Genomic DNA, 114457 nt, shown 5'->3' with positions numbered 1-114457 from the left:
CTCCTGGCCGCCGACGGCGTACAGGGGGCGGAAGACGACCACCTTGCGGTGCTGGCGGCGCTCCAGGACCGCCTCCAGACCGGCGCAGAGCGCCAGCGCCGACTTGCCGGTGCCGGCCCTGCCGCCCAGCGAGACGATCCCGATCTCGGGGTCCATCAGCAGGTCCAGCGCGATGCGCTGCTCGGCCGAGCGGCCGTGCAGACCGAAGACCTCGCGGTCGCCGCGGACCAGGCGTACGGACTTGTCCGGCGCCACCCTGCCGAGCGCCGATCCCTTGGCCGACAGCAGCCGCAGGCCGGTGTGCGCCGGCAGTTCACGGCCCTCCTCCAGGTCGGCCACGCCCTTGTCGAAGAGCGTCTCGACGTCCTCGGCCGTCACCTGCAGCTCGGCCATCCCGGTCCAGCCGGACTCGACGACCAGCTCGGCGCGGTACTCCTCGGCCACCAGGCCGATCGAGGCCGCCTTGACCCGCATGGGCAGGTCTTTGGAGACGAGGACGACGTCGCAGCCCTCGGCCGCGAGCGAGCGCGCGACGGTCAGGATGCGCGTGTCGTTGTCGCCCAGGCGGAACCCGACGGGCAGGATGGACGGATCGCTGTGGTTGAGCTCAACCCTGATCGTTCCATCCCCAGTCGGCATCGGCTCGTCGAGCCTGCCGTGCTGAACCCGCAGGTCGTCGAGGTAGCGCAGGGCTTTCCTCGCGAAGTAGCCGAGCTCGGGATGGTGCCGCTTACCTTCCAGCTCCGTGATGACCACGATGGGAAGGACGACGTCGTGCTCGGCGAAGCGCGTCAATGCCGCCGGGTCGGCCAGCAACACCGAGGTGTCGAGCACGTACGTGCGCTTGGCCGGCTGGTGAGTAGGGTTGCTCGAGGACACTGCCACACGTTCTCCCCCGGGCGCCCATAGGTGCGGGCACCCTGCAGACGAGGTGGGAACCGGACCGGACCCGCGTCCCCGACCGCAACCTGCCGGCGGAGCCGGACTCCGGCCCCCCTCAGCAGATTTCGGTGCAAAGGCGGGCCCTCTCCGGGATGCCCGGCCTGTGGCCGGACACTTCCAACGTTACGTCCTGGATACCCGAATGTCGCATCAAGAACCGTAACGCCGGTGTCTCGCAGCGTAATCGCGCAGCGCCCGCAGGAAATCGACCCTGCGGAAGTCCGGCCAGTAAGCCTCATGGAAGTAGAACTCTGAGTGAGCGCTCTGCCACAACATGAATCCGGACAGACGCTGCTCGCCCGACGTACGGATGAGGAGGTCCGGGTCGGGTTGGCCGCGAGTGTAGAGATGCTCCGCGATGTGTTCGACATCGAGGACCTCCACGAGGTCCTCGATGCTGGCGCCCTTACTCGCATGCTCCTGGAGGAGTGAGCGCACCGCATCGGCAATCTCACGTCTTCCTCCATACCCAACTGCAACGTTCACAATCAGGCCCGGACGGTGTGATGACGCTTCTTTTGCGTTTTTTAGGACATTGGCCGTCCTGGCCGGGAGGAGGTCCAGCGCGCCCACCGGGCTGATCCGCCAGCCCGCGTCCACGAGCTCCTGGACCACGTCCTCGATGATGTGCAGCAGCGGCTCCAGCTCCTCGCGCGGCCGGTTGAGGTTGTCGTTGGACAACATCCAGACGGTGACGACCTCGACGCCCGTCTCGCGGCACCAGCCGAGCAGCTCCGATATCTTGTCCGCGCCCTTGCGGTGGCCGGTGGCCACGTCGCGCATGCCCATGGCGCGCGCCCAGCGGCGGTTGCCGTCGATGATGACCCCGACATGCCGGGGAACGCTGTCCTTGGACAGCTTGGTCTCCAGCCTGTGTTCGTACAGCCGGTAGACCAGGTCGCGCAGGCCCACGGAGTGCCTCCCCAGCGGTGCTGTGCCTTTGGTCGAATGACCCAACAGGCAATTATCACCGCGTTTCGCCCGTGCCTGCTCCCGCAATCGGATTCCTGGCGAGATCTCTTCCGCCGAGGCACCCTTCGGCCTCATGGACCAGTTCACGGACAAACTCGGACAATTCAGCCGACGTCAGGACCGCCCGCATGCCCACGCCGGTGGCCCCCCACGCCTCGACGTAGGCCCGGCGGGTCAGCCGCCACTGGGCGGGTGCGGGCTGCCAGATGGGGATGGTGCGCAGCTGGCAGCGCAGCTCGCCGCCGCCCACCAGCCCCGACCGGGTGCGGTAGCGGAAGGAGAACAGCTCGCTCTCCGGCTCCTCGTCGGGGAAGCGGTCGTCGGGGTCGTTCCACCGCCTGGCCGCCCCCCTTCCCTGCCGCGCCTCGTCGACCCCGCGGGCCAGGCGCGCGAGCAGCCAGCCGCACCGCTCCCCCACGCTGCCGTACGGCGTGCCGTCGCGATGGAGCTCAAGGGTGATCTCGTACGGCGTGCCGACGGTGTCCGTGCACGCGACGGGCGTGACGGTCAGGTATGACCCATCGACACAGCGTAGTCCCCCCACGCCCTTCCCCGTTTCCGGCCCTAACTCAGCTAAACCCGTAGAAACCTCTGGCTGTGTCCCCGAGGACCAGGTCCCGATCGGTTCCGCCGAGCAGCGCGCCGGTGACCTCCCAGACCGTCCGGTAGTCGGCCGCCTGCAGGGCCACCGGCCAGTCGCTCCCGGCCATCAGGCGCTCCGGGCCGAACAGCTCGACGGCGTGCTCCACGTACGGCCGCAGGTCCTCCACCGTCCAGTTCCGGTGGTCGGCCTCGGTGACCAGGCCGGAGACCTTGGCGTACACGTTGGGGAAGCGGGCCGCGCGGGCCAGCCCACCGGCCCACGGCTCCCACTCGTGGTCCCTGATGCGCGGCTTGGACAGGTGGTCGACGACGATCCTCAGGGACGGATGCCGCCCGGCCAGCGTGACGACGTGGTCAAGGTGCCGGGGCAGGAGCGAGACCACGTCGAACGTCAGGCCGGCCGCCGCGAGCAGGCCGAGCGACTCCAGCACCTCGTCGCGGACCAGCCAGTCGGGGTCGGGCTCCTCGTGGATCAGGTGCCGGACGCCACGGAACTTCGTATTCCCGGCGTACCGGGCGATGGCCTCGGCGGCCTCGTCCGGGCGGAGCAGCGGGATCCATCCGACCACCGCGCCGACGAAGTCGTGGGCGTCGGCCAGGGCCAGCAGGGCGTCGGTCTCGGCGCAGGAGTCGGCGGCCTGCACCAGCACCGTACGGTCCACGCCGGCCCGCTCCAGCTCGGGAGCCAGGTCGTGCGGCGCGTAGGTCCGGTAGAGCACGCCCGCCTCGGGGGTGAGCCAGGGGTAGTCACCGGTTTCGAGGTCCCAGAAATGCTGGTGCGCATCGACAATCACCCCCCAAACCTAGGATGTCTGGATATTTCAGAGCAAGGGGTGCCAGCCGTGCTCACGCCAGCCCGGCGGCTGGTGCCACTCCGTCCACCCGAAGCCGGTGACGCCGTCGTCGGACTCCAGCTCGCACATCGCCCTCGGGAACTCGGCCACCGCCCCCTCGGGCGACACCAGGGTCACCGGGGCGAACGCGACCGGCCGCACGGTCACCGCACGGCCGGGGAAGCTCAGCAGCGTCTCCGCCGGACGGTCGCCGTCGAACCGGGTGCCGGCCGTGAAGCCCCCGGCATGCTCGATCTCGCCGCCGGGCGGCACCGTGAACGCCGGCCACGGCAGCGGCATGCCCAGGTTGACCTGCGTGCCGTGCAGGTGGGTGCCGTCGGCGAGGCGGCCGCTGCTCCACGTCCAGGAGATCGACCACCAGTCCCTGACGCCCCAGCTGTGGTCGCGTTCGCCGTGGCCGTGGAAGGGCCGGCCGTCGACCGTCCCGGTCACCTCGCAGGGGACCTCGTAGCGGGGGGTGAGCTGGTAGCCGTACACGCCGCCGCGGGTGTGCCATTCGAGGTCGAGCGCCAGGTCCGGGGCGGTCAGGCGCAGCCGTGCGGTCCGGAGGGGGTCGGTCGCGGCCAGGTCCGCCTCGTAGGCGCCCGCGGCCATCGCCAGGCCGGTCGGCGGGGCCTCGTGGTCGGTGATCTCCACCAGGCCGCCGCCGCGCCGGACGAGCCGGACCCAGAACCAGGTGCGCTTCCAGTTCGGATAGAGCCCGATGCGGACGTATCCGCCCAGCTCGCCGTCGTCGGAGACGAAGTCGAGGTAGTAGGACTCGTTCCACAGCGGGTCGTCGCCCGGCTCGTGGAGCTGCTCGTCCTGCTCGCCGAGGGGCCAGTCGCCCATGTTGACGATCCGCACGCCGTACCGCCTCCCAAGCGCTTGCTACGAGCAGCTTAGCCGCGATCCCGGCGGAACAGGCGACTCCACAGACGGGGTTTCCTGTCCGGCAGGAGACCGCGGGCGCGCAGCCAGGCGGCGAAGTCGTCGGCGTCGGCCCGGTAGCCGGGCGGCGGGACGGCACGGGCGGCCGCGTAGGCGGCGAACTCCGCGGCCAGGGCGGGCCCCGCGGCACGGGCGGCGTCCGGGCGGATCCTGGCCACCACGCCGCGCCGCTTGGCCATCAGGGAGGCCGCCTGCACCCGGAGCCGTCCGGCGTCGAAGCCCTCGGGCGGGTCCGCCCCGGCCACCAGGCTCGCGACGACCCGGCCCTGGGCCTGTGCCAGCCGCGCCCGTGCCTGCTCAGTCATCCCGTCCGCCCACGGGCTGCCCGGCCCGGCCCGTCGCGGCCCGGATCCGCGCCAGCTCCCCGGCCAGCACGGCGTCGCTCGGGTAGTCGTCGTCCCACTCCAGCAGGACGCCGGGCGGCGTGGTCCGGGCGCACAGCTTTGCCAGCAGGTCCAGCACCGGCGGCGGCACGGCCGCGGCATGCGTGTCGTGCCAGATCCCGTGGTGCTCGTGACCGCCGGCCACGTGCACGTACGCCAGATGCGCCAGCGGCAGCGTGTCCAGCGCGTCCACGGCCGACAGTCCCAGGTTGACCTGGTTGGTGTACAGATTGGCCACGTCCACCAGCAGCCCGACCCCCGTACGTTCCACGACCTCGGCCAGGAAGCGGGCCTCGGTCAGCTCGTCGTCCGGCCAGCCGAAGATCGCGGCCACGTTCTCCAGCGCCAGCGGCACGGGCAGCGCCTCCTGGGCCAGCCGCACGTTCTCCACCACGATCTCCAGCGACTCCCGCGTACGCGGCACGGGAAGCAGGTGCCCCGCCTCCACGCCGCCCCCGCGGACGAACGCCAGGTGCTCGCTGACCAGCGGCGCGTCCAGGGCCAGCGCGCAGGCCGCGAGGCGGGCGAGCCGGTCCGGGTCCGGCCGCTCGGCGCCGCCGACGCCCAGCGAGACGCCGTGCGGGATCACCGGCACGCCCCTGGCACGCAGCAGGCGCAGCGACTCGGGCAGGTCGCCGGGGTCGATGTTCTCGGCGACCACCTCGACGAACCCGACGCCCGCCAGCCGTTCGACCGTCAGGTCGAGCTCCGGCCGCCAGCCGATGCCCACCCCCAGGTCCGGCACGCCCGGGTCCGGCATGTCAGCTCCCCCCGCCGCCACAGCCGCCGCCTCCGCAGCCGCTCCCGCCGCCGCAGCCGCTCCCGCCGCCGCATCCCGTGGTGCCGCAACCACCGCCGTGCCCGCCGGAGCTCTGCGACTGGACGTGGCCGCCCGGGCCGCTGCGCCGCCGTCGTCCGGGCAGCAGCGTCAGGTCGGGGGAACCGTTGATCGCCAGGGTCAGGTTGGCGTCGTTCAGCTCGCCGAGGCCGTACAGCGCGACGGCCACCGGGCCGCCGGACGTGCCCGGCGGGTGGTCCAGCTTGGCCCGGTCGAGCGCGGCCTGCCCGGAAGCGGTCAGGTCGGTCGGGAACGAGCGCCTGTGTCCGGCTATGGCGGTCGGCGCGCCCACGACCGTCCCGGCCAGGACGCCGAGCGCGGCCAGGGGAAGCGCGGACGTGCCCTCGACGGCCACCGACAGCGCCTCCACGGCCGCCCCGGCGAGGGCCAGCACCGCCAGCACCCGTAACCGGACGATCAGCCGGTCGACCTGGGTGAAGGAGCCGGTGGGGTGGATCGCGCCGATCCTGCCCAGCCGGTGCCGGAGCTCGTCCAGGGTGGCGCTCTGGCTCACGCTGTGCCTGATCGTGCTGGCCCAGCCTCCGGGGGAGCGCTGGACCTCGTCCAGGACGGCGTCCTCGACCGGCTCGCCGGTGCTCCGGGCGCCGGCCACCTGGTGCACCCGTCCGTCGCGGGACACGCGTACGGCCCCCGACGCGGCCAGCAGCCCGACGGCGGCCTCGGCGACGCGCCGCGAACCGCCCGCCATGAAGGCCAGCTCGTAGGGGCCGAGATCGCGCAGGCGGGGTTCGGAAGCCGCGCCCCGGATGGCGGCATGCTCACGCCGGACCGCCAGAACGGTGACGCCCGCCGTCACCGCCAGCGCCACCGCGAGGATGAGAAGGAACAGATCCATACGCCCTCCCCTCGTGCGACCCGTCGGGCCGCGTACCGGGAAGACGTATAAGGAAGGCATAAAGGTTCCGGGCGATCAGGACGCCCGCGCGCGGTGCGGCGGCCAGCACCGCCGCACCGCGGGCGCCCGCTCAGCCGAGCCGGTCGAGCAGGGCGTCGTACTCGTCCCACAACTGCTTCGGCAGGCGGTCGCCGAACTTCTCGAAGTGGGCCGGGATCAGGGCCGCCTCCTCGCGCCACACGTCGCGGTCGACCGACAGCAGCGTGCGCAGGTCCTCCTCGTCCAGGTCGAGGCCCTCGGTGTCGAGCTCGGCGGGCAGCAGGCCGATCGCCGTGGGGTTCGCCCCGGCCTCGCCGTTGAGGCGGTCGACGATCCACTTGAGCACGCGGCTGTTCTCGCCGAAGCCGGGCCAGATGAACTTGCCCTCGTCGTTCTTCCTGAACCAGTTGACGTAGTAGATGCGCGGCAGCTTCGCGCCCTCGACCCGGCCGATGTCGAGCCAGTGGCCGAAGTAGTCGCCCATGTTGTAGCCGCAGAACGGCAGCATGGCGAACGGGTCGTAGCGCAGCTCGCCCACCTTGCCCTCGGCCGCGGCGGTCTTCTCGGAGGCGACGTTGGCTCCGAGGAAGACGCCGTGCTCCCAGCTCAGCGACTCCGTGACCAGCGGCACGGCCGTGGCGCGGCGGCCGCCGAACAGGATCGCCGAGATGGGCACGCCCTTGGGGTCCTGCCACTCCGGTGCGATGGTCGGGCACTGGGAGGCGGGGGTGGTGAAGCGGGCGTTCGGGTGGGCGGCGGGCTCGTCGCTGTCGGGCGTCCAGGAGCGGCCCTTCCAGTCGGTCAGGTGCGCCGGGGGCTCCTCGGTGAGCCCCTCCCACCACACGTCCCCGTCGTCGGTCAGGGCGACGTTGGTGAAGATGCTGTTGCCCCAGAGGGTCTTGATCGCGTTGGCGTTGGTCACCTGGCCGGTGCCGGGCGCGACGCCGAAGAAGCCGGCCTCCGGGTTGATGGCGTGCAGGCGGCCGTCGTCGCCGAAGCGCATCCAGGCGATGTCGTCGCCGATCGTCTCGACCTTCCAGCCCGGGATCGTGGGCTGGAGCATGGCGAGGTTCGTCTTCCCGCACGCGCTCGGGAAGGCGGCCGCGACGTAGCGGGTCTCGCCGGTGGGCGGTGTGAGCTTGAGGATGAGCATGTGCTCGGCCAGCCAGCCCTCGTCGCGGGCCATGACGCTGGCGATGCGCAGCGCGTAGCACTTCTTGCCGAGCAGGGCGTTGCCGCCGTAGCCGGAACCGTAGGACCAGATCTCGCGGGTCTCGGGGAAGTGGCTGATGTACTTGGTGGAGCTGCACGGCCAGGCCACGTCGGACTGACCCGGCCGCAGCGGGGCGCCGACGGAGTGGACGGCCTTGACGAAGCCGCCCCGCTGCTCGATCAGGCGCAGGGCCCGGTCGCCCATGCGGGTCATGATCCGCATCGACACGGCCACGTACGCGGAGTCGGTGATCTCGACGCCGAGCTGCGAGATCTCGCCGCCGAGCGGGCCCATGCAGAACGGGACGACGTACATGGTGCGTCCGCGCATGCAGCCCGCGAAGAGCTCGGAGAAGGTCTTCCGCATCTGCGCTGGAGCGATCCAGTTGTTGGTCGGACCCGCGTCCTCCTCGCGCTCGGAGCAGATGTAGGTGCGGTCCTCGACCCGGGCCACGTCGCTGGGGTCGGACTTGGCGTAGAAGCTGTTCGGGCGCGCGGCGAGCCGGGTGAGCGTCCCCTGCTCGACGAGGAGGTTGGTCAGGCGCGTCCACTCCTCCTCCGAACCGTCGCACCACTCGATCCGGTCGGGCTGGGTCAGGGCTGCGATCTCGTTCACCCACGCGACCAATTCGCGATTGCTCGTCGGCGCGGGCACTTCCACGGAAACGGACACGACTGTGACTCCTCCACTCTCTCAGGGCCCAGACATCATTAACGACGAAGGCGCATGAAGGCCAATTGGCATAGACCTATTGGCGCGACCGTCGTCGCAGGCAGCGGCCCTGACGATCCGAGGAGCCTACCCAAGGCTCGGCGATTTAAAAGAGGAATTTCCGGGGGGTGGTCCAGGCCAATTCCGGTGGTCTAAACCAATTACCGGAGTGGTTTAGTCCAATTTCCCGAGCTGTTTACGCCGGTCTTCTCAGGAATTGACGTCGGGACCCGCGCTGCGCACTCTGTCGACGTGCTGGAGCGCGTCGCGCAGCTCGGCCAGCCAGGCGTCGGTGTTCTTGCCGACCAGGCGGACGCACCAGGCCAGCGCGTCGCTGCGGCTCCGGGCCACGCCGGCGGCCACCAGCGTGTCGAGCACCTGACGCTCCGACTGACGCAGTCGCGTCATGACGGGGACGGAAAGTGTGGTGAACATCACAGTCTCCCCGCCGCACCGCACGCCCCAGGAGACCTTCTGGCGGAAGCGGCGCTCGGCCTCGCGGGCGATCTCGATGCGCCGCTCGCGGGTCTCCTCACGGAACCTGCGGGCCAGCCCCTCGATGAGGGCGAGCCGCTCGGCCTCGGGGGTGTCGGCGGGCGGATCGGGCAGCGTGCCGAGCACCGCGATCTCCTCGCGGTCGCGGACGATCTCGGGGGCCCCGGTGAACCACCCGTCGGGGAGCCGGCCGGTGAACCAGCCGCGGACCTGTGCGCCCATCTCATCTGTTGACATGTAATCACGATTACACAGTTGCGCGCGAAATGCACGAGCGGAACTCAGGGTTTCGCTCAAGGGTCGGCTCAGCGCACGCGGGCGGCCACGACCGGGCTGACCCGGACGACGCCGGCCAGGTTCCGCGTGCTCAGCGGGGAGATCTTGACGACGTCACCGGTACGGGGCGCCTGCAGCACCTTCCCGTTGCCCCAGTAGATCGCCACATGCGAGATGTAGGCCGGGTTCGTCGGGTCGTTGCGCCAGAAGATCAGATCGCCGGGTTGCGCCTGGGCCAGCGGCACCTGCGGCCCGGCCACCCACTGCTGGTGCGTCACCCGCGGCATCCGTACGCCCGCCTGCCCGTACGCCCACTGCACCAGCCCCGAGCAGTCGAACGTGTTCGGCCCCTCGGCCCCCCACACGTACGGCCGGCCCAGCTTGGACACAGCGGCCTTCAGCGCCGCCGTGAGCTGCTCCACGGTCATGAACGACCCGGACGGCCAGCTCTTCGGGGTGTCGATCCTGGCCCGCGGCTGGACGGGGTTGACGGTGGCCACCTGCGTGCCCTTGGGCATCGCGGCGAGGATGGCCCTGCGTAACGCGTCGGAGTTCGTGCCGGGGGCGCTGACGATGAGCGCGTTGTCGCGCGGCAGGCGCAGCCGTCGCCCGGTCTCCTTGGACACGACCGCGTCGACCGCGCCGAACCCGGTGGTGGCGTACGCGCCGATCCGCAGCGGCCCGGCCGGCCCGCTCACACGGCTGTGCAGCGCGAGCCCGCCGTCGTTGCCGAGCACGAACGAGACCGCCACGTCGCCGGAGGCCACGTTCTGCCACAGGGCGTCGGAGGAGGCCGTCACCTTGGGGGTGTAGGCCCGGAACGTGGACGGGTTCACCGCGAGCGTCTGGACCCGCTTGCCGTCGAGCGAGATCGAGGCCGCGTCGGCCAGCTCAAGGGCCCGTACGCCGCGCAGCCTGGCGACCTTGCGCAGCAGTTCCTGAGTGAACGGCTTGCGGGTGAGCACGAAGAGGTTGGGTTTGCGCAGCTTGCCCAGCGGCGTCACCGGCTGGTCGGGACGGGCCTGGGCCATGAGCGTCTGCTTCGGAACCGGCCGCGCCCGCACCACCTCGGCCGGCGCGGCCTGCTCCTCGCCTGTCTGGACCAGCACCAGCACGTCGGTGGTCAGCACGGCCACCAGCATCACCACGATGAAGGGGATCAGCCTGGATAAGTCCCGCCGCTTCCGCGTCTTCACCAGAAAGCTGAGATCCTGCGCGATTCCGGACGAACGCGAAAACGCCGCCGGGCCGACGTGGGCCCGGCGGTCAGGATCTGCGGGGGTCAGTTGCCGATGTACGGCACAGCCTCAAGGATCTCGACGGTGTTCTGGCGGCCGTTGGGCATCGAGTACGTCGCCTTCTCACCGATCTTCTTGCCGTTGATCGCCGAGCCGAGGGGCGACTTGGGCGAGTAGACGTCGATCGGAGCGCCGCTCTCCTCGCGGGAGGCGAGCAGGAAGGTGACCTCGTCGTCGTCGCCGACGAACCGGATCGTCACGGTCATGCCGGGGCCGACCACGCCTTCGGTCTTGGGGGCCTCGCCCACCTTGGCGTTGTCGAGGATCTGGCGGAGGTGGAAGATCCGGGCCTCCATCTTGCCCTGCTCGTCCTTGGCGGCGTGGTAGCCGCCGTTCTCCTTCAGGTCGCCCTCTTCACGGGCGGCTTCGATCTTCTTGGCGATGTCGACGCGCCCGGGGCCAGAGAGATATTCGTACTCCGCCTTCAGGCGGTCGTACGCCTCCTGCGTCAGCCATGTGACGTTCTCATCGCGAGAGTCGGCCACGGGTTCTCCTTGCTTGCCTAGGGGGCCCTGAGATCACTTGAGGTTGCGGACGGTTGAATTGCGAAAGGCTAACAACTCAACCGACCGGACGCTTCCCCAAATGTCTCACTATACGAGATTGCAGTACTGGATGTGGACGGTAGTGGCCTGACCACTGGTGTCGAGGCTCTCCTTGAGCTGCTTACTACCCGCACCAGCCGGGATTCTTACTTCCTTGCTACCGACTTCCGCGTGGTAGACGTCCAGTGCCCTGATCCGGCAGACGGCCACTCTATCGTCGGGCTTGTAGACCTCGAAGGTGATCTCCGCGCGCCCGGGCGCGTCGATGCTGAACGACACGACCTGCGCCGGGGCCTCCGAGCCGCCGCCGGCCGTCATCGACCACATCACCCAGCCCCAGCCACCGGCGACGATGGCCACCAGCACGCCGATCACGACATGCACGACCAGCCGGCCGCCTCTCCTGGGACGGTCGGGGAAGTCGTCGGGTGTGCCGAGAACGGGTCCGTTCCCGACATCTTCGGTGACCATGGCGGAATCTCCCTGCACTCCCTGAGCGTTATCCGAGACAATTGTCGCCCGCGGGGGGCGTGCCCTCGCGACCGCCCAGCAGAAACTAACCTCTCTGGACGAGTGACCGGTCCTCCACCGAGGAGACCCTGTGAGGAGAACACGCCCGTGAGTGCACCCCTGAGGTTGATGGCAGTCCACGCCCACCCCGACGACGAGTCGAGCAAGGGCGCCGCCACGATGGCGCGTTACGTACGCGAAGGCGTGGAAGTGCTGGTCTGTACCCTCACGGGCGGTGAGCGGGGTTCCGTGCTCAACCCGAAGATGGACCGGCCGGAGATCGTGGCCAACATCGGCGAGGTGCGCAAGGCCGAGATGGAGCGGGCCCGCGAGATCCTCGGGGTCCAGCAGCGTTTCATGGGCTTTGTCGACTCCGGCCTGCCGGAGAGCGAGGAGGAGGAGCTGCCCGAGGGCTGCTTCGCCGTGCAGAAGCTTGAGGACGCCTCGGCCCCGCTGGTGGCCGCCGTGCGCGAGTTCCGTCCGCACGTGATCATCACGTACGACGACGACGGCGGCTACCCGCACCCCGACCACATCATGACCAACAAGGTCTCCGTCGAGGCGTTCGAGGCGGCCGGCGACCCCGACCGCTACCCCGGCACCGGCGACCCGTGGCAGCCGATGAAGCTCTACTACCAGATGGGCTTCACCAAGGAGCGTTTCGAGGCGCTGCACGAGGCCATGACCGAGCGCGGGCTCGGCTCCCCGTACTCCGACTGGATCTCCCGCTGGGAGGACCGGCCCGCCAAGTGGCCGGTGACCACGCGCGTGCCGTGCGGCGAGTACTTCCAGATCCGCGACGAGGCCCTGCTCGCGCACGCCACCCAGGTCGACCCCGACGGCTTCTGGTTCGTCTGCCCGCGCGAGCTGCAGCAGGAGATCTGGCCGACCGAGGACTACCACCTGGCGCGCTCGCTCGTCGACACCGGGCTCCCCGAGGACGACCTGTTCGCCGGCATCCACGCCGAGGACGTCTCACCCGCCTGCCACTGAACGGACCATGGCGGGCTGGTGGCAGACTGAAGGTGTGACAGTTCTCGCAGCTGGTGATGTCAGTCCGGGTCTGCTCGGCTTCACCGTCGTCGCCCTCATCGGGCTGGCCCTCTACATCCTGATCAAGTCGATGAACAAGCAGATGTCGAAGATCCAGGTTCCGCACGAGGGCGACACGGACAAGAAAGCCGAATAGATGCCGATCGAAGTAGTCGACAACTCGTTGGAGTGCCGCTTCGAGGTGCTCGTCGACGGCAAGGTCGCCGGGTTCGCCGACTATCGACTGCTGCCCACCAAAATCGTCTTCACGCACACCGAGGTGCTGCCCGCCTACGAGGGCCAGGGCCTGGCGGGCAGGCTGGTCGAGTTCGCGTTGCGCGCGAGCGTCGACACCGGGCTGCGCATCGTGCCGCTGTGCCCCTACGTGGCCCGCTACATCGAGCGCCACCCCGAGTTCAAGGAGCACAGCGACCCGTCAGTCGCCGGGTGACCAGGCCCGCTCCAGCGCCTTGGGCAGGCCCCACCAGCCGAGCGGGGTCAGCACCTCGTCGGCGTCCACGATGCCCAGGTAGGTCCACAGGCTGACCACCGAGGCGAACAGGCCCTCGGTGGCGTCGAGGTCGTCGTCGTCCTGCTCGTCGGAGTCGATGTCGTCCGACTCGGCGATGAGCCTGGCCAGGCGTTCCGGCGAGGCCAGCACCCCCGGCCCCAGGCGGGCCAGCGCCGCCACGGCGGCCAGCCAGTCGGCGTGCTGGATCGCGCACAGGTTGGCCAGGGCGGTGTCCTCGTGGCTGAGCCGCCCTTCCAGATCGGCGAACTCCTCCGGCACGTCGCCCTCCTCCGGCAGGTCGGAGATCGGCCCGGCCACGCCCGCCGCCACCGCCAGCCACAGCTCCCGGTCGTCGTCGGGCATCGGCCTGTCGTCGAACCCGGCGCAGGCCCTCAGCACGTTCGCGGGGTAGCCGGGCAGGCCCAGCAGCGTGCGCAGACGCGCGGCGGCCAGCTCCAGCTCGACCAGGGGCAGCTCGGGGGCCTTGGGCAGCTCGCCGACGATGCGCCGCAGCTCCGACAGCGCGAAAGCCTCCTCCTCGTCGAGCGCGGCGAACAGCTCCTCGTCCTGCTCGTCACTCACCGCGAAGCCCGGCACCCGGCCGTCGGGCAGCGGCGTGGCCAGCCAGTGCTCCTGGAGCTCCTCGTACGCCCGGCGGGCGGCGTGGTCGCCCAGGGCCAGCGCGTCGGGGTCGACCTCGCCGGACTCGACGCGCTCCTCCAGGAAGGCGACCAGGCGCCCGAACATCTCCGTCGCGACGGGACCGCGCTCGTCCTCCTCGGGCCAGACGAAGTAGCTGGGCGTCATGAGGATCGGCTCGGTGCCGGTGGACTCGACCCAGCGCTGCACGTCGCCGACGGTGGCCACGCCCGCCTCGATGGAGCCGAGCGTCGCCTTGGCGGAGTCCCAGAACGGCTGCGAGAGCGGGTTGCCCGCCGACACCATGGCCCGTCGCAGGTCGGGCAGCGCCACGAGCGCCACGCCCGAGGGCACGGCCAGCAGCGCGCGGGCGACATCCCTGCGCGTGACGGCGGCCGCCGGGCGGTCGGCGTGGGCGCAGACGTAGTCGATGTCCACGCCCGTAACCTACGCCGTCCGCCCGGCCGAAGTCAGCCGCGGGGGTGGCGGGCCAGGCGCGAGGGGCGGTCTAGGGTGAGCGGGGGAGGTCATGATGAACCGGTTGAACGACGCCACGAGCCCGTACCTGCTGCAGCACGCGGGCAATCCCGTCGACTGGCACCCGTGGGGCGAGGAGGCGTTCGCCGAGGCCCGGCGCAGGGACGTGCCGCTGCTGATCAGCGTGGGTTATTCGGCCTGTCACTGGTGCCACGTGATGGCCCACGAGAGCTTCGAGGACGCCGAGACGGCCGCCCTGATGAACGAGCACTTCGTCAACGTCAAGGTCGACCGCGAGGAACGGCCCGACGTCGACGCCGTCTACATGACCGCCACCCAGGCCATGACGCAGCAGGGCGGCTGGCCGATGACGGTGTTCGCCACGCCCGACGGCCATCCGTTCTACTGCGGCACGTACTTCCCGCGCCCGCACTTCCGGCGCCTGCTGACCGAGATCCACCGCGTGTGGACCGGCGACAGGGAGTCGGTGCTGGCGCAGGGGGCCAAGGTGGTCGAGGCGCTCAACCAGAACACCGCGTTCCCGCGCGGCGCCACGCCCGAGGCGGAGACGCTGGAGCGGGCCGTCGCCAACCTGCGGGAGTCGTTCGACCCGGTCAACGGCGGGTTCGGCGGCGCGCCGAAGTTCCCGCCGTCGATGGCGCTGGAGTTCCTGCTGCGCTCCGGCGAGCGCGAGATGAGCGGCCGGACCTTGGAGTCCATGGCCCGCGGCGGCATCTACGACCAGCTCGGCGGCGGTTTCGCGCGGTACAGCGTCGACGCCGAATGGGTGGTCCCGCACTTCGAGAAGATGCTCTACGACAACGCCCTCCTGCTGCGGGTGTACACCCACTGGTGGAAGGCGGGCGGCGGCGACCTGGCCCGCCGGGTGGCGCTGGAGACGGCCGGCTGGATGCTGCGCGAGCTGCGTACGCCCGAGGGCGGCTTCGCCTCGGCCCTCGACGCCGACAGCGAGGGTGTGGAGGGCAAGTTCTACGTCTGGACGCCCGAGGAGCTGCGCGAGGTCCTCGGCGACGACGACGGGCGCTGGGCCGCCGCGCTCTTCGACGTCACCGGCACGTTCGAGCACGGCACGTCGGTGCTCCAGCTCCCGCGCGACCCCGAGGACCACGTCCGGTACGCCGGGGTGCGCGGCAGGCTGCTGGCGGCCAGGGAGCTGCGGGTGCGGCCGGGCCGCGACGACAAGGTCGTGGCCTCCTGGAACGGCCTGGCGATCGCGGCGCTCGCGGAGGCCGGCGTCGTGTTCGAACGCCCCGACCTGGTCGAGGCCGCCACGGCGGCGGCCGAGCTGCTCGAAGGCGTGCACACGGCCGACGGGCGGCTGCTGCGCACCTCGCGCGACGGGCGCGCGGGCGCCAACGCGGGCGTCCTTGAGGACTACGCGAACGTGGCGGAGGGGCTGATCTCCCTCTACGGCGTGACGGGCGTGACGAAATGGCTCCGGCTGACCGGCGCGCTGCTCGACACGGTGCTCGACCGCTTCTCCGACGGCTCCGGCGGCTTCTACGACACCGCTGACGACGCCGAACGGCTCTTCCAGCGCCCGCAGGACCCCACGGACAACGCCACGCCCTCCGGCCAGTACGCGGCCGCGGGGGCCCTGCTCTCCTACGGCGCGCTGACCGGCTCTGCGAAGTACCGGGACGCCGCCGCGGCCGCCCTGGCCACGGTGTCGGTGCTGGCCGACCGGCACGCCAGGTTCGCCGGCTGGGGGCTGGCCGTGGCCCGCGCGGCGCTCGACGGGCCCGTGGAGGTCGCGGTCGTCGGCAGCCCCGCCGACCCGCGTACGGCCGCCCTGCACCGCGAGGCGCTGCTGGCCGACGTGCCGGGCCTGGTGGTCGCGCCCGGCGACGGCGAGGCCGGCGGGGAGCCCTTCCCCGCGCTGCTGGAGGGGCGCGGCCCGATCGGGGGCGCGCCGGCCGCCTACGTGTGCAGGGGGTTCGCCTGCCGGCTGCCGGTCACCACGGTCGAGGAGCTGCGGGCCGAGCTAGCCGGCGCCTGACGGCCGGGTCAGGTTGTTGTCGCGCTGGGTGTCGCGGCCCTCGTCGGGCGTGCCTTGAGGCTGGTCGGAGGGCGCGGTGGGCGCGTCCTGGGGGCGTTCGTCCTGCCGGCCGCCGGTCCTGCCGTTGTCGCCGAAGCCCTCGTCGGTGGGGGCCTCGCTGACCCCCGGGTCGCCGAAGGGCTGGTCGGTGCTGCCGGGGCCGGGGCCGGGGCTGTCCCACTCGTTCTGGTCGGCGGGCGGCGAGGACGGGTGGTCGGGGACGTCGCGGCCGCGGTCGGGCGGCGAGTAGGAGGACTCGTAGCCGTACTGGGACGGCTCGGGGAACTCCTCGACGGGCTCGCCCGCCATGGCCTCGGTCATGAACGCCCGCCAGACCTGCGCGGGGAGCTGGCCGCCGAACTGCGTGCCGTAGCCGGGGATGGTGACGGTCTTGTCGTCGCTGCGGAACATGTTCACGGCGACGGCGAGCTGCGGGACGAAGCCGTTGAACCAGACGTTCTTGGAGTCGTCGGTGGTGCCGGTCTTGCCGGCGACCGGACGGTCGTAGAGGCGGGCGGCGGTGCCGGTGCCGTACTTGACGACCTGCTGCATCGCGTAGACGGTGTCGGCGGCGGCCTGCTCGCTCACCACCTTCGTCGCGGTGGGCTGGACCGACTTCTTCTCACCCTTGCTGTCGGTCACCGACTTCACCACGTGGGCCTCCATGTGCACGCCCTTGTTGGCGAAGGTGGAGAACCCCGAGGCGTTCTGGACGGCGCTGACCGACGACACGCCGAGCGGGAACGTCGCGTACGCCTGCTGCCCCTGCAACTGCTCCTTGGGGATGCCCGCGGCCTCGGCCACGGCCGCGACCTTGTTCAGCCCGACCTTCTGACCGAGGTCGACGAAGGCCGTGTTGACGGAGTTCTGGGTGGCGCTGACCAGGTTGATCTGGCCGTAGGAGCGGCCGCTGTCGTTGGGGATGGGCTTGTCGGCCGAGGCCACCCGCAGCGGCGAGTTGCCGTCGACCCTGGTGGACAGCTCGAAGCCGTTGTCGAGCGCGGCGGCCAGCGTGTACGGCTTGAACGTCGAGCCCGCCATCCGCTTGGCCGAGAACGCGTTGTCGTAGTCGCCGACCTGGTCGTGGCGGCCGCCGTAGAAGGCGACGACCTCGCCGGTGGCCGGGTCGACGGCGGCCAGCCCGGTGCGGACGCTCTTCGGCGTGGAGGCCGGGACCACGTCCTTGACCGCCTGCTCGGCCGCCGCCATGAGCTTCTTGTCGAACGTCGTGACGATCTTCAGGCCGCCGCTGTTGATGGTCTCGTCGGAGTAGCCGCGCCGGTTGAGCTCGGCGGTGACCTGGTCGAGCATGTACTGGCCCTGGCCCTTGAGCTCGAACGGCTTCTTGGGCGCCTTGAGCACCGGGAAGCGCTCGGCGGCCGCCTGCCGGCCCGACAGCGCGCCCGTCTGGCGCATGGCGTTGATCACGCCCTGCCACCGGGTGCGGGCCGCGTCGAGGTCGGTGCCCTCGGGGTCGGCGAACCGGCTGGGCTGCTGGATGACCGCCGCCAGGTACGCGCCCTCGGCGACGGTGAGCTTGTCGACGTCCTTGCCGAAGTAGGCGCGGGCGGCCGACTGGACGCCGTTGGCGCCGCGGCCGAAGTAGATCGTGTTGAGGTACTGCTCCAGGACCCAGTCCTTCGACTTGGACTGGTCGACCTTCATCGCGATGAGGATCTCTTTGAACTTACGGGTGACCGAGCGCTCCTGGCTGAGGCCGCTGTAGTAGTTGCGCACGAGCTGCTGGGTGATCGTGGAGCCGCCCTGGAGCTGCTGGCCGGTGACGGTGGACCAGACGGCCCGCGCGGTGCCCTTGAGCGACACGCCGCCGTCGTTGTAGAACGAGCGGTTCTCGGCCGCGATGACCGCGTCGCGCACGTGCTTGGGCACCTTGGCCAGCTCGACGTTCCGGCGGTCGACGCCCTGCCTGGCGAGCACGGTCTTGCCGTCGCGGTAATAGATCACCGAGCCTTCGGCGGTGGCCGATTCCTGCGTGCTGTCGGGAATGGGAGTCATCGCCCAGGCAATAGCGAAAAGCCCGGCGAACACGGCGATTCCGGCGCCGAAAGAGATCAACACAATTCGGAGTACGCGCCGTTTCCGCATGCCTTTTCCACCACCGCCCCGCATCCGAGACCCCCCTTCGAGACACCCTCGCCCAACCCCCGCAAGCTGGGCGAATGTCAAGGGTAAACGATCGATAACGGTGCCTCGTCCCTAAGCGATGGTACGTCTAGCGTCCGCCGCGGCGTGGAACATCGGCGACCAAAGGCAGCACTCGGTAAGGAACCGGCGTGTCGAGTGCGATGATCGAAGAAGTCCTGAGGACGCCCTGAACATCCACGATTTGGTCGATGACGCGTTGCAGATCGGCATTCGTCCGCGCGACCACCCGGCACAGCAGATCCGCGCCGCCGGTGATGGTGTGCACCTCCAGCACCTCGGGGATGTGGGCCAGCCGGTGGGCGACCGGGTCGTGCCCGGAGACCTGCCTGATCTCCATGGTGACGAACGCCGTCACGTCGTAGCCGAGCGCCACGGGCGACACGTCGGGCCCGAACCCGGTGATGACCCCCCTGCCCACCAGCCGGTCGAGCCTGGCCTGGACGGTGCCGCGGGCGACGCCCAGACGGCGTGAGCATTCGAGCACGCCCAGCCTGGGTTCGGCGGTCAGCAGGGAGATCAGACGGGCGTCCAGTTCATCGATCGTCATGCTGTACACATTCTCCGACTCGGGCGGGGGACGGGTGGACAGATTGTGCACTCGTACAAGTAACTGTTGCACAACTCGTCCAGCTAAATCGAGAGTTGTCGGTATGACTGATGTCTTTCCGGTTAACGGCATGGATGCCGTGGTGTTCGCCGTCGGCAACGCCCGGCAGGCCGCCCACTACTACTCGACCGCGTTCGGCATGCGACTGGTGGCCTACCGAGGGCCGGAGAACGGCAGCCGTGACGAGGTCGCCTACGTCCTGACCTCGGGCAGCGCCACTTTCGAGTTCAGGGCCTCGGTCCGGCCCGGCACGGACATGGCCAGGCACGTCGCCGAGCACGGCGACGGCGTGATCGACCTGGCCATCCAGGTGCCCGACGTGGAGGCCGGGTACGCCTACGCGGTCGCCCACGGCGCCACGGGCCTGGTGGAGCCGTACACGCTGGAGGACGAGCACGGCAAGGTGGTGATCGCGGCCATCGCCACCTACGGCGAGACGCGGCACACGCTCGTGGACAGGTCCAACTACGGGGGCGCGTACCTGCCCGGTTACGTGCCGGCCGAGCCGCTCGTCGCGCCGCCCGCGACGAAGACGGGACGCCTCTTCCAGGCGGTCGACCACTGCGTCGGCAACGTGGAGCTGGGCAAGATGGACGAGTGGGTGGAGTTCTACCGCAAGGTGATGGGCTTCACGAACATGGCCGAGTTCGTCGGCGACGACATCGCGACCGAGTACTCGGCGCTGATGTCCAAGGTCGTGGCCGACGGCACGCGGAAGGTCAAGTTCCCGCTGAACGAGCCGGCGATCAGCCGCAAGAAGTCGCAGATCGACGAGTACCTGGAGTTCTACGGCGGCCCCGGCGTGCAGCACATCGCCCTCGCCACCAACGACATCCTCACCACCGTCGACCACATGCGCGCGGCGGGCGTGCAGTTCCTCGACACGCCCGACTCCTACTACGACGACCCCGAGCTGCGTGAGCGCATCGGGCAGGTCAGGGCGCCGATCGAGGAGCTGAAGAAGCGCAAGATCCTGGTCGACCGGGACGAGGACGGCTACCTGCTGCAGATCTTCACCCAGCCGGTGCAGGACCGCCCCACGGTCTTCTTCGAGCTGATCGAGCGGCACGGCTCGCTCGGGTTCGGCAAGGGCAACTTCAAGGCCCTGTTCGAGGCGATCGAGCGCGAGCAGGAACGCAGGGGCAACCTTTAGTTTGTCCCGACTTAGTGGTGGTCATGTGGATTTTATGGGACCACCACCAGTTTCTGGGCTGATGAGGCGCCGGCGGCAGGCAGCCGCCGGCGCCTTCGCCTTGCCTCCCTCCACGGCGACGAGTCGTCGAGGACGCGTGACCCAGCGTAAGATTCCGGTCACGGGTTGAAGGGGGCGCGTTCACGTATGCGAATCAGAAGACGCGGGGCAGCCGTGCTGGTGGCCCTGATCAGCGTGCTCGCCTGCGCGCCCACCGACGAGCCGCCGCCTCACGCGGCCACCGGCCGGCACGCGGGCGCGCCGGGCATCGGCGACACCGACTTCCCCCAGGACGGCAACGGCGGCTACGACGTCGCCCACTACTCGCTGACCGTCGACTACACCCCGGCCGGCAAGCGGCTGACCGGCCTGACGAAGATCCGCGCCAAGGCCACCCAGGACCTGTCGAGCTTCAACCTCGACCTCACCGGCCTCGACGTCGCCAAGGTCAAGGTCGACGGCACGCCCGCCCGCTTCTCCCGCAAGGGCGGCGAGCTGACCGTGACCCCGGCCGCGCCGCTCGTCGCCGGCTCGCCGTTCACCGCCGAGATCTCCTACTCGGGCGTCCCCACACCGGCCAAGGACACCGCCAACCTGGGCACGTACGGGTTCATCCCCACCGGCGACGGCGCGTTCGTGGCCTCCGAGCCCAACGGCTCCAAGACCTGGTTCCCCAGCAACGACCACCCGGCCGACAAGGCCACCTTCGACTTCACGGTCACCGTGCCCGCCGGCCTGACCGTCGTGGCCAACGGCGAGCAGAGCGCGGCGCCGTCCACCGCGGGCGGCCGCACCACCTTCCGGTGGAGCGAGCGGCACCCGATGGCCACCTACCTCGCCACGGCCACGATCGGCAAGTTCGAGGTGCGCCAGGGCCGCTCGCCGGGCGGCATCCCGACGTACGCGGCCGTCGACCCGAAGTTCAAGACCAGCCTCAACCACGTCTACGACGTCTCGGGCGAGATCACCGACTACTGGAGCACGGTCTTCGGCCCCTACCCGTTCTCCTCGACCGGCGCCGTGGTCGACGACTACTCGGCCGGCTACGCCCTGGAGAACCAGACCAAGCCCCTCTACGGCGGCTTCGACCCCGACGAGGGCATCATCGCCCACGAGCTGGCCCACCAGTGGTTCGGCGACAGCCTGACCATCAAGCGGTGGAAGGACCTGTGGCTCAACGAGGGGTTCGCGACGTACGCCGAGTGGCTGTGGTCTGAGCACCGGGGCAAGAAGACCGCCGACGCCACCTTCAAGGACTTCTACAACCGCGACGCCAAAGACCCGATGTGGGCCTACCCGCCGGGCCGGGCCAAGCCCGGTGACCTGTTCAACGAGTCGGTCTACACCCGCGGCGGCATGGCGCTGCACGCCCTGCGCAAGGCGGTCGGCGACCCGGTGTTCTTCAAGCTGCTCAAGACCTGGACCGCCGAACACCGCTACGGCAACGTCACCACGCGGCAGTTCGTCGACCTGGCCGAGCGGCTGTCCGGCAAGGACCTCGACCCGCTCTTCGACGCGTGGCTCTTCCAGGCGCGCCGCCCGACCCTCGCCTGACCTGCGCGGAAACGCTTTCCTTCGGCCGGTCCAAGTAAAGGTGTAAGGGCGAACGACGAAGGGAGCGAGGCCAGTGCGCCTCAACGAGGACCCGGTGGCCTTCGAGGCCTTCTATCGCCGCCATGTCGACGTCGTCATGCGGTTCGTGGTCCGGCGGGTGAGCGATCCTCATCTCGCCGCCGACCTGACCGCCGACGTCTTCCTGGCGGCCCTCGACTCGGCCCACACCTACGTGCCGGGCCGGGGCAGTCAGACCGCGTGGCTGTACGGCGTGGCCCGCAACGTGGTGTCGGCCCAGCTCCGCAGGTCGGCCCGGGAAGCGCGGGCGGCGGGCCGGATCGCGGGGCGGCGGCTGATGGACGACGACGACCTCGTCCGGATGGAGGAGCGGATCGACGCCGAGCGCGAGATGCGCGGCGCCCTGGAGGCCATGGCGGGCCTGCCGGAGGGCGAGCGCGCGGTGCTGGAGCTCGTGGCGATCGACCAGCTCACCGTCTCCGAGGCGGCCGCCGTTCTGGGCGTCAGGCAGGTGACCGCGAGGGTCCGCCTGCACCGGGCCAGACGTGCCCTTGAGAACGTCGCTTCGCCGTCGGCCGTGTACGTGGAGGGACAGGCATGAACACTTTCGAGGAGCGGTTGCTGCACGCGCTCAAGGAGGAGATGGCGACCGGGACGCAGCCCGTCGTGACGCCGGTCGTCCGGCGGCCCCGGTGGCGGCTCGTAGGGTTGACCGCCGCGGCGGGGGTCGCCGCAGTCGCCACCGTGGCGGCCACCGGCCTGTTCGGCGGAGGGCCCGCGTACGCGGTGACCGGGACGGCCGACGGCGGGGTGTCGGTGGAGATCAACGCCTTCCGGGACCCCGGCGGGCTGGCGTCCGAGCTGGCGGCGGCGGGGGTCAAGGCGGTGGTGGACTACCTGCCGTACGGCCAGACCTGCAAGGAGCCGCGCGGGCAGCGCGGGGGCGGCGAGGGGCGGTTCGAGACGAGCATCGGCAGGAGCGGCGACGGGATCTCCTTCCGGATCGCGAAGGGTCAGGTTCCGGCGGGGCAGACCTTGGTGCTGGCGGTCACCCTGGACAGCAGCGGGCCCGAGGCGCCTCCGATGTCCACCTCGCTGCAGATCGTCAAGGGCGCGGTGAGCCCCTGCGAGCCGGCCGCGATGCCCGTCCCGCCGGCAGGCGACCAGAACGACGGCCGCTCCGACACCCGTACGGACCCGGGCGACGGCGAGGGCACCCAGCAGGGCTGACCTCCGACGAGGACAGCCCTGCTCGGCCAGGGAACACGGGCAGGTCGCGGCCTTCGCACCCTTGGCTCGCGCCTGCCCGCCGGCCCTCCCGCGAAGTCAGTCGCGGGAGGGCCGATGGGCGCTCCCGGGGGTAAGGGGCGGGAGGGCCGACAGGCGCTCCCGAGGGCTCAGGGGCAGGAGGGCCAGTAGGTGCCGCCGGCCAGGAGGAGGGCGGCGGCGCCCACCAGGCCGGCCTCCTGGCCGAGGGCGGCGGGCATGACCTTGAGCCGGCGGGCGAAGCCCATCCGGGCGTGGTCGCGCAGGGCCTCCTCCAGGGGGCCGAACAGCGGCTCGCCGGCCTGGGACAGCCCGCCGCCGATCGTCACCAGGTCCAGGTCGCACAGGTGGGTGGCGGAGGCGATGGCGATCCCGAGCGCGCGTCCGGCCCGTCGCATCGCCAGCAGGGCCACGGGGTCGCCGGCCAGCGCGTCGGCCGCCAGCGCCCGCCCGGTGACCGCCCGGTCCTCCTGGTACGCGCCCTCGCTGTCCGCGGGCGGGTCTTCCGCATCCGGAGGGGCAGGGGTCCAGCCTTGGGAGAGGGCCCACGCGGTGAGGGCGGGGCCGCGGGCGACCGCCTCCAGGCAGCCGTGGCCGCCGCAGCCGCAGCGGGGGCCGCCGTCCGGTTCGACCACGACGTGCCCGATGTGACCGGCGTTGCCCGTGCCGCCGTTGATCAGGCGCCCGTCCAGGATGAGGCCGCCGCCGACGCCGGTGGAGACCACCATGCCGAGCATGTCGGCGCTCCCCCGTCCGGCGCCCTGCCAGTGCTCGGCGATGGCCAGGCAGATGGCGTCGTTGTGGAGGCGTACCGGTAAGCCGGGGAAGCGGCCGGAGAGGCGGGCGCGCAGCGGGAAGCCGCGCCAGCCGGGCATGTTGAGCGGCGAGACCTCGCCGTCGGGCCAGGTCATCGGCCCTCCGCAGCCCACGCCCACCCCTTCGGCGCGGGCCGACAGGGGGTCGATGAGGGCCGTGAGGGTGTCCCACAGCGTCTCGGCGTCGGCGTTCTGGGGGGTGGCGGCGCGCCGGGAGGTGATCACGGTGCCGTCGTGGGCCACCAGCCCGGCGGCCATCTTGGTGCCGCCGACGTCGATCGCCAGGATCACGACAGCTCCGGCTCCGCGGCGCTGGAGAAGACCAGCACGGACGCCGTGAGCCCGTGCACGTGATTGTGCCCGCCGACCGGCCCGACCTCGCCCGCGGCGAAGAAGCCCGCGACGCCGATGGGTCCCAGCGTGTCGCGCAGGGCGACCGGGTCGTGGTCGGCGGTGCCGAACATCGCCGAGCCCCGGCCGTTGCAGGAGAACAGCAGCGCGCCGTCCACCTTGCCCAGTTCCTCGCGGTGGGCGTCGAGCAGGTCGTACAGGTCCTCGTCGGCGGTGGCGGCGTCCCTGACCTGGAAGCGCACGGTACGGCCGATCTCCACGATGTCCCCGATGGCCACGGCCTCGCGTTCGGGGTCGATGCCGATGACGCCCCGGATGAGGAAGTCGCCGCGTTCGTGGCGTTCGGCGTACTCGTCCATGGCCACGCCGATCTGCAGCCCGGCGGCGACCAGTTCGCGGTCGTCCTCGTCCAGTTCGCTGACGATGTCCTCCAGCCGGGCCAGCGCGGGCTGTCCGGCCAGTTCGAGCAGCAGGTTCTCCTCCGAGGCCGTGACCACCATGCTGGGGCCGATCGGACGGCAGCCCTGGCTGACCACCGTACTGATCTTGACCGGCCCGCTGAGCAGGACGCCGATCGCGCCCTCGGTGTAGATCTTGCCGTCCGCGAACAGCCGTACGGACCCGCGTCCCTGCAACCCGTTGGCCAGCCCGCCGATCAGCGGCAGGTCGCCGAGCACGTCGACCGAGCGCTCCACGAACGCGTCGGTCGGGAAGGTGTACGGATCGGCCAGCAGGATCGCCACGTGGTCGTCCCCCGTGCGCTCGGGCAGCCCGACGACCACGAACCGGTCCTCGGCCGCCAGCGTCTCCAGCGCGAACGTGGTGAGCCTGGCCCCCTCCAGGGTGGCCGCCCACGCGCTCACCGCGGGCGTCAGCTCGACCCCCTGCCCGTCTCCGATCACTCCCGTGGCGCTGCAGCCGATCACGTGCGCCTCGGGCGCGAGTTTCATCGCCGCCTGGCCCGCTCTGGCGACGTCCTCGGGGTCCTCGCCGCAGATGAAGAAGCAGACCAGGTTCGCTTGCCCGCTGAGCCTCGACAGTGCCTGACCGACGGCGTTCTCCGCGGCCTCCACCAGGTCGGAACCCACGGCGAGGCCGTCGGCGAAGCGGCTTGTCATCAAGGCCACGCCTCTCGCCTCCCTCGACATGTCCATGTTCCCTAGGGCCGATTCTCCCCACTAAAGGGACAAGCACGCGTACGAACCGTCACGCAATAGGTCAAGATCCGAAATCTCCGCCAGATGCGAAACTCCCTGCCGCATTTCTCGCGGGGGACGTAGTCTCGTTCCCGTGCATCAGCCACGTATTCTCCGCGAGTTGCGAGAGAGCGGCCACGTTCATCGCAGCGTCAAAGCCGAGGTCCGGGAAAACCTGCTGGCCAGGCTGCGGGCCGGCGAGACCCGGTTCCCCGGCATAGTGGGCTTCGACGACACCGTTCTGCCACACCTGGAGCGGGCGCTGCTCGCCGGGCACGACCTGGTCCTGCTCGGTGAGCGCGGGCAGGGCAAGACGCGGCTCATCCGCACGATCACCGGCCTGCTCGACGAGTGGACCCCGGTGGTCGAGGGCTGCGAGATCAACGACCATCCGTACGCACCCGCCTGCACGCGCTGCAAGACCCTGGCGCGGGAACTGGGCGACGAGCTGCCGGTGGCGTGGAAGCACCGCGACGAACGTTACGGCGAGAAGCTCGCCACTCCCGACACCTCCGTCGGCGACCTCATCGGCGACGTCGACCCGATCAAGATCGCTGAGGGGCGCACCCTCGGCGACCCCGAGACCGTCCACTACGGTCTGGTCCCCCGTACCAACCGCGGCGTGTTCTCCGTCAACGAGCTGCCCGACCTGGCCGAGCGCATCCAGGTCTCGCTGCTCAACGTGCTGGAGGAACGCGACATCCAGGTGCGCGGCTACAACCTGCGCCTGCCGCTCGACATCCTGCTCATCGCCAGCGCGAACCCGGAGGACTACACCAACAGGGGCCGCATCATCACGCCGCTGAAGGACCGGTTCGGCGCGGAGATCCGCACCCACTACCCGCTCACGGTCGAGGACGAGCTCACGCTCATCCGCCAGGAGTCGGTGCCCGACATCGGGGCCGACGTGCCCGAGCACCTGGTCGAGGTGATCGCCAGGTTCACCCGGCTGGTCCGCGAGTCCACGGCCGTCGACGCCCGTTCCGGCGTGTCGGCGCGCTTCTCGATCGCCGCCGCCGAGACCGCCGCGGCCTCCGCCGTGCGCAGGTCCGCGATCAAGGGCGAGGACCAGGCCGTCACGCGCGTCTGCGACCTGGCCTGCGTCGTCCACAGCCTGCGCGGCAAGGTGGAGTTCGAGGTCAGCGAGGAGGGCAGGGAGACCGAGATCCTGGCCCACCTGCTGCGCCGGGCCACGGCCGAGACGTTCAGGAGCAGGCTGGGCGGCATGGACCTGTCCCCCATCACCGACAAGTTCGCCGAGGGCAACCAGGTGGAGTCCGGCGACATGGTGGCCGCGGCCGAGCTGCTGCACCAGATCGGCCCGGTCAGCGGCCTGGCCAAGGTCATGTCGAGGCTCGGCATGGGCGCCGGCGAGGAGTCCCCCGGGCACGCCGCGGCTGCTCTGGAGTTCGCCCTTGAAGGTCTTTACCTGATGCGGCGGCTGTCAAGGGAAGACCTCGACGGGGTCACGATCTACAGGACGTGAACAAACGGGCGGTTTCCCGCGTCGTAGTGTTTGGTTGATCACGACTCCGGGGGGAACCGCCCATGCGCCTGCTCATCCATGCCACCGCCGTCGGCCTCGTCCTGGGCGGCCTCGCGCTTCCCGCGCACGCGGCCACCGCCACGGCCACCGCCACGGCCACCGCCAAGCCCGTCTACGGCTACGCCTGGGCCGACGGCAAGGGCGCCCTGCGGATCGTGCCCATGAAGCCCGCCAAGGTCCGGCGCGGCGGCAACGTGCTCTACAAGCTGACCCCGGTCACGGGGGCCAAGGAGCTCAGGCTCGACTACACCCGCGCCGCCTACAGCCGGGTGACGACGGCCTGCGACCTGAAGGAGACCGAGGGGCGGGTCGCGCTCGACCGCGACGGGCTGGGCCGTACGGCGTGCAAGCCCGCCCAGCTCACCACAGGGTTCCTGGAGGGCGCGGTGCCGCTGCGCGTGGAGTACGAGGGCGGCAAGGCCGTCAAGGCGCAGGAGTTCCTGCTCGACGCCTGGCCGGAGCCGGTCACCGCGCGCGGCTCGATCACCCGGATCGACGACGCCACGCTGCTGTTCAGCACCGGCGGCAAGCAGATCAAGCTGGGCTACACGTACCTGACGTCCTTCTACCGGGCCACGGCCCGCTGCGGCGACCGCTGGGTGTCCGGCAGGGCGTCCGGCGTCGACAAGCGCGGGCTCGGCAAGCTGCCCTGTGAGTCGACCGACCTCGCCAAGGCGCTCAAGGGGGCCGGGCGGGCCGTCCAGGCGCAGGTGAGTTATACGCCCGACGCGAACAGCGCGGTCGAGGTGTGGGAAGTGGCCAGGCGTCCGTAGACGGACGGGGGCGGGTTGGGGTTAGCGTGGAAGCGTGATGGCCTTCCGCTACGGCGAATACCACGACGGCCCCGACCCCCTGGCCCCCCCTTATGACGTACGCGCGGCCCTCGACGAGATGGGCGACGCGATCCTGTCCGGTTCGACGCCGGTCCACGCGCTGCGCGACCTGCTCAAGCGGGGGCTGCCCGGCAGCCAGGACCGGCGGGGGCTCGACGACATGCTCAGGGAGGTCCGCAGGCGGCGCAGGGACCTGCGCGAGCGCGGGCGGCTCGACGGCACCCTCGAACGCGCGCGGGCGCTGCTGGACAAGGCGATCGGGCAGGAGCGGGCCGAGCTGTTCCCCGACCCGTCCGACGACGCGCGGCTGCGGGAGGCCGGGCTCGACGGGCTGCCCGAGGACACCGCGAGCGCCATCCAGGAGCTGAACACGTACGAGTGGCGTTCGGCGGCGGCGCGGCAGACGTTCGAGGAGCTGCGCGACCTGCTGCGGCGCGAGGTGCTCGACAGCCAGTTCAGGGGCCTGCGGGACGCGCTGGCCAATCCCGACCCCGAGGCCATGGCCCGCGTCCGGGAGATGATGTCCGACCTGAACGACATGCTGGACAGGGACACCAGAGGCGAGCACACCCAAGAAGACTTTGACGCCTTTATGGCGAAATATGGCGATTTGTTCCCAGAAAAGCCCCGGAACATCGAGGAGCTCGTCGACATCCTGGCCCGGCGGGCCGCCGCGACCCAGCGCATGCTGGCCTCGATGACCCCCCGCCAGCGCGAGGAGCTGTCCAACCTCATCAACCAGACGCTCGACCAGGCCGGCCTGTCCGACCAGATGCGCCGCCTCGGCGAGGCCCTCCACGCCCGCCGTCCCGACCTGGCCTGGAACGCGCCCGAGCGGCTGACCGGCGACGAGCCCCTCGCCATGGGCGACGCCGTTACGGCGCTGGAGGAGCTGGCCGACCTCACCCAGCTGGAGACCGCCCTGCGCCAGGACTACCCGGGCGCGCGGCTCGACGACATCGACGAGGCGGCCGTACGCCGGGCCCTGGGCCGGGCGGCGGTCGACGACCTGGAGGCGCTCAAGCGCATCGAACGCGAGCTGGAGGAGCAGGGCTACCTGCTGCGCCGCCGCGGCAAGCTGGAGCTGACCCCCAAGGCGGTCCGGCGGCTGGGCGAGACCGCGCTGCGGCGCGTGTTCTCCTCCCTCGACGCGGGCCGGCGCGGCGACCACGACCAGCACGACGCGGGCTCGGCCGGCGAGCTGACCGGCTCCACCCGGCCGTGGCGCTTCGGCGACGAGCAGCCGATCGACGTCGTCCGCACGCTGGTCAACGGCGTGCGCAGCGGCGGCGTGGCGACCGCCCCGCAGGACGGGCGGGCCCGGGTGCGGCTGTCCGTCGACGACTTCGAGGTCTCCGAGACCGAACGCCGCAGCGCCGCGGCGGTGTGCCTGCTGGTCGACCTGTCGTACTCGATGGCCCTGCGCGGCACGTGGGCCGCGGCCAAGCAGACGGCGCTGGCCCTCCAGGCGCTGGTGGCCTCCAAGTTCCCGCAGGACGCCGTGCAGATCATCGGCTTCTCCAACTACGCCAGGGTCCTGCAACCCGACGAGCTGGCCGGCCTCGACTGGGACATGGTCCAGGGCACCAACCTGCACCACGCCCTCCTCATCGCCGGCCGCCACCTCGACCGCCACCCCGACTTCGAGCCCGTGGTGCTGGTCGTCACCGACGGCGAGCCGACCGCCCACCTCATGCGCAACGGCAGGTCCGCCTTCGAGTGGCCGCCGTCGCACGAGACGCTGGAACTGACGCTGTCCGAGGTCGACAAGATGACGCGGCGGCGCGCGACCATCAACGTCTTCATGCTGGCGGCCGACGACCGGCTCAAGGAGTTCGTGGACGAGGTGGCCCGCAGGAACGGCGGCCGGGTGTTCTCACCGAGCGCGGACCGGCTCGGCGAATATGTCGTCAGCGACTTCCTCCGCCTCCGCCGCTCCCGCTGACGAAAGGAACGACGCGGCGCGCGAAGCCGACCGGGCCGCGATGTGAAGTGCAGCTCTCATATCCCCGCCACCCGGATCGGCCCGCACAATGGATGCCTGACTTTGCACGATGGACCGATGTCACCGTGGACGGGAAATCCTGGAACGCCCCCGTCCACGGAACATCGGCCGATGCAACGGAAGGAATACCGAGCGTAGCGCTACCCGTAGGGTCGCCTCATGCGCCTGCGGGACGGCGCCGCTCAGCGGTGGCGGACAAGCGTCACGCCGGCCTGGGGGGTTCGGGGGAGCTCGGCCCCCCCTGCAGAAGAGCCCGGAGCCCTTCGGCGCGCAGCGCCCTTCGGGCGGAGGCGCTTGCCCTTCCGGGGTGTCAGGCTTCGATCAGGCGGGCGTAGAAGTCGAGGGCGACGTCGAACCCGTCGCGGCAGTTGCGGTGCGACCGGTAACAGGGCCGCCAGGCCGAGCTGGCGCCCACCCCCGCCCGCGCGTCCACCAGAGCCTGCGGCACGCGCTCCGGCCGGGGCAGCAGCCCGTGGCCCAGGTAGCGGACGCCGGTCAGCTCGGTGTGCGCGCCCGCCGCACCGGCGACGAAGCGGCCGAGCCGCCAGCCGCTCTCCTCGTCCCACACCAGCGCGTGGTCGTCGGCGAGCTTGACGGTGGCGTCACGCGGATCGCACGGACCCTCCCACCAGTCGGCCACCTCGGCTCCGAGCAGGTCGACGACGCGCTCGACATAGCCGGCCGGCTGCTGCAGCCACTCGTCGGTGTACGGCTCGACGTGCCTGATGGCCACGGACGGCACCCCCTTGTGCCCTGAAGGTAAGAAAAAAGCGACGGTCACCAACCATACCCGTGGCGAACTTATTCCGTTGCACGTCCGTCTAGTCATTACGGACGATATTCACGTCGGACACGGGGAAGGAGGAGAGCCCATGATTGCCACGATCCTGCTGATCATCCTGATGGCCGTCGCGGTGGCGGCCACGGAGCTGATCATGCGTTGCTCCTCGCAGGTTAAAGAGAGTGTCGAGCCGCCGACCGAGATCGTCGGGGACTAGTCTCAGGCGCATGTCCCTGCTTCTCTGGCTGCACATCGGCTTCGCCATCTTCACGATCGGCCCGCTGACCGCCGCGACGATGGCCGCTCCCCGGGCCATCCGCACCAACAACGTGCCCGTCCTGCGGAACATCCAGCGCACGACGAGGATCTACAGCCTCGCCTCCTTGGGCGTGCTGGTGTTCGGGGTGGCCGTGGGGATCGCCGTCGGGAACGGCGTGCTCGGCCTGTGGTACATGACGGCGTCGATGACGCTGTTCATCGTGGCGATCGTGCTGCTGGTCATCATCGATCGCGACCTGCGCACCGCCCTCCGCGCTCTTGAGAGCGAGAACACGGAGGACGACGCGAAGGTGCAGACCGGCCGGGTCGCGGCCATCAGCGGCCTGCTGGCCCTGATCTGGCTGGTGATCCTCTTCCTGATGGTCGTCCCGACGCCCTGACGGCCGGTGTCCCGACGCCCTAGCCGAGGGCCTGGGTGAGGTCGGCGAGCAGGTCGTCGACCGTCTCGATGCCGACCGACAGGCGCACCAGGTCGTTCGGCACCTCCAGGGGCGAGCCCGCCGCGGAGGCGTGCGTCATCCTGCCCGGGTGCTCGATGAGCGACTCGACGCCGCCCAGCGACTCGCCGAGCGTGAACAGCTTGGCCCGGTTGCACACCTCCACGGCCTCCGCCTCACCGCCCGCCACGCGGAAGGACACCATGCCGCCGAAGCGCCGCATCTGCTTGGCGGCGGCCTCGTGGCCGGCGTGCTCGGGCAGGCCCGGGTAGAGCACCTGGGTCACGCGCGGGTGCGCGAGCAGCAGGTCGACGACGCGTTCGGCGTTGTCGCAGTGGCGGTCCATGCGCACGCCGAGGGTCTTGAGCCCGCGCAGCGTCAGCCAGGCGTCGAACGGGCCGGCCACCGCGCCCATCGCGTTCTGGTGGTAGGTCAGCTCGTCGCCGAGGCCCTTGTCCCGCGCGATCAGCGCGCCGCCGACCACGTCGGAGTGGCCGCCGACGTACTTGGTGGTGGAGTGGACGACCACGTCGGCCCCGAGCGCCAGGGGCTGCTGCAGGTACGGTGACGCGAACGTGTTGTCCACGACCAGCAGCGCGCCGTTCCCGTGGGCGAGCTCGGCCAGGGCGGCGATGTCGGCGATGCCGAGCAGCGGGTTGGTGGGCGTCTCGACCCAGACGATCTTCGTCTTCTGCGTCATGGCCGACGCCACCGCGTCGAGGTCGTGCAGGGGGACCGGGTCGTAGTGCAGGCCCCAGCGCTCGTGCACCTTGGCGAACAGCCGGTACGTGCCCCCGTACGCGTCGTTGGGGATGATCACGTGGTCCTGCGGCTTGCACACCGTGCGCAGCAGGGTGTCCTCGGCGGCCAGGCCCGAGGCGAAGGCCAGCCCGCGCGCGCCGCCCTCCACGGCGGCCAGCGCCTCTTCCAGCGCCGTCCTCGTGGGGTTGGCCGAGCGGCTGTACTCGTATCCCGAACGCAGGCCGCCTACGCCGTCCTGCTTGTAGGTGGACGTGGCGTAGATCGGCGGCACGACCGCGCCGGTCAGCGGGTCGGGCTCCTGACCTGCGTGGATCGCCAGGGTCTCAAAACCGTTGGTCATAGGCCCCACGTTAACGGAAAGCGGCCCGCGATCCGTTCCCCAACGGACCGCGGGCCGAAGGCGGGGCCGTCCCCCGACTGCGCCCGCCCCGGGCCCGCGCGCCATGCCCGCGCGGGCCACGTTCATGCGGCTCGGGCCGCCCTGGGCTCGCGTGCCGTCGCGGCCGTCGCGGCCGGGGCGCTGAGCCGTACGATCTCCACGTCGATGTGGCGGCCGCTGCCGCCCTCCGCGTCCTCCCCGTTGATGCGGGAGAGCAACACCGGGTCGGCCAGCGCGAGCAGCGCCGTGACGACCAGTCCCAACCCCAGCAGAACGAATCCGATGACCACCATGTCCTGTCCCCCTTCCGACGTGCTTCCAGCATCGCCGAGCGGCCTGCGCCGCCGCCTCCGCTGAAGGGCTGGTCCGCCGGCGACCGGGTCGGCCGATCGGTTGATACGAGTTGTCCGACTTCCGGCCTACTCTCGTGACGTGGGGGATTCGAAAGGCGTCGTGTACTGGGTCCGGCGGCTGAGCGAGATCGCGATGCTCGGCTGGCTCGGCCTGATGCTGATGCTCGACCTGGCCATCGCCGTCAGCACCGGGGGGCTGCAGTGGTTCGTGCCGTTCTGCGGCGCGGCCGGGATCGCGGCGGTCGTCCTGCGCCGCCGCCACCGGCTTGAGGGCTTCTGCGCGCTGCTGGGGCTGTCCTTCGCCGTGTCGCTGGTCATCGCGTCGGTCGACGCGCTGGGCGCGCCCGGCATGGCCGAGACGGGGTCGCTGCTGGTCCTCCTCATCGGCGTGCTGCGGCACGTGGAGCCGGTACGGCGGGCGGCGGTGCTGGCGCTCGTGGGGCTGGCCGTGCTGATGGCCGAGTCGGCCAGGCGCGACTACCCCACCGCGGGGCTGGCGTTCGCGTTCCTGCTGTTCGCGGGGTGGTCGATGGCCGCGGGCATCGGCGGCTACCTACGGTTCCAGCAGGAGCGCCGTACCGAGGCGGTGCATTCCGTACGGCGGGCCGAACGCCTCGAACTGGCCAGGGAGCTGCACGACCTGGTCGCCCACCACATCACCGGCATCGTCGTCCAGGCCCAGGCCGCCCGTACGGTCGCCGAGCACAAGCCCGAGGCGGTGCTGCCCGCGCTCGACGCGATCGCCTCGGCCGGGTCGGAGGCGCTGACCTCGATGCGGCGCATGGTCACCGTCCTGCGCACCGAGGACGAGGCGGACCGCAGGCCCGGCACGACGCTGGCCGACCTGCGGCTCCTGACCGAACGGTTCTCGGTCGAGGGGCCGAAGGTGGCGTTCGAGATCGGGTCGGGCATCGACGACCGCACGCTGCCGCCGGAGGTGATGACGACGCTGCACCGGGTCCTGCTGGAGTCGCTCACCAACGTGCGCAAGCACGCCACCCGGGCCGCCTGGGTGGAGGCCGATCTGCGGCGGTACGAGCGGGTCGTCGTGCTGCGGGTGCGGAACTTCGGCTCAACCGCGTCGGACCCGCGGGTGTCCCGGCTGGGCGGCGGGTTCGGGCTGGTCGGCATGGCCGAGCGGGTGGAGGCGCTGGGCGGCAGGCTCTACGCGGGCCCGTCCCCCGAGGGCCCCTGGGAAGTGATCGCCGAGTTCCCCCTCCCCTGAGCCGAGAGGGGTCTCTCCAAGGTCGGGTTGCCCTGAGCCGAGAGGGGTCTCACCGAGGTCGAGTTGCCCTGAGCCGAGAGGGGATTCTCCGAGGGAGAGCTCGCCCGCGGTGAAGGAGCGGGTGAAGTGGTCCTCGCCGAGGGCGGCGCGCAGGCGGGTGGTGATGCGGTCGACGTCGTGGCGTTCGCCGGCGGGCAGGGGCGCGCCGACGGCTCGCCGGATCGCCGCCGCCCGTCCCAGCTTCCCGGCCGCCTCCTCCAGCCGCTCCCCGCCCGCGATCGACAGCGCGCCCGCCAGCCCCTCCAGGGCCAGCGCGACGGCCCTCGGGTCGCCCGTCGCGCAGGCGTCCCCGTACCCCTCGTGATGGCGGGCCAGCGCGGTCCCGGCATCGCCGCGCTGCTCGGCCACGAACCCCCACTCCGCCATGACGAACGCCGTCCCGGGCGTGCCGTCCACCTTCCGCAGCCAGTCGAGCGCCGACAGCAGGTACGACTCCGCCTCCTCGTACCGCCCCTGCCTGCGGGCGCTCATGGCCAGGCCGAGCAGCGCGTTCTCCTCCGCCGACCGGTACGACTGCGCCACCGCCAGCCGCAAGGCCCGCCCGTGGAAGTCGTCGGCCCGCTCGTAGTCGCCCGTGAGCAGCGCGAGCCGTCCGATCGCGGCCAGCTTGAACGACACGTCGAACCCCAGCCCCTCGGCCAGCCGCAGCGCCTCGTGCCGCAGCCGGGCCGCCCCCTCGTAGTCGCCGCGGATCTCGGCCACCCGGTCGAGGACGTCCATGGCCTCGACCTGCCCCCATTCGTCCCCCAGCTCCCGGAAGACGGCCAGGCCCCGCTCGCCGTCGCGTTCCATCGCCGCCAGGTCGCCGCGGCCCACCGCGAGCTTTCCCCGCAGGCACAGCGCCGCCGCCATCCCCCACCGGTCCCCCAGCTCCTCGTACGCCGCGAGCGCCCGCCCGACGGCGGCCCGGTGCGCCGCGTGGTCGCCGTACGCCCAGCGGACGAAGCTCAGGAACCAGTCGGCCAGCGCGGCCCCCGTACGGTCGAGCGCGGCCCGGCGTACCGGCGGGGTGGGCTCGCCGAGCAGCAGCCCGATGCCGGCCAGCCACACCGAGGCCAGGGCGGCGGCGCTCTCCTCGCCGCCCGCCGCCAGCGCCGCCTCGATCGACCTGCGGGCCTCGCGCAGCCTGCCGCGCAGGATCCAGTACCAGGCCAGCGCGTTGGCCAGGCGCAGGGCCTCGGGGCCGGACAGGGCCAGCCGCAGGTTGGCGCTCTCGGCGTCCAGCCGGTCCAGCCACTCGTGCTGGCGCGGGCCGCGCAGCTCGGCGCGGGCGGCCAGGCCGGTGTAGTGGCGGGCGTGCCGCTCGCGCAGCAGATCGTGCTCGCCGGCCTCGCGCAGCCGTTCGAGGCAGTAGGCGGTCACCGACTCCAGCAGCCGGTAGCGAGGACCGCTCGCCACGACCACCAGCGACCGGTCCACGAGTTTGGCCAGCACGTCGAGCACGTCCACGCCGGGCTCGGCGCAGACCGCCTCGGCGGCCTCCAGCGTGCAGCCGTCGGCGTGCACGGCCAGCCGCCGCAGCACTGTACGCTCCTCGGCCGACAGCAGCTCCCAGCTCCAGTCGATGGTGGCCCGCAGCGTGCGCTGCCGGGCCGGCGCGTCCCGCATCCCGGCGCTGAGCAGCCTGAACCTGTCGTCCAGCCGGGCGGCCAGCTCCTGTACGCCGAGCGCCCGCACCCGCGTCGCCGCCAGCTCCAGGGCCAGCGGGATGCCGTCGAGCCGCCGGCAGATGTCGGCCACGGCGGGGCCGGGCTCGACGTCCGCGCGGGCCGCGAAGAGCCGTACGGCGTCGGGCTCGGGCAGCGGGTGGACGACGCGGACCCGTTCGCCGGACACGCCCAGCGGCTCCTGGCTGGTGGCCAGCACGCGCAGGCCCGGCGCGGCCCGCAGCACCGCCGAGACGAACCCGGCGACCTGCTCGACCAGGTGCTCGCAGTTGTCCAGGACCAGCAGCGCGCTCCCGCCCGCCAGCACCCTGGCCAGCCTGGACGCCAGCGGCACGGAGTCGTCGTCGCGCACGCCCAGCACGGCCGCCACCGCCTCGGCCACGTCCGCGGCCCCGGCCAGCTCCACCAGCCACACACCGTCGGCGAACCCGTCGGCGGAACCATCGGCGGAACCGTCGGGGAAGGCCAGGCGGCGGGCGGCGGCGAGGGCGAGACGGGTCTTGCCCACGCCACCGGACCCGGTCAGGGTCACCAGCCGCGACTCCGCCAGCAGGCCGGCGACCTCGGCGAGGTCGGCGTCGCGGCCGATCAGCGCGGTGAGCGGCGCGGGCAGGTTGGTGCGCGGCCCGGGGTCGGCGAGCGGCGGAGCGGTCAGCGCGGGGTCGTGGCGCAGGATGGCCCGGTGCAGCGCGGCCAGCTCCGGCGAGGGGTCGAGCCCCAGCTCCTCGGCCAGCCTGACGCGCAGCTCCTCGTAACCGGCCAGCGCCTCGCTCTGCCTGCCGCCCCGGTACAGGGCCTTCATGTGCGAGGCGCGCAGCCGTTCGCGCAGCGGGTACCGGGCGACCAGGTCGGCGAGGTCGACGTCCTGGCCGAGGGCGAGGCGTACCTCGGCCTGCTCCTCCAGGGCCGACAGGCGCAGCTCGGTCAGCCGGGCGATCTCGGCACGGGCGAACCCCTCGTCGGCGAAGTCGGCGTAGGCCGGGCCCCGCCACAGCCCGAGGGCCTGCTCCAGCTCGCGGGCCCGCTCACGCGGGGCGGCCCCGCGGCGGCCCGCCAGCGCGCGGAAGCGGGCGGCGTCGGAGTCGTGGGCGGCCAGCCGGTAACCGGCCGGGCCGTGGACGATCACGGCGGGGTCGCCGAGCGCGCGGCGGAGCTGGGAGACGCGGGCCTGGAGGGTGCCGAGCGGGTTGCGGGTGGGCCGGTCGCCCCACAGGTCGTCGATCAGCCGGTCGGCGGAGACCGGACCGCCGCCGGCCGCCAGCAGGGCGGCGAGGAGCGCGCGGACCTTGGGCTCGGCGACGTGGACCTCCTCGCCGCCGGTCGAGACGGCCAGCGGGCCGAGCACCCCGAATCGCACCATGCAGAGCCTAACCCGTAGCCGGTCGTAAGGATTTCCGTAGCGCGGTGTCGCAGGCTCCCTGTCATGACTCAGGTGACAGTTGTGGGACTCGGCCCGATGGGGTCGAAGATGGCCGAGACGTTCCTCGGCGCGGGTTTCGACGTGGCCGTGTGGAACCGTACGGCGAGCAAGACCGAACCGCTGGTCGCCCAGGGAGCCCGGCGTGCGGCCTCGGCCGCGGACGGCGACCTGCTGGTGATCAGCCAGATCGCCTACCAGGCGATGTACGACAGCCTCGGCGAGGCCAGGCTCGACGGGAAGGTGCTGGTCAACCTCAGCTCGGGCACCCCCGAGGAGCTGCGCGCGGCGGCCCGCTGGGTGGCCGGACGCGGTGGCACGCTCATCACCGCCGGGATCATGGTCCCGCCCCCGGGCATCGGGCAGCCTGGCGCGTACTCCTTCTACAGCGGCCCGAAGGACGTGCTGGACCGGCACACCGCGACGCTCAGGGCACTCGGCGACGTCGTCCACGTCGGCGACGACGAGGGCCTGGCGATGATGTACTACCAGTCGCTGCTGCTGATCTTCTGGTCGAGCCTGACCAGCCAGATGCACGCCATGGCGATGCTGCGCACGGCCGGGGTCTCCCCGCTGGAGTTCCTGCCGTACGCGCGGGAGACCTTCACCCAGCTCGGCGGCGACGGCACGATGGGGTTCGCCAAGGTCCTGGCCGAGGAGTTCGCCGCCGGCGTCTACCCCGGCGAGCTGAACTCCCTGCACATGCAGGCCGTCGGCCTAGGCCACGTCGTGCACGCGCTGGCCGAGGCGGGGGTGGAGACCACGGTGCCGAACGCGCTGAAGCGGCTCTTCGAGCGCGCCGACGCCGAGGGACGGGGCCACGAGGGCCTCGGCACCGTGATCGAGTCGATCAGGAAACCCTGATCAGTGGTTGGCGAGGAAGGCGAGCAGGTCCTGCCGGGTGATCAGGCCGGCGGGCTTGCCGTCCTCCAGGACGACGGCCGCGTCGGCCTTCTCCAGCGCCTCGACCGCGCGCGCGACGGGTTCACCGCTGCCGATCGTGGGTAGCGGCGCCGACATGTGGTCGGAGATCGGGTCGTCGGAGGCGAGCCTGCCGTGGTAGAGAGCCTCCAGCAGGTCGCGCTCGACGATCGAGCCGACCACCTCGGCCGCCATGACCGGCGGCTCCTCCTTCATGACCGGGAGCTGCGACACCGAGTACTCGCGCATGATCGAGATGGCCGTGCCGACCGACTCGTGCGGGTGGGCGTGCACGAACTCCGGCAGGCCCGGCCCCTTGCGCGCCAGCACGTCGCCGACCAGACCCTCGTCCGAGCTGGTGGTCAGGAAGCCGTAGTCGGCCATCCAGTCGTCGTTGAAGATCTTCGACAGGTAGCCGCGGCCGCCGTCGGGCAGCAGCACGACCACCACGTCGTCGGGCCCGGCCTTGGCCGCCACCTGCAGCGCCGCCACCACGGCCATGCCGCACGAGCCGCCGACCAGCAGCCCTTCCTCGCGGGCCAGGCGGCGGGTCATGTTGAAGGAGTCCTTGTCGGACACCGCGATGATCTCGTCGCAGATCCCGGTGTCGTACGTGGCCGGCCAGATGTCCTCGCCCACGCCCTCCACCAGGTACGGACGGCCGGAGCCGCCGGAGTACACCGAGCCCTCGGGGTCGGCCCCGATGATCTTCACCCGGCCGTCGGAGACCTCCCTGAGGTAGCGGCCGGTGCCGCTGATCGTGCCGCCGGTGCCGATGCCCGCCACGAAGTGCGTGATCCGGCCGTCGGTCTGCTCCCACAGCTCGGGACCGGTCGAGTGGTAGTGGGAGTCGGGGTTGTTGACGTTGGAGTACTGGTCGGGCTTCCAGGCGTTGGGGATCTCGCGGGCCAGCCGGTCGGAGACCGAGTAGTACGACTCCGGGTGGTCGGGCGAGACGGCGGTCGGGCAGACCACGACCTCGGCCCCGTACGCGCGCAGCACCGCGATCTTGTCCTGGGCCACCTTGTCGGGCACCACGAACAGACACCGGTAGCCCTTCTGCTGGGCCACGATGGCCAGGCCCACACCGGTGTTGCCGGACGTCGGCTCGACGATGACACCGCCCGGCCGCAGCGCGCCCGACGCCTCGGCGGCCTCGATCATGCGCAGCGCGATGCGGTCCTTGACCGAACCGCCGGGATTGAAGTATTCGACCTTGGCCAGCACCTGGGCGGAGATCCCCGCCGTGACCTTGTGCAGCCGGACGAGCGGAGTGTTCCCCATGAGATCGACCAGGGAATCGTAAACGCGCACCGAGGTGTTCACCTTCTTTGCCGAAGCTTGATCAGCTTGCCCGAGGCCGAGATCCATTGGGGGTGGCAGGCCCTCGGCTAGTTTTCAAGCAAACGCTACCGCCGAGTTCGACCGGGAGGACACTACGTGGTCTGGGCAGCAGGCATGGCACGCGCGGCCAGGAGGATCGCCATGGCGGCCGCGCTCGGAGGTGGCGGGCTGACGGCGCTCGGAGCCACGGCGTACGGCCTGCTGATCGCTGAGGGACTGCTCGCGCGCAAGGCCATCGGCCGCCCCCACGGTCTGGACGGACCGCCTTCGGACGGCATCTACGGCGATTTCCACGGAATCCCCCTCAACATGGTCATGCTCGGCGATTCCACCTCGGTGGGCCTGGGCATGACCGATCCCAGCCACACCCCCGCCGTACTCCTGGCCAACGGCGTGGCGGCCGTGGCCGAGCGCCCGGTGCACCTGCTCGTCGCGGGCAAGTCCGGCGCCCCCTCCGCGGAGCTGCCCGAACAGGTGGACGCCGCCCTCGCCATGCGCCCGGACGTGGCGGTGATCTTCGTGGGCGCCAACGACATCATCACCCAGACGCCGCCGGCCGTCGCGGTGCGCCATCTGGCCAAGGCGGTGCGGCGGCTGCGCGAGGCGGGCGTCGAGGTGGTCGTCGGCACCTGCCCCGACCTGGGCACGGTGCGGCCCATCGCCCAGCCGCTGCGCTGGGTGACCCGGCGGTGGAGCCGTCAGCTCGCGGCGGCCCAGACCGTCGCCGTGGTGGACGCGGGCGGCCGGACGGTGGCGTTCGCCGACGTCCTGGGGCCGGAATTCGATACAAATCCGACAGAAATGTTCGGACCGGATCGTTTCCATCCATCTGACCGAGGTTACGCGCAGGCCGCTTACGCGGTGCTACCGTCGGTGTGCGCTGCGTTGGGGCTGTGGCCTGAGCCGCGGCCCGCGCGGGGCGAAGGACTGCAACCGATCTACCTTGCGGCGGCAACGGCCGCGGAGGAGCCCGGCACCGAGGTCAGCGCGACCCGGGTCGACGGGCGGGCGACGGGGCTCCACGGCAAGTGGGCCACGCTGTTCCGCCGGCGACTCGGCGAGACGCCCACCGACGCCTGAGCGCGCCCGGCGGACGACTCGACGCCCCCCACCGACGCGTGAACGTGCGTGGCGGGGGGCTTGACGACCCCTGATCCGGTCACCCTCCGAGCCCTAGCCGTCACTCCTCGTTCTCTTTGGAGTGAATTGTCTGTGCTCCGGCCCCTCATGAAACCTTCCCTGGCCCTCGCGGGGACCCTCGCCCTGACCGCCTGCTCCGGCAGCGACGCCGCCACGGCGAACTTCCCCTCCTGGCAGAACACCCAGGTCAACGCGGTCAGCCGGATCGTGTCCGCGGCCGGTGTGGTGACCACGACGTCCATGAAGCCCGACGGCACGCTGGAGACCGTGGCGCTCGGCCTCGACAACGGGCGGCGCCTGTGGGCGTACCCGGCGACCATGGCGGGCCGCCTGCCCGGCATGGGCGTCTCGGCCCCCGCGATCGTGGAGACGGCCAAGGGCCAGGGGGTGATCGTGGCGCTCGACCCGACCAGGAAGGGGCGCTGGAACGCCACCCTCATCGCCCGCGACGCCCGGTCCGGGGCGCAGAAGTGGACCCGGCCGATGCACTCCACGTTCGGGCCGCAGCGCTGCGGCCCGTACCTGTGCGTGTCGGAGCACACCGCCCTGGCCCACGCCCGCATGGTCGTGCTCGATCCCGCCACCGGCCGGGTGATGTGGAAGCTGCCCGGCATCTCCGAGGTCGAGTGGTCCGACCCGGCCCGGGTCCTGCTGCTGCGGATGGCCGCCAACCCCATGATCGAGTCGTACGACGTCAAGACCGGCAAGCTCCAGTGGCAGCAGCCGATCGAGCAGGCGCTCGGGCCGGGCATCGACCTGTCGGGCGGGTGGGCGTTCGGCTCGACCGGCGACAACCTGGTCGGCTACGTCGCCCCCTACACCAACCCCCAGACGAAGAAGGTCTCCACCTTCGGCCTGTTCTCCATCCGGATCGGCGACGGCACGGTCAACTGGATGCGTCCCTCGGTCGTGCGCGTCTACCCGAGCGGCAGCCCCGGCTACGCGCCCGTCGTCCGCCCGGTCGACCGCCGGGGCGCCTACGGCGGTTTCGCCAGGCTCGACTCCGAGACCGGCCGGGTGGTCGGCCAGATCACCGCCTCCGACGTCCCCGGCTCGGGCTGGTGGCTGGCCTTCCCCGACCGCATGGACAAGCTGGGCTTCCTCAAGCACGACGCCAAGGGCAGCGCCTTCGACCTGGTCTCGGGCAAGCCCGCGCAGGTGGGCGAGGAGCGGGGCTGGTCCTTCTGCGTCACCGACCCCAAGCCGCTGCCGCTGCGCGGCCAGGCCCCCGGCTTCTACTCCACGGCCGCCGTCTGCGAGTACGACCTCGGCAGCGGCACCCGCGTCTCCCCCATGAGCGCCCCGCCACCCTGGTTCACCGGCAGCCAGGACGGCTGGCGCCTGTGGCGCGACGAGAAGGGCGCCGTGCACGCCGTCAACGACCACACCGCCACCGCCCCCGGCATGTACGGCTGACGCGGGGCCCCGGGGTGCTTGCGAGGAGGACTGGAATATAGTTCTAATATCAGCGCCGGACACAAGGAGGGGCCATGCCCGAGGCAGTCATCGTCGCAACCGCGCGTTCCCCGATCGGACGAGCCTTCAAGGGGTCGCTCAAGGACATCCGTCCCGACGATCTGACCGTACAGATGATCCAGGCGGCGCTGGCCAAGGTGCCCCAGCTCGACCCGAACACGATCGACGACCTCATGCTCGGCTGCGGCCTGCCGGGCGGCGAGCAGGGCTTCAACATGGCCCGGGTGGTGGCGGTGCTGCTCGGGCTCGACACCGTGCCGGGCACGACCGTCACGCGTTACTGCTCCTCCTCGCTGCAGACGACACGGATGGCCTTCCACGCGATCAAGGCGGGTGAGGGTGACGTGTTCGTCTCGGCCGGCGTCGAGACCGTCTCCCGGTTCGCCAAGGGCAACTCCGACTCGCTGCCCGACACCCACAACCCGCTCTTCCTCGACGCGCTGGGCCGCACCAAGCAGGCGGCCGAGGGCGGTCGGACCTGGCACGACCCGCGCGAGGACGGCGCCGTCCCCGACATCTACATCGCCATGGGGCAGACCGCCGAGAACCTGGCCCAGCTCAAGGGCGTCAGCCGCCGCGAGCAGGACGAGTTCGGCGTGCGCTCCCAGAACCTGGCCGAGAAGGCGCTGGCCGACGGGTTCTGGCAGAAGGACATCACCCCCGTCACGCTCCCCGACGGCACCGTGGTCGCCAAGGACGACGGCCCCCGGGCCGGCACCACGTACGAGGGGGTGGCCTCGCTGAAGCCGGTCTTCCGCCCCGACGGCACGGTCACCGCCGGCAACTGCTGCCCGCTCAACGACGGCGCGGCGGCCCTGGTCATCATGAGCGACGTCAAGGCGGCCGAGCTGGGCATCACGCCGCTGGCCCGGATCGTCAGCACCGGCGTCAGCGGGCTCTCGCCCGAGATCATGGGCCTGGGGCCGGTGGAGGCCTCGAAGCAGGCGCTGTCCCGGGCCGGGATGGCGATCGAGGACATCGACCTGGTGGAGATCAACGAGGCGTTCGCGGCGCAGGTGATCCCGTCGTACCAGGACCTCGGGATCGACCTCGACCGGCTCAACGTCAACGGCGGGGCCATCGCCGTGGGGCACCCGTTCGGGATGACCGGCGCGCGCATCACCTCGACGCTGATCAACAGCCTGCGTCACCACGACAAGAGCCTCGGTCTGGAGACCATGTGCGTGGGCGGCGGCCAGGGCATGGCGATGGTGCTGGAGCGCCTGTCCTAGATCGTGCCAGGCGGCCCTGTACCGGTCTCACGGCCGGTGCGGGGCCGTTTCGCGTGGTGCGGGTCAGCCCTGACGGTCCGGGCCCGCCTGGAGCGGGGTCACGCGGACGATGACGCGCCGATCGCGGACCATGGCCTCGCGGTAGCCGTCCCAGTCGGGGTGTTCGCCGGAGATGTCGCGGTAGTAGGCGACGAGCTGGTCCATCGCCTCCGGCAGGGAGACGATCTCGGCCGTCCCGTCGACCTGGAGCCACTGGCCGAAGAAGCCGTCGGCGAGCACGCAGAGGGAGACGCGGGGATCACGGCGGATGTTGTGCACCTTCATCGCCGTCTCGCGCGTGCTGACGACGATGCGACCGTCGGCCACGCCCGCCAGCACCGGCGACATCTGCGGGTGCCCTCCGCGACGGCTGGTCAGCAGGACTGCGTGGTGGTTGGTCTCGATGAAGCCGAGTGCCTTGTCCAGATCCATGTGTTCATGATGACGCGCCCGTGCGGCGAGCACGGGCGCGGGGATGGGGAAGAGCTCTAGATCGAGCCCATCCGGGTACGGCGGTGCCGCTCGTGCTCCAGCACGATCGCGGCGGCGTAGCCGTGGGTCAGCCCGTGCTCGTCGGCGAGCCAGTTGGCCCGCTCGTCACACCTCAGGAAGGACGGGCCGTTGTCGATGGCTTGGAACCACTCGGGGAGTTCGCGTCCCGTTATCGTGGGGACCCTTGCGATGAGCTTCGTCTGCGTCTCCGGTGAGTGGTTCAAGGACATGGGCACCTCCGCGGATTAAGGTCCTTTGCTCGACACTGCAACACCGCGCTGCGAATGGCAACCCCCAAGCCAGGCATCATTCTGTGACGGCAGGTAGATTTCCGGTCGCACAAAGAGAGGGCCCCGCCGTTACGGCGAGGCCCCCAGGAGGTGAACGATCAGTCGTCGCCGGTGAAATAGCTGATGAAGCGGAGCACCTCGAGGTAGATCCAGACCAGGCTCAGCGTGAGGCCGAACGCGCACTGCCAGGCGAACTTCTCCGGAGCGCCCTGGCGCACGCCCTGCTCGATCGAGTCGAAGTCGAGGAGCAGGAAGAAGCAGCCGACCAGGATCATGACGAGGCTGAAGATCCAGCCGATCGGGCTGTCGGTGCGCAGGCCGAGCCCGACGCCGTTGAAGATCCCGACGATCAGGTTGACCAGCACCAGCCCGACCACCGCGATGGCGGCCGCCATGCCGAACTTGACCAGCTTGGGCGTGACGCGGACGACCCGCAGCGAGTAGACGGTCAGCACCGCGCCGAAGGCGAAGGCCGTACCGAGCACCGCCTGGAAGACGATGCCGCTGATGGCCCCCTCGAAGACCTGGCTGATCTTGCCCAGGAAGACGCCCTCGAAGACCGCGTAACCCAGGATGAGCGCCGGGTTGGTGCTCTGGGTGAACGAGGCGATCAGGCCGAGGATCAGGGCCACGACGGCGGCGCCGATGGCCAGCCCCGGGGGGACGTTGAGCACCCAGGCCGCGGCCGCGGCCACGACGAGCGCTCCGAGGGTGAGGAAGCCCCGGACCACGACATCGTCGAGGGTCATCGCCCGGTGGGCGGGCGGGGCCGGGGGTGCGTACGACGGGGCGTCGTACATGTTCCGCAGGGTGTCGGGTGACGGGGCGGGGCCGGCCCATCCCGCGTGCTGCTGACGCGTCCTGCTGAAAACGGGGTTCTTGCTCTCCATCGCTGCCTCCTGTGGCGCCGAGCCTACGGGGCCTGGCGGCACCTAGGTCAACTCACGCTGAGATCGAAGTTCGTCGGGGGACTTCGGCAGCGAGGACAACGAACGTGGCCGGGCGGGAGTTCCCAAGGTCGCCGCGGCCGTCCCGGGGGCCGGCGGCCGGGCGGCGAGTAAGTCCGGCGCGGGCAATTGAAACAGTGTTCTGTTGGGTTTCGTGATGAAAACGGAATCTTCCCGACGCCTCACCACACCGGGTCTTCCCGGCAAACGAGAGGAAGCATTGTGTGACGGGTTGATAGCAGTAGTGAACCATCAGCCGCGACAAGATGCTTCACTCGGAGAAAACCCCAGGTCGGGGACACTTAAGAATGGTGCCCCCGGCGGGATTCGAACCCGCACTACAACCCTTTTAAGGGGTTTGCCTCTGCCATTGGGCTACGGGGGCGCCGCAATCATACGAAACGGACCATGCTTCCGAGGAGCACAACTTCGCATCAGGCGTCACAAGTGTGAAGTCTGCGGTGAAGTGATAGCGCCCCTGACACTCTGTCCAAGAAGAGTAGACCGTCCAGATGGTCCAGTTGGTGCTGAATGCAGCGGGCCTCGAAGGCGTCCGCCTCGACGGTGACCGGCTCCCCTGTGCCCGGCAAATGCCCATGTACGGTGATACGCGTCGCCCGCCGTACGTCCGCGGTGAGCCCCGCGATGGACGCGCACCCCTCGCGCCCGCCGTCCCAATGGGAGGCACTCGTGAGGCGAGGGTTGACCAGGACGAGCTCACCGGCCCACGACCGGGCCCGGGGGTGGGCCCAGGCGTTGAAGGCGATCAGCCGCCAGCTCAGGCCGATCTGGGGGGCGGCCAGCCCGGTCATGGCGATCTCGCCGCGCAGGGTCGCGAGGAGGTCGGCGGCGGCCGTCACGGTCTCGGGGGCCGCCGGATCGACCGGCTCGGCCCTGGCCGACAGCGCCGGGTGGGGCGCGCCGAGCACCCGGCGCGGGGTGCCTCTGGCGCCCGTCACAGCAGGTCCGGCTCGACGGGACGGAAGGTGATCTCCGAGTCGAGCCCCGCCCCGACGGCCGCCAGCCGGCGCATGAGGGCGGCGACGTCGACGTCCTTGGGCAGCTCGACGTCGGCGATGAGCACGTAGAGGCGGCCGGTGAGCCGGGTGCTCATGCCGGTGATGTTGCCGCCGTCGGCGGCGAGCACGGCGCTGACGGCCGAGATGATGCCCGGCCGGTCGGGGCCGTGCACGGTCAGGACGTAGCCGTGGCCGCCGCCGTCGTCGCAGAAGTGCCGCCGCGCCTCGATCGCCGAGGCGGAGACCACCAGCTCGGGGGCGCACAGCCGCTTCGTCAGCTCGTCGGGTTCGAGATCGCCGGAGACCAGCAGCATCATCGCCACGTAACCGCCGAGCAGCGTCATGGTCGAGTCCTGGATGTTCGCGCCGCAGTCGGCCAGCGAACCGGTGACGGCGGCGATCACGCCGGGCCGGTCCACGCCGAGCACGGTCACCGCTGAGAGCCCCACCCGTGGTACCCCTTCCGCATTTAGTTCAGGGGTGCCGAAAACGCCCCGGCGATGTTCGCTGGGGCGCTGCCGTGCCTGGGCTAGCGGCGGGTCGTCGCCACCGCGGCCCTGAATCCGTCGCGCGGATGCTCCATCTCACCGAGTGAGATGGTCTCTCGCTTGAAGAACAGGGCCAGGGTCCAGTCGACGACGACACGGACCTTGCGGTTCAGCGTCGGCACCCGCGACAGATGGTAGGTGCGGTGCATGAACCACGCAGGGAAACCGCGCAGCTTCACGCCATAGACATTCGCGACGCCCTGATGCAGGCCCAACCCGGCGACCGATCCGACATATTTGTGCCGGTAATCGACCAGTTCTTCGCCACGCAGGTGACGGACGATGTTGTCGGCCAGCACCTTGGCCTGGCGCACGGCGTGCTGGGCGTTGGGGGCGCAGTACTGGCCCGGGTTCGTCACGTCGGGCACACCGGCAGCGTCGCCGGCGGCGAAGGCGTCGCGGGTGCCGGCGACGGTCAGGGCGGCGGTGGTCTTGATCCGGCCCCGCTCGTCCAGGGGCAGGTCGCTGTCGTTGACGACCGGGCTCGGCTTGACGCCCGCCGTCCACACCAGGGTCTCGGCGTCGAACTCGGTGCCGTCGCTGAGCACGACGTGGCCGCCCTCGCACGACTCCAGCCTGGTGTCCAGCTTGACCTCGATGCCGCGCTCGCGGAGCTGCTCCAGCGTCCACTTGCCCATCTCGGGGCCGACCTCGGGCAGCACCCGGTTCGTGGCCTCGACCAGGACCCAGCGCAGATCGGCCGGGGTGATGTTGCGGTAGTAGCGGGTGGAGTCCTTGGCCATGTCCTCAAGCTCGGCCAGCGCCTCGACGCCCGCGAAACCGGCCCCGACCACGACGAACGTGAGCGCCCTGCGCCGCACCTCGGGATCGACGGTCGACTCGGCCACGTCGAGCAGGTGCAGCACGCGGTTGCGCAGCGCGATGGCCTCGCCGACGGTCTTGAACCCGATCCCGATGTCGGTCAGCCCGGGGATCGGCAGCGTGCGCGAGATGGACCCGGCGGCCATCACGATCAGGTCGTAGGCCACCTGACGCGGCTCGCCCTCGGCGGGCTGGAAGGTGACGACGCGCTCGGCGTGGTCGACCTTGGTGACCGTGCCGTTGAGAATGCGCACCTTGGGCAGGATCCGGCGCAGCGGGGCCACCATGTGCCTGGGCGAGAGGTTGCCCGCCGCCGCCTCGGGCAGGAACGGCTGGTAGGTCATGTAGGACTGGGGGTCGATGATCGTGATGCTCGCCTCGCCGCCCCGCAGCTCGCTGCGGAGCCGGCGCTGCAGCCGGAGCGCGGTGTACAGGCCGACGTAACCGCCGCCGACGATCAAAATGTGCTTGTTCATCCTGAGGCCCCATCCCTCGTGGAATGCTTGTGAAAGCATTCACAAGCTTACGTCGGGGTCTTCCGGAGAGTCCAACCCGGGGATGGTGGGACGCGTCACACCGCCAGCGACCTGGCCCGGAGGAAGACGTCGTCCAGCATCTGGGCGGTGACGCGGCCGGTGAAGGTGTTCTGCTGGCTCGGGTGGTAGCAGCCGATCAGGGTGACGGGGACGGAGACGTACCGGACCTCGACCTCGACGCCGTGGCCGAACCGGGGCCGCACGCGCGGCAGCTCGTAGCCGGCGTCCTTGAGCGCGGGCCACATGGCCTGCCAGGCGAACCCGCCGAGCGCCACCACCGCCCGTACGCTCCCCGCCACCATCGCCACCTCACGCGCCATCCACGGGAAGCAGGCGGCCTTCTCCTCGGGCGTGGGCTTGTTGGCCGGAGGCGCGCAGCGCACCGACGCCACGACCCGGGTGTCGATGAGCTCCTGGCCGTCGCCGGCGTACGTGCTGGTCTCCTTGGCCGCCAGGCCGCAGCGGTGGAGCGAGGCGAACAGCCAGTCGCCGCTGCGGTCGCCGGTGAAGATGCGGCCGGTCCTGTTGCCCCCGTGGGCCGCCGGCGCCAGGCCCACCAGCAGCACCTTCGGCCGCTCGGCCCCCCAACCCGGGACGGGACGGCCCCAGTACGTCTCGTCCGCGAACGCGCGCCGCCTCACGCGCGCCACCTCCTCGCGCCACTCCACCAGACGCGGGCAGGCGCGGCAGACGGACTGCTCGGCCGTGAGCTCCGCGAGGGTGCCGGCGGTGGAGGCGAGGCGGCGCACGTCCGCGGGGTCGTGGGCCACCGGGGTGTCAGGGGTGGCGGGGTCGCCGGGCCAGCCGGTGCCGGGTGGTACGAAGCTCATGACACCGATGGTGCCCGATCATCCGGTCTTCTTCGGCGCGGGCGTGACGGTGGTCGGCGTGGGCGTAGGGGTGGGGGGTGCCGTGGAGGCCGTCGGGCACGCGCTGGGCGTGGCCGTGGGCATGCCGTTCTCCGCCATCAGCTCCTGCTCCTGGATCAGCGGCAGCGGGTAGCGGTTGAGCACCGGCTCGCCGCACGACCGGTCGACCCTGTAGCCGCGGCTCTCGGGGTCGAGCGTGATCGGCTTGCCGTCCTGGTCGTAGAGGTAGACGTCGGTCAGCGGGCTGCCGTCCTTGGCGTACGGCTTGATGTTGTAGATGTCGAGACCGCCCCCGACGAGCATCACGTCGGCCGGCGCCGACATCATGACCGGCTGGTCGTCCCCGTCGGAGGCCGCCGCCATGCCGGCGAGCAGCGCCAGCCCCGCCAGCACGTTGACGCCCGTCGCCAGCAGCGCGACCAGGCGCCCCCCGCGGGCCCGGCCGAACCACACCGAGACCCACACGGCCACCGCCACGAGCGCCCACTCCGCCGGGTTCGCCGGGACGACGCCGCCGCGCGCCGTGATCGCCAGCAGCAGCATGGCCAGCAGATAGCCGCGCAGCACCCACCAGCCGGGCCGCAACTCCGGCAGGAAGGCCGCGAAGCTCCGGTACGGCTTGTGGCGCAGCAGCTCTGCGTGCGCCCGCGCCGCCCACACCCCCGGCCGCGGACGGCGCCTCTGACGGCTCTGGGGACGCCCTCCGTAGGCGGCCACCAGCTCCTCCGCGTACGCGGCGGGCGGCCCGAGCCGATCCTCCAGCGGCAGGTCCGACTCGGCCGCGATCTCGGCCAGATGGTCGTCGAGGTCCTCGATCAGCTCGTCCCGGTCGGGGTGACCGGCCAGGGCGTCGCGGACGGCCTGCGCGTACTGTTCCGGCGTGATCGGCGTGTTCGGCGTGGTCATGCGTGCCCCTCCTTGAGCAGGGAATCCATGGTGGCCGCGAACGACGTCCACCGCTTGGCGGAGGCGGCGTACAGGGTGCGGCCGACCTCGTTGAGCCCGTAGTACTTGCGGTGCGGGCCCTCGTCGGAGGCCACGACGTAGGAGTTGAGCGCGCCGGCCTTGAACAGGCGGCGCAGCGTGCCGTAGACGGAGGCGTCGCCCACGTCTTCCAGGCCCGCCTCCCTGAGCCTGCGCACGACGTCGTAGCCGTAGCCGTCGCGCTCGTCGAGCACGGCGAGGACGGCCAGGTCGAGCACGCCCTTGAGCAGTTGACTGCTATCCACGCAAAGAAGAGTACTGCGCAAAGCGCAGTAGTGGCAACAAGAGAACCGGGCGGCTCCCCTGAGGGTGCCGCCCGGTCACATGATCAGCTTAGGCGTCGACCTTCGGGCAGGTCGCCGAGTAGTTGGCGACACCCGACGAGGCGGCGTTCGGGCTGACGACGACGAGCTCGATGGTGCCCTTCGTCTCCTTGCTGTTGTGCGTGCCACCGACACCCCAGGTCACGGCGACGTCGCCGTTGACCTGACGCTCCAGGACGTTGACGTCCTTGACGCCGTTGACCACCCAGTAGTACTTGACGGTGGTGGGGCCGGTGCTGTGCAGGGTGGCCGAGAAGTCCACGCCGGGACCACGGTTGTCCGCGCACATGTCGTTGCGGTTACCGGTGACCGACACGGCCGACACGGACGCGGTGGGCTTGGGAGCCTCGCACGCCGCGTACGACTGCGTGATCGAGTCGTTGTTGTTCGGGCCGGTGACCGTCAGGGTGATCTTGCCACCCTTGGCGGCCTCGCCGGTCAGCGCCCGCTCGGGGAGCTCGACGGTCTTCGAGCCGCCGGCCGAGAAGTAGCTCTCGCCCTTGGCGACGGACTCGCCGTTGAGGGCCCAGGTCCACTGGACGCGCGCGGCGCCGGTCGCGTTGACGTTGGCGTGCGCGCCGACCTTGCAGCCGTTGTTGTTGGTGGCCGTCACCAGGTCGGTGGCCGACACCTTCGCAGCGGGAGCGGGGGTCGAGTCCTTGCACCACACCTTGTAGTAGGCGCGGTTGGAGCGGGCGCTGTCGGGGCCGACGATCTCAAGCTGCGCCCAGCCACGCTGGCTGTGACGCGGGGAGATGCCGAAGCCGACCTTGCGCTTGCTCGAGACCCTGACCTTGCCGTAGTCGACGACCTCGCCGTTCAGGATCCAGCGGTAGCGGACCCAGCTCGGGTGGTTGACGCTGATCAGACCGGTGAAGTCGATCTTGTCACCAGGGGTGCAGACGCCCTCGTAGGACGAGGGGTTCGCCCAGGCACGCGCCGAAACCGACACGTCCTTGTCCGTACGGACATCACCGAGGTCGACACACGAGACCGAGAAGTAGCCCTTCTTGGACGTGACCTTCTTCGGACCGAGGACCTGGACGGCCTCCCAGCCCTTGACCTCACCCTTGAAGGTCACCGACTCCTTGACGGTGACCGACTTGGTGCCGTGGCCCTTGAGCTTGACAACCTGGACCTTGCCCTTGGACCCGTCACCGTGGAGCCAACGGTAGGCGAGCTCGGTCTTGCCCTTGACCGGGACCTTGATCTTGGCCGAGAAGTTGACCTTGACCGGGCAGGAACCCTGGTAGTCCTGGTCGGACGCCTTCGGCGCCGTGACCGACACCTTGGCGGACTTGGCCGCGGTGGCCGTGGTTGCCTTGCCGGCCGCGGACGAGGTCGCCGCCTGCGCGGGACTGGCTACCAGGCCCGCCGCCATGGCGGCCAGCACGGCGGCGGAGGCGCCGAACGCCGCCGCCTTACGTGCCAACCCAACAGACATCATGTGAGAGTGCTCCATTCCGTGAGGGAAAAGACGCGCTCGGGAACGGTCGCCACGCCGGCACCTTCCGTGCACAGCAAAATGGCAAAGCCCCCGTTTTGCGCCTTTACCTAATCACAATAGTGATTGCACACTCAACACGCGAGATAGATCGGAAATGTCCGGATTTGGTGGTCTAGCCGGCGAGAGACCAGGCGATTCCGTCCAGAATGTCGTGTTCGCTGACGACGACCTGCGAAAACGCGAAACGACGCACGATCCGGTCAAGAATAAGGGCACCGGCACCAATCACGTCAACACGTCCGGGATGCATCACCGGAACCCGGGCGCGATCACCATGGGTCATCGCGAGCAGCCGCCGCGTCACCTCGTGCACCTGTTCGGCGGAGATCCTGGAGTGATGGATGCGCGCGGAGTCGTAGGCCGGCAGGTCGAGCGCGATGCCCGCGATCGTGGTCACCGACCCGGCCAGACCGACCAGCGTGTGCGCCCGCTCGACGGGCACCGCCTCCGCGACCCGGTCGAGGGCCGCCTCGATGTCGGCGACGACGGCCTCCAGCGCCGGGGCCGGCGGCGGGTCGCCGGCGTCGCGCAGGTGGCGTTCGGTCAGGCGCACGCAGCCGATGTCCACCGACAGCGCGGCCTCGGCGTGCTCGGAGCCGACCACGAACTCCGTGGAACCGCCGCCGATGTCCACCACCAGGTACGGGGGCAGCGGGCCCTGCGGCAGCTCGGTCTCCGGCGAGATGCGCAGCAGGCCCCTGGTCGCCCCCGTGAACGACAACTCGGCCTCCTCCGCCCCCGTCGCCACCTCGGGCGCCACGCCGAAGATCTCGCGGACGCCGTCGACGAACTCCTGCCGGTTGCCGGCGTCGCGGGTCGCGCTCGTGGCCACCACCCTGGTCGCGACCGCGCCGTGCCGGTCGATCAGCTCGCGGTAGGAACGCATCGCCTTGAACGTGCGCTCCAGCGCGTCGGGCGCCAGCATGCCGGTGCGGTCGACGCCCTGCCCCAGGCGGACGATCTCCATCCGCCGCTCGACGTCGTGCAGCACGTCGTCGCGGACGTCGGCGATGAGCAGGCGCACCGAGTTGGTGCCGCAGTCGATGGCCGCTACACGCATGGTCCGTCACTCCACCAGTCGGGGAGCGCGTCGAGCGCCTCCCTGCCGAACGGGTTGCTCCCCGGCACCGCCAGCTCGTGCGCGACCAGGGCGTGCAGGCACTTCACCCGCAGCGGCATGCCGCCGGTGCTCTGCATGTCGCGGGGCAGCGGCTCCATGCCCTCGTCGTGGGCCGCCTTGTCGCGCCTGGCGACGTAGTCGTCGTGGGCCGCCTGGTAGGCGGCCGCCAGGTCGGGGTCGGTCGCCAGCCTGGCCTGCATCTCGCGCATCAGGCCCGAGCCTTCGAGCGTGCCGATGGCCGAGGCGGCCTTGGGGCAGGTCAGGTAGTACAGGGTCGGGAACGGCGACCCGTCGGGCAGCCGCGGCGCGGTCTCCACCACGTCGGGGTTGCCGCACGGGCAGCGATGGGCCACCTCGCGCAGACCTCTGGGCGGACGGCCGAGCTGCCGCTGGACCGCCTCGACGTCGTCACTTTCCACTGCTGCTCTCCACCGCTCTGCGGCCCGTGCCCTTGTCGGCCGCCTCCACCGACTCCCACAGCGTCTGGTACCACGGGGGCACCTCGACGGGCTGCTTCACGGCCGTCTGCTCCTTGCCCTGGTCGGGCTCCATCACCACGTAGCACTTCTCGCCGGGGCCGCAGAAGTGCAGCCGCTCCTTGGCGGTGCGTTTGATCCAGTTGGGATCGTCGCTCTGTCTGTCGCGCGCCAGCAGAGTCTGCCGCTCGGCCTCGACCCTGGCCTTCTCCGCCTGCAGCTCGGCGATGCTGCGGCGCAGGCTGATGTACTCGCGCACAGGGTAGGCCAGGCTCATCGCGATCGCGCACACCACGACCGCGAGGATGGCGGCCCGCCCGGTCAGCTGCGGCCTCTTCGCCAATGCTGCACACCCCCTTCGACGTACGGCTCGCGGCCGTCAGACCTTCCCCGGCCGCGAGCCGTCAGTCGAAACTAGCGTCGGAACCGCGGAAAAGCCGCGCGACCCGCGTAGCGGGCGGCATCGTCGAGAAGCTCCTCGATGCGCAGCAACTGGTTGTACTTGGCCACACGGTCGGACCGCGCCGGGGCGCCGGTCTTGATCTGGCCGCAGTTGACCGCCACCGCCAGGTCGGCGATCGTCGTGTCCTCGGTCTCGCCGGAACGGTGGCTCATCATGCACCGGTAGCCGTTGCGGTGGGCCAGGTCGACGGCGTCGAGGGTCTCCGACAGCGTGCCGATCTGGTTGACCTTGACCAGCAGGGCGTTGGCGGTGCCCTCGTCGATGCCGCGCGCCAGCCGCTCGGGGTTGGTGACGAACAGGTCGTCGCCGACGAGCTGGACCTTGTCGCCGAGGGCCTCGGTGATGGCCTTCCAGCCCGACCAGTCGTCCTCGTCGAGGGGGTCCTCGATGGACACGAGCGGGTAGTTGGCGACCAGGTCCTCGTAGAAGGCGATGAGCTCCTGCGCCGAGACGCCCTTGCCGTCGATCGTGTAGACGCCGTCCTTGTGGAACTCGGAGGCGGCCACGTCGAGGGCCAGCGCCACGTCTTCGCCCGGCACGTAGCCGGCCCGCTCGATCGCGACCAGGATCAGGTCGAGGGCGTCGCGGTTGGAGGGCAGGTTGGGGGCGAAGCCGCCCTCGTCGCCCAGGCCCGTCGCGTAGCCCTTCTCCTTCAGCACGCCCTTGAGCGCGTGGTAGACCTCGGTGCCCATGCGCACGGCCTCGCGGAACGTCTCCGCGCCGATCGGCGCGATCATGAACTCCTGGATGTCGACGTTGGTGTCGGCGTGCGCGCCACCGTTGAGGATGTTCATCATCGGGACGGGCAGCACGTGGGCGTTGGGGCCGCCGACGTAGCGGAACAGGGGCAGGTCGGCGCTGTCGGCCGCGGCCTTGGCGACGGCGAGCGAGACGCCCAGGATGGCGTTGGCGCCCAGCTTGGCCTTGTTGGGCGTGCGGTCGAGGTCGATCATGATCTGGTCGATGATGCGCTGGTCCTCGGCCTCGACCCCGTTGATCTCCTCGAAGATCTCGTCGGTCACCGCGAGCACGGCCTTCTCCACGCCCTTGCCGCCGTAGCGCTTGCCGCCGTCACGCAGCTCGACCGCCTCGAACTGGCCGGTGGACGCCCCGCTCGGCACGGCGGCCCGGCCGCTGCTGCCGTCGTCGAGCACGACCTCGACCTCGACCGTGGGGTTGCCCCGGGAGTCGAGGATCTCGCGAGCGTAAACGACCTCGATGGTAGCCACGGGTAGCGCTCCTTAAGCGAAAGGCAATATGCCATCAGAGCCTATCGGTACCCCGGTGCACCGGTACGGCACGGTCACCCCCACGGCCCGGCCGCCGGAACGCGAGCTCGGGCCCGTCGCGGGTCAGCCGGCCTGAGCCCGGGGCGCGGACCGGGCGGTCCGTCGCGGGTCAGCCGGTCTTGGCCCCGGGCGCGGGCCCGTCGTGGGTCAGCCGGTCGAGGACAGGCTCCAGGCCTGGAGGCGGCTGCCCGTCGCGACGACCAGCAGCCCGTCGCCCACCGCCAGCCCGGTGACCTTCCGGCCCGGCGCCAGGTCGCCCAGCCGCTCGCCGCGGTCGGCGTTCCACACGGTCACCCCGTCGCCGCCGCCGGCGATCATCCGGCGCCCGCCCGCGGCCGTGACGCCGACGTCCGCCGCGCCCGTGCTGAAGCCGCGCTCGAAGGCGCCGCTGTCCAGGTCGTACACGGCGGTCGAGCCGCCCGTGGTGACGGCGGCCCGGCCGTCGCCCAACGCGGCGACCGAACGCACCTCGCCCTTGCCGAGCAGCCCGGCGGGCGCCCCGACCAGGCCCCGGCCGGTGCCGACGAGGGCCTTGCCGGTGGACTCGTCCCAGGCCAGAGCGGTGACCGGGCCGGTCGCGAGGCGGTCGCTGGCGACGATGCGGTTGGAGGTCAGGTCGAGCGTCACGACCTGGCCGTCGGGGCAGCCGATCACCACCGCGGGCTGCTTGCGCCACTGACCGGACGCCAGCCGGGCCTCCGACCGGCACACCTGGTGCCACACGCCGGGGCGGGCGTCGCCGATGCGCCAGCGCCGCACGATTCCGTCCGTGCCCGTCCAGACGGCGGTCTGCCTGCCGCCCACGGGGATCAGCACGAGGGAGCGCACCGGCGTGGGGCCCGCGTCCGAGAGCCGGTCCAGCGGCTCGCCGACGCGCGGGTCCCACACCTCGATCGACTTGCCGGACCTCTCGGCGTAGGCGACGACGGGCGCGCCCTTGTGGTGCCCGATGGCCATCGCCGCGACGTCCGCCCCGGACGCGGGCCCGAACTCGGGACCGAGCTCGACCCCGAACGCCGCAGACGCCCCGTTCTGCCCTTCGACGGCGGGAAGACCGGCGTTCCGCCAGAACATGCCGGCCCCCACGCCCAGGACGACGAGCACGCCCACCCCGGCCGCCGCCCACCGCATCCCCTGCCGCGCCTCGGAAGCCGCCGCCCGCGCACCCCGCGGCTCATGCGGCGCCCTCCTGGGGGCGTGGCCGCGCGGCGCCGCAGCCGTACGCCCCACCAACCACGCCAGCACGTCGTCGGCCGACGGCCGCGCCCCCGCCTCCTTGGCCAGGCACGCGCGCAGCACGCCCCGCAGCGGCTCGGGCACCTCGCGCAGGTCGGGCTCGGCGTGCAGGATGCGGTTCATGACGGCGGGGATCGAGTCCCGGCCGAACAGCGGCTGCCCGGTGGCGGCGAACCCGACGGTGGACGCCCAGCTGAAGACGTCGGACGCGGACGTCGCGCTTTCCCCCGCGATCTGCTCCGGCGACATGTACCCGGGCGTGCCGACGACGCTGCTCGCGGTGGTGGAGAGGTCCATGTCCCTGGCGATGCCGAAGTCGATCACGCGGGGGCCGTCCTGGCCCATCAGCACGTTGCTCGGCTTGAGGTCGCGGTGGACGATGCCCGCCCCGTGGACGGCGGTCAGCGCCGTGATCGTGCCGACCGCCAGCCGTTCCAGCTCCGCGCCGGTCAGGGGGCCGCCGTCGAAGACCAGGTCGTGCAGGGACGGCCCGTCGATGAACTCGCTGACGATGTACGGCCGCCCCTCGGCCAGCCCGCTGCCGTAGATCCGGGCCGTACGCGACCCCGCCACCTTGGCCGCGGTCACGCTCTCGCGCAGGAACCGGCGGGTGGCCCGCTCGTCGCCCAGCAGCCGCGGATGCAGGACCTTGACGGCCGCGTGTCCGCCGTCGGCGTCGCGGCCCAGGAACACCGACCCCTGCCCGCCGTCGCCCAGCCGGCCGAGCAGGCGGTAGCCCGCCACCTCCCGCGGCTCCCCCGAGCGCAGCGGCCTCAGCTCCACCACCAGTCCCCCTCGGCTCGCCGGTTCAAGCCCCTCAGGATCCTGGCATTTGGCGACTTGTTCCGACAACCAGGGCGGTCAGGCGTTCGACTCCCACGCGCGTACGCGGTCGCGGTAGGCGCGGGCCGCGGCCCGCAGCTCGGCCTCGGGGTCCAGCCCGGCCTCCTGCGCCCGGCGTACGAGGTCGAACAGCTCCCGCGCCACGCCCTGGCCGATCGCGGCCGCCAGCGCGTCGGGCGCGCCGGCCCGCTCGGCCCGGCGCAGCAGCTGGGCGGCCAGCGCGAGCGCGGGCTGACCCATGGGGACGCCGTCGAGCACCGACGACGACTCCTCGCCCTTGGCCGCCCGCTCGGCCGCCTTGATCGCCTCCCAGTTGTCGCTGACCTGGTCGGCGCTCTCCGCCCGCACCGACCCGAACACGTGCGGGTGCCGCCGGACGAGCTTCTCGACGATGCCGGCGGCCACGTCGTCCATGTCGAACGTCTCGGCCACGCGGGCGTGGAAGACCACCTGGAGCAGCAGGTCGCCGAGCTCCTCGCGGAGCGCCGCGTGGTCGCCCTGCTCGATCGTCTCCAGGACCTCGTACGCCTCCTCCAGCAGGTACGGCACCAGCGACTCGTGCGTCTGCTTGCGGTCCCACGGGCACTCGGTGCGCAGCCGGTCCATCACCGCGACCAGGTCGAGCACCCGCGAGCCGGGCAGGTCGTACGAACCGGGCACGACCTCGATGAGCGGCGGCTCGTCGAGCGCGATGGCCGCGCGCCCGATCGCGCGCATGAAGTCCTCGTCGTCACCGGCGAGCCAGACCACCCGCTCGCGCACCGCCCGCCTGGACAGCGCGACCGCGTCGGGCACGACGACCTCCGCCTCGACCCCGGCGGCGGCCAGATAGGGAAGCTGCGGGTGGGCGTCGGAGCCGGTCAGGACGGGCCCCGAGCGCAGCGCCTGCCAGGCCTGGTCGCTCAGCAGGCCCGGCGCGACCCTGGGCGAGGTGGTGACGACGATCAGCGGCATCGGGCTAGCCCTGCTGCGGCTGCTGCTGCGCCTGCTGGGAGGACTTGCCGAACCGGCCCGGGTCGACGAAGCCCTGCTGGGTGAACTCGCCGTAACGCGGGCTGTAGATCGGCTTGATGCTCGTCAGCTCCTTGACGAACTTCTCCTGGGCCGCCGGGTCCTGGGCGTTGCCGAGCTGGTTGCGCACCTTGACCGCGCCCAGCTCCGCACGCAGGTAGCCGCGCGCGTCGGCCGGGCTGACGCCCCTGGCGATGAGGTTGATCTCGGGCGACTGGTACTGGCCCGGGTCCTTGAGCGCGGCGTCGATCTCGCCCTCGCTGACCTGCACGTTGTGCTTGGCCGCGAGCTGCCTGAACGCGGCCTCGTTCGCCATCCGGTAGAGCACGAACTGGGTGACGGGCACCCCGAGCTGCTCGGCCGAGACGTTGGCGCGCTTGAGCGCGGTCTCGTACTCCTGAACGTTCCTGGTCAGGTCGCGGGCCGAGATGCGCTCGCTCCCGACCACGGCCGCTGCTCCGGCCTCCATGGGCGAAGAGCAGGCGGTCAGCGCGGCGAGTCCTACCGCGCCGGCGGCCACAGCCACTCGAATCGACTTCACATGCGTCCCTTTCCGAACAAAAACCGCGCTTAGCTTACCCGCGCGGGCTCAAGAAACATCGCCTCGACCAGGTCGCCGCACCATTTGAGCAGATCGAGGTCGCGCAACGGCTGCCCGCCCAGGGGCTTGGTCTTGGGAACCGGCACGAGCAGGGTCTCGGCCGCCTGCTTGTAGATGGCCTTCTTGTACAGCCGGTCGAGCCTGACCTGCTGCGACTCCCGCAGCCGCGCCGGGCCGAACTTGATGTTCTGCCCCTGCAGCGTGACGTCCGTGAGCCCGGCCGCCCGCGCCCTGATCCGGAAGCGGGCCACCTCCAGCAGGTTCTCCACCTCCACCGGCGGCTTGCCGTAGCGGTCGGTGAGCTCCTCGCGCACCTCGTCGATGTGGATCGGCGCGACGATGGCCGCGATCCGCTTGTACGCCTCCAGCCGCAGCCGCTCGGAGGTGACGTAGTCGTGCGGGATGTGGGCGTTGATGGGCAGTTCGACCTTGACGTCCGGCTGCTCCTCCTGGACCTCGGCCCCGGACAGCTTGGCCTTCTGCTCCTGCACGGCCTCGGACATCAGGCGCACGTAGAGGTCGAAGCCGACGCCCGCGATGAAGCCCGACTGCTCGGCGCCCAGCACGTTGCCCGCGCCGCGGATCTCCAGGTCCTTCATCGCGACGTACATGCCCGCGCCCATCTCGGTGTGCTGGGAGATGGTGGCCAGGCGCTCGTGGGCGGTCTCGGTCAGCGGCTTCTCGGGCGGGTAGAGGAAGTAGGCGTAACCGCGTTCCCTGCCTCGGCCGACCCGGCCCCTGAGCTGGTGGAGCTGCGACAGGCCGTAGTTGTCGGCCCGGTCGACGATGAGCGTGTTGGCGTTGGGCACGTCGAGGCCGGACTCGACGATCGTGGTGGAGACGAGCAGGTCGTACTCGCGTTCCCAGAAGCCGACCATGATCTTTTCGAGCTGGTGCTCGTTCATCTGGCCGTGGGCCACCGCGATGCGCGCCTCGGGGACCAGCTCGCGCAGCCGCGCCGCCACCCGGTTGATGGAGGCCACCCGGTTGTGCACGAAGAAGATCTGGCCGTCGCGCATCAGCTCGCGCCGGATCGCCGCCCCGATCTGCTTCTCCTCGTACGGCCCCACGAACGTGAGGATCGGATGCCGCTCCTCAGGCGGGGTGAGGATCGTGGACATCTCGCGGATGCCGGTCAGGCCCATCTCCAGCGTGCGCGGGATCGGCGTGGCCGACATGGCCAGCACGTCGACCTGCGTGCGCAGGTGCTTCATGGCCTCCTTGTGCTCGACGCCGAACCGCTGCTCCTCGTCGATGATGATCAGCCCGAGGTCCTTGAACCTGACCTCCGGGCTGAGCAGCCGGTGGGTGCCGATGACGACGTCGACCGCGCCCGACCTGAGCCCCTCCATCGTGCCCTTGACCTCGCCGTCGCTCTGGAAGCGCGAGATCGGCCTGATCGCGATGGGGAAGCTGGAGAAGCGCTCGGTGAAGGTGGACAGGTGCTGCTGCACCAGCAGCGTGGTCGGCACCAGCACGGCCACCTGCTTGCCGTCCTGGACGGCCTTGAACGCCGCCCGCACCGCGATCTCGGTCTTGCCGTAGCCGACGTCGCCGCAGATCAGCCGGTCCATCGGGACGCCGCGCTCCATGTCGCGCTTGACCTCGTCGATGGCTTCGAGCTGGTCGCCGGTCTCGGCGTAGGGGAAGGCGTCCTCCATCTCGCGCTGCCACGGCGTGTCGGCGCCGAAGGCGTGGCCCGGCGAGGCCATGCGGGCCGAGTAGAGCCTGATCAGCTCGCCGGCGATCTCCTTGACCGCCTTCTTGGCCCTGGACTTGGCCTTGGCCCAGTCGGCGCCGCCCATGCGGTTGAGCGTGGGCGCCTCGCCGCCGACGTAGCGGGTGACCTCGTCGAGCTGGTCGGTGGGCACGTAGAGACGGTCGCCCTTGGCGTACTCGATGACCAGGTACTCGCGGGTCGCGCCCTGGACCGTGCGCTGGACCATCTCGACGTAGCGGCCGACGCCGTGCTGCTCGTGCACGACGTGGTCGCCGACCTTGAGCTGGAGCGGGTCGACCATGTTGCGGCGGCGCGAGGGCAGCCGGCGCATGTCCTTGGTGGACGCCTTCTGGCCCACCAGGTCGAGGTGGGTGAGCACGGCCAGGCGCGGCGTGATGAACCCGTGCTCGATCAGGCCGGTCGAGACGTGCACGACCTTGGGCTCGGGCGCCTTGTCCAGGTAACGCTGGAGCCTGGCGGGCACGTCGACGCCCTTGAGCAGCTCGACCATGCGCTCGGCCGGCCCGTGGCCCTCGCTGAGCAGCACGACCGCCTTGTCCTCGGCCAGCCAGCCCTTGATGTCGCCCAGCGCCTTGGCGGTGTCGCCCCGGTACGCCTCGGAGTCCTGCGCGTCGAGCTCGACGCCGTTGCCGAAGGGCGCCATCGTCCACCACGGCTGGCCCAGCGAGTCGGCGTGGCCGCGGATGTCCTCCAGCGTGCGGAAGGCCGCCGCGCCCAGGTCGATCGGCGCCTCGCCGCCGGCCGCCGCGTTGATCCAGGACGCCTCCAGGAACTCCTGCGAGGTGCGTACGAGCTCTTCGGCCCGGCCCCTGATGCGCTCGGGGTCGCACACGAACACCGCCGACCTGATCGGCAGGTGGTCGAGCAGCAGGTCCATCTCCCCCGCCAGCACGGGCGCGAACGCCTCCATGCCCTCGACCGGCAGGCCCTCGGCGAGCTGGTCGAGCACCTCGGCGAGCGCCGGGTGCTCCTGGGCCAGCTCCCGCGCCCGCGCCCTGACCTCGCCGGTCAGCAGCAGCTCGCGGCACGGCGGCGCGAACAGGCCGTCCTCGGCCGCCTCCAGCGAGCGCTGGTCGGCCACCTTGAACCAGCGGATCTCCTCGACGGTGTCGCCCCAGAACTCCAGCCGCAGCGGATGCTCCTCGGTGGGCGGGAACACGTCGAGCAGCCCGCCGCGCACGGCCACCTCGCCGCGCTTCTCCACCATGTCGACCCGGTGGTAACCGTTGGTGACCAGCCGCTCGACCACCGCGTCGAGGTCGGCGTCGTCGCCCGCCCTCAGCCTGATGGGCTCCAGGTCGCCGAGCCCCTTGACGATCGGCTGGAGCAGCGCCCTGACCGGGGCGACCACCACGCCGAGCGGGCCGGCGGCGGTGTCGCCCTTGACCGGGTGCGCCAGCCTGCGCAGCACGGCCAGGCGCTGGCCCACGGTGTCGCTGCGCGGCGAGAGCCGCTCGTGCGGCAGCGTCTCCCAGGCCGGGAACACCGCGACCGAGCTGGGTTCGACGAGGCTGGTCAGCGCCGCCGCGAGGTCTTCGGCCTCACGCCCGGTGGCGGTGACGGCCAGCACGGTGCGCTGATCGTGCGCGGCCAGCGCGGCCACGCCGAACGGCCGCAGCGCCGAGGGCGCGATCAGTGAGACGTCGCCGCCCTCTTCGAGCGCGGCGGTCAGCTTCGGGTCGGCCCCGGCCCCCAGGGCAACAAGGTCAAGCAGTCCGGAAAGACTCATCAGATACGCCCACAGCCCCACGACGGCAACACAACTACCCCCGGCCGGGTAAGGTCGCGGGGGTCTCCACCCAGCCTACTCGGGGTGCGGCACCCGGTAACCGGGGACCGACGGCCAGCGTACGGTGAGCACCACCGACTCCTCCTCGGCGACCCACGAGTGGTCCACGCCCTTGCCCCACACCACATAGTCGCCGCGCTCGGCCAGCAGCACGCTGCGCCCCGGCAGCTCCACCCGGAACCGGCCGCTGATCAGGACGAGCAGGGCGGTGCGCTGCTCACCCCTGACCCACTGGGCACGCTCGTCGCCCGCCGGGTGCACACCCCACTTGATCTCGACTTCTTCACTGTGCCGTGGGTCGCCGAGGGGTTTGAAGTGACCGAGCAGCCAGCCGCGGTCGCCCGCGGCGTCGATGTCGGCGTTCCCCACGTAAACCTGCTCGTCCACGGGGCAGGACGCTAGCAGGGAAGTGCGTAACCGAGACCGCTCGATTGATTACTGTAGGTGACATGTCTGAGGTGCGATCAGTCGCCCAGCGAGGCGACATCTTCGGTCAACGGATCCGCGAGCACTGGGCCGGGCGGTTCAGCCGGCGGCTCGACCTGCTCGTCGCGGGGTGCGCCCACGACGAGCCGCTCGACGTGGAACCGCTGGAGGCCAGGGCCACGGGCGCCGACGAGGACCACCCGGTCATCAGAGACGTCGTGGAGGAGCGCGCCGACCTGGTGGCCTGGTCGCTCGGCGACCTGCGCTGCGTGCCGCTCCAGCACCGCGCCTACGACGTGATCCACCTGTCCTTCCTGCTCGAACGCGTCCAGCACGCCGAGCTGGTGTTCGACCGCCTGCTCCAGTCGCTGCGCCCGGGCGGCCTGGTGCTGCTGCGCATGCGCGACAGGAAGTCGGCCTACGGGGTGCTCGACCGGCTCACGCCGTCGTGGCTGCGTCGGCTGCTGTGGCGCGCGCTCGTCACCCCCGGCACGCCGGGTCCGCTGCCCGTCGTCTACGAGCCGCTGGCCTCCAGCGACGGCATGCATGCCTTCTGTCTCAGCCGCGGCCTGATGATCATCGACGACGAGCGCCGGATCAGCGGCCCGGCCCGCGCCGGCCGGCTCGGCTCCGCCGCCGTCAGGCTGGTCGACCGGCTGAGCGGCGGGCGCTACACCGCCTCCCACGACGAGATCACCATGGTGATCAGGAAGCCGCAACATCACTTCGCCCGCCTGCTCTAGCGACACGGCCCCATGAGTGAGTAGACTCCTTTCCTACCAATTCAATCGGAATAGTTGGGATGTCGGAAACCGTGGAGTGGACCCCGGACGCGCACGAGCTGGCCGACCTTGAGCTGCTGCTGTCCGGGGCGTTCGAGCCACTGACCGGCTTCCTGGGCCACGACGACGTGCACGCCGTGCACGAGCGCGGCACGCTCGCCGACGGCACTCCGTGGCCCGCGCCCGTCACCCTCCACCTTCCCGCCGAGGTCTCGCCCGGCGACGAGGTGCGGCTGCTCGACCCCGAGGGCCTGCCACTGGCCGTGCTCACCGTGGCCGCGCGCGAGGCCGACGGCCTGACCTCGGGCCCGCTCAAGGCGCTCGGCACGCCCGAGCACGGCCCGTTCGCCCGGCTGCGCCGCACTCCGGCCGAGGTCAGGGCCGAGCTCGGCGGCCGGCCCGCGCTGGCCGTCACCATGCGCGGGCCGCTCGACGACCTCACCGAGATCACCGCCACCGCCAAGGAGCTCGACGCGGTGATCGTGCTGCTCCCCCTCGCGTACGGCGAGGCGGGCCCCGGGGTCGTCCGCGCCGCGCTCCGCGCCGGGGAACGCCTGCCCGAGGGCACCCTCGTGGTCCCCGTCCCGCTGGCGCCGCGGGCGGAGCCGGAGATCGACCTCGAACTGCGCGAGCACGTCGCCACCGCCTACGGCGCGACCGAGCACTACGCGGGCCCCGAGCCCGTCACACTGCCCGGCCCGCCCCACCGCCGTGGCCTGGTCGTCTTCTTCACCGGCCTGTCCGGCTCGGGCAAGTCCACCATCGCCCGCGGCCTGCGCGACGCGCTGCTGGAGCTCGGCACCCGCACGGTCACCTACCTCGACGGCGACGTCGTGCGCCACCTGCTGTCCAAGGGCCTGACCTTCTCCAAGGCCGACCGCGACCTGAACATCCGGCGCATCGGCTTCGTCGCCGCCGAGACCGCCCGCCACGGCGGCCTGGCGATCTGCGCCCCCATCGCCCCCTACGCGGCCACCCGCGAGGAGGTGCGCGAGGGCGTCGAGTCCGTCGGGGCCGACTTCCTGCTCGTGCACGTCGCCACGCCGCTGGAGGAGTGCGAGCGGCGCGACCGCAAGGGCCTGTACGCCAAGGCCCGAGCCGGCCTGATCCCCGAGTTCACCGGCGTCTCCGACCCGTACGAGGAGCCGGACGACGCCGACCTGGTGATCGACACCACGCACATCTCGATCGAGGCGGCCGTCTCCCAGGTCCTGGGGGCGCTGCGGTCCGGAGGATGGGTACGTTGATCGACTTCGCGCTGGTAGCCGGGTCCTTCGTCGTCGCCGTCGTCGTCGGTCTGACCGGCATGGGCGGCGGGGCGCTGATGACCCCGATGATGATGTTGTTCTTCAACGTCCCGCCGCTGGCCGCGGTCTCCAGCGACCTGGTCGCCTCGGCGGTGATGAAGCCGGTCGGCAGCGTCGTCCACCTGCGGCGCGGCACGGTCAACCTGCGGCTGGTGGGCTGGCTGTGCGCGGGGTCGGTGCCGGCCGCGTTCTGCGGGGTGTTCCTGGCCCGCGCGTTCGCCGTCACCGACGCGGTCAAGTACGCGCTGGGCGTGGCGCTGCTGCTGGCCGTCGCGGGCATGGCGGTCAAGGGCTGGCTCGGCGCGAGGGGCGGCTCGTCGAGCGCCCACGACATCGTCGTGCGCCCAATTCCGACCCTACTGGTCGGTACGGTAGGCGGGCTCGTGGTGGGCATCTCGTCCGTGGGTTCGGGTTCGCTGATCATCGTGGCCCTGCTCGTGCTCTATCCGGCGCTCAAGGCCAACCAGCTCGTCGGCACCGATCTCGTGCAGGCCGTGCCTCTGGTCGCGTCGGCCGCGCTCGGCCACCTGCTGTTCGGCGACTTCAAGCTGGAGCTCACGCTCTCGCTGCTCGTCGGCTCGATCCCCGGCGTCTACCTCGGCGCGCGGATCTCCTCACGCGCTCCGGGCGGCCTGATCAGGGCCCTGCTGGCGATCGTGCTGCTGGCCTCCGCGCTCAAGCTCCTGGACGTCGGCAACGCCCTCACCGCCTGGCTCCTCGTCGCCGCCTGCGCGGTCACGTTCGCCGGCTGGCGGCTGCGCGGCGGCCTGCTCGCCCGGCGCGGCGACGCGAACGCGGCCGTCGGGCGGCCCCTGGAGGCGCGGCGCTAGAAGGCACGGCGTCAGGGCCGCGGCACGCGGGTCGAGCGGAAGTAGCGGTCGCGGGCGAGGTGGGTGAAGGCGCGGGCCGCACCCGGATCGGAGTCGAAGCTCGTGTTGCCGCGCGGCGCCCGCGGCGAGTCGAAGTACAGCAACGCCTTGATCTGCGGATACCGCTTGATCTGTCTCAGCACCGACTCGAAGAACCGCCGTTTGAAGGCCCGGTCGGCCGGCCGCTCGAACACCCCCCACTCGGCCACCATGACCGGCTTGCCGGGGAAGCGGGCCTGCATCCACCGGTAGAACCCCGGCCACTGCCCGTACTCCTTGCGGGTCTTGTTCACCAGCCCGTCGAAGTCGTGCACCCGGTCGTCGGCGTACGGGTCCATGGCCACCCAGTCCACCACGTCGTCGCCCGGATAGAGGTCCTCGAACCAGGGCTTGGCCGCCCAGTTGGGCGCCCCCATGTACGTCATGACCGTCACGGCGTTCTTCACCCCCTGCGCCCGCAGCCGGAGCACGACGTGCCGGTACATCGCCGCGTAGTCGGTGGCCTGCATGCCCGACCCCGAGCGGGCGTTCACGTCGTTCTCCGGCTCGTGGTGGAGGGTGAGGAAGAAACGTTCGGGGAAGGTGCGCCTGAGGTAGGCGGCCAGGCGGTCGATGCGGCGGTCGAGCGCGCCGTCGGCGATCTCGGCCCAGGTGCGGTCGAACGACGGCTTCCAGTTGATCATGAGCAGCCTGGGCCGGCCGGGGTCGCGGGCCAGGCCGATCTCCTGCGAGGTGGGGAACAGCTCGCTGCCGCGATGGTAGACGTGCAGCACGTCGGCGCCGGCGCCCATGCGGGACTCGGCCCCGCGCAGCGCCTCGGCCACGGGAGCGCCGGTGAAGACCTCGGGCGCCACGCCCCACCAGGCGCCGCAGGAGGGGATGAGCCTGGCGGTGACCGCGCAGGAGGGCGCGCCGGCCAGCTCGGCCGTGCTGGTGTCGACCCGGGCGGGCGCGCCCTCGGCCGTCGAGCAGGCGGCCGGGAGGGCGAGCACCGCGCAGATAAATGCGGTTTTCGTCGCGAAAGTCGCGAAATGAGAAAAGCCCCGAATCTGCAACGCCTTCCAACCCCCTTGCCGACGGACCCCGCCTGTCAAACCTGAACCTTGCCATGCCATTCCTCGAACTTCAGCCAGTGTGCTCGTCTGCCCAGCTCAAGGCACCTGTCCATCCACCCAGCTTTTTGCGAAATATCCATTCAAAAAGGGGCATCTTGGCGGCCGTACCGGAAAAAATCTTCAGTATTCGACTTGGGTAATATCCGTCCGGCCTATAGTGGGCGCACACTGCGGCAAGTGACGCAGCGTTGCCCACTCGCGACAGCGCGCATCCCCTCCAGGAGACCGTCCTCATGAGCCCGTCGCCGGATCTCCAGGCGCGCCGCCCGCCGGGCGCCGACCTGGACGAGCACCTCTCGCTGCTGCGCAGGCGCTGGCTGCTCCTCGTCGGTTGCGTGGTGGTCGGCGGCACCGCCGGGCTCGCCCTGATGCGGGCCACCCCGCCCGCCTACACCGCGATCACCCAGGTCCTGGTCACGTCCGTCGACGGCCAGGACCAGAGCAACCAGGTGAGCAACCGGCAGCGGGAGCCGCTCAACCTCGACACCGAGGCCCAGATCGCCCAGTCGGCGGTGGTCTCGGCCCGGGTCGCCCAGACTCTGCGGATCACGGCGCCCCGGCCGGTCGAGGTCTCCGTGCCGCCCAACTCCGCGGTGTTGTGGATCTCCGTGACCGACGCTGACCCCGTGGCCGCCGCCGCTCAGTCCCGGGCCTACGCCGACGCGTACCTGGCCAACAGGCGCGAGAGCGCGAAGGCCGCGATGGCCGAACGGCAGCAGGCGGTGCTGGCCAAGCTCAAGCAGGTCGACACGGGCCTCGACGCGGCTATCAAAGAGGTCGGCCGGCTGCCCAAGGGCAGCGCCGAGCACGCCATTGCCACCCAGCGCCAGAGCGTGCTCAACCGGCAGGCCGCCAGCCTGACGCTCAAGTACGACGCGCTGCGCACGATCGCGGTGACCCCCGGCTCGGTCATCAGCGAGGCGCTGCCGCCGACCCGGCCCAGCTCGCCCAGCCTGCCGCTCTTCCTCGGCACCGGCCTGATGGCCGGCCTGCTGCTCGGCGCGGCGGCGGCCTACATCCGCGACCGGCTCGACACCCGGCTGCGCACGGCCGCCGACGTCGAGCGGCTGACCGGGCTGCCCGTGCTGACCGACCTGTCGGCCTCCCGCGAGCACGGCGTGCTGCACGAGCTGGCCTGCGCCGTGGTCGCGGCCTGCCCGGGCCAACGGCTGCTGGTCCGGTCGCTGCCCCCCGACCTCTACGCCTCCTCACTGGCCGAGCCGCTGGCCATCAGCGCGCCGCTGTCGGTGCTCGACGGCTCCGACGTCCGCGACCTGGCCAGGGCCGACGCGGCGCTGCTGCTGGTCGGGCTGGGCCGGGTCAGCGCGCCCGAGGTGACGGCGGCCGCCCGCCATCTGGAGCGGCACGACGTGCCGATCGTCGGCGTGGTGACGGCCACCGACGCGGTGCCGGAGTTCGTCCCGCTGCTGGAGCCGCGTACCCACACCTCGCTCGGCAAGCTCGTCGCCACCGGCGAGCTGGAGGTGAGCCTGGCGGCCGAGACCACGCCCATGCCGTCGTTCCACCACCGGCAACGCAAGCAGACGTGACAGGACCAGCCTGGCCGATCGCGGCGCTCCTGCTCGGCTACCCGGTCTGGTGGGCGCTGGGGTTCGGCGGCCTGTCGGTGATCGTGCTGGCCGCGCCGATGGCGGTGATCCTGTGGCGGCGCCGGCCGGTCCGGGTGCCCCACGGGTTCGGCCTGTGGCTGCTGCTGCTCGCCGGCTACCTGCTGAGCGCGATGATGCTGGACGAGCTGCCGCCCGGCACGTACGGCGAGTTCAGCTCCGGCCGCCTGATCGGCTGGGCCATGCGCCTGGCCCTGTACGTGTCCGTCCTGGTCATGGTGCTCTACCTGGGCAACCTGACCGAGCGCGAGCTGCCGCAACTGCGCCTGGTGCGCTGGCTCGGCGTGCTGTTCCTCACGACGGTCGCCGGCGGCCTGCTCGGCATGGTCTTCCCGCACTTCGGCTTCACCTCGCCGGTGGAGATGCTGCTGCCCGGCTGGATCAGCGAGAACTCCTTCGTCCAGAACCTCATCCATCCCACGGCCGCCCAGACCCAGAAGGTGCTCGGCTACTCCGCGCCCAGGCCGGAGGCGCCCTTCGAATGGGCCAACGCGTGGGGCAGCAACGCGTCGGTGCTGCTGATCTGGTTCGTCGTCGGGTGGTGGACGTACGGCGGGCGGGGACGCCGGGTGCTGGCGGTCCTGGTGATCGCGCTGGCCGCGGTCCCCGTCGTGTACTCGCTCAACCGCGGCCTGTGGATCGGGCTGGGGCTGGCGGTGGCGTACCTGATCGTGCGGGTGGCGGGCCGTACCAGGGTCGCGCTGTGCGGGGCGGTGGCCGCCGGGCTGGTGGTGTTCGCGCTCAGCCCGCTGGCCTCGGTGTTCGCCCAACGGCTGGACAAACCGCACTCCAACGACGTCAGGGCCTTCACCATGACCGCCACGGTGGCCGCGGCCCGTCACTCGCCGGTCATCGGCTACGGCAACACCCGCAACTCGCTCGGCAACCACCGCTCGATCACCACCGGCAAGACCCAGTGGTGCGCGGCCTGCGGGCACCCGCCGCTCGGCAGCGACGGGCAGCTCTGGCTGCTGCTGATCACCCAGGGCTTCACCGGGGCCGCCCTCTACGTGGCCTTCTTCCTCGGCGCCATCCGCCGCCACTGGGCCGACCGCTCCCCGATCGGGCTGGCCGGGGTGCTGGTGATGGGTCTCGTGCTGCTCTACATGTTCGTCTACGACGGCCTGGTGACGCCGCTGAGCCTCTATCTCATCTCGTTCGCCCTGCTGTGGAGGAACGCATGAAGGACGCCTCCGCGCGGCTCGGATACCTCCGCGAGACCGTGCGCCTGCTGTATCCGGGCACCGGGTCGCCGCGGCCGTACTCGGTGCTGCCGCACCGGGTGCTGCCCCGGCGGCTGGCCCCGCGGCGCTGGTGGCACGTGGGGGGCGCGGTCACCGTGCCGGTCGAGGACTCCATCGCGGCCTACCTGGGCGAGGTGTTCGACGCGCCCGTGGAGACCGTGCTCCACGTGCGTCCCGCGCTGCGGCCCAATCGCAAGCCCGTGCTGGAGGCCCGTACCGGGGGGCGGCTGCTGGCGTTCGTGAAGGTCGGTGACGGCCCGCTGGCCCGCGAGCTGGTCGGCCGCGAGGCGGCCGCGCTGCGCGGCCTGGCCGGGGCGCCGCTGAAGACCGTCGTCGTGCCCGACGTGCTGCACCACGGCGAGTGGCGCGGCCTGCCGGTGCTGGCGCTCTCGCCGCTGCCCGTACGGCGCGGCCGGGTGCCCCCGTCCCTGCTGCACGCCGCCGTCAAGGAGATCGCCGCCACCGGCGGCCCCTCGCCGGCCTGGCACGGCGACCTGTCCCCGTGGAACATCTGCCCGTCCGCCGACGGCCGGCTGCTCGTCTGGGACTGGGAGCGGTACGAGACCGGCGTGCTCTACGGCCTCGACGCCGTGCACCACTTCTTCCAGCGCGCGCTGCGCAGGATGGCCCCGCCCACGGCCGCCCGCGCCTGCGTGGCCAGGGCGGCCCGCGAGCTGGCCCCGCTCGGCCTGTCGCCGGCGGAGGCCAAGCGCACGGCGCTGCGCTACCTCATCGCGCTGGCCGACCGGCACGCCTCCGACGGCCACCACCCGCTCGGGCCGCCCGAGACCTGGCTCAACCCGGCCGTCGACCACGAGGAGCTGCTGCCATGAGGACGATGAAGCGGCCGGTGCTGTCCATCTCGCGCCTGGCGGGCCGGTTCACGTCCAGCGCGCGGGTGTTGCCGTCGTTCCTCATCGTGGGGGCGCAGCGGTGCGGCACGACCTCGCTCTACCGGGCGCTGGCCCAGCACCCGCTGCTGCTCAAGCCCGTCCTGCACAAGGGCGTCCACTACTTCGACGTCGGCTACGACCGGCCGATGGCCTGGTACCAGGCGCACTTCCCGCTGCGGGCGGGCGCGGCGCTGCTCGCCCACCGGTACGGCGGCCGGGCCCACGCGTTCGAGTCGTCCCCCTACTACCTGTTCCATCCGCTGGCCGGCGAGCGGATCGCCGCCGACCTGCCCGGGGTCAAGCTGATCGTCCTGGTCCGCGACCCGGTCGCGCGGGCCTCCTCCGCCCACGCCCACGAGCTGGCCAGGGGCTTCGAGTCCGAGTCGCACTTCGAGTCCGCCCTTGAGCTGGAGGCCGAGCGGCTGGCCGGGGCGGAGGAGAGCCTGCGCGTCTCGCCGTTCGCCGAGCACCACTCCCACCGCCACCACGCGTACGTGGCCCGCGGCCGGTACGCCGACCAGCTCGACCGCCTCGAACCGCTCTTCGGCCGCGACCGTCTCCTGGTGCTCGACAGCCACCGGTTCTTCGCCGAGCCCGAGACCGCCTACGACCGCGTCCTGGAGTTCCTGACGGTGCCGCACCTGGGCTATCCGGCCTTCGAGCGGCACAACGGCAGGCCGCTGCCCCGGCCGGTGCCCCGCGTGCTGGAGCAGGCGCTCAAGGACCATTTCGAGCCCTACGACGCGCGGCTGACGCGCTGGCTGGGCGGTGAGCCGTCGTGGCGCCGGTGATGGTCCGGCGCGGGATCGCCGGGCTGACCGGGGCCGGGGTCAGCGCGCTGGCGCAGTTCCTGGTGGCCGTGGTGGTGGCCAGGGCGTTCAGCCCGGCGCAGGCCGGGGCGTTCTTCAGCGTGACGGCCCTGGCCCTGATGGCGGCCGGCATCGCCAAGCTGGACGCCGGCAACGGGCTGGTGTACTTCATCGCGCGAGCCAAGACGTACGACTATCGCGGTATTTCTGGATATTTCCGGGCGGCCCTGGTGCCGTGCGCGCTCGCCGCCTGCGCGGCCGGCGTGCTGCTGGAACCGCGCATCGGGCTGCTGGCCTGGGCCCTGCCGGTCATCGTGCTCGGCGACGTCGCCCTGGCCGCCACCCGTGGGTTCGGCTCGATGCGGCCCACCGTTTTGCTGGACGGCGTGCTGCTGCCCGTCGCGCAGCTCGTGCTCGTCACCTGGGCGGCTCTCGCGCACGCGCCGCAATGGCTGCCGGCGGCCTGGGCGCTGCCCTTCCTGCCGCTGCTCGTCCTGGCCCTCGCCGGTCTGCGCGGACGGGCGCCGCGCACGCCGTACCTGCCGGGGACCGGGCGCGACCTGTGGCGGTACACCGCGCCGAGGTCCGTCGCCGGGGCCATCCAGGCCGTGTTCCAGCGGCTGGACATCGTGGTCGTCGCCTGGCTGGGCGGGCCGGCCCAGGCCGCCGTCTACACGGCCGCCACCCGGTTCCGGGTCGTCGGGCAGCTCGCCAACCAGGGGCTGGCGCAGGCCGTACAGGAGCGGCTGGTCCGGGCGCTGGCCGACGGCGAGCTGGGCCGGGCGCGCGAGCTGTACCAGGCCACCACGATCTGGCTGGTGCTGCTGACCTGGCCGGTGTGGCTGGGCTACGCCGTCCTCGCGCCGTGGCTGCTGCGCGTCTTCGGCCCCGCGTACGGCGCCGCCGCCCCCATCGCCCTCGTCCTGGCCGGGACGATGCTGGTGGCGACCGCCTGTGGCATGGTCGACGTCGTCCTGACCGCCGCCGGCCACACGCTGACCAGCCTGCTCAACCTCCTGGCCGCGATCACCTGCACGGTCACGCTCGACCTGGTCCTGATCCCCTCCCACGGCGCGTTCGGCGCGGTCGTCGGCTGGTCGGGCGGGGTGATCGTGAAGAACCTGCTCCCTTTGTGGCAGCTCCACCACCGCTACGGCCTGCGCCCGTTCGGCCGCCACACCCTGCCCGCCCTGCGCCCGCGCACCTGGGCGACGGCCGCGTGAACGCGCCCGTCCTGGTCACCGGCCTGCCGAGGAGCGGCACGAGCTGGGCCGGCAAGATGCTCACCGCCGGGGGCGGCCTGGTCTACGTCAACGAGCCGCTCAACCCGCAGCACCCGCCCGGCCGCTGCCCCGGCGTGCTGCGGGCCGAGGTCACCCACAGGTTCCAGTACATCTGCGACGACAACGCCGCCGACTTCCTGCCCGCCTTCCGCGACACGGTCGCCCTGCGCTACCACTGGCTGCCCGAGCTGCGCGCCAACCACTCCCCCTACGACCTGGCCCGCCTGGCGCGGTACGGCACGGCGTTCGCGTTCGGCCGCCTGACCGGGCGCCGGGCGCTGCTGGACGACCCGTTCGCGGTGTTGTCGGCCGGGTGGTTCGCCCGGCGGCTGGGCTGCGCGGTGATCGTCCTGGTGCGCGATCCGGTGTCGTTCGCGGCGAGCTGGCGGCGGCTCGGCTGGCGGTTCGACGTCCGCGACCTGCTGGGCCAGCCGCTCCTCGTCCGTGACCATCCCGGGCTGCTGGACCTGCGTCCGTTGCTCGGCTGCGCCGACGACCTGGCCACGACCGCCGCCCTGTGGCGGGCCGCCCGGTCGGTGCTGGCCGCCACGCCCGGTGTCCTGGTCACCTCGTACGAGTCCCTGGCCGAAGACCCGGTCACCGGCTTCAAGGCCCTGTACGCCCACGCGGGGCTGCCCTGGACGCCGTCCGCCGAACGCCGGATCGTCCGGGCCTGCACCACGCCGTCCCGCCGGTCGGCGGCCTTCGCCTGGTCGGGCCTGTCGCGTACGGCCTTCCGCCCGATGGACTCCCGTCACGCCGTGGCCACCGCGGCCCGGGGGCTCACCGCGCAGGAGGCGGCCCGCGTCCGGGCGCTCACCGCCTGAGCCTGGTCAGCAGGCAGCCGGCGAGCAGGCGTACCGCGAAGGGGAGGTCGTCCACGAGGTAGCGCCGCGCCAGCCGTCCGGGCTCGCTCATCAGCCGGAACGCCCACTCCAGCCCGGCCCGGCGCATCCAGCGCGGCGCCCGCTGGACCGTCCCGGCGGCGAAGGCGATGGCCGCCCCGCAGCCCACGAACCACGCCTCGGGCAGCTCCTCGCGCAGCTCCGCGATGAGCAGGTCCTGCCGGGGGAAACCCAACCCGACGAACACCAGGCGGGGACGCGCCGCGACCACCCTGCGCCGCACCCGCTCCCTCCCCTCGGCCGTGTCGTCGAAGCGGTACGGCGGCGCGTGCACCCCCGCCACCTTCAGCCCGGGACGGCAGCTCCTGAGCTCGTCGGCGGCCAGCTCGGCCACCCCCGGCGGCCCGCCGAGCAGGTAGACCGGCCAGCTCCGGGCCGCGGCCACCTCGCTGAGCGACCAGATCAGGTCGGCCCCGGTGACGCGCTCGGGCAGCGGGGTGCCGAGCAGCCTGGCCGCCCACACCAGCGGCATCCCGTCGGCCACCACGATGTCGGCCGAGCGCACGAGCTCCTGGAGGGCGGGGTCGCGGGCGACGGCCCGGCAGATGTCGACGTTGGGCGTCACGATGCGTCCGCCTCTGCCGGCCGCCGCCTCCGCGGCCACCCAGCGCACGACGTCGGCCTCGGAGACGACGTCCACGCCGACCCCGCCGACCTGCACCCGTTCCCTGACAGCGGCCGCCCCGCGACCGGCCGGGCCCCCGGAAGGCCGGGTGACCACGGAACCGGAACGCCGGGCCCTGCCGACACCGGCCTCGGGCCCCCGGCTCCGCGCGGACGCGGCTTCGGAGGCGTGCGTCCTGGCCGCCGCCGCTTCGGAGGCGTGGGGTCGCGCGGGTTCGGGGGCGTGGGTCCTGGCCGCCGCCGGGTCGGGGGCTGAGGGGTGGGTGGGGGTGGGTTTCGGGGTCGGGGGGCGTTGGGCGGGGACGGCCGGGGTGCGGGTTCTCGGCGGGGTCATATGCCGCGCCCCCGCCCGTGCAGCAGCCCGAGCACGGTCGCGGCCGGGACGAGCCCCGCGGCCACGGCGAGCGCGATCGGGGCGCGCGGCTCACCCGGCCGCGCCCCGAACGTCCGCAGCGCCCAGCGGACCGCCGCGCGCCGCCGTCCGAGTGCCGCGTGGGCGAAGGCGAGCTGGCCGTAGACGCGCGCCGCGCCGCGCCGGTCGGCGGCCAGCTCGGGGTGGCGGGCGAGCATCCAGTCGAGCCCCGCGATCCGGTCCGCCCAGCGGGCCGCGTAGTGGGAGGCGCCGCCCCACCGCACGCGGACGAGCGGCCGGTCGACGTGCGTGATCGGCCGCCGCCGGGCCGCGCGCAGGGCCAGGTCCCAGTCCTCGTTCTGGCCGCCGGGGGCGCTCTCGTCGGCCCACAGGGCCCCGCGGCGGAACAGGAACGTCGAGGAGTGGACCATCACCATGCGCGACCGTACGAGATCGGCCACGGTGACCGTGTCCGTGCCCGCGAGCCTGGTCACCCGGCGCCGCCCGTGCTCGACCTCGATGGCGCAGCTCGCGAACTCGCCACCGGCGGCGGCCAGCGCCCGCGCCTGGGCGGCGAGCTTGCCCGGCAGCCAGAGGTCGTCGTCGTCACAGAAGGCGACGAGGTCGGTGTCGAGCGCCGCGATGCCGGTGTTGCGTGCCCCCGGAAGCCCAGGGGTACGGCTATTCGCCAGGACGGGCACGCCCAGCGCCGGCAGCGGATCGCGGCGACCGGGCGCCCCGTCGGCGACCACGACCACGGCGAGCCGCCCCGGATAGTCCTGGGCCAGCACGCCCGCCACGGCCCCACGCAGCAGCGCGGGCCGGTCGCCGCAGGTCGGGATCACCACGCCCACGGACGGCAGGACGGGCGGCAGGACCGTCATGCGGCCACCTCCCGGTAGCCGTACCGGACGCGCAGCGGCCAGGTGAGCGCGGTGACCAGCCGCCGGTCGCGGACCGGCAGCCCCGAACGCCACGAGTCGTCGCACCGCAGCCGAACCCCGCCCACCTGGAAGCGCATCGGGTTGCCGGACGCGGTGTGCGCGGGCCCGAGCCGCGCCGTCGTGCCCTCCAGGAACGGCAGCCCGGGGACGTCGAGCCCGAGGAAGCCCGCCAGCGCGGTCAGCGTGGGCCCCGGGGCGGCGACCAGGTCCTCGTAACGCACCCGGGTCACCAAAGCCCCCTGGCGGGCGAGGAGCTCAAGGCCGGCGTTCTGGGCCGTCCAGTGGAGTGCCGTGCGCAGCGGCCCCCAGCGGGTCATGGGACGCCCGTCCTCGGGCCGCTCGACGATCCTGCGCCAGGAGTGGGCCACCGCCCGCGGGTCCCGGACGACGTGCACGACGCGTACGTCCATCCCGGCCGCGACCAGGCAGTGGGCGAGCGAGGCGTGCTTGCTGGAGTCGATCACGGCGGGCGCACCGGTCGCCTCGTAGATCCTCCGGTAGGCCCGCGCGTACTCGGCCAGGTCGGGATGGGCGATGCGCCCCATCCGGTGGGTGCGGTCGACCCGCTGCCGCAACGTGAGCATGCGCTCGGCCAGCGACGGCCGCCATCCGCCGAACGCCGCCCTGCCCACCTGCCGCCAGAAGTCGCAGGCGGCGAAGACCGCGCCGCAACCGCACGGCTCCCCGGCCAGCACCCCCCTCGACCACAGGTGGACGACCTCGCCGAGCGCCACCACGTCGGGCAGCTCCGCGAGCAGCCGCTCCAGCAGAGTCGTGCCACTACGGCCGAGGCCCCCGAGGAAGATCACTCGGGTGGCGGATGCGCGGTCGGTCACAGGGGGAGGGCCTTCACGTCGCCGATACGGAACGCGACGACCCTAGCGCGGAGGGTAATCAGATGGTCAGGAAACCACGCAAAGATCTACCGAGAAGACGGACGGCCCGGCGGAGTGTCGCCGGGCCGTCCGAAAAGGGGTTCAGCTGGCGTCGATGATCATCCCGGCGCCGACCGTGCCGTTGGTGGCCTCGTCCACGAGGATGAAGCCGCCGGTCAGGCGGTTGCGGGCGTAGTCGTCGACGAACAGCGGCTGGGTGACCCGCAGCGACACCCGGCCGATCTCGTTGAGGCCGAGCCCGGTGGCCTCCTCGTCGCGGTGCAGGGTGTTGACGTCGAGCCGGTAGTGCAGGTCGCGCACCAGCGCCCGCGCCGTACGGGTGGTGTGCTTGATCGTCAGCTTGGTGCGCGGGGCCAGCTTGAGGCCGTCGGCCATCCAGCAGACCATGGCCTCCAGCTCCTGGGCCGCGTGCGGCTGGTTGTTGGGCCTGGCGATCATGTCGCCGCGCGAGATGTCGAGGTCGTCCTCGAAGCGCAGCGTGACCGACATGGGCGGGAACGCCTCCTCCACCGGCCCGTCGAACGTGTCGATCGAGGCGATGCGCGTGGTCAGCCCGGACGGCAGGTGCGTGACCTCGTCGCCCGGCTTGAGCACCCCGCCCGCGACCTGGCCCGCGTAGCCGCGGTAGTCGTGGAAGGCGTGGTCGGTGGCCTTCTGCGGACGGATCACGTACTGGACGGGGAAGCGCACGTCGACCAGGTTGCGGTCGGAGGCGATGTGCACGTTCTCCAGGTGGTGCAGCAGGGAGGTGCCCAGGTACCAGGGCATGTTCTCCGAGCGCGAGACGACGTTGTCGCCGTTGAGCGCGGAGATCGGGATGAACGTCAGGTCGGTCACGTTGAGCTTGGAGGCGAAGGAGGTGAACTCCTCCCGGATCTCCTCGAACCGCTCCTGCGAGTAGTCGACCAGGTCCATCTTGTTCACGGCCAGCACCAGGTGCGGCACCCGCAGCAGCGAGGTCAGGAACGCGTGCCGGCGCGACTGCTCCAGCACGCCCTTGCGCGCGTCGATGAGGATGATCGCCAGGTCGGCCGTGGAGGCCCCGGTGACCATGTTCCTGGTGTACTGGATGTGGCCGGGCGTGTCGGCGATGATGAACTTGCGCTTGGGCGTGGCGAAGTAGCGGTAGGCCACGTCGATCGTGATGCCCTGCTCGCGCTCGGCCCGCAGGCCGTCGGTCAGCAGCGACAGGTCGGTGTACTCGGTGCCGCGGTCGCGGGAGGTGCGCTCGACCGCTTCGAGCTGGTCCTCGAAGATGGCCTTGGAGTCGAAGAGCAACCGTCCGATGAGGGTGGACTTGCCGTCGTCGACGCTTCCCGCAGTGGCAAAGCGAAGAATGTCCATCAGAAGTAGCCCTCTCGCTTGCGGTCCTCCATGGCGGCCTCGGACGAGCGGTCGTCGGCCCTGGTGGCCCCGCGCTCGGTGATCCGGGTGGCCGCGATCTCCTCGATGATCTCCTCGACCGTGGCGGCCTTGGACTGCACGGCGCCGGTGCAGGTCATGTCGCCGACCGTGCGGTAGCGCACGACGGCCTCGAACAGCGGCTCGTCGTCGCCGCGCGACACGACGTCGGAGTCGGGCAGCAGCATGCCGTCGCGCTCGAACACCTTGCGGGTGTGCGAGAAGTAGATCGAGGGGATCTCGATGCCCTCGCGCCGGATGTAGTCCCAGATGTCGAGCTCGGTCCAGTTGGACAGCGGGAAGACCCGGATGTGCTCGCCCTTGCGGATGCGGGAGTTGTAGAGGTTCCACAGCTCGGGGCGCTGGTTCTTCGGGTCCCACTGGCCGAAGTCGTCGCGGAAGGAGAACACGCGCTCCTTGGCGCGGGCCTTCTCCTCGTCGCGCCTGGCTCCGCCGAACACGGCGTCGAACTCGTGCTCCTCGATCGCGTCGAGCAGCGTGGTGGTCTGCAGGCGGTTGCGCGAGGCGCGCCGCCCGGTCTCCTCCACCACCCGGCCGCTGTCGATCGACTCCTGCACGCTGGCCACGATCAGGCGCGCGCCCAGCTCCTCGGAACGGCGGTCACGGAACTCGATGACCTCGTCGAAGTTGTGCCCGGTGTCGACGTGCATCAGCGGGAAGGGGATGGCCGCGGGCCAGAACGCCTTCTCCGCGATGCGGAGCATGACGATCGAGTCCTTGCCGCCGGAGAAGAGCAGACACGGCCGCTCGAACTCCGCCGCCACCTCGCGCATGATGTGAATGGCCTCGGCCTCTAGTACGTCGAGCTGCGACGTCGTGTAGTCGCGCTGGAGCATGGGCGCTTCCTCCGGCGGTTAGCGATGCAGGTCCCGAATTCCGGCGAGCAGGGATGTCGCCAGCTCCGGTAGGGAAACCAGGATATCCGGTAGTGACGGGTCGGCTTGGTTGTAGGTCAGCTCCGAACCGTCGACGCGGCTGGCGAACGCCCCGGCGGCCTGCGCGACGGCGACGGGGGCCGCGGAGTCCCACTCGTACTGGCCGCCGGCGTGCACGTACGCCTCGACCTCGCCGGTGAGCACCGCGGAGATCTTCGCCCCCGCCGAGCCGATCGGCACCAGGTCGGCCCCCAGCAGGAAGGCCAGCTTCTGGACGAACTCCGGCGGCCGCGTACGGCTCACCGCGATGCGGAAGCGCCCCTTCTCGAACTCCGGCAGCGCGGGCGGCTCGGCGGTCGTCAGCGTACGGCCCTGCGCGGGCAGCGCCACGGCCCCCGCGGTCAGCTTGCCGCGCTCCCACAGCGCGACGTGCACCGCCCAGTCGCTCCGGCCCTCCTCGGCGAACTCGCGCGTGCCGTCGAGGGGATCGACGATCCACACGCGCTCGGCGCTCAGCCTGCGCGGGTCGAGCCGCTCCTCGCGGGTGGCCTCCTCGGACAGGACACTGTCACTGGGACGCAACCGCGCCAGCGCCTCCATGAGGAACACGTGCGCGGCCCGGTCGCCCTCCGCGCGCAGTGCGGCGGAGTCGCCGAACCCGGTGCGCTCGCGGACCCGCAGCAGCCTCTCACCCGCCTCTGTCGCCAGGTCGCCGGCTACGGCGTGGTCGTCGCGAATCGTCATCAATATGCTCCTTGCCCGCGGGCGACGGCCGACCAAGTCTTCCACAGGATCTGGAGGTCCAGCGTGAGGGACCAGTTCTCCACGTAACGCAGGTCGAGACGGACGGATTCCTCCCACGACAGGTCAGATCGCCCGCTCACTTGCCACAGCCCGGTCAGCCCCGGGCGCACCAGAAGCCTTCTGCGCACGTCGTCACCGTAGCGCGCCACCTCCTCCGGAAGCGGCGGGCGGGGGCCGACCAGCGACATGTGTCCGAGAAGCACGTTGATGAGCTGGGGCAGCTCGTCGAGGGAGTGGCGGCGCATCAGCGTGCCGAGCGGGGTCACCCGCGGATCGTTGCGGATCTTGAACAGCACCCCGTCGTGGTCGCTGACCAGGGTGATCTTCTGCTGCTCCGAGCCGCGCCGCATGGTACGGAACTTCAAGATCGTGAACGGCCTGCCGCCCTTGCCCACCCTGACCTGCCGGAACAGCGCGGGCCCCGGGCTCGTCCCGCGGACGGCCACGGCCAGGGCCACCAGCAACGGCGACAGCAGCACCAGCAACGCGGCGGCGACGACGCGGTCGAAGACGTTCTTGACCAGTTGCCGGGCACCGGTGAGTTCGGGGTGCTCGACGTGCAGCAACGGCAGCCCGGCGGCCGGCCGGATCATCGTGCGGGGGCCGGCGACGTCCATCAGGGCGGGGGCGACCACCAGCTCGGTGTGGGTGCGCTCCAGCCGCCAGGCCAGCCGGCGCAGCGCGTCGCCGTCCATCTCGGGGCAGGCCAGCACCGCCACGGTGTCGGCGCGCACCTGGTCGACGACCAGCGGCACGTCGCCGAAGTCGCCCGCGACGGGCACCTCGGTCAGCACCCCGGGCGGCTCGCCGTAGGGTAGGCAGGCGGCCACGACGTCCATGCCGTGGTGGCGTTCCCTGCGGAAGAGGTGGACCAGCTCGGCGATCGAGGCCGGGTGGCCGACCGCGACCACCCGGCGCATGCAGGCCCCGGCCGCCCTGCGCCGGTTGAGCGAGCGCCGCAGCAAGTAGCGGGCGACCAGCGTGAGCAGCGTGACCAGGGGCAGCGCGAGCACGACGTAACCGCGGGCGACGTCGGTCTTGGTGACGTACGAGCCGATCGCGGTGGCCGCGGTCAAGGCCACGCCGGCGTGCACGACGCGGCGGAACTCCTCGGAGCCGACGCCGATCATGCGGGGCTCGTAGGCCCGGTTGAGGGCGACCGCGCAGACCCACACCCACGGCAACGCCACGCTGACCAGCAGGTACGGCAGCACGTACGGGGTGAACCCGCCGAACCTCCCGCAGAAGGCGGCGGCGGACCCGATGCCCGCTCCGCACAGATCGCCCACGACGGCACGGAACCGGTAAGAACGCATCCACGCCGGAGTCACCGGGCTGACCCGCCACGAGAGGGCCTCGCCGGTCTTCAAGGGCTCTCCTGCCTCACTGCGTGAGGCGGCCTCGGTCGCCAAATGCCGTCTTCCCCCGCTCCCGCCGCTGCTCAGGGCGGTGACGCGCCCCTGCGTGCCCGTTCCCGTACGGACAGTCACAGATGGTAGCCGCGCGTGCGCGGCGACAGGCGGTGAACGGTGCTATGCGGCGATCAGCGCGGAGGGCCGGAGATGTGCAGATCAGCCCGGTGGAAGTCGTTCTGGGTGGCTTCCAGGCCGCGGGCCATGAGCGACTCGACGACGTCGGCGCCCCGGTCGACGAGGAAGGGCAGATCCTTGCGCTCGACGGTGGCGAAGTCTCTGAGCACGAAGGTGGCCGGGTCCATGCGGCCGGGCGGCCGGCCGATGCCGAAGCGCACCCTCAGGTAGTCGCGGGTGCCGAGGACCTTGGTGATGGACTTGAGCCCGTTGTGGCCGTTGTCGCCGCCACCGAGCTTGGCGCGCAACGCGCCGTAGGGGACGTCGAGCTCGTCGTGGACGACGATCAGCCGGTCAGGGCCGATCTTGTAGAAGTCGGCGAGCGCCTTGACCGGCCCGCCCGACAGGTTCATGTACGTCAGGGGCTTGGCCAGCACAGCGGCCCGCGTCTCCAGCACCTCGGACCTGCTCTTGTGCGCCTTGAAGCGCCCGCCGGCCCGCGCGGCCAGCTCGTCGAGCACCATGAAGCCCGCGTTGTGCCTGTTACCCGCGTATTCGGGCCCCGGGTTGCCCAGTCCGACGATCAGCCAGCGGTCCATGTGCTCCCCTTGCAGCGGAACGGGGGCGGCCTCGCGCCACCCCCGTTCGCGGGACGTGCTTACTCGGCGGCGGCCTCGGCGGACTCGCCCTCGCCCTCGGCCTCGGCGGTCTCGCCCTCGACGGCCTCCGCGGCCTCGGCGGCGGGCTCCTCGGTCGGCTTGGCGATGACGTGGAGGACCACGACCTCGGGGTCGGCGGCCAGCGTGGCGCCCGACGGCAGCTTGAGCTGCGCGGCGGTGATCACGGTGCCGACCTCCATGCCCTCGACGTCGACCTCGACGCCGGTGGGGATGTGGGTGGCCTCGGCCTCGACGGCCACCGAGACGAGCTGCTGGTCGAGCAGGCCCTCGGAGTTGACGTCGCCGGTGGTGGTGACCGGGATCTCGACGGTGACCTTCTCGCCGCGCTTGACCAGGAGCAGGTCGACGTGCTCGACGAAGCCCTTGATCGGGTCGCGCTGCACGCCCTTGGGCAGGGCCAGCTCGTCGACGCCCTCACCCTGGAGGCGGATCAGCACGTTGGGCGTGCGGAGGGCGAGCAGCACCTCGTGACCGGGCAGGGTCAGGTGCTTGGGGTCGATGCCGTGCCCGTAGAGGACGGCGGGCACCTTGTCGGCGCGGCGGATCTTGCGGGCGGCGCCCTTGCCGAACACCGTGCGCGACTCGGCGGCGATACGTACTTCAGACATGACATCTCCTAGGGATGCAGAGATCGGATTGTGGCGCGCTCCCCCTCACCCGCCCTAGCGGAAGGCGTTACGAGCGCAACCCGTACAGCTTACTCGCTCAGGTGTCGCCCTCGAACAGGCTCGTGACGGAGCCGTCGGTGAAGACCTCGGTGACGGCGCGGGCGATCAGCGGGGCGATCGAGAGCACGGTCAGTTTGTCGAACCTCTTGGTCTCCGACAGCGGCAGCGTGTTGGTCACGATGACCTCGGAGATGCGGGAGTTCTTCAGCCGGTCGACGGCGGGGTCGGAGAAGACCGCGTGGGTGGCGGCGACGATCACGTTGGTGGCGCCCTGCTCGTAGAGGGCGTCGGCGGCCTTGCAGATCGTGCCGGCGGTGTCGATCATGTCGTCGATCAGCACGCAGGTGCGGCCGCTGACCTTGCCGACGACCTCGCTGACCTTCACGGAGTTGGCCACGTCGAGGTCGCGGCGCTTGTGGATGAAGGCCAGGGGCGTGCCGAGGGTGTCGGCCCAGCGCTCGGACAGGCGGACGCGGCCGGTGTCGGGCGAGACGACGGTCGTGTTCGCCAGGTCGAGCTTGTTCTTCAGGTAGCTCTCCAGGACCGGCATCGCGAACAGGTGGTCGACGGGTCCGTCGAAGAAGCCCTGGATCTGCGAGGTGTGCAGGTCGATCGACATGAGCCGGTCGGCGCCCGCGGTCTTGAACAGGTCGGCCATCAGCCGGGCCGTGATGGGCTCGCGGCCGCGGCCCTTCTTGTCCTGGCGGGCGTAGCCGAAGAACGGCATGACCACGGTGATGCGCTTGGCGGAGGCCCGCTTGAGCGCGTCGACCATGATGAGCTGTTCCATGATCCACTTGTTGATGGGACCGGTGTGGCTCTGGATCACGAACGCGTCGCAGCCGCGGACGGACTCAAGGTAGCGGGCGTAGATCTCGCCGTTGGCGAAGTCGATCAGTTTGGTGGGGGTGAGCGAGACGCCGACGTGCTCGGCAACCTCTTCGGCCAGCTCTGGATAGGCCCGGCCGGAGAAGAGCATGAGGTTCTTCTCGCCCGGCTGTTTGATGCTGGTCACTGTTCGTTCTCCTGCTGTGCTCGCTCGGCCAGCGCCCGTTCGGCGGCGGCGGCCGACTTCGTGCCCGCGCGCTTGCGCAAGACCCATTTCTCGATGTTGCGCTGTCGCGCCCTGGCCACGCCCATCGCCCCTGGGGGTACGTCGTTGACGATCACGGATCCGGCCGCGGTGTTGGCGCCGTCGCCGATCGTCACGGGAGCGATGAGCATGGTGTCGCAGCCGACGAACGCGCCGTCGCCCACGGTGGTGTGGTGTTTGTCGACCCCGTCGTAGTTGACGAAGACGGTGGAGGCGCCGATGTTGACGTCTTCCCCGATGGTGGCGTCGCCGGCGTAGGTGAGGTGGGGCACCTTGGAGCGCTCGCCGACCTTGGTGTTCTTCATCTCGACGAACGTGCCCGCCTTCGACCTGCGGCTGAGCACGGTGCCGGGGCGCAGGTAGGCGTAGGGGCCGACGTTGGCCTCCGGGCCGATCTCCGCGTTGTCGCAGACCGCGTTGCGCACGACGGCGCGCTCGCCGACGCGGGTGTCGGTCAGCGTGGTGGCCGGGCCGATCTCGGCGCCGGCGCCGACGACCGTGCGGCCGTGGAGCTGGGTGCCGGGGTGGATGACGGCGTCGGGCTCGATCTCGACGCCCACGTCGACCCACGTGGCGGCCGGGTCGATGACGGTGACGCCGGCGCGCATGTGCTCCTCCAGCAGCCGCCGGTTGAGCACCTTGCGGGCGAAGGCGAGCTGGACGCGGTCGTTGACGCCCTCGACCTCGACGTGGTCGGCGGCCACGCAGGCGCCGACCCGGTGGCCGTCGCCGCGCAGGATGCCGAGGACGTCGGTGAGGTACTCCTCGCCCTGGGCGTTGTCGGTGGACACGCGCTTGACGGCGTCGGCGAGCAGCAGGCCGTCGAAGGCGTAGATGCCGGAGTTCATCTCCTTGATCGCGCGCTGCTCGTCGTCGGCGTCCTTCTCCTCGACGATCTCCAGCACGGCGCCGGAGGGGTCGCGGATGATCCGGCCGTAGCCGGTCGGGTCGGGCACCTGGGCCGTCAGCACGGTGACCGCGTTGCCGTCGGCGGCGTGCTTGTCGAGCAGGGTGGCGAGGGTCTGGGCGCGCAGCAGCGGCACGTCGCCGTAGGTGACCAGGATCGTGCCGGCGATCGTGCCGACCTCTTCGAGCACGGTGCGGACGGCGTGGCCGGTGCCGCGCTGCTCACGCTGGACGACGGCGCGCGCGTCGGGGCTGGTGGCGGCCAGATGGCCGCCGACCTGTTCGAGCGCGTGGCCGATGACGACGATGAGCCGCTCGGGACCGAGGTCGCGGGCGGCGGCGAGCATGTGGTCGACCAGCGCGCGGCCGCACAGCTCGTGCAGGACTTTCGGGGTCTGGCTCTTCATCCGGGTGCCCTCGCCCGCGGCGAGGACGATGACGGCTGCCGGGCGCGGCACACTCACGGACTGAGGCTCCCTGTGACTGGACGGATCAGGGTCGTCGGCGCGGCTACCGCACCGCAACCCCCCCGACACCGTGAGGATACCTGCCCGCTTCGGAACTCTCTCGCGCGGGGAGCCGCTGGGATGACACTCAAGGCTCCCGGAAGAGGACTCGAACCCCTACAAAGTGGACCAAAACCACTTGTCCTGCCGATTAGACGATCCGGGATGGACCGGACACCGTGGCGTCCGACACACAGCCCCTACGATACCGAGCCCGCACGGGCGTATGCGCCCTCAATTCTCTCGCACATCTCCAGTGTCCGCGAATACCAGGGCCATGGACGGGTAGTCGGCGCGCTGCGCGCATAACAGAGCACCCCAAAAGCCGCAAGGTAGGAAACCCACTCACCTCGACGGACCGGCCGTCAGCTATGTGACATCCACAGCTTAGGGCTTCCTTACTTACGATGGCGTAGGTTACGGTGGCGTAGCCCGGACATTCGTCCTCATACATGTAGTTGGAGGTAGCCCATGACCGTTCTCGCCGAGCGTTCCTCCCCCGCCCCGAAGCCCGACTTCGAACCCGAACCGAAGTCCAGGGCAGAGATCATCACGTTTGCACTCGTGGTCGGACTGCCCCTGGTCGCGCTTGCGGCGGCGGTCCCGCTGGCCTGGGGATGGGGACTCGGCTGGACGGACATCGCCATCGCCTTCGTCTTCTACGTCGTCTCCGGGCTCGGCGTCACCGTCGGGCTCCACCGCTACTTCACGCACGGCTCCTTCAAGGCCAAGCGGCCGCTGAAGATCGCGATGGGCATCGCGGGCAGCCTGTCGCTGGAGATGTCCGTGCTGGACTGGGTGGCCACGCACCGCAAGCACCACAAGTTCTCCGACAAGGAGGGCGACCCGCACTCGCCGTGGCGCTTCGGCCCCGGCTTCAAGTCGATGTCCAAGGGCCTGCTGTACGCCCACATGGGCTGGCTGTTCGAGAGCGAGCGCACCAACCGCGAGAAGTACGCCCCCGACCTGTGCAAGGACGAGGACATCCAGAAGCTGCACAAGTGGTTCCCCACGCTGGCCCTCGTCTCGGTCCTGCTGCCCGGCGTGCTCGGCCTGCTGCTGACCTGGTCCTGGCAGGGCGGCCTGACCGCGCTGTTCTGGGGCTCGCTGATCCGCATCGGCCTGCTGCACCACGTGACCTGGTCGATCAACTCGATCTGCCACGTCTTCGGCGAGGAGTCCTTCCAGACGCGCGACAAGTCGCGCAACGTCTGGTGGCTGGCCATCCCGTCGTTCGGCGAGTCCTGGCACAACCTGCACCACTCCGACCCCACCTGCGCCCGGCACGGCGCGCTCAAGGGCCAGATCGACCTCAGCGCCGGCCTGATCCGCCTGTTCGAACGGGCGGGCTGGGTGTACGACGTGCGCTGGCCGACGCCAGAACGCCTGGCGGCGAAGCGCATTGCCTGACGAGAATCAGCCGATGAACGGCCATTCGTCCGTGGCCGTCATTATGGAACCCGTGACCGAACCCCGATCTCGCAGGCGCATGTCCGGTAGAGAGCGCAGAGAGCAGCTGATCCTGATCAGCCGCACGCTGTTCGCCGAGAAGGGGTTCGACGGGACCTCCATAGAGGAGATAGCCGCCACCGCGCAGGTGTCGAAGCCTGTGGTGTACGAGCATTTCGGCGGCAAGGAAGGCGTCTACGCGGTCGTCGTGGACCGCGAGATGCAGAAGCTGCTCGGCATGATCACCTCGGCCCTCGCCGCCTCCCACTCCCTCATCAAGCTGGAGCGGGCCGCCCTGGCCCTGCTGCAGTACATCGAGGAGAGCAGCGAGGGCTTCCGCATCCTGGTGCGCGACTCGCACGCGGCCTCGGGCACGGGCACGTTCGCGAGCCTGATCAGCGAGATCGCCAGCCAGGTCGAGGACGTCCTGGCCGACGAGTTCGTGGAGCGCGGCTACGACCCCAAGCTCGCCCCGATGTACGCCCAGATGCTGGTCGGCATGGTCGCGCTGACCGGCCAATGGTGGCTGGACGTGCGCAAGCCGGGCCGCGAGGAGGTCGCCGCGCACCTGGTGAACCTGGCTTGGAACGGCCTGACCGGGCTGAACCCGAGCCCGGTCATCTCCGTGGCCACCCGCAACCAGGCCGCCGCCGCCAAGCCGCGCGTCAGCGACAAGGAGCTGCGCGACTTCGAGAAGGCGCGCGAGAAGGAGCTCAAGGAAGCGGAGAAGCTGCGCCAGCGTGAGCTGCGTGACGCGGAGAAGGCCAGGGTACGAGAACTGAAGGAGCGCGAGCGGGTGCTGAAGGAGGCGGAGAAGGCCCGCGAGCGCGAGGAGAAGATCCGTCAGCGGGAGGCCAGGCTCGCCGAGCGCGCCGCACGCCTGGAGCAGGCCGACCATCCGGAGTGAGTCGTTGCGGCTACGTTAACGTTCCGTTCAACCAATCGGGGCAATATAGGCCATATGTCCGCGGAACCGCTGCAACCGGGAAACGATCTGCCCCTGCCACAGGAGCGGTTCCTCAACCGTGAGGAGAGCTGGCTCCAGTTCAACGAGCGCGTACTCGAACTGGCCGAGGACCCGTCGCTCCCGCTGCTCGAACGGGTCCGCTTCCTGGCCATCTTCGCCAGCAACCTCGACGAGTTCTTCCGCGTACGGGTGGCCGGCCTGAAGCGGCGCATGGCCACCGGACTGCTGCTGCGCACCAAGAGCGGGCTCAAGCCGCGCGAGGAGCTGGCCAGGATCGCCACGATCGCCGACTCCCTGGCCAAGCGGCACGCCGCCGCCTTCCACGACCGGCTCTGCCCCCAGCTCGCGACCGAGGGCATCGAGATCGTCCGGTGGGACGACCTGGGCCGCGAGGAGCGTACGGAGCTGCGCAAGCTGTTCAGGGAGCGGATCAGGCCGGTGCTGACGCCGCTGGCGGTCGATCCGGCCCACCCGTTCCCCTACATCTCCGGGCTCAGCCTGAACCTGGCCGTGCTGGTGCGCAACCCCATCACCGACCACACCGTGTTCGCCCGGGTCAAGGTGCCCTCGCAGCTCCCACGGTTCGTGCCGGCCTCCAAGGACCGGTTCGTGCCGCTGGAGGACGTCATCGCGGCGCACCTCGGGCAGCTCTTCAAGGGCATGGAGATCCTCCAGCACCACGTCTTCCGCGTCACCAGGAACGAGGACCTCGACGTCGACGAGGACGTCACCGAGAACCTCATGCAGGCGCTGGAGAAGGAGCTGCTCAAGCGGCGGTTCGGGCCGCCCGTGCGGCTGGAGGTCGAGGAGACGATCACGCCGGAGGTGCTGGCCCCGCTCGTCGAGGAGCTGGAGCTGGCCCCGCACGAGATCTACCGGCTGCCCGGCCCGCTCGACCTGACCGGCCTGCACGCCATCGCCGACCTCGACCGCGGCGAGCTGAGCTTCCGCCCGTTCGTGCCGGCCGAGGTGATCAACGCCGAGGACGACGTCTTCACCACCCTGCGCGAGCGCGACGTGCTGCTGCACCACCCGTACGACTCGTTCGCGACCAGCGTGCAGCGGTTCATCGAGGAGGCCGCGGCCGACCCCCGGGTGCTGGCGATCAAGCAGACCCTCTACCGGACCAGCGGCGAGTCGCCCATCGTGGACGCGCTGATCGACGCGGCCGAGGCGGGCAAGCAGGTCGTCGTGGTCGTGGAGATCAAGGCCCGCTTCGACGAGCACGCCAACATCTCCTGGGCCAGGAAGCTGGAGCGGGCCGGCTGCCACGTGGTCTACGGCGTGGTCGGCCTCAAGACCCACTGCAAGCTGGCCCTCGTCGTCCGCCAGGAGCCCTCGGGCGAGCTGCGCCGCTACTGCCACATCGGCACCGGCAACTACAACCCCAAGACGGCCCGCCAGTACGAGGACTTCGGCCTGCTCACCGCCGACCCGCTGGTGGGCGAGGACGTCACCGACCTGTTCATCCACCTGACCGGCTACTCCAACCACTCGGCGTACCGGAGGCTGCTGGTCGCGCCGCACTCGATGCGCAGCGGGCTGCTGGCCAGGATCGACCGGGAGATCGCCCACCAGCAGGCGGGCCGCCCGGCCCGGATCAGGATCAAGACGAACTCGCTGGTGGACGAGCCGATCATCGACGCGCTCTACCGGGCGTCCAGGGCGGGGGTGCCGGTGGACCTGTGGGTGCGCGGGATCTGCATCCTGCGCCCCGGAATCCCCAATTTGTCGGAAAATATCCGCGTAAGGTCGGTTTTGGGGCGCTTTCTTGAGCACTCCCGCGTGTACGAGTTCGGCCTCGGCAGGCGTCCCGAGGTGTGGATCGGCAGCGCCGACCTGATGCGCAGGAACCTCGACCGCCGGGTCGAGGCCCTGGTCAAGGTGACCTCCCAGCAGCACAAGGCGTACCTGATCGAGCTGATGGACCTGGCCATGGCCGACACCACGAACGCGTGGTGGCTCAACTCCGACGGCAACTGGATCCGTCACCACGGCGAGGACCTGCAGAGCCATCTCGTCAGCACCAGGCGTTGGAGGACCGTTGATGACTGACCTGCTCCGGGCCGCCGGAGCCGTCGTCTGGAGGGGCGAGGAGAGCAGCCCCGAGGTGGCGGTGATCCACCGCCCGCGCTACCGCGACTGGACCTTCCCCAAGGGCAAGCTGGAGAGCGGCGAGCACGTGATCGCCGCCGCCCTGCGCGAGGTCGACGAGGAGACCGGCCTGACGGTCGTCCTGGGCCGGGCCCTGCCCCCGATCCACTACCTCAGCGGCGGCCGGCTCAAGCGGGTCGACTACTGGACCGCGCGGGTCGCCTCCGACGCCGGCTTCGAGCCGAACGAGGAGGTCGACGAGCTGCGCTGGCTCTCGCTGGACCAGGCCCGCGAGCTGCTGACCTACGAGTGGGACGCCGGGCTGCTGCGCGCCCTGAAGGCCGCGCCGCTGGCGACCGTGCCGCTGGTGCTCGTACGGCACGGCACGGCCGGGTCCAGGAGCGAGTGGGACGGCGACGACGCGCTGCGCCCGCTGGACGCGCACGGCGGCTCCCAGGCCGCCACCCTGGCCACCGCGCTGCCCGCCTACCGGCCCGAGCTGCTGGTGAGCTCGCCCAGCCGGCGGTGCGTCCAGACGCTGGAGCCGTACGGAACCCCGATCAGGACCGAGCCGCTGCTCAGCGAGGAGGGCCAGGACCCGCGCAAGACGCCGGACCTGGTCGGCGAGCTCGCCGTGCCCGCCGCCGTGTGCAGCCACGGAAAGGTCCTGCCGCACCTGATCCACGCGCTGAGCGGCAAGGACGTGCACCTGCGCAAGGGCGCGTTCGCGGTGCTGCACCGGCTGGACGGGCACGTCGTCGGCGTCGAGCGCTACGCGACCTGACGGCTCACCAGGTGACGGGCAGGCGGGCGAAGCCCTGGGTCAGCCTGCCCTCGTTGCGCGGCAGCTCGGCGAGCGGGACGGCCAGGCTCAGCCCGGGGAAACGCTGGAAGAGCCGGCCGAACACCGCCTCCAGCTCCACCCTGGCCAGGCTCGCGCCGACGCAGAAACGCGGGCCGTACCCGAAGGCGAGGTGCGGGTCGGTGGGCGGACGCCCGATGACGAAGGTGTCGGGATCGGGATAGACACGCTCGTCCCGGTTCGCCGGGCCCGGGTTGAGCACGACGGCCTCGCCGCGGCGGATCGTGCGGCCGTCGATCTCGATGTCCTCGTGGGCGTACCTGGGCAGTCCGTGCAGGCTCGGCACGGCCATGCGCAGGATCTCCTCGACCGCGGCGGGCGCGAGCCCGGGGTCGGCCCGCAGCAGCGCGAGCTGGCCGGGGTTGGCCAGCAGCAGGAGCACGCCGTAGTCGATGCGGTTGACCGTGGTCTCGTGCCCGGCGAACAGCAGGCCGGCGGCCAGTTCGGCGATCTTGCCGTCGTCGTCCAGCTCGCCGGCCAGGTCCGACAGGACGTCCTCGGCCGGCTCGCGTCGCTTGCGCTCGATCAGCCCGGCCATGTACGCGCTCAGCTCCGCCCGCGCCGCCTGGCCGGCCGCCTCGTCCCGGAGGTCGGCCATGCCCGCGGACAGGCCGCTGAAGTACTCCCTGTCCTCGTACGGGACGCCGAGAAGCCGGCAGATGACCAGCACGGGCAGTGGGAAGGACAGCTCGGCGTGCAGGTCGGCCGGCGGCGTCAGCCCGGCCAGGTGGTCCAGCCGCTCCTCGACCAGGGAGCCGACGTGGCCGGCGAGCCTCCTCATCCGCCGGGCCGAGAAGGCGGGCGTGAACAGCTTGCGCAGGCGCTCGTGGTCGGCCTTCTCGGTGGCGACCTCGCCCTGCGGACCGCCGAGGAGGACGGAGTTCGACACGCGCGCCGCCCGCTCGGGCTCGGGGTGGGAACGTCCGAGCCGGCTGTCGGTGAACAGGCTGCGTGCCTGCTCGTAACCGGTGACCAGCCAGACCTCGTCGCCCACCGAGGTGCGCACCCGCGCGATGCCCTCCTTCTCCCGCAGCTCCCGGTAGGCCGCCGGGACTTCGAGAGGGTCGCTGCGCGCGAAGGGGATTGCCGGAAGGTTCGTCATAGAACCTTCTTAACCGCCTTCACGGTTTCCGCCCAGACTCTGGGGAAATCGGCCTGGGCACGTTCTGCCGTGTTGCGTTCGATCCCGATCAGCAGCCCGTACGTGAAGGTGTCCTCGCCCGCCTGCCGGGCGACCTCGGCCTCCTCGGCCAGCGTCTGCTGGGCGACCACACCGTCCCGGTGTGCTCCCAGGATCTCCTGGACGTTCTCGGCCAGCTCGGCGAGCCTGGCCATGTCCTTGCCGAGGGTGGGTTCGAGGGCTTCGGCGGTGTAACGAGCGCGTTTGGCCGCCTTGCGGACGTCGTGCAGGGCGATCTCGCGGCGTTCGGCGTCCTCGACGGCCTGCGCGGCCTCGTACGCCCTGGTCACGCGGCCCCAGCCCGCGGAGGCCAGGGCGGTGAGCTTCTCCTTCGCCGGTTTGGCGGCGGCCTTGCCCAGGTCGGGGGTGGCGATCAGCGCGTCGAGGGCGTCCAGGAGGGTGTAGTAGCGGTCGCCGCTGAGTGCGTCCTTGATGCGCTCGTACGCCTCCTGCTCGCGTTCGCGCAGATCCGAGCCCAGACGGGTGCGGATGGGGCCGGTGACCAGCTCGGGGGCGAGGCCGGCCAGCTCACCGGCGAACCTGGCCCTGGTCACCTCAAGGTCGCGGGCCTCGCCGAGGACCGTGCCGAGCCAGCGCAGCTCGTCCTGGATCGTCTTCGTACCGGTCACCACCGACTTGAACGCCTTGAGCGCGCTGCGCAGCCTGCGCGAGGCCACCCGCATCTGGTGGACGGCGTCCTCCTCGGCCCTGCGCACCCGTGGATCCTGGCCGAGGAGGGCGGCGACCTGGCTCGACAGGTAGTCGATGACGGTGTCGGCGGCCGTACCGGGCTCGGTGGCGACTCTGGCGGGCGGGGTGGGGTCGAGGAGCCGGGCGAGCTTGCTGGCGCTCCCGGCCGGGCTCGCCCCCGCCTTGCGCAGCCGCTTGCCGACCTTGGCCAGCAGGTCCCGCCGGTCCTCGGCCATGAGCTCGGCCTCGACCTCACGCCACCGCAGCACCTTGCCGTCCCGGTGGACGGTGCCCTTCACCCGGTCGTCGGCGATCTCGACCAGACCGGTGCCGCCGTCGTGCAGCAGGGTGACGCTGCGACGGGTGTCGAGCTCGGCGACGACCTGAAGCTCCGCGCCCCTGGCGTAGGCCCGGACGAGTTCGGCCAGCTCCGGCGGCACGATCTTGGTGCTGCGGGTGAGCGGGCACGTGATCTCCTGGCGCACGCCCTTGGCCTTGGGCAGCTTCAGGTGCCAGCCCGCGTCGTCGCCGCCGCGCCTGCGTCTGAGCGTGACGCCCCGCGCGGCCAGCCGCAGATCGGGCGTGTCGTAGTAGAGCGCCACGAGCTGATGGCTGCGCGGGCCCGTGACCTGGGCCAGGCCGCTCAGGTCCGGGATCGTGTAGTCGGATGGGACGTCGAACTTGTCCTCGATCTCGATGCCCACTGCACCTCACAAGTGTGCGATTTCGGCCCATGATGCCACCTGGAGGTGAACATCACACGGCTTGCAGGAGCTCGATGCGATTGCCCACCGGGTCCGTGACGTAGATCCGGCGGTAGCCGGGGAACAGGTCGTCGGGCACGGCGTCGGGGATCTTCGCGGCGTACGCGTCGAGGTCCTCGACCAGGAAGGCCGGGTGGGCCTTGCGCGCGGGCCTGAAGTCGTCCTCGATGCCGACGTGGATCTCCACACCGTCGCCGCGGAACCAGGCGCCGCCGCGTCTGGCCAGCTCCGGGGGCTTGGGGACCTCGCGCAGCCCGAGCACGCCCTCGTAGAAGGCGCGCAGTTCGGGCTCGCTGCCTCGGGGCGCGGCGAGCTGGACATGGTGCAGGGCTGTGATCGTCATTTCTGGGCCACCACGAAGATGCGTCGGAAGGGGAAGGGGGTGCCGTAGCTCCTGGCCGGGTAGGCCTCGGCGAGCGGTCCGGCGAGGTCGGCCTTGAACTGCCGCTGCTCCTCCGGGTTGAGCCGGTCGAAGATCGGGCGCAGGGCCGTGCCGGAGACCCAGTCGAGCACCGGGTTCTCGCCCTGGAGCAGGTGCACGTACGTCGTCTCCCAGGCGTCCACCTGGCAGCCGCCGTCGTTGAGGAAGTCGAGATACCGGACCGGGTCGTCCACCGGGTTGCTTCTGTTGAGATCGCTGAGCCGGTCGGCCCAGGCGCGGGAGGCGCACAGCTCGCGGATGGCGACGTGGCTCGGGGCGTCGAAGTTGCCGGGCACCTGGAAGGCCAGCCAGCCGCCGGGGGCCAGCTCCTCCAGCCAGTGTTCGAGCACGTCGTGGTGGGAGGGCACCCATTGCAGGACGGCGTTGGACACGATCACGTCCATCGGGCGGTCGGGGTGCCAGGTGTCGACGTCGGCCACGGCGAAGTGCACCGGGGTGTCGAGTTTGCGGGCCTTCGTGATCATCGCGGGCGAGGCGTCGAAGCCTTCGACGGTGGCCCCCGGCCAGCGCTCGGCGAGCATCACGGTCAGTTCGCCGCTGCCGCAGCCCGCGTCCACGACATAATCGGGAGCCACCGCACCGACTCTGGATATCAGCTCGATGAACGGCCGCGACCGCTCGTCGGCGTAGACGGCGTAGGTCACCGGGTCCCAGATATCTCTTGACATAGAGATAATTGATATCGAGAGAGATATCTCGATGTCAAGACAGTAGACTCTGTGTCATGACGCCACAGGATGACGAGGTCGACCGGCTGGTCGCGGCATGGCGGATCGAGCGGCCCGACCTCGACGTCGAGCCCCTCCAGGTCCTCTCCAGGGTGTCACGGCTGGCCAAACATCTCGACCGCGCCAGGCGGGCGGCGTTCGCCGAACATGATCTGGAGCCGTGGGAGTTCGACGTGCTCACCGCTTTGCGGCGGGCCGGGAAGCCGTACGAGCTGAGCCCCGGGGCCCTGCTGCGGGCCACACTGGTCACGTCCGGGACGATGACCAACCGCATCGACCGGCTCGCCCAGGCCGGGCTGGTACGGCGGCGGCCCGACCCCGAGGATCGGCGCGGCGTGCTGGTGTCGCTGACGGAGACAGGGGTGGCCCAGGTGGACGCGGCGTTCGCCGGCCTGCTCCGCCGTGAGCGCGACCTGCTCTCCGGCCTCCAGCCCGCCGACCAGCGCTCCCTGGCCGCCCTCCTGCGCCTCCTCCTCGCCCCCTTCGACTCCCCCCAGTGACCGCACGTCTCGGGGTGCCGCCTGGGCTGAGGTGAGGTCAGTCGCCGAGGCGGTCGGCCACTTCAAGCCATTCCGCCTCGACGGTGTCCTTCTGGGCCAGGACGTCACGTAGCTGGGCATCGAGGGAGCCCAGCTTGGCGTAGTCGCTGGCGGCCTCGGCCATGGCGGCGTGGAGGCGGGCCTCCTGGTCGCCGAGCTTGTCGAGCTGGCGTTCCAGGCGGTTGAGTTCCTTGCGGAGCTCGCGTTCCTCCTTGGCCGACAGCCCGGTCTCCGGCTGGGCGCCGGAGGCAGCCGCGGCAGGAGCCGGAGCGCCGGACGCCGGGGCAGGGGTGCTGCCGAGGCGGGCGGTCACGGCCGTGCCGGCGCTGCGGCGTTCGAGGTATTCGTCGACCCCGCCCGGCAGCAGCGCGAGCTTGCCGTCACCCAGCAGCGCCACGCACCGGTCGGTCACCCGCTCCAGGAAGTAGCGGTCGTGGCTGACCAGGATCAGCGTGCCCGGCCAGCCGTCCAGCAGGTCTTCGAGCTCGTTGAGCGTCTCGATGTCGAGGTCGTTGGTGGGCTCGTCGAGGAGCAGCACGTTGGGGTCGTCCATCAGCAGCCGCAGCAGCTGCAGCCGCCGCCGCTCGCCGCCGGACAGATCGCCGATGACCTTCCACTGCGCGTCGCCCTTGAACCCGAGGCGCTCCAGCAGCTGGGACGCCGTCCACTCCCGCTTGCCGAGCTGGAGGTACTTGCGGATCTCCTCCACCGACTCCAGCACCCGCCGCGACGGATCGAGCTCGGTCAGCTCCTGGGACAGGTGCGCCAGACGCACGGTCTTGCCCCGGATCAACCGGCCCGAGTCGGGCTGGACGCCGTCGGCGAGCAACCGCAGCACCGACGACTTGCCCGACCCGTTGACGCCGATCAGCCCGATCCGGTCGCCCGGCCCGAACTGCCACGTGCAGTGGTCGAGCACCAGCGGCCCCGCGCCGGGGCCGCCCGCGTGCAGGGTGACGTCTTCGAGGTCGTAGACGGTCTTGCCGAGCCTGGCCGCGGCGAACCGCATCAGCTCGACGGTCTCCCGCGCCGGCGGCTCGTTCGCGATCAGGGCCTGCGCGGCGTCGATCCGGAACTTCGGCTTGGACGTGCGGGCGGGCGGACCGCGGCGCAGCCAGGCGATCTCCTTGCGCATGAGGTTCTGGCGGCGTTCCTCGGCGGCCTGGGCGATGCGCGCCCGCTCGGCCTTGGCCAGCACGTACGCGGCGTAACCGCCCTCGTAGCGCTCGACCCGGCCGTCGACCACCTCCCACGTGCGGGTGGAGACGGCGTCGAGGAACCAGCGGTCGTGGGTCACGACCAGCAGGGCGCTCTTCCGGGCCGCCAGGTGGGCGGCGAGCCAGGCGATGGCCTCGATGTCGAGATGGTTCGTGGGCTCGTCGAGCATGACCAGGTCGTGGTCCTCGATGAGCAGGCGGGCCAGCGCAGTACGCCTGCGCTCGCCGCCGGACAGCGCGGTGGCCTTGGCGCCGAGGTCGAGGTCGCCGATCAGGTTCGTGAGGATCTCGCGGACCTGCTGGTCGCCGGCCCATTCGTGCTCGGCCCTGTCCCCCAGGACGAGCTCGCTCACGGTGGCCTCGGGGTCGAGGGTGTCCTGCTGGGACAGGAACCCGACCCGCAGCCCGCGCGTGTGGGTGACCCGGCCGCTGTCGGGGCGCACGTCACCGGCGATGACCGAGATCAGGGTCGTCTTACCGCCCCCGTTGCGGCCGACGACGCCGATGCGCTCCCCGGCCTCGATGCCCAGGGAGACGTCGCTGAGGAGCGGCTTGGGCCCGTAGGCGTGGGAGACCGACTCAAGGTTGACCAGATTCATGACATGTCCAGGGTATCGGTCCGCCCAACCGCTTCCCGACGCCCAGGACGTCCCTTGATCGTCTGCGGGCCGGGGATTGCCGGACCTGATGCCCTCACGGGCGCACGGACCCGCCCCGGGCCCTTCGGGGCAGAGGGCCGGGGGCAGGGGGTTACAGCAGGGTGGCGCCGGTTACGGGGCCGTGGGCGGCGACCGTGGTGGTGGCGGCGCCGGTGGCCGTGAGGCTGTGGGCCAGGTCGCGGGCGTGGGTGGCGTCGATGGCCAGGAAGGCGCAGGTGGGGCCGGAGCCGGAGACGATCGCGCCCAGCGCGCCGTGCTGACGTCCGGCGTCGAGGGTGGTGGCGAGCTCGGGGCGCAGGGCCAGGGCGGCGGCCTGGAGGTCGTTGCTCAGGTGGGCGCCCAGGGAGTACGCGTCGCCGGTGCCGAGGGCCTCGATGAGCGGGGCGTCGAGCTCGGGCCAGGGCACGCGGGCGTCGGAGGCCTCGCGCTGGCGGTCGCACTCCGCGTAGACCTTGGCGGTGGAGAGACCGCCGTCGGCCAGCGCGAACACCCAGTGGAACGTGCCGCCCGTGGGCAGCTCGCTGAGCTGCTCGCCGCGGCCGGTGCCGACCGCCGTGCCGCCGAGCAGCGAGAACGGCACGTCGCTGCCCAGGTCGCCGGCGATCTCCATGAGGTCCTCGAAGGGCAGGCCGAGCCCCCAGAGCTCGTTGCACGCCACGAGGGCGCCCGCCGCGTCGGCGCTGCCGCCCGCCATGCCGCCGGCGACCGGGATGGCCTTCTCGATGATCAGATCGGCGCCGTACGAGCGGCCCGCGTGCTTGGCGAGGGCGCGGGCGGCGCGGATGGCAAGGTTGTCGTCGTCGAGCGGCACCTGGTCGGACCACCTGCCGTTGACCGTGACGGTGATCGACTCGGCCTCCTTCGCGACCACCTCATCGAAGATCGACACTGCGTGGAAGACATTGACCAGGTCGTGGTAGCCATCTTCCCGGAGCGGGCCGACTGAAAGCTGCACGTTGACCTTCGCGGGCACACGTACGGTCACCGAACTCATCGATCTTCTGCCACTTTCATCGCTTGCCGGGGTCAAGGACACTCGATGTTATCGGGGTGGGGTGCGCTGACATGCGGTTCTCGGAATTCGACGTGTGAGATGGCCGACTGTGGACCACGCAGGGTGATCTTCGTCAGCCTTTCTGCCGTTCAGGCCCTCATACGGTGACATCGCCGCCTATTCTGCCTCGGTCTTCTTCTCGGGTCGCCGCCTTCCGATCACTTCGGTGACGGTGGTGGCCGGGTGCTCTGGAGTCGGTGGGGGACGTTGCGGGGGTTCGAGGTGGCGGGCCACCCGCCGTGACGGGCGTGGCGGGTGGCCGCTCGGTGAGCTCGTTGTGGTGACCTCGGTGTCAGGCGGGGCGGACGGTTCCTCGGTAGGCGGCCCGGTAGTAGGGGGAGCTCAGGAAGTTGGTTCTCCGGACCACGTCGCCTGTGCGAGGGGCGTGGATCATGAGGTCGCCGCCGAGGTAGAGCGCTACGTGGGTGGGGTCGCCGGTGCCGCCGAAGAACAGGAGGTCGCCCTTGCGCCTGGCGGCGAGGGGGACCCTGCGGCCCTGGCGGAACTGGGTGCCGGTGTAGTGGCCCAGCCTCACTCCGGCCTTGGCCCAGGCGTAGAGGGTGAGGCCGCTGCAGTCGAAGCCTCTCGTGTTCGCGCCGGTGCCCACTCCGACGGTGGGGCCTCTTGAGGAGCCGCCGCCCCAGGAGAACGAGACGCCGAGCTGCGTCAGGGCCGCGCCGGCTGCGACTTCGCCCTTGTGCCTCGGGCGCTTCCTGGGTTTCCTGGGCTTCGGTCTCTTGGGGTGGTGGGGGGCTGGGCACCCGGTGGTGGCGGTTGCTCCGGCGCCCGCCGCGGGGATCGTGAGGGTGGCCCGGAGGCATGAAGCCGGTGTGGCTCGGGCGAGGGCGGGGTGGGCGCCTGCGACGGCCAGCAGGCCGCCGGTGAGGACGATCGACAACCGGCCGGCGTGGCGGCGAGCGGTCATGAGTGGCTCCTTCGTCGTGATGAGGGACGGGAGCCAGGATCATGCGAGCGGGCGTGGGGTGGAGGGGCCGAACGGCGTTCTGTGGACGGGCGCTCGTCGCGCGGCCGGGGTTGTGGACAACCGCGAAAACCTGGAGGTCAGGGCTTCTGCCCGACCCAAGGCTTACGTTTGGCTCAGGGCCTACGTTCGGCTCAGGGCTTCTGTTCGGCTCAGGGCTTCTGTTCGGCTCGGGGCTTCTGTTCGGCTATTCGGGCGAAGGATTCGATGGTGAGTTGTTCGCCTCGGGCCGACGGGTCCACGCCGGCGGCTCGTAGTGCCGTTTCGGCCTGGGACGGGCTGCCGGCCCAGGTGGCCAGAGCGGCCCTCAGGGTCTTGCGGCGCTGGGCGAAGGCGGCGTCCACGACGGCGAACACCTCTTCCCTGGTGGCCGTGGTGGCGGGAGGCTCGCGACGGACCAGGGAGACCAGGCCGGAATCGACGTTGGGGACAGGCCAGAAGACCGTACGGCCGACGGGGCCGGCACGGCGTACGTCGGCGTACCAGGCGGCCTTGACCGACGGGACGCCGTACACCTTGGAGCCGGGACCGGCGGCGAGGCGGTCGGCGACCTCCAGTTGCACCATGACCAGGCCCTTGCGCAGCGAGGGCAGCCTCTCCAGGAGGTGGAGCACCACGGGGACGGCCACGTTGTACGGCAGGTTGGCCACCAGGGCCGTGGGGGTGTGACCGGCGAGGTCGTCGAGGGTGATCCGCATGGCGTCGGCGTTGACCACCGTCAGCCGCTCGGACGGGCCGCGGTCGGCGACGGTGAGGGGCAGTTGGGTGGCCAGGACCGGGTCGATCTCGACGGCCACCACGTGCGCGGCCTCGGGCAGGAGCGCCAGGGTGAGCGAGCCGAGGCCGGGCCCGACCTCGATGACCACGTCGTCGGCCGACAGGTCGGCCACGCGGACGATGCGCCGGACGGTCCCCGCGTCGATCACGAAGTTCTGGCCTAGCCTTTTCGTGGGGCGCAGATCTAGCTTGTTCGCCAAAATACGTATTTCTGCAGGGCCCAACAGCCTCATCATCCAACCAGTCTCCCGCATCGAAGAACCTGCGATGGCGGATGGGGGAGACCTAAGGAGAGGATGGCGTGGAACAGGAAGGGACGTCCCTGATGGAGCCAACGGGCGCCGCGCCGCTCCGTCCCACCGATCTGCGGGAGATCGGGCCGTACCGGCTGCTCGGACGGCTCGGCGAAGGCGGCATGGGGACCGTCTTCCTCGCCAGGGCCCCGACGGGGCGGTTCGTCGCGGTCAAGGTGGTGAAGGCGGAGTTCGCCAATCAGGAGGGGTTCGCCGCCCGCTTCCACGCCGAGGTGGACAACGCGCGCCGGGTGGCGTCGTTCTGCACGGCCCAGGTGCTCGACAACGGCGACACCGGGGACGGGCGTCCGTACATGGTGACCGAGTACATCGCGGGCACGCCCCTTTCCGACCAGATCACGACCTTCGGGGCGCTCGACCCCGGGCCGCTGCACGGCGTGGCGCTGGGGGTCGCGGCGGCGCTGGCGGCGATCCATGTGGCCGGGCTCGTGCACCGGGACCTGAAGCCCGCCAACGTCATCCTGTCGCTGTCCGGGCCGCGGGTGATCGACTTCGGGATCGCCAGGGCCCTGGACAGGGAGACCGGGTTCACGCTCTCCGGCGAACTGCTCGGCAGCCCCGGGTGGTGGGCTCCTGAGCAGGTGCGCGGCGAGCTCGTGTCCCCGGCGGCCGACATTTTCGCCTGGGGGTGCCTGGTGGCGTACTCGGGGAACGGGCGGCATCCGTTCGGGCGGGGCGATCCCGTCACGATGGCGACCCGCGTCCTGAACACGCCGCCCGATCTCGGCGCGCTTCCCGCGCCGCTCAACGAGCTGGTACGCCGGGCCACCGCCATGGATCCCGCGCAGCGGCCCACGGCTCAGGAGCTGCTGATAGCGCTGGTGGGCGGGAGCACGCCGGCGATCGCCGACAATCCGCCCACGCTGGTCGCCACCGAGATGCTGACCGACTGGGAGCCGCCGCGGAACGTCGTGGACGAGCCGGATGTCACGGCCACGTTCACGACCCCGCCGCCGGGCGACGCGACAGGCGCCCGAAGCCCCGCCCCTGGGGCCGGGCCGCGGTCGGGTTCCGGCTCCGGTTCCGGGACGGGGACGCGGCCGGGTTCTGGGGCGGGGTCGGGAGCGCCGTCAGGGGCGGGGGGCGGAGAGAGGGCAGGGCGGCCCAAGGTGCCGGGGGCGTTCGGTGCGGACGCGGCGCCCACCCCCCGGAGCGCTCCGGGGGCCGGGTTACCTGGGGGGCAGGCGTCCCTGGACGAGCTGGCGCGGCGCGAGGAGCAGGCCGCCCGCGAAGAGCTGGCCCGCTGGGAGGCCCAGGCGCAGGCGCGCCGCCAGGAGCACGAGCGCCAGTTGGAGCAGGCCCGCCTGCTGGCGCGCAGGCAGGGGACCTCGGGCGAGCAACAGGCCCGTCCCCGGCCTGGCACCGAGCCCCCCACCCGGGCCGAACCCCGGTCGGACACCGAACCCCGAACCCGCGCCGATCCCCGAACGGGCACCGAACCCCGAACGGGCACTGAGCCCCGGACCCGCGCCGAACCCCGGACGGGTGCGGGTACGGATCCGGGCGTTCTGACGTATCCGCCCGACGAACCGGACACCCTGGGCGGCACCCGCACGAAGGGCACCCGCTGGCTGATCGCCGCCGCGGCGGCCGTCCTGGCGATCGTGGTCACCGTCACGGTCCTGATCGTGAACTCCAGCCACAACTCCCCCGGCGTGGCCACCTCCAACAGCCCCTCCAGAACCGTGACGAACCCGCGCACGGGCGACGTGGGCCGCAGGTTCGCCCTGGGCGGGAACTTCGACGACCCGGTCGCGGTGGTGCCGGAGGCACCGACGTGCGGGCTGAAGGAGTTCGAGGGACGAACCACCACGAAGGGGCAGCTCTGCGTGGTCCACTGGACCATGATCAATCCAGGCGGCGAACGCCGTCCGCTCGGCCGTCCCGTCGTCACCATGGTCGACGACAAGGGTGGCGAGCACGTCCCCGCCCAGGTCGCGCTGCCCGCGGCCATCCAGCCGGGCGAGCGGGTGGACGGCGCCTTCGTGTTCGACCTGGCGCCCTATCGCAGGCCCGCGAAGATGATCGCGACCATGCTGGAGAACGGCCGACAGATCGAGGTCGCCCTGTGAATCTCACCGGACCCGTCAGGACGGCCGTGGTGATGGCCGTCGTGCTCGCAGGCGTCCCGCTCCCGGTGCGGGCTTCCGCGCAGGCGGTGGCGTGCGCGGGAGCCGCCGACGTCGACGGTGACGGCGCGGACGACGTGGCCGTGGGCGACCCGTTCGGCGACGGCCAGAAGGGGTCGGTCCACCTGCTGTCGGGCGACAAGGTGACCCCTGTGGCCGTGCCCGGGCCGGTCAAGGGGGACGGGCTGGGCTGGTCCGTACGGCTGGCCGACGTCAACGGCGACGCCTGCGCCGACCTCCTGATCGGCGCCCCCTTCGCGGACGTGGACGGCGAGCAGGACGCGGGCAGCGTCTACGTCGTCTACGGCGGCAAGGCGGCGCCCCCGCAACGCCTGACCGCCCCGCAGCCGCAACGGTCCGCGCACTTCGGCTGGTCACTGGCGGCCAAGGGGAACCTGATGGTGATCGGCGCACCCTACGAGGACGACGGCCAGATCCAGGACGCCGGCGCGGTCTACGTACGCCAGGGCACGGGCGCGCTGCGCCGGATCAGCCAGGAGACCGTGGACGTGCGCGGCAACAGCGAGGTCGGCGACCAGTTCGGCTGGTCACTGGCGATCGGCCCGAAGAACGGCCTGGTCGTGGGCGTCCCGTACGAGAACGACGACGGCGCGGGACGGCAGGTCCAGTCCGGCAAGATCGACTCGGGCTCGGTGGTCTTCATCGACGACGTGCTGGCTCCCCGGATCGCGAGCCTGAAACTGGACTCCCCCACCAAGACCTCCGGCGACCGGTACGGCTACGCGGTCGCCTACGCCGAGGGCCACGGGTACGCGATCAGCGCCCCGGGCCCGGGTTACGTGCAGTTCCTCGACCCGGCGAAGAAACAGACGAGGATGGTGAAACAGGGCGGCAAGCAGGCGTTCGGCTTCTCGATGGCCGCCTCCTCCGACGGGAGGCTGGCCGTCGGAGCGCCCTACGGAGGCGGCGTCCAGGTGTTCTCGTGGCGGAACCCGGCCGACGACCGGAAGCTTCCGGGGGCGGAGGGGCTGTTCGGCTGGTCGGTGACGTTCAGCGGCAACAAGCTCTTCGTGGGCCAGCCGGACGGCCCGCCGTACGGGAAGGTCGCGGTGGCGCCGCGCAACGCCGACGACCTCCAGTCGCTGCAACCGCCCAAGGGCACCGACTTCGGAACCTCACTGGCGGGGTGAGCGGCCCCCTCCAAGCGCGTCAGCTGAACAGGTGATCGCCGCAGTTCGGCCACTGGGTCTGCCACCGTCCGCCGACCCGCTGGTAGAGAAGCTGCGCCCGGTAGGTCTGCTCCTCCTCCGGCCAGGCGCTCGGCAGCCCCACCCCGCCGACCGCCTGCCACATGGGCAGGCTGAACTGGTACATCCCGTAGTAGGGACCGTCGGGGTTGTACGCCAGGGGGTCGCCGCGCGCCACGCAGTTGGCCAGCGCCTGCCAGTCGAGCCTGGTCACCTCCCAGGGGACCTGTACGGCTCGCGGCGGCATGACCGTGATGACCGTCCCGTCCTTGGGGAAGCTGCCGAGCGGCGGTCGCACCATGGACCCGTGCCGGACGACGACGCGCTCCTGCCGGAGCACCTGCCGCACGGTGCGCGCGGTGGTGCGCGCGGCGAGCCGGGTGGTGCCCGTGACCACGTAGACCCTGCGCTCGGTGAACGCCGTGAGCGACATGCCCGACAGCGGCACCGGGCGGCCGGGCGGCGCGGACAGGCTGCCGGCCGCCGCCTCGACGTCGAGCTCGGCCAGGGCGTCCCGGACGTTCGTGGCGGTGACCAGGTGGGTCGTGGTGCGGCCGTCGAGGGTCAGCGTGATCGGGCGGGCGTGGCGTACCTCGATGGTGGAGCCGTCGGCGAGGTCGGCGCTCAGGTCGGGACGCACGACGTCGCCCAGCCCCACGGTCACGCCCGCGTCGGCGAGCACGTCCGCCACCTGCCCGGCGAAGCCGCGGACGGCGACCGGCGTGCCGTCGACGACCACGACGACGTCCTTGACCAGGTACGAGACCGCGACCAGCAGGCCGGCGGCCAGCGTACCGACGACGCACACCACCGGCGTCCACGGAGAACGCCAGGGGATCCGCGGACGCGGCGCACGCCTCCTGCCTCGCACGAACCACCTCCGGATACGGCCTGGGACCGCCCGAACGTTAGCGGCGGCGGCGCGCCCGCCTCCACCGCTTCACGCAAAGATGGTCACCACTCGCCGAAGACCGTGACTCCGTTCGTGCTGATCGCCTCGCACAACTCGTCCGGATGGACACCCTTGACCTCGGCGAGGCAGCGCAGGGTGAGCGGGATGAGGTAGGGGGCGTTGGGCTTGCCCCGGTACGGGACCGGCGGCAGGTAGGGGGCGTCGGTCTCGACGAGCATGAGCTCCATGGGGGCGACGGCGGCGGCCTCGCGCAGGTAGCCCGCGTTCTTGTAGGTGACGGGCCCGGAGAAGGACATGAAATATCCAGCTTCGGCGCACTTTTTCGCCATTTCGGCGTCGCCCGAGTAGCTGTGGAACACCACCTTGTCCGGCGCGCCCTGCTCGGCCAGCACCTTCAGGACGTCGTCGTGCGCGTCGCGGTCGTGGATGACCAGGGCCTTGCCGGTGCGCTTGGCGATCTCGATGTGGGCGCGGAAGCTCGCGTGCTGGTCGTCCTTGGCCGCCCAGTCGCGGAAGTAGTCGAGGCCGGTCTCCCCCACCGCGCGGACGTCGGCCTGCCGAGCGAGCGACTCGATCTCGGCCAGCACCTCGGGGGTCGCCTCGTGGGCCTCGTTGGGGTGGATGGCGACCCCGGCGTACACGCCTTCCTGCTCGGCCGCCACCTCGGCGTTCCACCGCGAGGAGGGCAGGTCGTACCCGATGGTGACGAGCCTGGTCACGCCGACCTCGCGAGCGTCGCGCAGGATGCTCCGTACGGTGGCCGACGCCGCCTGGGCGGCCTGGGCCACCGGGTCGCCCGAGGACGCCTGCCGGTTGCCCACCATGATGTCCAGGTGGCAGTGGCTGTCGAACACCGGTGCGGAAAGCGGCTCGGGCGCGGCGGGAATCTTGCTCACGGATCTAAAGTAGCCTCCATGCGCTTCGGCATTCTCGGCAGCACCCGGGCATGGGACGCGGCTGGCGTCGACGTACCCCTGGGTGGTCCGGCCAGGCGCGCGCTGCTGGCGTTGCTGCTCGTCCGTCCGGGCGAGATCGTCAGCCAGGACCGCCTCGTCGACCTCCTGTACGGCGACCGCTCGCCCAAGAACGCCCAGCACGCCCTGCACTCCCAGGTCTCCCGGCTGCGCGGCGACGGAATTCCGGTCGAGCTGACCGCCGCCGGCTACCGGCTGGCTGCGGACCCCGAGGACATCGACGCCGGTCGTTTCCTCCGCCTCGCCGACTCCGGTCGCGCCGCCCTCCTCGGTCACCAGGCCGCCGGCGCGGCGCGGGGGACGGACCGGGCGGAAGGCGTCCGGAGCGATCCGGTGCTGGCCGGGGGGCTGTTGCGGGAGGCGCTGGCCCTGTGGCGGGGGCCCGCGTTCGCCGACCTCGACCCCGTGCACGGCGCGCGGCTGGAGGAGCGCCGCCTGGCCGCGCTGGAGGACCGGATCGAGGCCGACCTGCGGTGCGGGGGCCACCGGGGCGTCGTCCCCGAGCTGGGCGAGCTGGTCGAGCGCCACCCGCTGCGCGAACGGCTGCGCGGCCAGCTCATGCGGGCGTTGCGCGCCGACGGCAGGCAGGCCGAGGCGCTGATGGTCTACGAGGAGACGCGGCGGCTGCTGGCCGAGGAACTGGGCGCCGACCCCTCCCCCGAGCTCGCCGCCCTCCACCAGTCCCTCCTCCGCGGCGACCTGCCCCCGCTCCCCGAATCACCCCCGGAGCCGGCGGCGAAGGCCGTGGCGGCGGCGCCGTTGCCGGGGCGGCTCACGAGCTTCGTCGGCCGCGACGGCGACCTGGCCGAGGTCGCGGCGCTGCTGTCCGCCGCCCGGCTGGTCACGCTGCTCGGCCCCGGCGGCGCGGGCAAGAGCCGGCTCGCGGTCGAGATCGCCAGGGGCCACCACGACGCCGTCCTGGTCGAGCTGGCCCCGCTCAGCCCGGGGGCCGACCTCGCGCGAGCGGTCCTCGCCGCGCTCGGCGTGCGCGACGGCGCGCTGCTGGGGGCCGCGACGCTGGGCGCGTCCGGGGAGCCGGATCCGCAGGCCCGTCTGGTGGCGGTGCTCGCCGACCGCCCGGTCCTGCTGGTGCTGGACAACTGCGAGCACGTCGTGGGCGAGGCCGCGGCACTGGCCGAGCGGCTGCTGTCCGCGTGCCCGGCGTTGCGCGTGCTGGCCACGAGCCGCGAGCCGCTCGCGATCACCCCCGAACACCTGTGGCCGGTACGCCCCCTCGCCCCCTCCGACGCCCATACCCTCTTCACCGACCGGGCCAAGGCCGTACGCCCCGGTTTCGCCCCTGGTGAGCCGGTCGAACGCATCTGCGCCGCGCTCGACGGCCTCCCGCTGGCCATCGAGCTGGCGGCCGCCCGCATGCGTACGCACGAGGCCGATGAACTGGCCGAACGCCTCGCCGGTCAGGGCCGGTTCAGCCTGCGCGGCAGCCGTACCGCCGACGCCCGGCACCAGACGTTGCGCGCGGTCGTCGCGTGGAGCTGGGAGTTGCTCACCGAGCCCGAGCAGGCCATGGCCATGCGCCTGACCGTCTTCTCCGGCGGGGCCACCGCGACCGCCGCCGCGGCCGTCTGCGGCCTGCCCGAGCACCTGCTCGACTCGCTGGCCGACAAGTCGCTCCTGGAGGTGGCGGGCGGCCGCTACCGCATGCTGGAGACGATCCGGGCGTTCTGCGCCGACCGGCTCGGCGAGGAGGCCGCGCGCTACCGGCGGGCGCACGCCGCGTACTTCCTCGCGCTGGCCGAGGAGGGCGACCCCCGGCTGCGGGGCGCCGAGCAGCTGCCGTGGCTGGCCCGGTTCGCGGCCGACCACGACAACCTTCAGGCAGCGCTGCGCTGGACGGTGGAGCAGGGCGAGGTGGCGCTCGGGATGCGGCTGCTGGCCGCGCAGACGTTCTCGCTGTGGATGCGCGGCATGCGCGCGGTGCCGGCCAAGGCGGCGGCGGCCCTGCTGGAGGCGGCCGGTCCGCGGCCCGACCCCGCCCTGGGGGACGCGTACCTGCTGACCCTGCTCACCGCGGCGAGCGAGCGGCGCGAGCTGTGGGAGCGCCACAAGGGCGCCGCCGAGACGATGATCACGGCGGACGGCCTGCGCAACCCGATCGTCACGTGCCTGTGGCCGATGGTCACCTCGGCGGCGGTCGAGCCCGGCGCCACGATCGCGCTGATCAGGCGCGGCGAGCGCGGTACCGACGCGTGGGAGCGGGCCGCCACCCGGCTGATCTGGGCCTATCCGCGGATGGCCGCGGGCGAGTTCGCCGCCGCCGAGGAGGACCTGGAGAGGGCGCTCCAGGGCTTCCGCGGGCTCGGCGAGCGCTGGGGCTCGGCGATGACGCTCGACGCGCTGGCCTGGCTGGCCAGTACGACCGGCGACGAGGCCACCGCCCTGGCCCGCACCGAGGAGGCCATCGCGCTGGCCGAGCAGCTCGGCGCGGAGGAGGACCTGGCCGACCACTACTGCAACCGGGGCGACTACCGCATCCGGCACGACCTGGACGGCGCGCGGGCCGACTACGAGCGCGCGGCCGAGCTGGCCGGGCGTACGGGCGGCACGATCCTGCCCGCGGCCCTGCGCGGCCTGGGCGACGTGGCGGTACGCGAGGGCGACCTGGCACGGGCCCGCGAGCTCTACGAGGACGCCTTGCGGCGATCCGACCCGATATGGGTGAAGACGTCCGGGAACATGGCCAGGCTGCTCGTCGGGCTCGGACGGCTGGCCGCGGCCGAAGGGGACGCGGCCGGGGCGCGGGCCTCCTACCTGCGGGCGGTGGAGAGCACGGTCACGTCGGGCGCGCTGTCGGAGAGCGTCAGGGCGATCGAGGCGCTGGCGGCGCTGGCCTGCGACGACGACCCGGCGGCGGCGGCCACGCTGCTCGGGGCCGCCATCGCGATCCGCGGCATCGACCTGCCCGAGGACGACGACGTCGCCGGGCTGTCGCGGCGGCTGCGCGAGGCGTTGGGCGAGCAGGCGTACGCGGGGGCGCGGCGCGCGGGGGCGAGGCTCTCGCACCGTGAGGCCCTGATGCTGGCCGGCGTCCCGGCGGAGGTGGTCGACGCCTCGCCCCTGCGCTCGATCGACGACTTCCCGCCGCTCGAACCCCCGACCGCCCTCCGGTGAGCGCGGCCGGGCGAGGCGGTGAGCGTGGGGTGAGGGGGCGGTGAGCGGGCCCCGGCAGGCTCTGGGGCATGGACATCCTGATCTCCGGCGCGAGCGTCGCCGGCCCCGCCCTGGCCCTCCTCCTCACCCGCTCCGGCCACCGCGTCACCGTCGTCGAACGCGCCCCCGCCCTGCGTGAGGGCGGCTACTCCGTCGACTTCCGCGGCGAGGCGCACATGGCCGTGCTGCGCGCGCTCGGCATCCTCGCCGACGTCGAACGCCTCCAGACCCACATGGGCGACATGTCGTACGTCAACGAGTCCGGCAGGAAGCTCGCCTCCGTGCCCGGCGACCTGTTCTCCGGCGACGTCGAGATCCTCCGCGGCGACCTGGCCCGCATCCTCTACGACGCCACCAAGGACCGCACCGAGTACGTCTTCGGCGACTCCATCACCTCCCTGGCCCAGGACGCGGACGGGGTGACGGTGGCGTTCGAGCGGGGCGCGACGCGCCGGTTCGACCTCGTGGTGGGCGCGGACGGCCTGCACTCCAACGTGCGCTCGCTCGCCTTCGACGCGCCGGAGGCGGCCGTCACCAGCCACCTCGGGCTCTACTGCGCGGTGTTCACGCTCGACAACTACCTGGACCTCGACCACACCGGCCTGCTCTACAGCACGCCCGGCAAGACGGTCGGCCTCTACAGCGCCAGGAACAACACCGAGGCCAAGGCGATGTTCTACTTCGGCTCCCAGCCGCTGGAGCACGACCGCCGGGACGTGACCCGGCAGAAGGAGCTGCTGGCCGAGGCGTACCGAGGGGTCGGCTGGGAGACGCCCACGCTGTTGCGCAAGATGTGGGAGGCCGACGACTTCTACTTCGACTCGACCAGCCAGGTGCACCTGGACTCGTGGTCGCGCGGCCGGGTGGTGCTGATCGGCGACGCCGCCTGCTGCCCGTCGCCGCTGTCGGGCATGGGCACCGGCCTCGCGCTCGTCGGCGCCTATGTGCTGGCCGGCGAGCTGGCCGCGGCGGGCGGCGATCACCGCGCCGCGTTCGCCCGGTACGAGCAGGAGGTGCGCGGCTACGCGACCGGCTGCCAGAAGTCGGCCGTGGGCGTCAGCAAGTTCATGGTGCCGGAGAGCCGGCTGATGGCCTGGTTCATGAACCAGAACTACAAGATCATGCCGTATCTGCCGTGGAAGGGCATGATGGCGAAGTCCGTCAGGAAGACGGCCTCCGCCATCACGCTCAAGGACTACGGCCTCAGTCGGCCAGCCGGCCAAGCTCCTCTTCGACGACCTTCTGGTCGAGCTTCTTGAACAGCGGCACGGGCGGCGCGAGCGGGGTGCCCGGCTTGATCGGCCGGTGCTCCCAGCGCGCCGCGCCGTCGTACTCGCCGGTGATGACGGGGTAGGGGGCGCCGCCGTCCTCGTCGACCTCGCGGATCTCCGGCATGCCCGACCAGACGCCCTCGCCGCCGAGCATCGCGAAGACCTTGTTGGACGAGCCCGGCAGGAACGGGGTGAGCATCGTCTTGGCGTCGTCGACGACCTGGAGCGCGACGTGCAGGATCGACTTCTGCCGCTCGGTGTCGTCCTTGAGCTTCCAGGGCTCCTGCTCGGCCAGGTACTTGTTGGCCTCGCGGACGACGTCGAACGCCTCGGTGATCGCGTTCTTGAACCGCGACCTGCCCAGCTCCGCGCCCACGGGGGCGAACGCGTTGCGCGAGCGCTCCAGCATGGCCCGGTCGGCGTCGGTCAGGTCGCCGGCCTCGGGCACGACGCCGAAGTTCTTCGACGCCATCGAGATCGACCGGTTGACCAGGTTGCCCCAGGCGGCGACGAGCTCGCCGTTGTTGCGGTTGACGAACTCCTGCCAGGTGAAGTCGGTGTCCTGGTTCTCGGGGCCGGCCACGGCGATGTAGTAGCGCAGGGCGTCGGCGTCGTAACGCGCCAGGAAGTCGCGTACGTAAATTACTACTTGCCTGGAGGAGGAGAACTTCTTGCCCTCCATCGTCAGGAACTCGCTGGAGACCACCTCGGACGGCACGTCGAGCGCGCCCAGCTCGCCGGGCGAGCCGCCGCGCGCGCCGATGCCGCTGTAGCCGAACAACATCGCCGGCCAGATCTCGGCGTGGAAGACGATGTTGTCCTTGCCCATGAAGTAGTAGCCGCGGGCGTCGGGGTTCTGCCACCACTGACGCCAGGCGTCGGGGTCGCCGGAGCGCCTGGCCCACTCGATGGAGGCCGACAGGTAGCCGATGACCGCGTCGAACCACACGTAGAGGCGCTTGTTGGACTGGTCGCGCCACCCCTCCAGCGGGATCGGCACCCCCCAGTCGAGGTCGCGGCTGATCGCGCGGGGCTGGAGGTCACCCAGCAGGTTGAGCGCGAACTTCAGCACGTTGGGTCGCCACTCGCCCTGCTTGGACTGCAGGTAGGAGCCCAGGACCTCGGCGAAGGCGGGCAGGTCGAGCATGAAGTGCTCGGTCTCGACGAAGACGGGGGTCTCGCCGTTGATGCGGCTCTTGGGGTTGATGAGCTCGATCGGGTCGAGCTGGTTGCCACAGTTGTCGCACTGGTCGCCGCGCGCGCCGTCGTAGCCGCAGATGGGGCAGGTGCCCTCGATGTAGCGGTCGGGCAGGGTACGGCCGGTCGAGGGCGAGATCGCGCCCATCGTGGTCTTGGGGAAGATGTAGCCGTTGTCGTAGAGACCCTTGAAGATCTGCTGCGTGACGGCGTAGTGGTTCTTCGTCGTGGTCCGGGTGAACAGGTCGTAGGAGAGCCCGAGACCGGTCAGGTCTTCGGCGATCACCCGGTTGTACCGGTCGGCCAGCTCGCGGGCGCTGACGCCCTCCTTGTCGGCCTGCACCTGGATCGGGGTGCCGTGCTCGTCGGTGCCGGACACCATCAGCACCTTGTTGCCCGCCATCCGCTGGTAACGGCTGAAGACGTCGGACGGCACGCCGAAACCCGATACGTGCCCGATGTGGCGGGGGCCGTTAGCGTACGGCCACGCGACGGCGGTCAAGATGTGCTGGGACATGACCTAAGCCTACGGGGCCCGGCCCCGCTCCTCGTCCAAACCCCCAACCCCCGCACGGAAAGACGGAAGCCGGCGCCGGCACGTGGCCGGCGCCGGCTCCCACCGGGACGCGGAGGCCCCTAGCGCTTGGACTCCTCCAGGGAGACCGCCTCGGCGGCCTCCTCCGCGGCCTTGGCGGCCACGTCGATCGAGCTCTCCTTGGTACGGCGGATGCCGAGGATGCTGATGAACAGCGAGGCGAAGATCGTCTGGAAGCTCATGACGAGCGCCGTGGCGGCCGGGACGACCATGCGCAGCGACTCGCGCGGGTCGAGCGCGCCGAAGCTGCGCACCTGCCAGTGGACCAGCGACATCACCAGGCCGACCAGACCGGCCAGCGCCAGCAGGCCGCCGACCACGAGGCCCTTCTCCAGCGTGACGATGTCGATGATCTTCCGGATCCGCGGCGACTCGGGCAGGAAGCCCTCCTCGGCCGCGTAGACCTTCGTGAACAGCGCGAACAACGCCGCCTGGAAGCCGATCACGACCAGCGCCGAGGACCCGACCAGGGTGTCGACGTCGAAGGCCAGCTCGCCGATCTCCACCGGCCCGAACGTCAGCGCCGTGCCCGCGACCAGGCCGAGGGCCATCAGGAACACGCCGGGGTAGAAGAACAGCCACTTGGGGCTGTACAGCAGCAGGAAGCGCAGGTGACGCCAGCCGTCGCGCCAGGAGCGCAGGTGCGGCGGGCGCGAACGGCCGTCAGGCGAGAGCGTGGTGGGCACCTCGCGCACGTCGAGACCGGAGAGCGTGGAGCGGACGACCATCTCCGAGGCGAACTCCATGCCGCCGGTCTGGAGGTGGAGGCGCAGGATCGAGTCACGGCGGAAGCCACGCAGGCCGCAGTGGAAGTCGCCGATGGCGGACGGGAAGAACAGCCGGCCGACGAACGACAGCACCGGGTTGCCCAGGTAGCGGTGGAGCGGGGGCATGGCGCCCGGGGCGATGCCGCCCTTGAAGCGGTTGCCCATCACGAGGTCGGCGCCGTCGCGAAGCTGCTCGACGAACGGGAGCAACGAGGTGAAGTCGTAGGAGTCGTCGGCGTCGCCCATGATCACGTACTTGCCGCGGGCGGCGCGGATGCCGCCCATGAGGGCGTTGCCGTAGCCCTTCTCGTCGACGTGGACGACACGGGCCCCGGCATCACGAGCGAGCTGCTGCGAGCCGTCCGTGCTGCCGTTGTCGGCGATCAGGACTTCCCCTTCGATTCCGTGCTCCTCCATGCACGCCAATGCCTTGCGCACACAGACTTCCACGGTCTCCGCCTCGTTGAGGCAGGGCATGACCACCGTCAGTTCCACGTCTCAACCCTTCAGTAATAAGGCTCTTCCAGTGAACCATCATGCCCTGTGCCCGGCGTGCTCGGGTCAAGACCTAAAAACGACTGGCATTCTTTACAGCATGGTGAGCGTCGCGGAGATTACCCCTGTGGACCACTCCGCTCCTGGCCGGGCAGCTCGCGTGCTGTCCCTCGTGCGCCGTCATCGCGTGTTCGCCGTGGCCTTCGGCGTCGGTGCCGTGCTGCGGCTGATCACCATGCTCGGCTACGGCCCGGCCATGTGGTTCAACGACTCCTACGAGTACGTCAACGTGGCGCTGCACCCCAGGCCCCATCCGATCAGGCCCGACGGCTACAGCTTCTGGCTGATGCTGCTCAAGCCGTTCCACAGCTTCACGCTCGCCATCTTCACGCAACACCTGATGGGCCTGGCCGCGGCCGCGCTCATCTACGCCCTGCTGCGCTGCAAGTTCGCGCTGCCCAAGTGGGCGGCCACGCTGGCGGCGGCGCCGGTGCTGTTCGACGCCTACCAGATCCAGCTTGAGCAGATGGTCATGTCCGACACCCTGTTCACGCTGCTGGTCGTGGGCGTGGTGACGCTGGTGCTGTGGAAGCGGCGGCTGTCGTGGCGGGCCGGGATCGTGGTCGGGCTGCTGCTCGCGATGACCTGGCTGACCCGTTCGATCGGCATGCCGATCCTCGGGCTCGTGGTGCTCTATCTGATCGTCCAGCGCGCGGGGTGGCGGCCGATCGTGGCGGTGGTCGCGGCGTGCGCGCTTCCCGTCCTCACCTACATGGGCTGGTTTTCCACAAATTACGGCAAATTCGCCATGACCAACAGCGACGGGCTGATCCTCTACATGCGTACCGCGATCTTCGCCGACTGCGGCAAGATGAAGATCGACAAGTACAAGGAGGTCCAGCTCCTCCTGCTGTGCATCAACGACCCGGTCAACCAGCGCAAGGACTACGCCCAGTGGTACCTGTGGGGCCAGGGCAACGGCGACGGCACGGGCACCGGCGAGGTGCTCCACCGGTGGGGCATCAACAAGAAGTTCAGCGGCATCACCAACGACGCGGCCAGCGCGTTCGCCACGCGGGCGATCCTGTCCCAGCCGGGTGACTATCTGAAGGTGGTCGCGCGCGACTTCTTCCGTTCCTTCCACTGGGGACGGCCGCGCTTCCCCGACGAGTCGACGTACAACATGTACCAGTTCAGGCCGTATTACGAGGTCGACGACACCGGACGGCCCAAGCGGCTGCCGAAGTGGTCCTCCTACGGGGGCGGCCACACCGACACCGACGCGTTCAGCTACGAGCAGGGCCCGCCCGAGACCAGGATCGTCCACCCGTGGGCGGACATCATGAGCGGCTACCAGAAGATCTTCTACCTGCGCGGCATCATGCTCGGCGGAATCATGCTGATCGGCCTGTACGGCATCGCCGTCCGCTGGCGCAGGTTCGGCGGCCCGGTGGCGCTGCCCTGGCTGGGGGCGTTCGGGCTGTTGCTGGCCCCGGCGGCGACGGCCGAGTTCGACTACCGCTACGTGCTCCCGGCCGTCCCGCTGGCCTGCGTCGCGGCGGCCATCACGCTGCGCAAGGGCGTTACTTGGGGGCGGCGGTCACCCAAGAGCGCATCAACATCCGAGCCCACCACTGTGTCTGCGTGAGCGTCTCGGCCGTGAGCACCGGCTGCAGCCACCAGAAGTTGATCAGCACGATCATCGCGAACGCGCCCGCGAACGCCGCCCCGACGGCCCTGCGCGTGGGCGGCGCGTCCGCCGGGCCGAGCACGAGCCCGGCCATCAGCACCACCGCCAGCACCATGAACGGCACGACCGGGAGCATGTAGAACAGGTACATCGTGCGGTCGTCGGCCAGGGCGTAGTAGAACCAGGGCAGCCAGCCCATCGCGTACGCCAGCAGCACCGCCCCCGCCCGCCAGTCGCGTCTCCTGACGTACAGGACGACGGTCCCCACCAGCGCGAGCAGCGCGCCGAACCACAGGGCCGGGGTGCCGACGCCGTGGATCGCCTGCGCGCAGGCCGAGGCCCCGCACGCCGACGGCGGCACGTCCGCCGGGTAGTAGAACGACACCGGGCGGAAGAGCAACGGCCATGTCCAGGGGTCGGACATGTACTGGTGATAGTCGCGCACCCCGCTGTGGAAGGTGAAGACCTGCCATTGGTAGTGGATCCAGGAGCGCATGGAGTCGAACAGGAAGAAGAAGGGGCCTGAGGAGGTGGCCTGGTCCCAGTTGCGGCCGTAGCCGTTGGCGGAGGCGAACCAGCCGGTCCAGGTGGCCATGTAGGCGAGGAAGGGGATGAGGGT

101 protein-coding genes, 2 tRNA genes and 3 pseudogenes (1 of these 106 cut by a window edge) are annotated in these 114457 nt (G+C 71.3%); 37 read left to right on the top strand and 69 right to left on the bottom strand.

Annotation, left to right across the window (positions count from 1 at the left end):
• The 13 genes from ACWCSU_RS44415 to ACWCSU_RS44355 form a co-directional block, all read right to left on the bottom strand.
• On the bottom strand, positions 1-885 hold the 5' portion of the coding sequence (locus ACWCSU_RS44415; protein WP_357704071.1) for a PhoH family protein. 435 nt of this gene lie to the left of the window's left edge; only the first 885 of its 1320 coding nucleotides appear in the window; its start codon is at positions 883-885; its stop codon lies beyond the left edge, outside the window.
• A gap of 207 nt (positions 886-1092) precedes the next feature.
• A complete protein-coding gene (locus ACWCSU_RS44410) occupies positions 1093-1854 on the bottom strand; it encodes an isoprenyl transferase (protein ID WP_357704070.1) in 762 nt (253 codons plus the stop codon).
• A gap of 55 nt (positions 1855-1909) precedes the next feature.
• The gene (locus ACWCSU_RS44405) at positions 1910-2458 is read right to left on the bottom strand and encodes a hypothetical protein (protein WP_357704068.1); all 549 of its coding nucleotides are present in this window, start codon (positions 2456-2458) and stop codon (positions 1910-1912) included.
• A gap of 25 nt (positions 2459-2483) precedes the next feature.
• Positions 2484-3311 carry an amidohydrolase family protein gene (locus ACWCSU_RS44400; RefSeq protein ID WP_449942489.1) on the bottom strand — a complete coding sequence of 276 codons (828 nt, stop codon included), beginning with the start codon at positions 3309-3311 and terminating at the stop codon, positions 2484-2486.
• 27 nt (positions 3312-3338) lie between these two features.
• Complete coding sequence (locus tag ACWCSU_RS44395; protein ID WP_449942488.1) at positions 3339-4217, bottom strand: DUF7064 domain-containing protein; 879 nt, start codon at positions 4215-4217, stop codon at positions 3339-3341.
• 35 nt (positions 4218-4252) lie between these two features.
• Positions 4253-4606 carry a hypothetical protein gene (locus tag ACWCSU_RS44390; RefSeq protein WP_449942487.1) on the bottom strand — a complete coding sequence of 118 codons (354 nt, stop codon included), beginning with the start codon at positions 4604-4606 and terminating at the stop codon, positions 4253-4255.
• Positions 4599-5444 (bottom strand): DUF692 domain-containing protein, encoded by an 846-nt coding sequence (locus ACWCSU_RS44385; protein WP_449942486.1) that lies wholly within the window; start codon positions 5442-5444, stop codon positions 4599-4601. The genes ACWCSU_RS44390 and ACWCSU_RS44385 overlap by 8 nt, the downstream gene beginning before the upstream one ends.
• Before the next feature lies 1 nt (position 5445).
• A complete protein-coding gene (locus tag ACWCSU_RS44380; RefSeq protein ID WP_449942485.1) occupies positions 5446-6378 on the bottom strand; it encodes a TIGR04222 domain-containing membrane protein in 933 nt (310 codons plus the stop codon).
• A gap of 130 nt (positions 6379-6508) precedes the next feature.
• On the bottom strand, positions 6509-8302 hold the full coding sequence (locus tag ACWCSU_RS44375) for a phosphoenolpyruvate carboxykinase (GTP) (protein ID WP_449942484.1): 1794 nt from the start codon (positions 8300-8302) through the stop codon (positions 6509-6511).
• A gap of 249 nt (positions 8303-8551) precedes the next feature.
• Positions 8552-9073: a hypothetical protein gene (locus ACWCSU_RS44370; protein ID WP_357704054.1), complete on the bottom strand. Its 522-nt coding sequence runs from the start codon at positions 9071-9073 to the stop codon at positions 8552-8554.
• Positions 9074-9141: 68 nt separating this feature from the next.
• Positions 9142-10308: a C40 family peptidase gene (locus tag ACWCSU_RS44365; RefSeq protein ID WP_357704052.1), complete on the bottom strand. Its 1167-nt coding sequence runs from the start codon at positions 10306-10308 to the stop codon at positions 9142-9144.
• Positions 10309-10394: 86 nt separating this feature from the next.
• Positions 10395-10895 (bottom strand): transcription elongation factor GreA, encoded by a 501-nt coding sequence (gene greA / locus ACWCSU_RS44360; protein WP_352323258.1) that lies wholly within the window; start codon positions 10893-10895, stop codon positions 10395-10397.
• Positions 10896-11003: 108 nt separating this feature from the next.
• Entirely contained in the window at positions 11004-11426 is a 423-nt protein-coding gene (locus ACWCSU_RS44355) for a DUF4307 domain-containing protein (RefSeq protein WP_357704049.1), read from the bottom strand.
• Positions 11427-11573: 147 nt separating this feature from the next.
• Here ACWCSU_RS44355 and mca point away from each other — a divergent pair, with 147 nt between their 5' ends.
• From mca to ACWCSU_RS44340, 3 genes are read left to right on the top strand one after another with little or no spacing between them, the layout of a single operon-like run.
• Positions 11574-12458 carry a mycothiol conjugate amidase Mca gene (mca, locus tag ACWCSU_RS44350; protein ID WP_364097568.1) on the top strand — a complete coding sequence of 295 codons (885 nt, stop codon included), beginning with the start codon at positions 11574-11576 and terminating at the stop codon, positions 12456-12458.
• 34 nt (positions 12459-12492) lie between these two features.
• Positions 12493-12654 carry a hypothetical protein gene (locus ACWCSU_RS44345; protein ID WP_352323255.1) on the top strand — a complete coding sequence of 54 codons (162 nt, stop codon included), beginning with the start codon at positions 12493-12495 and terminating at the stop codon, positions 12652-12654.
• The gene (locus ACWCSU_RS44340) at positions 12655-12948 is read left to right on the top strand and encodes a GNAT family N-acetyltransferase (RefSeq protein WP_357704045.1); all 294 of its coding nucleotides are present in this window, start codon (positions 12655-12657) and stop codon (positions 12946-12948) included. It begins immediately after the preceding gene.
• Here ACWCSU_RS44340 and ACWCSU_RS44335 read toward each other — a convergent pair.
• Positions 12934-14085 (bottom strand): hypothetical protein, encoded by a 1152-nt coding sequence (locus ACWCSU_RS44335; RefSeq protein WP_357704043.1) that lies wholly within the window; start codon positions 14083-14085, stop codon positions 12934-12936. The genes ACWCSU_RS44340 and ACWCSU_RS44335 overlap by 15 nt on opposite strands.
• Before the next feature lie 91 nt (positions 14086-14176).
• Between ACWCSU_RS44335 and ACWCSU_RS44330 the strand changes: the two genes are divergently transcribed.
• Positions 14177-16144, top strand: coding sequence for a thioredoxin domain-containing protein (locus tag ACWCSU_RS44330; RefSeq protein WP_449942483.1), 1968 nt, complete (start codon positions 14177-14179; stop codon positions 16142-16144).
• On the opposite strand, the gene ACWCSU_RS44325 is transcribed toward ACWCSU_RS44330, so the two are convergent.
• Entirely contained in the window at positions 16130-18199 is a 2070-nt protein-coding gene (locus ACWCSU_RS44325; RefSeq protein WP_449942482.1) for a transglycosylase domain-containing protein, read from the bottom strand. The two genes, ACWCSU_RS44330 and ACWCSU_RS44325, sit on opposite strands and share 15 nt — an antisense overlap.
• Positions 18200-18416: 217 nt before the next feature.
• Complete coding sequence (locus tag ACWCSU_RS44320; protein ID WP_357704037.1) at positions 18417-18896, bottom strand: Lrp/AsnC family transcriptional regulator; 480 nt, start codon at positions 18894-18896, stop codon at positions 18417-18419.
• A 130-nt stretch (positions 18897-19026) separates the two neighbouring features.
• On the opposite strand from ACWCSU_RS44320, the gene hppD reads away from it, so the two are divergent.
• The 4 genes from hppD to ACWCSU_RS44300 all read left to right on the top strand — a co-directional run bounded on the left by hppD (position 19027) and on the right by ACWCSU_RS44300 (position 22950).
• Positions 19027-20109 (top strand): 4-hydroxyphenylpyruvate dioxygenase, encoded by a 1083-nt coding sequence (hppD, locus tag ACWCSU_RS44315; protein WP_357704035.1) that lies wholly within the window; start codon positions 19027-19029, stop codon positions 20107-20109.
• A gap of 186 nt (positions 20110-20295) precedes the next feature.
• Positions 20296-21702 carry a M1 family metallopeptidase gene (locus ACWCSU_RS44310; protein ID WP_449942481.1) on the top strand — a complete coding sequence of 469 codons (1407 nt, stop codon included), beginning with the start codon at positions 20296-20298 and terminating at the stop codon, positions 21700-21702.
• A 73-nt stretch (positions 21703-21775) separates the two neighbouring features.
• A complete protein-coding gene (locus tag ACWCSU_RS44305) occupies positions 21776-22321 on the top strand; it encodes an RNA polymerase sigma factor (protein ID WP_357704031.1) in 546 nt (181 codons plus the stop codon).
• On the top strand, positions 22318-22950 hold the full coding sequence (locus ACWCSU_RS44300) for a hypothetical protein (RefSeq protein WP_357704029.1): 633 nt from the start codon (positions 22318-22320) through the stop codon (positions 22948-22950). Before ACWCSU_RS44305 ends, ACWCSU_RS44300 begins: the two co-directional genes overlap by 4 nt.
• A gap of 167 nt (positions 22951-23117) precedes the next feature.
• Here the strand turns inward: ACWCSU_RS44300 and ACWCSU_RS44295 are convergent, their stop codons facing one another.
• On the bottom strand, positions 23118-24092 hold the full coding sequence (locus ACWCSU_RS44295; protein ID WP_357708760.1) for an ROK family protein: 975 nt from the start codon (positions 24090-24092) through the stop codon (positions 23118-23120).
• The gene (locus tag ACWCSU_RS44290) at positions 24089-25270 is read right to left on the bottom strand and encodes an FIST signal transduction protein (protein ID WP_357708870.1); all 1182 of its coding nucleotides are present in this window, start codon (positions 25268-25270) and stop codon (positions 24089-24091) included. The genes ACWCSU_RS44295 and ACWCSU_RS44290 overlap by 4 nt, the downstream gene beginning before the upstream one ends.
• A 199-nt stretch (positions 25271-25469) precedes the next feature.
• Between ACWCSU_RS44290 and ACWCSU_RS44285 the strand changes: the two genes are divergently transcribed.
• The 3 genes from ACWCSU_RS44285 (at position 25470) to ACWCSU_RS44275 (ending at position 29672) form a co-directional block, all read left to right on the top strand.
• On the top strand, positions 25470-26834 hold the full coding sequence (locus ACWCSU_RS44285) for a sigma 54-interacting transcriptional regulator (RefSeq protein WP_357708762.1): 1365 nt from the start codon (positions 25470-25472) through the stop codon (positions 26832-26834).
• 62 nt (positions 26835-26896) lie between these two features.
• Complete coding sequence (locus tag ACWCSU_RS44280) at positions 26897-27667, top strand: hypothetical protein (protein WP_449942480.1); 771 nt, start codon at positions 26897-26899, stop codon at positions 27665-27667.
• A gap of 37 nt (positions 27668-27704) precedes the next feature.
• Complete coding sequence (locus ACWCSU_RS44275) at positions 27705-29672, top strand: vWA domain-containing protein (protein WP_357708872.1); 1968 nt, start codon at positions 27705-27707, stop codon at positions 29670-29672.
• A 370-nt stretch (positions 29673-30042) separates the two neighbouring features.
• Here the strand turns inward: ACWCSU_RS44275 and ACWCSU_RS44270 are convergent, their stop codons facing one another.
• Positions 30043-30465, bottom strand: coding sequence for a DUF6292 family protein (locus ACWCSU_RS44270; protein WP_357708773.1), 423 nt, complete (start codon positions 30463-30465; stop codon positions 30043-30045).
• 139 nt (positions 30466-30604) lie between these two features.
• Between ACWCSU_RS44270 and ACWCSU_RS44265 the strand changes: the two genes are divergently transcribed.
• Together ACWCSU_RS44265 and ACWCSU_RS44260 are read left to right on the top strand one after the other, a co-directional pair.
• The gene (locus ACWCSU_RS44265; RefSeq protein ID WP_357708775.1) at positions 30605-30730 is read left to right on the top strand and encodes a hypothetical protein; all 126 of its coding nucleotides are present in this window, start codon (positions 30605-30607) and stop codon (positions 30728-30730) included.
• Positions 30731-30740: 10 nt separating this feature from the next.
• Complete coding sequence (locus tag ACWCSU_RS44260; RefSeq protein ID WP_357708777.1) at positions 30741-31172, top strand: DUF2269 family protein; 432 nt, start codon at positions 30741-30743, stop codon at positions 31170-31172.
• A gap of 19 nt (positions 31173-31191) precedes the next feature.
• Here ACWCSU_RS44260 and ACWCSU_RS44255 read toward each other — a convergent pair whose 3' ends face one another.
• Together ACWCSU_RS44255 and ACWCSU_RS44250 are read right to left on the bottom strand one after the other, a co-directional pair.
• A complete protein-coding gene (locus ACWCSU_RS44255) occupies positions 31192-32331 on the bottom strand; it encodes a cystathionine gamma-synthase (RefSeq protein ID WP_449942479.1) in 1140 nt (379 codons plus the stop codon).
• Positions 32332-32453: 122 nt separating this feature from the next.
• Positions 32454-32663: a hypothetical protein gene (locus ACWCSU_RS44250; RefSeq protein WP_357708783.1), complete on the bottom strand. Its 210-nt coding sequence runs from the start codon at positions 32661-32663 to the stop codon at positions 32454-32456.
• 193 nt (positions 32664-32856) lie between these two features.
• On the opposite strand from ACWCSU_RS44250, the pseudogene ACWCSU_RS44245 reads away from it, so the two are divergent.
• Positions 32857-33519 (top strand): annotated as a pseudogene (locus tag ACWCSU_RS44245) (histidine kinase dimerization/phosphoacceptor domain-containing protein); the annotation flags it as partial.
• Positions 33520-33795: 276 nt separating this feature from the next.
• Here ACWCSU_RS44245 and ACWCSU_RS44240 read toward each other — a convergent pair.
• Positions 33796-37035 carry a BTAD domain-containing putative transcriptional regulator gene (locus tag ACWCSU_RS44240; protein ID WP_449942478.1) on the bottom strand — a complete coding sequence of 1080 codons (3240 nt, stop codon included), beginning with the start codon at positions 37033-37035 and terminating at the stop codon, positions 33796-33798.
• Positions 37036-37107: 72 nt separating this feature from the next.
• Here ACWCSU_RS44240 and ACWCSU_RS44235 point away from each other — a divergent pair, with 72 nt between their 5' ends.
• Positions 37108-37956, top strand: coding sequence for an NAD(P)-dependent oxidoreductase (locus ACWCSU_RS44235; RefSeq protein WP_449942477.1), 849 nt, complete (start codon positions 37108-37110; stop codon positions 37954-37956).
• Here ACWCSU_RS44235 and ACWCSU_RS44230 read toward each other — a convergent pair whose 3' ends face one another.
• Positions 37957-39327 carry a cystathionine beta-synthase gene (locus ACWCSU_RS44230; protein WP_357708791.1) on the bottom strand — a complete coding sequence of 457 codons (1371 nt, stop codon included), beginning with the start codon at positions 39325-39327 and terminating at the stop codon, positions 37957-37959.
• Positions 39328-39453: 126 nt separating this feature from the next.
• Between ACWCSU_RS44230 and ACWCSU_RS44225 the strand changes: the two genes are divergently transcribed.
• The 3 genes from ACWCSU_RS44225 (at position 39454) to ACWCSU_RS44215 (ending at position 43205) form a co-directional block, all read left to right on the top strand.
• A complete protein-coding gene (locus ACWCSU_RS44225) occupies positions 39454-40437 on the top strand; it encodes an SGNH/GDSL hydrolase family protein (protein ID WP_357708793.1) in 984 nt (327 codons plus the stop codon).
• Between the two features lie 147 nt (positions 40438-40584).
• Positions 40585-41913 (top strand): outer membrane protein assembly factor BamB family protein, encoded by a 1329-nt coding sequence (locus tag ACWCSU_RS44220; RefSeq protein ID WP_357708795.1) that lies wholly within the window; start codon positions 40585-40587, stop codon positions 41911-41913.
• Positions 41914-41987: 74 nt separating this feature from the next.
• Complete coding sequence (locus tag ACWCSU_RS44215) at positions 41988-43205, top strand: acetyl-CoA C-acetyltransferase (protein WP_449942476.1); 1218 nt, start codon at positions 41988-41990, stop codon at positions 43203-43205.
• Between the two features lie 63 nt (positions 43206-43268).
• Here the strand turns inward: ACWCSU_RS44215 and ACWCSU_RS44210 are convergent, their stop codons facing one another.
• The 20 genes and pseudogenes from ACWCSU_RS44210 to ACWCSU_RS44115 form a co-directional block, all read right to left on the bottom strand.
• Positions 43269-43676, bottom strand: a complete 408-nt coding sequence (locus ACWCSU_RS44210; protein ID WP_357708800.1) for a PPOX class F420-dependent oxidoreductase — start codon at positions 43674-43676, stop codon at positions 43269-43271.
• A 56-nt stretch (positions 43677-43732) separates the two neighbouring features.
• A complete protein-coding gene (locus ACWCSU_RS44205) occupies positions 43733-43966 on the bottom strand; it encodes a DUF4287 domain-containing protein (protein WP_357708803.1) in 234 nt (77 codons plus the stop codon).
• Positions 43967-44124: 158 nt separating this feature from the next.
• On the bottom strand, positions 44125-44916 hold the full coding sequence (locus ACWCSU_RS44200; protein ID WP_357708806.1) for a Bax inhibitor-1/YccA family protein: 792 nt from the start codon (positions 44914-44916) through the stop codon (positions 44125-44127).
• A gap of 366 nt (positions 44917-45282) precedes the next feature.
• A tRNA-Leu gene (locus ACWCSU_RS44195) sits at positions 45283-45358 on the bottom strand.
• Positions 45359-45407: 49 nt separating this feature from the next.
• Positions 45408-45932 carry a peptide deformylase gene (locus tag ACWCSU_RS44190; RefSeq protein ID WP_357708809.1) on the bottom strand — a complete coding sequence of 175 codons (525 nt, stop codon included), beginning with the start codon at positions 45930-45932 and terminating at the stop codon, positions 45408-45410.
• Positions 45929-46441: a glycine cleavage system protein R gene (locus ACWCSU_RS44185; protein ID WP_357708812.1), complete on the bottom strand. Its 513-nt coding sequence runs from the start codon at positions 46439-46441 to the stop codon at positions 45929-45931. The genes ACWCSU_RS44190 and ACWCSU_RS44185 overlap by 4 nt, the downstream gene beginning before the upstream one ends.
• A gap of 80 nt (positions 46442-46521) precedes the next feature.
• Entirely contained in the window at positions 46522-47838 is a 1317-nt protein-coding gene (locus ACWCSU_RS44180; RefSeq protein WP_357708814.1) for an NAD(P)/FAD-dependent oxidoreductase, read from the bottom strand.
• A 95-nt stretch (positions 47839-47933) separates the two neighbouring features.
• Positions 47934-48728, bottom strand: a complete 795-nt coding sequence (locus tag ACWCSU_RS44175) for a uracil-DNA glycosylase (protein WP_449942475.1) — start codon at positions 48726-48728, stop codon at positions 47934-47936.
• 18 nt (positions 48729-48746) lie between these two features.
• Entirely contained in the window at positions 48747-49673 is a 927-nt protein-coding gene (locus tag ACWCSU_RS44170) for a hypothetical protein (protein WP_449942474.1), read from the bottom strand.
• The gene (locus ACWCSU_RS44165) at positions 49670-49996 is read right to left on the bottom strand and encodes a PadR family transcriptional regulator (RefSeq protein ID WP_357708822.1); all 327 of its coding nucleotides are present in this window, start codon (positions 49994-49996) and stop codon (positions 49670-49672) included. Before ACWCSU_RS44165 ends, ACWCSU_RS44170 begins: the two co-directional genes overlap by 4 nt.
• Before the next feature lie 88 nt (positions 49997-50084).
• Positions 50085-51506: a hypothetical protein gene (locus ACWCSU_RS44160; RefSeq protein WP_357708825.1), complete on the bottom strand. Its 1422-nt coding sequence runs from the start codon at positions 51504-51506 to the stop codon at positions 50085-50087.
• Positions 51507-51693: 187 nt separating this feature from the next.
• A complete protein-coding gene (locus ACWCSU_RS44155; protein ID WP_357708828.1) occupies positions 51694-52641 on the bottom strand; it encodes a Ppx/GppA phosphatase family protein in 948 nt (315 codons plus the stop codon).
• The gene (locus ACWCSU_RS44150; protein WP_364097629.1) at positions 52632-53120 is read right to left on the bottom strand and encodes a DUF501 domain-containing protein; all 489 of its coding nucleotides are present in this window, start codon (positions 53118-53120) and stop codon (positions 52632-52634) included. Before ACWCSU_RS44150 ends, ACWCSU_RS44155 begins: the two co-directional genes overlap by 10 nt.
• Positions 53110-53520 carry an FtsB family cell division protein gene (locus ACWCSU_RS44145; RefSeq protein WP_357708832.1) on the bottom strand — a complete coding sequence of 137 codons (411 nt, stop codon included), beginning with the start codon at positions 53518-53520 and terminating at the stop codon, positions 53110-53112. Before ACWCSU_RS44145 ends, ACWCSU_RS44150 begins: the two co-directional genes overlap by 11 nt.
• A gap of 71 nt (positions 53521-53591) precedes the next feature.
• Positions 53592-54869: a phosphopyruvate hydratase gene (gene eno / locus ACWCSU_RS44140; protein WP_357708834.1), complete on the bottom strand. Its 1278-nt coding sequence runs from the start codon at positions 54867-54869 to the stop codon at positions 53592-53594.
• 207 nt (positions 54870-55076) lie between these two features.
• Entirely contained in the window at positions 55077-56951 is a 1875-nt protein-coding gene (locus tag ACWCSU_RS44135; protein WP_449942473.1) for a WD40 repeat domain-containing serine/threonine protein kinase, read from the bottom strand.
• 75 nt (positions 56952-57026) lie between these two features.
• Complete coding sequence (locus ACWCSU_RS44130) at positions 57027-57962, bottom strand: MazG family protein (RefSeq protein WP_364097636.1); 936 nt, start codon at positions 57960-57962, stop codon at positions 57027-57029.
• A gap of 4 nt (positions 57963-57966) precedes the next feature.
• Positions 57967-58566: pseudogene (locus ACWCSU_RS44125) on the bottom strand (SurA N-terminal domain-containing protein); the annotation flags it as partial.
• Positions 58567-58589: 23 nt separating this feature from the next.
• A complete protein-coding gene (gene mfd, locus ACWCSU_RS44120; protein ID WP_449942472.1) occupies positions 58590-62090 on the bottom strand; it encodes a transcription-repair coupling factor in 3501 nt (1166 codons plus the stop codon).
• Positions 62091-62165: 75 nt separating this feature from the next.
• Positions 62166-62537, bottom strand: a complete 372-nt coding sequence (locus tag ACWCSU_RS44115) for a cupin domain-containing protein (protein WP_357708844.1) — start codon at positions 62535-62537, stop codon at positions 62166-62168.
• Between the two features lie 62 nt (positions 62538-62599).
• Between ACWCSU_RS44115 and ACWCSU_RS44110 the strand changes: the two genes are divergently transcribed.
• The 3 genes from ACWCSU_RS44110 to ACWCSU_RS44100 are packed head-to-tail and all read left to right on the top strand — an operon-like array spanning position 62600 to position 65495.
• Positions 62600-63319 (top strand): methyltransferase domain-containing protein, encoded by a 720-nt coding sequence (locus ACWCSU_RS44110; protein WP_357708846.1) that lies wholly within the window; start codon positions 62600-62602, stop codon positions 63317-63319.
• A gap of 59 nt (positions 63320-63378) precedes the next feature.
• Complete coding sequence (gene cysC, locus ACWCSU_RS44105; protein WP_357708848.1) at positions 63379-64605, top strand: adenylyl-sulfate kinase; 1227 nt, start codon at positions 63379-63381, stop codon at positions 64603-64605.
• Entirely contained in the window at positions 64593-65495 is a 903-nt protein-coding gene (locus ACWCSU_RS44100; protein ID WP_364097644.1) for a sulfite exporter TauE/SafE family protein, read from the top strand. Before cysC ends, ACWCSU_RS44100 begins: the two co-directional genes overlap by 13 nt.
• Positions 65496-65506: 11 nt before the next feature.
• Here ACWCSU_RS44100 and ACWCSU_RS44095 read toward each other — a convergent pair whose 3' ends face one another.
• Positions 65507-66526: a glycoside hydrolase family 26 protein gene (locus tag ACWCSU_RS44095; RefSeq protein WP_449942471.1), complete on the bottom strand. Its 1020-nt coding sequence runs from the start codon at positions 66524-66526 to the stop codon at positions 65507-65509.
• Between the two features lie 356 nt (positions 66527-66882).
• On the opposite strand from ACWCSU_RS44095, the gene ACWCSU_RS44090 reads away from it, so the two are divergent.
• The 6 genes from ACWCSU_RS44090 to ACWCSU_RS44065 are packed head-to-tail and all read left to right on the top strand — an operon-like array spanning position 66883 to position 73333.
• Positions 66883-68199, top strand: coding sequence for a Wzz/FepE/Etk N-terminal domain-containing protein (locus tag ACWCSU_RS44090; protein WP_449942470.1), 1317 nt, complete (start codon positions 66883-66885; stop codon positions 68197-68199).
• Positions 68196-69461, top strand: a complete 1266-nt coding sequence (locus ACWCSU_RS44085; protein WP_357708857.1) for a hypothetical protein — start codon at positions 68196-68198, stop codon at positions 69459-69461. Before ACWCSU_RS44090 ends, ACWCSU_RS44085 begins: the two co-directional genes overlap by 4 nt.
• A complete protein-coding gene (locus tag ACWCSU_RS44080; RefSeq protein ID WP_449942469.1) occupies positions 69458-70354 on the top strand; it encodes a hypothetical protein in 897 nt (298 codons plus the stop codon). The genes ACWCSU_RS44085 and ACWCSU_RS44080 overlap by 4 nt, the downstream gene beginning before the upstream one ends.
• Entirely contained in the window at positions 70351-71205 is an 855-nt protein-coding gene (locus ACWCSU_RS44075) for a sulfotransferase domain-containing protein (RefSeq protein WP_449942468.1), read from the top strand. Before ACWCSU_RS44080 ends, ACWCSU_RS44075 begins: the two co-directional genes overlap by 4 nt.
• Entirely contained in the window at positions 71193-72446 is a 1254-nt protein-coding gene (locus ACWCSU_RS44070) for a lipopolysaccharide biosynthesis protein (protein WP_449942467.1), read from the top strand. The genes ACWCSU_RS44075 and ACWCSU_RS44070 overlap by 13 nt, the downstream gene beginning before the upstream one ends.
• Positions 72443-73333, top strand: a complete 891-nt coding sequence (locus tag ACWCSU_RS44065; protein WP_449942466.1) for a sulfotransferase — start codon at positions 72443-72445, stop codon at positions 73331-73333. Before ACWCSU_RS44070 ends, ACWCSU_RS44065 begins: the two co-directional genes overlap by 4 nt.
• On the opposite strand, the gene ACWCSU_RS44060 is transcribed toward ACWCSU_RS44065, so the two are convergent.
• From ACWCSU_RS44060 to ACWCSU_RS44005, 12 genes are all read right to left on the bottom strand, one after another.
• Positions 73323-74369: a WecB/TagA/CpsF family glycosyltransferase gene (locus ACWCSU_RS44060; RefSeq protein WP_449942465.1), complete on the bottom strand. Its 1047-nt coding sequence runs from the start codon at positions 74367-74369 to the stop codon at positions 73323-73325. The genes ACWCSU_RS44065 and ACWCSU_RS44060 overlap by 11 nt on opposite strands.
• Complete coding sequence (locus ACWCSU_RS44055) at positions 74366-75271, bottom strand: glycosyltransferase family 2 protein (RefSeq protein WP_449942464.1); 906 nt, start codon at positions 75269-75271, stop codon at positions 74366-74368. Before ACWCSU_RS44055 ends, ACWCSU_RS44060 begins: the two co-directional genes overlap by 4 nt.
• Complete coding sequence (locus ACWCSU_RS44050) at positions 75268-76167, bottom strand: sulfotransferase (protein ID WP_449942463.1); 900 nt, start codon at positions 76165-76167, stop codon at positions 75268-75270. The genes ACWCSU_RS44055 and ACWCSU_RS44050 overlap by 4 nt, the downstream gene beginning before the upstream one ends.
• Before the next feature lie 141 nt (positions 76168-76308).
• Complete coding sequence (cysN, locus tag ACWCSU_RS44045; protein ID WP_449942462.1) at positions 76309-77571, bottom strand: sulfate adenylyltransferase subunit CysN; 1263 nt, start codon at positions 77569-77571, stop codon at positions 76309-76311.
• Positions 77571-78485: a sulfate adenylyltransferase subunit CysD gene (gene cysD, locus ACWCSU_RS44040; RefSeq protein WP_357710103.1), complete on the bottom strand. Its 915-nt coding sequence runs from the start codon at positions 78483-78485 to the stop codon at positions 77571-77573. Before cysD ends, cysN begins: the two co-directional genes overlap by 1 nt.
• Positions 78486-78503: 18 nt before the next feature.
• A complete protein-coding gene (locus ACWCSU_RS44035; protein WP_357710100.1) occupies positions 78504-79268 on the bottom strand; it encodes a 3'(2'),5'-bisphosphate nucleotidase CysQ in 765 nt (254 codons plus the stop codon).
• Positions 79268-80644: a sugar transferase gene (locus tag ACWCSU_RS44030; RefSeq protein WP_449942497.1), complete on the bottom strand. Its 1377-nt coding sequence runs from the start codon at positions 80642-80644 to the stop codon at positions 79268-79270. The genes ACWCSU_RS44035 and ACWCSU_RS44030 overlap by 1 nt, the downstream gene beginning before the upstream one ends.
• Positions 80645-80871: 227 nt before the next feature.
• Entirely contained in the window at positions 80872-81456 is a 585-nt protein-coding gene (pth, locus tag ACWCSU_RS44025) for an aminoacyl-tRNA hydrolase (protein ID WP_352321980.1), read from the bottom strand.
• 59 nt (positions 81457-81515) lie between these two features.
• Entirely contained in the window at positions 81516-82145 is a 630-nt protein-coding gene (locus tag ACWCSU_RS44020) for a 50S ribosomal protein L25/general stress protein Ctc (protein WP_357710094.1), read from the bottom strand.
• Between the two features lie 97 nt (positions 82146-82242).
• A complete protein-coding gene (locus ACWCSU_RS44015; RefSeq protein ID WP_125636621.1) occupies positions 82243-83220 on the bottom strand; it encodes a ribose-phosphate diphosphokinase in 978 nt (325 codons plus the stop codon).
• Positions 83217-84668 carry a bifunctional UDP-N-acetylglucosamine diphosphorylase/glucosamine-1-phosphate N-acetyltransferase GlmU gene (gene glmU, locus ACWCSU_RS44010; RefSeq protein WP_357710091.1) on the bottom strand — a complete coding sequence of 484 codons (1452 nt, stop codon included), beginning with the start codon at positions 84666-84668 and terminating at the stop codon, positions 83217-83219. The genes ACWCSU_RS44015 and glmU overlap by 4 nt, the downstream gene beginning before the upstream one ends.
• 136 nt (positions 84669-84804) lie before the next feature.
• Positions 84805-84876: transfer RNA gene (locus ACWCSU_RS44005), tRNA-Gln, on the bottom strand.
• Between the two features lie 305 nt (positions 84877-85181).
• Here ACWCSU_RS44005 and ACWCSU_RS44000 point away from each other — a divergent pair.
• From ACWCSU_RS44000 to ACWCSU_RS43985, 4 genes are read left to right on the top strand one after another with little or no spacing between them, the layout of a single operon-like run.
• On the top strand, positions 85182-86120 hold the full coding sequence (locus tag ACWCSU_RS44000) for an acyl-CoA desaturase (RefSeq protein WP_449942461.1): 939 nt from the start codon (positions 85182-85184) through the stop codon (positions 86118-86120).
• A 52-nt stretch (positions 86121-86172) separates the two neighbouring features.
• Entirely contained in the window at positions 86173-87066 is an 894-nt protein-coding gene (locus ACWCSU_RS43995) for a TetR/AcrR family transcriptional regulator (protein ID WP_397038428.1), read from the top strand.
• Between the two features lie 54 nt (positions 87067-87120).
• On the top strand, positions 87121-89181 hold the full coding sequence (locus tag ACWCSU_RS43990) for an RNA degradosome polyphosphate kinase (protein WP_357710085.1): 2061 nt from the start codon (positions 87121-87123) through the stop codon (positions 89179-89181).
• Complete coding sequence (locus ACWCSU_RS43985; protein ID WP_449942460.1) at positions 89174-90004, top strand: NUDIX hydrolase; 831 nt, start codon at positions 89174-89176, stop codon at positions 90002-90004. Before ACWCSU_RS43990 ends, ACWCSU_RS43985 begins: the two co-directional genes overlap by 8 nt.
• Before the next feature lie 4 nt (positions 90005-90008).
• Here the strand turns inward: ACWCSU_RS43985 and ACWCSU_RS43980 are convergent, their stop codons facing one another.
• From ACWCSU_RS43980 to ACWCSU_RS43965, 4 genes are read right to left on the bottom strand one after another with little or no spacing between them, the layout of a single operon-like run.
• Positions 90009-91184 (bottom strand): cytochrome P450, encoded by a 1176-nt coding sequence (locus tag ACWCSU_RS43980; RefSeq protein WP_357710079.1) that lies wholly within the window; start codon positions 91182-91184, stop codon positions 90009-90011.
• Entirely contained in the window at positions 91181-92656 is a 1476-nt protein-coding gene (locus tag ACWCSU_RS43975) for a CYTH and CHAD domain-containing protein (RefSeq protein ID WP_449942459.1), read from the bottom strand. Before ACWCSU_RS43975 ends, ACWCSU_RS43980 begins: the two co-directional genes overlap by 4 nt.
• Before the next feature lie 52 nt (positions 92657-92708).
• Positions 92709-93059, bottom strand: a complete 351-nt coding sequence (locus ACWCSU_RS43970; RefSeq protein WP_397038418.1) for a VOC family protein — start codon at positions 93057-93059, stop codon at positions 92709-92711.
• Entirely contained in the window at positions 93056-93826 is a 771-nt protein-coding gene (locus ACWCSU_RS43965; protein ID WP_449942458.1) for a trans-aconitate 2-methyltransferase, read from the bottom strand. Before ACWCSU_RS43965 ends, ACWCSU_RS43970 begins: the two co-directional genes overlap by 4 nt.
• Positions 93827-93882: 56 nt before the next feature.
• On the opposite strand from ACWCSU_RS43965, the gene ACWCSU_RS43960 reads away from it, so the two are divergent.
• Positions 93883-94386: a MarR family winged helix-turn-helix transcriptional regulator gene (locus ACWCSU_RS43960; RefSeq protein ID WP_357710067.1), complete on the top strand. Its 504-nt coding sequence runs from the start codon at positions 93883-93885 to the stop codon at positions 94384-94386.
• 37 nt (positions 94387-94423) lie between these two features.
• Here the strand turns inward: ACWCSU_RS43960 and ACWCSU_RS43955 are convergent, their stop codons facing one another.
• The 4 genes from ACWCSU_RS43955 to rsmA form a co-directional block, all read right to left on the bottom strand.
• A complete protein-coding gene (locus ACWCSU_RS43955) occupies positions 94424-96241 on the bottom strand; it encodes an ABC-F family ATP-binding cassette domain-containing protein (protein ID WP_449942457.1) in 1818 nt (605 codons plus the stop codon).
• 151 nt (positions 96242-96392) lie between these two features.
• Positions 96393-97295 (bottom strand): 4-(cytidine 5'-diphospho)-2-C-methyl-D-erythritol kinase, encoded by a 903-nt coding sequence (locus tag ACWCSU_RS43950; RefSeq protein ID WP_357710061.1) that lies wholly within the window; start codon positions 97293-97295, stop codon positions 96393-96395.
• 352 nt (positions 97296-97647) lie between these two features.
• A complete protein-coding gene (locus tag ACWCSU_RS43945) occupies positions 97648-98280 on the bottom strand; it encodes an NlpC/P60 family protein (protein ID WP_449942456.1) in 633 nt (210 codons plus the stop codon).
• A 209-nt stretch (positions 98281-98489) separates the two neighbouring features.
• Entirely contained in the window at positions 98490-99368 is an 879-nt protein-coding gene (gene rsmA, locus ACWCSU_RS43940; protein ID WP_449942455.1) for a 16S rRNA (adenine(1518)-N(6)/adenine(1519)-N(6))-dimethyltransferase RsmA, read from the bottom strand.
• A gap of 47 nt (positions 99369-99415) precedes the next feature.
• Here rsmA and ACWCSU_RS43935 point away from each other — a divergent pair, with 47 nt between their 5' ends.
• Both ACWCSU_RS43935 and ACWCSU_RS43930 read left to right on the top strand, forming a co-directional pair.
• Positions 99416-101500, top strand: a complete 2085-nt coding sequence (locus ACWCSU_RS43935) for a protein kinase domain-containing protein (RefSeq protein WP_449942454.1) — start codon at positions 99416-99418, stop codon at positions 101498-101500.
• Positions 101497-102708 (top strand): FG-GAP-like repeat-containing protein, encoded by a 1212-nt coding sequence (locus ACWCSU_RS43930; protein WP_449942453.1) that lies wholly within the window; start codon positions 101497-101499, stop codon positions 102706-102708. Before ACWCSU_RS43935 ends, ACWCSU_RS43930 begins: the two co-directional genes overlap by 4 nt.
• A gap of 19 nt (positions 102709-102727) precedes the next feature.
• On the opposite strand, the gene ACWCSU_RS43925 is transcribed toward ACWCSU_RS43930, so the two are convergent.
• A complete protein-coding gene (locus ACWCSU_RS43925; protein ID WP_357710046.1) occupies positions 102728-103573 on the bottom strand; it encodes a resuscitation-promoting factor in 846 nt (281 codons plus the stop codon).
• Between the two features lie 146 nt (positions 103574-103719).
• A complete protein-coding gene (locus tag ACWCSU_RS43920; protein ID WP_449942452.1) occupies positions 103720-104574 on the bottom strand; it encodes a TatD family hydrolase in 855 nt (284 codons plus the stop codon).
• Between the two features lie 18 nt (positions 104575-104592).
• Here ACWCSU_RS43920 and ACWCSU_RS43915 point away from each other — a divergent pair, with 18 nt between their 5' ends.
• Positions 104593-107784 (top strand): ATP-binding protein, encoded by a 3192-nt coding sequence (locus ACWCSU_RS43915; protein WP_449942451.1) that lies wholly within the window; start codon positions 104593-104595, stop codon positions 107782-107784.
• Positions 107785-107852: 68 nt separating this feature from the next.
• Positions 107853-109082 carry an FAD-dependent monooxygenase gene (locus ACWCSU_RS43910; protein ID WP_357710038.1) on the top strand — a complete coding sequence of 410 codons (1230 nt, stop codon included), beginning with the start codon at positions 107853-107855 and terminating at the stop codon, positions 109080-109082.
• Here ACWCSU_RS43910 and metG read toward each other — a convergent pair.
• The gene (metG, locus tag ACWCSU_RS43905; protein ID WP_357710035.1) at positions 109027-110808 is read right to left on the bottom strand and encodes a methionine--tRNA ligase; all 1782 of its coding nucleotides are present in this window, start codon (positions 110806-110808) and stop codon (positions 109027-109029) included. The genes ACWCSU_RS43910 and metG overlap by 56 nt on opposite strands.
• A 119-nt stretch (positions 110809-110927) precedes the next feature.
• Positions 110928-112148 (bottom strand): glycosyltransferase, encoded by a 1221-nt coding sequence (locus ACWCSU_RS43900; protein WP_357710032.1) that lies wholly within the window; start codon positions 112146-112148, stop codon positions 110928-110930.
• A 160-nt stretch (positions 112149-112308) separates the two neighbouring features.
• On the opposite strand from ACWCSU_RS43900, the gene ACWCSU_RS43895 reads away from it, so the two are divergent.
• Complete coding sequence (locus tag ACWCSU_RS43895; RefSeq protein WP_449942450.1) at positions 112309-113796, top strand: hypothetical protein; 1488 nt, start codon at positions 112309-112311, stop codon at positions 113794-113796.
• On the opposite strand, the pseudogene ACWCSU_RS43890 reads toward ACWCSU_RS43895, so the two are convergent.
• A pseudogene (locus ACWCSU_RS43890) lies at positions 113732-114457 on the bottom strand (phospholipid carrier-dependent glycosyltransferase); the annotation flags it as partial. The gene ACWCSU_RS43895 and the pseudogene ACWCSU_RS43890 sit on opposite strands and share 65 nt — an antisense overlap.

The organism is Nonomuraea sp. NPDC001699 (assembly GCF_053596455.1).
This window is presented reverse-complemented; position numbering and strand designations above follow the sequence as displayed.

Excerpts from the sequence above, each read along its gene's own strand:
- cysD (WP_357710103.1), bottom strand. The coding sequence starts at position 78,485 with ATGCTCCAGCGCGACTACACGACGTCGCAGCTCGACGTACTAGAGGCC.
- ACWCSU_RS44100 (WP_364097644.1), top strand. The coding sequence starts at position 64,593 with ATGGGTACGTTGATCGACTTCGCGCTGGTAGCCGGGTCCTTCGTCGTC.
- ACWCSU_RS44385 (WP_449942486.1), bottom strand. The coding sequence starts at position 5,444 with ATGCCGGACCCGGGCGTGCCGGACCTGGGGGTGGGCATCGGCTGGCGG.
- ACWCSU_RS44280 (WP_449942480.1), top strand. The coding sequence starts at position 26,897 with ATGCGCCTGCTCATCCATGCCACCGCCGTCGGCCTCGTCCTGGGCGGC.
- ACWCSU_RS44180 (WP_357708814.1), bottom strand. The coding sequence starts at position 47,838 with ATGAACAAGCACATTTTGATCGTCGGCGGCGGTTACGTCGGCCTGTAC.
- ACWCSU_RS43985 (WP_449942460.1), top strand. The coding sequence starts at position 89,174 with ATGACTGACCTGCTCCGGGCCGCCGGAGCCGTCGTCTGGAGGGGCGAG.
- ACWCSU_RS43960 (WP_357710067.1), top strand. The coding sequence starts at position 93,883 with ATGACGCCACAGGATGACGAGGTCGACCGGCTGGTCGCGGCATGGCGG.
- ACWCSU_RS44290 (WP_357708870.1), bottom strand. The coding sequence starts at position 25,270 with ATGACAAGCCGCTTCGCCGACGGCCTCGCCGTGGGTTCCGACCTGGTG.
- ACWCSU_RS43945 (WP_449942456.1), bottom strand. The coding sequence starts at position 98,280 with ATGACCGCTCGCCGCCACGCCGGCCGGTTGTCGATCGTCCTCACCGGC.
- ACWCSU_RS44210 (WP_357708800.1), bottom strand. The coding sequence starts at position 43,676 with ATGGATCTGGACAAGGCACTCGGCTTCATCGAGACCAACCACCACGCA.
- ACWCSU_RS44020 (WP_357710094.1), bottom strand. The coding sequence starts at position 82,145 with ATGTCTGAAGTACGTATCGCCGCCGAGTCGCGCACGGTGTTCGGCAAG.
- ACWCSU_RS44200 (WP_357708806.1), bottom strand. The coding sequence starts at position 44,916 with ATGGAGAGCAAGAACCCCGTTTTCAGCAGGACGCGTCAGCAGCACGCG.
- ACWCSU_RS44080 (WP_449942469.1), top strand. The coding sequence starts at position 69,458 with ATGAAGGACGCCTCCGCGCGGCTCGGATACCTCCGCGAGACCGTGCGC.
- ACWCSU_RS44330 (WP_449942483.1), top strand. The coding sequence starts at position 14,177 with ATGATGAACCGGTTGAACGACGCCACGAGCCCGTACCTGCTGCAGCAC.
- ACWCSU_RS43955 (WP_449942457.1), bottom strand. The coding sequence starts at position 96,241 with ATGAATCTGGTCAACCTTGAGTCGGTCTCCCACGCCTACGGGCCCAAG.
- ACWCSU_RS44260 (WP_357708777.1), top strand. The coding sequence starts at position 30,741 with ATGTCCCTGCTTCTCTGGCTGCACATCGGCTTCGCCATCTTCACGATC.
- ACWCSU_RS44000 (WP_449942461.1), top strand. The coding sequence starts at position 85,182 with ATGACCGTTCTCGCCGAGCGTTCCTCCCCCGCCCCGAAGCCCGACTTC.
- ACWCSU_RS44090 (WP_449942470.1), top strand. The coding sequence starts at position 66,883 with ATGAGCCCGTCGCCGGATCTCCAGGCGCGCCGCCCGCCGGGCGCCGAC.
- ACWCSU_RS44380 (WP_449942485.1), bottom strand. The coding sequence starts at position 6,378 with ATGGATCTGTTCCTTCTCATCCTCGCGGTGGCGCTGGCGGTGACGGCG.
- ACWCSU_RS43950 (WP_357710061.1), bottom strand. The coding sequence starts at position 97,295 with ATGAGTTCGGTGACCGTACGTGTGCCCGCGAAGGTCAACGTGCAGCTT.
- ACWCSU_RS44075 (WP_449942468.1), top strand. The coding sequence starts at position 70,351 with ATGAGGACGATGAAGCGGCCGGTGCTGTCCATCTCGCGCCTGGCGGGC.
- ACWCSU_RS44240 (WP_449942478.1), bottom strand. The coding sequence starts at position 37,035 with ATGGTGCGATTCGGGGTGCTCGGCCCGCTGGCCGTCTCGACCGGCGGC.
- ACWCSU_RS44060 (WP_449942465.1), bottom strand. The coding sequence starts at position 74,369 with ATGACCCCGCCGAGAACCCGCACCCCGGCCGTCCCCGCCCAACGCCCC.
- ACWCSU_RS43915 (WP_449942451.1), top strand. The coding sequence starts at position 104,593 with ATGCGCTTCGGCATTCTCGGCAGCACCCGGGCATGGGACGCGGCTGGC.
- ACWCSU_RS44035 (WP_357710100.1), bottom strand. The coding sequence starts at position 79,268 with ATGACGATTCGCGACGACCACGCCGTAGCCGGCGACCTGGCGACAGAG.
- ACWCSU_RS44215 (WP_449942476.1), top strand. The coding sequence starts at position 41,988 with ATGCCCGAGGCAGTCATCGTCGCAACCGCGCGTTCCCCGATCGGACGA.
- ACWCSU_RS44220 (WP_357708795.1), top strand. The coding sequence starts at position 40,585 with ATGAAACCTTCCCTGGCCCTCGCGGGGACCCTCGCCCTGACCGCCTGC.
- rsmA (WP_449942455.1), bottom strand. The coding sequence starts at position 99,368 with ATGCGGGAGACTGGTTGGATGATGAGGCTGTTGGGCCCTGCAGAAATA.
- ACWCSU_RS44370 (WP_357704054.1), bottom strand. The coding sequence starts at position 9,073 with ATGTCAACAGATGAGATGGGCGCACAGGTCCGCGGCTGGTTCACCGGC.
- ACWCSU_RS44055 (WP_449942464.1), bottom strand. The coding sequence starts at position 75,271 with ATGACGGTCCTGCCGCCCGTCCTGCCGTCCGTGGGCGTGGTGATCCCG.
- pth (WP_352321980.1), bottom strand. The coding sequence starts at position 81,456 with ATGGACCGCTGGCTGATCGTCGGACTGGGCAACCCGGGGCCCGAATAC.
- ACWCSU_RS44320 (WP_357704037.1), bottom strand. The coding sequence starts at position 18,896 with ATGACGATCGATGAACTGGACGCCCGTCTGATCTCCCTGCTGACCGCC.
- ACWCSU_RS44265 (WP_357708775.1), top strand. The coding sequence starts at position 30,605 with ATGATTGCCACGATCCTGCTGATCATCCTGATGGCCGTCGCGGTGGCG.
- ACWCSU_RS44155 (WP_357708828.1), bottom strand. The coding sequence starts at position 52,641 with ATGCGTGTAGCGGCCATCGACTGCGGCACCAACTCGGTGCGCCTGCTC.
- ACWCSU_RS44300 (WP_357704029.1), top strand. The coding sequence starts at position 22,318 with ATGAACACTTTCGAGGAGCGGTTGCTGCACGCGCTCAAGGAGGAGATG.
- cysC (WP_357708848.1), top strand. The coding sequence starts at position 63,379 with ATGTCGGAAACCGTGGAGTGGACCCCGGACGCGCACGAGCTGGCCGAC.
- ACWCSU_RS43980 (WP_357710079.1), bottom strand. The coding sequence starts at position 91,184 with ATGACGAACCTTCCGGCAATCCCCTTCGCGCGCAGCGACCCTCTCGAA.
- ACWCSU_RS44340 (WP_357704045.1), top strand. The coding sequence starts at position 12,655 with ATGCCGATCGAAGTAGTCGACAACTCGTTGGAGTGCCGCTTCGAGGTG.
- mfd (WP_449942472.1), bottom strand. The coding sequence starts at position 62,090 with ATGAGTCTTTCCGGACTGCTTGACCTTGTTGCCCTGGGGGCCGGGGCC.
- ACWCSU_RS44205 (WP_357708803.1), bottom strand. The coding sequence starts at position 43,966 with ATGTCCTTGAACCACTCACCGGAGACGCAGACGAAGCTCATCGCAAGG.
- ACWCSU_RS43910 (WP_357710038.1), top strand. The coding sequence starts at position 107,853 with ATGGACATCCTGATCTCCGGCGCGAGCGTCGCCGGCCCCGCCCTGGCC.
- hppD (WP_357704035.1), top strand. The coding sequence starts at position 19,027 with ATGGATGCCGTGGTGTTCGCCGTCGGCAACGCCCGGCAGGCCGCCCAC.
- ACWCSU_RS44175 (WP_449942475.1), bottom strand. The coding sequence starts at position 48,728 with ATGAGCTTCGTACCACCCGGCACCGGCTGGCCCGGCGACCCCGCCACC.
- ACWCSU_RS44110 (WP_357708846.1), top strand. The coding sequence starts at position 62,600 with ATGTCTGAGGTGCGATCAGTCGCCCAGCGAGGCGACATCTTCGGTCAA.
- ACWCSU_RS43965 (WP_449942458.1), bottom strand. The coding sequence starts at position 93,826 with ATGTCAAGAGATATCTGGGACCCGGTGACCTACGCCGTCTACGCCGAC.
- ACWCSU_RS44130 (WP_364097636.1), bottom strand. The coding sequence starts at position 57,962 with ATGCCGCTGATCGTCGTCACCACCTCGCCCAGGGTCGCGCCGGGCCTG.
- ACWCSU_RS44275 (WP_357708872.1), top strand. The coding sequence starts at position 27,705 with ATGGCCTTCCGCTACGGCGAATACCACGACGGCCCCGACCCCCTGGCC.
- ACWCSU_RS44355 (WP_357704049.1), bottom strand. The coding sequence starts at position 11,426 with ATGGTCACCGAAGATGTCGGGAACGGACCCGTTCTCGGCACACCCGAC.
- ACWCSU_RS44390 (WP_449942487.1), bottom strand. The coding sequence starts at position 4,606 with ATGACTGAGCAGGCACGGGCGCGGCTGGCACAGGCCCAGGGCCGGGTC.
- metG (WP_357710035.1), bottom strand. The coding sequence starts at position 110,808 with ATGTCCCAGCACATCTTGACCGCCGTCGCGTGGCCGTACGCTAACGGC.
- ACWCSU_RS44250 (WP_357708783.1), bottom strand. The coding sequence starts at position 32,663 with ATGGTGGTCATCGGATTCGTTCTGCTGGGGTTGGGACTGGTCGTCACG.
- ACWCSU_RS44255 (WP_449942479.1), bottom strand. The coding sequence starts at position 32,331 with ATGACCAACGGTTTTGAGACCCTGGCGATCCACGCAGGTCAGGAGCCC.
- ACWCSU_RS44170 (WP_449942474.1), bottom strand. The coding sequence starts at position 49,673 with ATGACCACGCCGAACACGCCGATCACGCCGGAACAGTACGCGCAGGCC.
- cysN (WP_449942462.1), bottom strand. The coding sequence starts at position 77,571 with ATGGACATTCTTCGCTTTGCCACTGCGGGAAGCGTCGACGACGGCAAG.
- ACWCSU_RS44030 (WP_449942497.1), bottom strand. The coding sequence starts at position 80,644 with ATGCGTTCTTACCGGTTCCGTGCCGTCGTGGGCGATCTGTGCGGAGCG.
- ACWCSU_RS43970 (WP_397038418.1), bottom strand. The coding sequence starts at position 93,059 with ATGACGATCACAGCCCTGCACCATGTCCAGCTCGCCGCGCCCCGAGGC.
- ACWCSU_RS44325 (WP_449942482.1), bottom strand. The coding sequence starts at position 18,199 with ATGACTCCCATTCCCGACAGCACGCAGGAATCGGCCACCGCCGAAGGC.
- ACWCSU_RS44310 (WP_449942481.1), top strand. The coding sequence starts at position 20,296 with ATGCGAATCAGAAGACGCGGGGCAGCCGTGCTGGTGGCCCTGATCAGC.
- ACWCSU_RS43990 (WP_357710085.1), top strand. The coding sequence starts at position 87,121 with ATGTCCGCGGAACCGCTGCAACCGGGAAACGATCTGCCCCTGCCACAG.